This is a genomic window from Patescibacteria group bacterium, assembly GCA_028716045.1.
In the GTDB taxonomy this organism is placed as follows: Bacteria; Patescibacteriota; Patescibacteriia; order JAQUQO01; family JAQUQO01; genus JAQUQO01.
This window is the reverse complement of the sequence record JAQUQO010000001.1, coordinates 457,990-573,332: the sequence shown is the minus strand read 5'-3', so window position 1 is coordinate 573,332 and position 115,343 is coordinate 457,990. Positions and strand designations below refer to the sequence as shown.

Genomic DNA, 115,343 nt, shown 5'->3' with positions numbered 1-115,343 from the left:
GTAGAAGAATTTTTTAAGATAAAATTGTAAAGAATAGGCCATTGATTTATAAATATATAAAATATTAAATGTATGGAGCAATATAATAGAATGAAAGAAATCGAGTCAAATAATTCAAGAGAGATCGCAGAAAAATATTTAGCAAGAACGGACATAAAACATACAGAACAGGCAAGAGAATATTTAAACCGATTAAAGGTATTGTTTTGGATAGCATTTGTTGGTAGTATCGTTTTACGTGGTTTAAGCGAATCCGAAAGCGAATTAGTCGTTATATTTTTTATTCTCTATATAGGGTTTTTGGTATATTTTATCTATTTTTGCACAAAGGTATTAAAAGCGGAAAAATTATCGAAAGCGAACGCTTTGTGGTGTATGGTTTTTGCTCCACTTAGTTGGTTATGGTTTTATCCGTTGATAACAGACCCTCTTAAAATAATTTTAGGAGAAAAACAACCGCCAATCCGTTTAAGCGATGCAGAAAGGAAACAAAGGGCGACTGAAACTAATAAAAAAATTTTACGGCTTTGGATATCCGCTGGAGTGGTTGTGTTAATTTTTGTAGTTATTTTGGCGATTATTCTCCATTAGATTTAAATAAAAATTCAAAGAGTAAAATAATTTTATATCCTATGAAAGGCATCATACTCGCAGGAGGCGAGGGGACGCGGTTGCGGCCGTTAACTTATGTCACTAATAAGCACTTATTGCCGGTTTATGATAAGCCCATGATTTATTATCCGATTGAAACTTTGGTTAGCGCCGGAATCAAAGATATTATGATTGTCTCGGGCAAAGGACACGCGGGGCACTTTTTAGAATTACTCCGTTCCGGCGAGGAATTCGGCGCGAGGTTCTCCTATGGCGTGCAGGAAAAGCCGGGCGGCATCGCCCAGGCGCTCGGGTTGTGCGATGATTTTGCCGATAACGATAAAATCGTGGTAATGCTGGGCGATAATATCTTAGAGGATAATATCAAGGAAGCAGTGGACGATTTTGCCAGACGAGAGAAGGGCGCCAAGATATTTTTGAAAGAAGTGGAGAATCCAAAATCGTTTGGCGTAGCGGAAGTAAACGGAGACAAAATTGTCAGTATAGTGGAAAAGCCGGCCGAGCCCAAGAGCAATTTGGCGGTCATCGGACTATATATGTATGACAATCAGGTTTGGGAAGTGATTAAAACCCTCAAGCCCTCGGGCCGGGGGGAATTGGAAATTACAGACGTCAATAATTTTTACGTCAAGCAGGGGACCATGACCTTTTCCAAACTTACGGGCTGGTGGGGAGATGGCGGTGAAAGTTTTGACAGTTTGCTCAAAGCCGCGGAGCTGGCGGCCGAAAGAGAAAAAAATAAAAAATAGATAATTAAAAAATCCCCCTCTATAATGAGGGGGATTTTAGTAATAAATTTATTGGATAACCAATTCATATAAACCGCCGCCCTTATCTTTGTCGGAACTTAGATAAACCGTTTCCCCGTTTTCAGTCAAGAGAAAATTATTGGCGCGTATTTCATCCGCCAGATTATAAAAATTGCGTTTATCCCTGCCGTCAAGTTCAATAATTTTAAGAGCATCGCCAAGAAGAAACGTGATATAATCCAAAGCCGGAACCCAGCGGGCTTTTTTTATTTCTTGGCTGTAGCGGGAAATAAGCTCGTTTTTATCTTCTTTGTGCTCGTAAAACCATAATTCAAAATTTTTGTAATACAAAAATCTTTCCTGCGTTTTTTCCCATTCGCCGCCCAGCGCTTTTTCTTGAAGCAAAACTTCCGAAGTAGTTTTATCTATGAGCAGCACTTCTTTATTTTTATCGTCGTATAGAGAAAAGATATTTTTGGGTCCGGGAGCGATAAATTTATAGGGATTGGCAGTCAGGCGTAGGATAATTTGTTCTCCGCTCCAGACATTTTTTTTGAGAAGCAATGTCTCTGTGTCGGTGAGCAAAGTATAATAAAAATCGTCATTTTCTCTCCATAAATCAACAATTTCACCTTCGTTTTCTGAAGTTATAAATTGGGCGACAGTATTGTTAGGCAGGTCAATTTCGTAGATTATATTCTTACTGATAGCGTAAAGGGAATTACTGCCGTTTTTGACCCAAAAAACAGCATTAAATTTTTGCTTGGCGATATTCTCTACGAGGATAATTTCAGCCGGATTTTCGGCATTAATAACAAAATGAGAATTTCCGCCAGCCGCCGCTGGTGCGGCGAGCAGAATTTTTTTGCTGTCAGAGGACCATTTGACAAGTTCTTCATAATTTAAATTTTCCAGCGAGTTTTTATTTATCCGATATAATAATTCCTTGGATTTTTTTTCTTTATCCCAAAGCCAAAGTCCCGATATTTCTCTTTTGATGCCGGAGTAGATTAAATATTTTTGATTGGGAGAAATATTTATCAACTCACTCGGCTCATCTATTTCTTCCCGCGGCTGATTCTGCCGAAAAAGATTGATATGCTCGGCAAAGGTGGTTTCTTGACTCCGGACGGTCAGATTTTTTTCCCAAGAATAAAAACCGTCTTTACTCACTGTCAGGCGATAATTATTGGGCAGGAGATTGTTTAGCCGTACTTCGTTATTAAAAAATATGCCAGTTTCTTTGATTAATTCTCCGCCAAGATATATTTTAGTTTTTGGGGTTTTAACTATTAAATAAATTCCGCCAGTTTGAAGAAGTTTGCCCCGTTTCCAGTCGTAGCGATACCCCGCGGCGTAAAGGACAACAAATGGCGCGACAATAATGAAAACCGCTATGAAAATTGAATAAATTATTCGACGAGTTTTTAAATCCATAATAAAAATCGTTTAAAGTTTGAGGGGTTTACTATTTTATCCGGCTGGGTTAAGATGTGTATAAGTATGTCTAAATTTATTATTGAGGGAGGTTATCACCTTTCCGGCACAATTAAAGCGGGGGGGATGAAAAACGCGGCTACACCCATCATCGCCGCCACCCTGCTAACGGCCGAGGAGTGCGTTTTGCAAAATGTTCCCCGCATTGTTGACGTAGAAAAAATGTTGGAGATTCTCCGCAGTTTGGGCGGTCGCGCGGAATGGACCGGCGCTAACGAACTCACCATCTGCAACAAGGGGGTTGATTTGAACGATTTGGATAAGCAGACCGTGAAAAGCATGCGTTCTTCCATTTTGCTTTTGGGCCCGCTTTTGGCGAGATTCGGGGAAGTCGCTATTCCCGAACCGGGCGGTTGTATTATCGGCAACAGGCCGATTGACGCTCATCTGTATGTCTTGGAAAAGCTGGGAGCTAAAGTGGAGAGGGAGGACGGATTGTATAATTTTTCCGGCAAGCTAAAGGGCGCTATTATTATTTTACCAGAATTTTCAGTTACCGCAACTGAAAACGCGATGATGGCTGCCGTTTTTGCCGCAGGGATAACTACTATTAAAATCGCCGCCGTAGAGCCGCACGTTGAGGATTTAGCCGATTTTTTGAATGCTTTGGGAGCTAAAATAAAATTTGCCGGCAATCATGTTATTGAAATTGAGGGCGTAGAAAAATTAAAAGGCGCGAAGCATAAAATTATTCCTGACCAGATAGAGATAGGGACTTTTGCCGTGGCGGCGGCGGCGACCAAGAGCGAAGTCGTTATTGAAGATATTATTCCCGAGCATCTGGATTTGATTTTATTGAAATTACAGAGCGCGGGAGTAAAAACAGAGTTAGGCAAAAATTTTCTCAAAATTATTCCTTCGCATAATTTAAAATCTTTCCGATTGCAGGCGCTGCCTTACCCGGGTTTTCCGACGGACTTGCAGGCGCCTTTTGGAGTTTTGGCGACGCAGTGCGCCGGAACTTCGCTCATCCACGACCCGATGTATGAGGGGCGAATGAGTTATGTGGGCGAACTTGTTAAAATGGGAGCCAACGCCATTGTGGCTGACCCGCATCGCGTCATTATTACCGGCCCCACGCCTTTATACGGCCAGGAAATAAAAAGTTTTGATTTGCGCGCCGGCGTCACTATGATTATCGCCGGTCTTATCGCTCGCGGACAGACGATTATCAATGAAGCGGAAATAGTTGACAGGGGTTACGAAAAAATAGAAGAGCGATTAGGAAATTTGGGAGCGAAAATAAAAAGAATTTAATTTTAGAATATGCAATTTCAATATCAGCCCAGTCGGTCGCCGAAAAAGGGGTGGTGGTGCGGAGTTTCCATTTACGTGGTGGTGACTTTAGTTTTGTTTAGTTTTGTCGCCGGTCTCTTGGTTAATGAATATCGCTGGAAAATAGAAACGCAGAAAGGCGCTGATATTGCCGGCGGGGCGGTGGTAAATGTTGAAAAAAATAAAACGCCGGAATTTTTATCTAAAGACGTGGATTTTAATTTATTCTGGCAATTATGGGAGGCGATAAAAATAAGGTATATAAATAAAGATATTCTTGACACCAAATTATTTTATGGCGCTTTGGCCGGAATGGTGGCATCTTTGGGCGATCCGCATTCGGTATTTTTTGACCCGGAAACGACCGAAAAATTCACCAAAGAACTTTCCGGAAGTTTTGAGGGTATCGGCGCGGAAATCGGGATAAAAAATAATCATCTCACGGTTATCGCTCCCTTGCCCGATACTCCGGCGGACAAGGCGGGCATTCGAACTGGCGATGTAATTTTAGCAATTGATAATATGGATGCCTCCGGTATTTCTTTGGATTATGCCATCTCAATTATTCGCGGGAAATCCGGTACCAATGTCATCCTGAAGATAACCCGCGAGGAATTTACCGAACCGAAGGATTTTACTATTACTCGCGGAGTGATTAATATTGTGAGTGTTAAATATGAGATGAAAGATTATCACGGCAAGAAGATCGCTTATATAGAAATTAATCAATTTATTGAAGACACGGTGGAACGTTTTGACAAAGCGGTTAGATGGGCGCTGGAAGAAAATCCCGATGGTTTAATTATCGATTTGCGGGGCAACCCCGGGGGATTTTTGGACGGCGCCGTGAGAGTCGCTTCGGAGTGGGTAGACGGCGAATTGGTAGTGACGGAGAAATTCGGCGATGGGAGCATTAAAGAGTACAAATCTCCTTCGAGGGCGCGTCTTAAGGATTATAAGACAATGGTGTTAATTAATGAGGGCAGCGCTTCCGGTTCTGAAATTGTCGCCGGTGCTTTACAGGATTATGGCTTAGCCACGCTGATTGGCAAAAAAACCTTCGGCAAGGGGTCGGTGCAGGAAATGGAAACTTTTACAGATGGTTCAGCGGTCAAATTGACCGTGGCTAAATGGCTTACTCCCAAGGGGAGAGAAATCGACCAGCTGGGAATTGACCCGGATATAGAAATTGATTTGACTAAAGACGATTTCAATAATGATAATGACCCACAACTTGATAAAGCCCTTGAAATTTTAGCCCCTTAGAGCGTTAAACAAAAGATAGGTTCCGTGTTATTATAAGATAATGTTTTGCCAATATGAAAATTATCTTGCTTAAAGACGTTTCCAAGTTAGGTAAGGAGGGGGAAGTAAAAGAAGTGGCGGAGGGTTATGGCAGGAATTTTTTGCTTCCTAATAATCTAGCGGTTTTGGCTGATGCTAAGGCGCTGGCCGTGGCCGAGATAAAAATGAAAGCGAAAAATAGGCGCGAGCAAGGAGAAAAAGACAGATTCGTGGCTATAAAAAATAAAATTGCCAACCGCGAGGTGAAAGTGGAGGGGAAAATCAGCCAGGGCGGAAAACTTTTTGCCGCCGTAAAACCGTCAGAAATATCCAGCGCGCTCAAGCAACAATTGGGGGCAGAGGTAGGGCCGGATTTTATTATAATCAAAAAGCCAATCAAAGAGGCAGGAGAGCATAGTGTAGAAATAAAGTTTACCCCGGAGATATTTTTTAATATTAAAATAAGAATAACAGGTACTAAATAATTATGTCACGCTTTATTTTTGTCGTTGGCGGGGTGATGTCTTCCGTTGGCAAGGGAGCGGCTTCGGCTTCCATTGGAAAATTATTACAAAGCAAGGGTTATAAAGTGACGGCCATAAAAATCGACCCCTATATCAATGTTGATGCCGGCACCATGAATCCCGTGGAACACGGGGAGGTTTTTGTGACTGAAGACGGCGATGAAACCGACCAGGACCTTGGAAATTATGAGAGATTTCTGGACGTGAATATTTTATCCGATAATTATATGACCACCGGCCGTGTTTATCAGACGGTAATTGGGCGAGAGCGTAATTTGGAATATGGCGGCAGATGCGTGGAGGTTGTTCCTCATGTTCCCGAAGAGGTCATCAGAAGAATCAAGCGGGTGGAGAAGAAAGGCAAAGCGGACTTTATTATTATAGAAATAGGCGGAACGGTCGGCGAATACCAGAACGTTTTATTTCTGGAAGCGGTGAGAATGATGAGGTCGCAGTATCCCGACAAAGTTTTAGTCGTGATGGTGAGTTATTTGCCTATCCCGAGCAAAGTAGGGGAGATGAAAACTAAACCTACACAGACCGCGGTGCGTTCTTTAAACGCGGTGGGTATCCAGCCGGATATCCTGCTCGGGCGGTCGGAAAGGCCGTTGGATACGCCGCGCAAGCGCAAACTTTCCATTTTCTGCAACGTCAGCCAGGAGGACGTAATTTCCGCGCCGGACGTAGATTCTATTTATGAAATACCTCTTCTTTTTCAGAAAGAAAAACTAGGGGAGAGGATTTTACAGAAATTCGGGCTAAGAGATAAAAAGAAAGATTTGGCCGAGTGGAAGAAATTGGTGTTTAAGTTTAAAAAACTCAACAAATCCAATCGGGCGGTTAAAATCGGAATAGTCGGAAAATATTTTAGCACGGGTAAATTTGTTTTGTCCGATTCTTATATTTCAGTTATTGAGGCCGTTAAACACGCCTCCTGGTTCCACGGGAAAAAACCAGAGCTTTTTTGGCTTAATTCCGAAGAATACGAGAAAGACGCGCAGAAATTAAAAGAGTTGAAAGAGCTGGACGGGATAATTATCCCCGGAGGTTTTGGTTCGCGCGGAGTAGAGGGAAAAATAAAAGCCGTGGAGTACGCGAGAAAAAATAGAATTCCGTATCTCGGACTTTGTTACGGAATGCATATGGCCGTGATTGAATTCGCGCGCCACGTTTGTAAATTAAGAAACGCTAACACCGCCGAGATAAATCCTTCCACTAAAAATCCGGTGATTCATATTATGCCCGACCAGGCGGAAAAAATTAAAGATAAAAGATATGGGGGGACCATGCGCCTGGGAGCTTATCCCTGCTTTTTAGCCCCGGGGTCTATCAGCCGCGAGGCCTATGATAAAAGGCAAATTTTTGAACGCCATCGCCATCGCTACGAGTTTAATAATGATTATCGGGGTTTATTCCAAAAGAAAGGACTGGTTTTGGCCGGCACTTCTCCGGATAATAAGCTGGTAGAAATTGTAGAACTTTCCAAAAAAGACCATCCCTTTTTTGTCGGCGTTCAATTCCATCCGGAATTTAAATCCCGCCCGCTAAGGCCGCATCCCTTATTCAGAGAATTTATCAAAGCGGCCATCAAAAAGAAAAAATAGCTAAATAAAAAAACCGTCCCGAGTAATCGGAACGATTTTTTATTTAAGATATTATTTTTTTACCGGCAAAACGTGGATGAATTTGCGCAAGCTCAAATTCCCGTCAAAACGATGAACCTGTTTGCGGGTAAATTTAACAAATCCGGAGATAGCGGCATACAAAGTGTCGTCTCCGCCTTTTTTGACATTCTGCCCGGGATGGATTTTAGTGCCGCGTTGTCTGACTAAAATACTTCCGGCTTTGGCATGCTGGCCTTCGTACAATTTGACGCCTAACCTTTTAGCTACTGAATCGCGGCCTAACGCTGTACTGCCGCCCGCTTTCTTATGTGACATATTGTTGGTTAATTTAAAATAAATTAAGTATCAGTGTTTTTAGTATAACAAAACTCTAAAAAACTGTCAATATTATAAGGAAAATCGCGGTTAGGTTTGACTTTTTGTTGTTTTCCCGTTATTATTTAATAATAATATGGATACAAAAGTAAAAATTCTAGAAGCCCTTAATGTCCTCCGCCCGACTTTGGAAGCTGACGGAGGCGATATTGAATTTGTCAGTTTTGATAAAAAAACCGGCGTTGTTAAGGTTAAATTAATCGGCGCCTGCCAAGGTTGTCCTTTGGCCACCGTTACTCTGAAGAACCACGTAGAAAAATATCTTAAAAAAGAAGTGCCGGAAGTTAAAGAAGTAATTCAAGTATAATTTTATGTTTTTAGCAAAATTATTTGATAGTAAATTCATCGTCTCTTTTTCTTTTTTTATAAGAGACAGAATAATCTGGGTAGCGACATCACTGGGGATAGTTTTCAATATCTTTTTTTGGGCGTGGCTCTATTTTAAAATGCCCCGCGGCGGGGAAAGCGTTCCCTTGCATTATAATATTTATTTTGGCATTGACCGCATCGGACGGTGGTACGAAATTTTTCTTTTCCCCCTGACCGCATTTTTTATTTTGCTGGTTAATTTTTTTCTCGCTTATTTTATCTATAAAAAAGAGAAATTTTTAAGCCATTCGTTGGTTATTGTTTCTTGCTTGGTTGGATTGATAATTTTAGGGGCGGGACTGCTTATCCTTTCCATTCAATAATTTAATTAATTTAACATGACAGCTTATTTTCCTGTTATAAAAATTTTTATCTTAACCACCCTGTCTTTTATTGTCACCATACTTTGGACTCCGGCCCTGACTCACTTTTTATATAAATATAAATTGGGGAAAAAAATCCGCGATGAGAAATCTGCTCCGATTTTTTCCAAAATGCATCGGGGGAAATCGGGAACGCCCACCATGGGCGGGCTCTTGATTTGGATAACCACTCTTGTTTTAGCTTTAGTTTTTTTCTATTTATCTTCTTATTTTGATAGTGAAATTTTAAAACAGCTTAATTTTCTCACTCGTCCCCAGACCCTTTTGCCGCTCGGCGCGCTGGTGGCTTCAGCGCTGGTCGGTTTTATTGATGATTGGCTTAATGTCCGGGGCATTGGCCCGAATGGCGGAGGGTTAAGGATGCGCCATCGTTTGATTATTTATACCGCCATTGCCATGGTCGCCACCTGGTGGTTTTATTTTAAATTGGATTGGGATGTGGTGCGAGTTCCTTTTCTCGGAGTTTTCAGCATAGGCCTTTGGGCCATACCGCTTTATATTTTTGTAGTGGTAGCTACTTCTTTTTCAGTTAATGAAGCCGATGGGCTGGACGGTTTGGCCGGAGGGACGTTGCTGGCTTCTTTCGCGGCTTTTGGGGCTATTGCCTTTACGCAGGGAAAGTATGATTTAACGGCTTTTTGCGGGGTGATTATCGGCGCCCTGCTCGCTTTTCTGTGGTTTAACATTAATCCAGCCAGGTTTTTTATGGGTGATACGGGCGCGATGTCTTTGGGTGTCACCTTGGGCATTCTCGCCATTTTAACTAATTCCATTTTGCTTTTGCCGGTCATTGGTTTTATTTTTGCCCTGGAATCCCTTTCCGTGATTGTTCAGATTTTATCTAAAAAAATCAGGCATAAAAAGATATTTCTTTCCACGCCGCTCCACCATCATTTTGAAGCTATCGGCTGGCCGGAACCCAAAATCGTGATGCGTACCTGGATTATTGCCGGCGTGACGGCGGTAATGGGGTTGATTATTGCCTTGATAGATAAAGGAATCACCTAACATATAACATGGAACACGAGGATAAGAAACCGCTTTTGGCAGTTTTTATTTACGTATTTTTATGTTACGCGTGTGGTGACCCAATATAAACCGTATGGGCTATTGACATTTTTTAAACTTATGGGATAATAGAACATCCCGAAGAATGGGAAACCGTGTCTGTCCGGAAGACAGGAGTAAATCAAATTGCCTAAAGGTGAATGGTCGCATCGACTCCAAGGGAGTTGCCGCGGCTTGTGCCAATGGGCGAGGAGGAGAAGATGGATTCTATTACAACAGGACAGATCAGACAGCTTATTGAGCGTGCGGCTGCAGGCCAGATTTTTTCTGAGGATCTTAACGCGTTCCTCGAGGACCCTACGCGTTGGCGCGAGACACCATTCGGTCTCGTCGTCCCCAGGGACAACCTTCGGGTTTGGATGCAGGACGTTTACAATGAAATAGAAATCTCTTGTAAGGTTCCGCTGGTGCCTAAACTCACCCCGCAGCAGATGAAGTCACTGGTCAAGTTCGGTTTCCGATCTTTCTTTATCCCAGCAGTCAGTGAGGATGAATACCCCTCGGATTTTATAAAACCCGAATGGGGAAACCGTGGCCTCGACGCAGATGATACTGAGCGCAAGCCGCTCTTGGGACGATGGGTGGCAATTGAAACCATCGATCGAGATGATTACTCAAATGATCTCCTTAGAGTAAAGCTTAAGCTCAAAAGCCGTTTCTCTGTGGAATATGATAGTGATTTTTATAATGACACTGGTCTTCTCGCCAGGGCCGCCAAAATCACTGGCTTTCCGAAAAATCATGTATGCTTGCCAACGGTCGAAGAGTGGAATTTTCTTGGCAATATGTTTAACTGGTTACGAGAGAACCATCGGGAGCAGTTGCCTGACCTGGGCAAACCTGAGTATTGGGAGTGGTGTGCAAATATTTCCTCGGAGCACCATCTCATAACAGGTGATTGTGATGATGGGGGGCTGGCGGGGGTGCGCGAGCGTTGGCACGACGACCATTACGGTCACGTTGGTTTCCGTTTCTTAATAGTTTTATAGATATTTAGTTCCTTGATACTTGGGTCACAACCGCCCCGCTTTAGCGAAACAAAGCGGGGTTTTATTTTTATACCCATGTTCCATAGTACGTGTTTTACATTCATATTTCGTGTTCCGTGTTTTTATGATATTATAAAAAAATATGAGAGAACGCAGACCGGATTATATTTTAATCGCCACTATTTTTGGGATAGTTGCTTTTGGTTTAGCGATGCTGTCTTCCGCCAGTTCGGCCTTGTCGTATTTGAATTACGGCGACAGCTATTTTTTATTTAAACATCAGTTGCTATTTGGCTTTCTATTCGGTACCGCCGCTTTTATAATTTTTAGTAAAATTGATTATCATTTTTGGAAAAAAATTGCCTTTCCGCTTTTAGTCATAACTATAGTTTTGCTGGTCGCGGTTTTTTTGCCAGGTATTGGCAGGGAAATCAAAGGCGCCAGCCGATGGATTTTTTTGGGGACATTCAGCTTCCAGCCGTCGGAGTTAGTCAAGCTAACCTTTCTTTTATATTTAGCAACGTGGTTAGAATCTCGCAGTAGCCGCGGCCTGGCGGATTTTTCTTATGGTTTTATGCCATTTTTTTTCTTACTTGGCATAATAATGGTTTTGATGATTTTACAGCCGGATGTTGGCACTATGTCCATTATTGTTTTATATTCTTTGGCGGTTTATTTTTTGGCCGGAGCGGCTTGGTCTCATGTCATACTTTTAAGCGGCATTGGCGTCGTTGTCCTTTGGTTGCTCGTTAAAATAGCGCCTTATCGCGCCAGCCGTTTTATGGTTTTTTTGAATCCCGAACTTGACCCGCAAGGAATCGGCTACCATATCAATCAAGCGTTTTTAGCGATTGGCTCCGGCGGTTTTTGGGGCCGAGGGTTCGGCCAGTCGCGCCAGAAGTTCCAGTATCTGCCGGAAGTCACCACGGATTCCATCTTTGCCGTTATTGCCGAAGAGTTGGGGTTTATTTTTGCCGCTCTGCTGGTCGGCGCTTTTTTATTTTTTATGTATCGCGGCTTTAAAGTCGCCCAAAACGCCCCCGATTTATTCGGCCGCATAGTGGCCGTGGGTATTGTAGTTTGGATTGTCGGGCAGGCATTTGTTAATATCGCTTCCATGATAGGAATTATGCCTATGACCGGCGTGCCGTTGCCCTTTATTTCCTACGGCAGTTCTTCGATGGTTGTTTCTTTGGCCGCCGCCGGAATTTTAGTTAATATATCTTCGCAAGCGAAATAAGCCGATTACCGCTTATTGTCTACCGACTACAGTAAATATAGATATAATAATTCCAATAATTTAATTTTTTTACATCTATGAAAATAATGTTAACCGGAGGGGGGACGGCCGGTTCGGCGACTCCGCTTTTGGCCGTAGTAAAAAAATTTAGAGAAAAATTTCCCCAGTCGGAATTTATTTGGATTGGCACGAAACATGGACCCGAGAAAGAGCTTATTTTGAAAGAAAATGTAAAATTTTTAACCATTGATTGCGGTAAATGGCGCCGCTATTTTAGTTTACAAAATATCGCGGACATTTTTTTTATTTTTGCGGGATTTTTTGAATCGCTTGAGATAATCTCCCGCGAAAAGCCGGGGGTAATTTTATCGGCCGGCGGTTTTGTTTCCGTGCCGGTGGTTTGGGCGGGATGGTTTTTAGGCGTACCTTCTTTAATCCATCAGCAAGATGTTATCCCGGGGTTAGCCAATAAATTAATGTCTCCGGTTGCCAAAAAAATTACCTTAGCCCTGCCGCAATCGGCGGAAAAGTTTAAGCAGAAAAAAACGGTGGTGGTGGGTAATCCAGTGAGGGAGGAAATTTTACAGGGCGATAGAAACAGAGGAGTACATTTTTTCGGTCTGAAAAGCGATTTGCCCACGCTTCTGATTTTGGGCGGCGGTACCGGCGCGCTGGCGGTTAATCACTTGGTTCTGGAAGCGCTCCCGGAATTAATTAAATTTTGTCAGGTTATCCATCTCACCGGCAAAGGCAAGAGAATCCAAGCCGGAGAGTTTGAAAATTATCACGCCTACGAATTTTTAACCGGCGAAATGGCTGAGGCCTACGTCGTTGCCGACTTAGTGGTCACGCGGGCGGGTATGGGAACCCTGACCGAGTTATCCCGCTTGGGCAAACCGGCCGTGATTATCCCCATACCTGACTCCCATCAAGAAGCCAATGCTAAAGTTTTTTCCGCTAACGGAGGGGCGATTTTATTAGAGCAAGACGGTTTGGGGGTTTCCAGTTTTGTATCTCAAATTAGAGAACTGCTTCAAGACAAAAAGGGGCTGGAGAGTTTAAGTGAGAATATAAAAAAAATTATCCCCACTAACGCGGCGGAGAAGATTAGCGAAGAAATAATCAGAATAATTTAAGAGCATATTTTTTGTAATAAAAAACAGTCCCGAGTGTTCGGGACTGTTTTAGATATATTATTTTTTGCAGCCACATTCCTCGCATTCGCAAGGATCTTTGCCGCAATCTGGGCATGGTTCGCAGTACATAATTTTGTATTATTATTTACTTGTTTATTATAGCATTTTAGGGCATTTTTGTCAAGTTTTTTGAGGCGCCATAGCGCTTACCGGAGGAGTGTGCTGATTATTTTAAGTTACTCAAAAATCCTCGTCCTGCCCCGTTGCGTCCCCGTCCAAACGGGGACAATTTCGGGGTCAAGTTGTTTTTATGGTAAACTTAAAGAATAATCATTTTTATTTAGGCATGGGCAAATTGAGGGATTTTTTAATAAAATATAAAATTGTGTTGCTCGCGGAAGAGCTATTATTGTTTTTATTAGTTTTTTCTTTAGGCATCTATTTTTCCTGGCGTTTGAATTTAATGACAGTTGCCGGCACCGTCGCGGTGGAAGAATTAAGTTGGTCGGGGGCGTTAATCTATTTTTTGCTGGCCACGTTGGCAATCTTGTTTCTTTTAAAGTTCAGGGGAGGGAAAAGAATTTTAATGTTTTTTTATGTTTTAGCTCTTTGGGGCGGTTTAGAAATTGTTTTAAGCTTTTGGCTCAATAATTTCCTTTCGGTTATGGCAGCCATTCTACTTTTGGTGATCAGGAAATTTTATCAGAAAATTTGGCTTCATAATTTAATTATGGTTTTGGTCTTGTCGGGGATTGGCGGCAGTTTCGGCAATTCCCTTAACCCCTGGACAGCCGTTCTCATTTTGTTTATTTTATCCGTTTATGACGTAGTGGCTGTTTACGGAACTAAGCATATGGTGGCTATGGCCAAAGGGTTGATGGAACGCGGAGTCATTATCGCCCTTATCATTCCCGAGAAAATATTAAAATGGAAAGCCGACCTGTCGGAGATTAAGGTCGGGCAAGATTTTGTGATTATGGGCGGGGGAGATTTTGCCCTACCTTTAATTTTGGCGGCGGCCGCGGCTAACTTTAACATTTTAAACGCCTTGATAGTTTCTCTTTTTTCGTTTGTCGGAGTAATTATAACTCATTTTATTTTTGTCCGTCCGCAAAAACCAACCCCCATTCCGGCTCTCCCGCCGATTGCTCTTTTGGGAATTGCCGGGTTCTTTATCTCTTTCTTCATTTTTTAATTTGTTATGACTAGAAAAAATTGGCATAATTTGCCGCTTGAGCAAGTTTTAAAAGATTTAAAAACTTCAACCAAGGGCTTGACTGTCGTCGAGGTCTTAGCGCGCCAAAAAAAATTCGGCAAAAACGAATTGCCCAAAGAAAAAAAATTAACAAGTTTGCAAATTTTTCTTTCGCAATTTAAAAATCCTTTGATTTATATTTTATTGCTTGCCGCGGCGATTAGTTTAACCCTCCAAAAGTTCGTTGATATGGCGGTGATACTTTTAACCGTTGGCGTGAATACCATCGTCGGATTTATAGAGGAGAATAAGGCCAGCCGGGCCCTTACTAATCTAAAAAAATTGATTGAATACAGGGTGAAGGTGATAAGAAATGGTTGGGAGCATCAGATTAAAGTGGGAGAGCTTGTGCCGGGGGACATTGTTTTTCTTAAAGCGGGTGATCGGGTACCAGCTGACGGTCGTATACTAGAATTGAAGGATTTTCAAGTTGATGAAGCCAGTTTAACCGGCGAATCTTTGCCGGTTGATAAGACAAGCAGGACTTTAAGCGGTGATTTGGCTGTGGCTGACCGTGAAAATATGGTTTTTATGGGAACGATGATAACCCGGGGGATGGCGCGGGCGGTAGTCACAGAAATTGGCGCCGACACTTTTTTGGGGGAAACGGCTTATTTAATCAGGGAAACGCCGGAAGATAAAACTCCGTTGCAGTTGCGGCTTCTCAAACTAAGCAAGTGGATGGGCGGCGCGGTGGGGGTTATTTGTTTTCTCATTTTAATTTTAGGAACATTTGCTGGCAAGTCATTTTTTGAAATGTTTACTATGGCAGTGGCCATTGCCGTTTCGGCTATGCCCGAAGGTCTGGCTGTGGCAGTGACGGTAATCTTGGCTATTGGCATGCAAAGAATTTCCAAACGAGGGTCTTTAGTCAGAAATTTACTGGCGGCGGAAACCTTGGGGAGCACCACGGTTATTTGTACTGATAAGACGGGGACTCTGACGGAGGGGAAAATGGGGGTAACGGAAATTTTTACCGGCAAAGAACTTTTAAATGATTATCTTGGCGGCAGGCTAAAAACGGAAGGGCTTGATTGGCAGTCAATAAAAGATAGCGCCGCGCATATCTTTGCTCTAAATATCGGGTTGGCTTGCAATAATGCCATTATTGAAAATCCCGAAGCCGTTTTGGACGATTGGGTTATTTCTGGAGACCCCACGGAAAGCGCTTTGCTGTTAGCCGCTGTGGAGGCGGGTCTTAATAAGAGAGATTTAGAAAAAAATAATCCACGGCTGGACGAAATTGCTTTTGATTCCGAAAAGAAATATATGGTGACTCTGCATGATGGCGGCCATCACCACTGGCTTTATATTAAGGGCGCTCCGGAGAAAGTTTTGGAGCGGGCGGAATTTCTACAAATTGATGGCAGAAAAGAAAGATTAACCCTTCAAAGTTTTAAAATTTTAAAAAATAATTATGAAAAATTGACCAGCCGGGGCTTACGACTTTTGGCGGTTGGTTATAAGGAATTAAGCAAAGACGTGAAAATAATTTCGGAAAACGATGTGCAAGAAATTGTTTTAGTCGGGTTTATCGGTCTTAAAGACCCCCTTAGAAAAGAAGTCCCCGAAACACTAAGAATTACCCGAATGGCCGGCATCAGGACTATAGTGGTAACCGGCGACCATCGTTTAACCGCCAAAGCCATTGCCGAAGAAGCGGGACTGAAAGTTAGAGCGGAGAATATTATAGACGGTCCGGAGCTTGAACAAATGAGTGACGCGGAGCTGCGTAAAAAAATAAAATCTATTTATATTTTTGCCCGTGTCACTCCTAAACATAAAATTCGTATTGTTGATGCCCTACAATCACAGGGAGAAGTGGTGGCTATGACCGGCGACGGCGTCAACGACGCTCCGGCGATAAAATCGGCGGATATTGGAGTGGCGGTGGGGTCGGGCAGTGATATCACCAAAGAAACGGCGGATTTAGTTTTATTAGATAATAATTTCAGGACTATCGTGAAGGCAGTGGAACAGGGGAGAGCCATTTTTGACAATATAAAAAAAGTCGTTGTTTATTTGATGTCCGACAGTTTTACGGAAATAATATTGATTGGCGGCAGTTTGCTTTTGGGTTTGCCTTTGCCGTTGTTGCCGGCGCAAATTTTATGGGTAAATTTGGTCGCTGACGGTTTCCCCACTTTCGCGCTGGCTTTTGAATCAAGCGAGAAAGAAGTAATGCGAGAAAAACCGTATCCTAAAAAAGCGCCGATTATGGACGCGGAAATGAAGGCCCTTATTTTTATCATCGGTATTTTTACTGACCTGGTACTTTTCGGTTTGTTTTTTTATTTTTTAGGCAAAGAATACACTCTGGACCATATCCGCACTTTTCTTTTTGCGGCGCTGTCAATTGATTCCCTGTTTTACATTCAGGCCTGCCGCAGTTTCCGCCGGCCGTTTTGGGGCAACAATCTTTTTTCCAATAATATCCTCAATCTTTCCATTTTATTCAGCTTGATGACGCTGGTTTTGTCTGTTTATTGGAAACCATTACAATTATTGTTGCGCACTATGCCTTTAGACGGTTTGGACTGGACATTTTTACTCGGCCTTGGTATAATGGAATTATTCGCGATAGAATTAACCAAAAGTTTTTTTCTCAGGAGAGGACTTTACAAAAAATAGATTTTCAATATGGAACAGTTTAAATTAAGTCGTGGCGGCAAGAAGTATTTAAGGAGGGAGAAGGCGCGGATAAGGAGAATAGCTGTGAGCGAAGAAGAAAAAGACAAATTAATCAAAGAACTTAAAAGCCGCTTACAGCCGGCTCAAAAATAAATGATTAACAAAAAGTTTTTCGCGCAGCTTAGAAAAGATTTTCTGGAATACGTCGGTTATCGCCGGCAGATTATTAGATATACGGGAGACGCCTTACATAAATCCAAACAGGCGATTTTTTCTCTTCATCGGGAGAATTTAGCGGAAGCCAAAAAGACGCTCGGAGAAGTGGAGGCCATTTTTGCCGACCTGAAAAAGAAAATAAAAAATCAGGAAATTTTAAATAGTGAAGGGTCGTATCGCGCGGCGGTGGAAGAATATGTGGAAGCAAAATTATTTTGCATGTTTTTGGAAAAGGGGAAAATTGGTGAAATAAAAGAAATGGAGATTAATTTTGATTCCTATATCGGCGGGGTTTGCGACCTGACGGGCGAGATTGTCCGGCGGGCGATTAACCAGGCCAACAAGGGAAATTACAAAGCGGCGGAGGAGGCGAAGGATGTGCTGGAAGAAATTATGGCCGAACTTATTCAAATGAATCTGACGAGTTACTTGCGCGTCAAATACGACCAGGCAAAGCACAATTTAAAAAAGATTGAGGAAATTTTATACGATATCAAAATCAGGAGGGGGTAAAAATAAAGAGTTGAACATTAACAATCAAAACCGAGGTAAAAATGAATAAAAATAGAAGTTCTTGCAAGAGGATATTGGGTTGCTTAAAATCGGAACTGAATTAAGAAAAAATATTGAGAAAGAAATTCAGCCGATGAAAACTGTCACTCCTGAAATTTTAGGTTTAAGAGTAAGAGCAGAACGCTGAACATTTAAGATTGGGATAGAAAGGAAAGAAAAAAATGGATAAGAAAAGTAAGAGGCGGGAAGAAAGGAAGCGGAGAGAAGGGGAAAAAATAATTCGGGATAATTTTGAGCTTAAGGGTGGAGTATACTCTCTCAAAAGTCCTCCCAAACCTTGGTACAGCCAGATTTGGGAGAAAATTGAGAATTTCTTTTTGACATTGGCTTGGTTGTCAAAAAATCCTGACCTTTAAAAATTATACGGAGGTGTGAAATGGTAATAGAAAAAGCAACAGAGAGGGATAAATTTTCTTTTTACAAGAAGAAAAAGATGGAAGGGAGGAATCGGCGATGGTAGAAGAAAAAGATTTTTCTAAAGAAGAAAGCAATATTATTAAGCAAATCTCAGCCCTTTTTAACAAACAGTTTGGGGAAATTAACAAACGGGCAAAAAGAATCGTAGAAGGACTCAGGGAAACGAATCGGAAAGTTGATAAGCTCTCTTTTAGGATAAATCTGCATGATATACAGTTTCGAGTCGGATATCCAATGAAACTTAAAGTGAGAGAACGTATCGTTGTAGACGCCGGGATAGATGACATTGAGGTCCTTCCCGACGATTCTTATGAGTAAAGTTATCTCCCTTCGACGTTCATAATAAAGTATGCTTGTTTTGTAGTTATTAAGGATTAAACGGAGGTGCAAGATGCATAGAGAAGAAAAAGGCGGTCGTTTTTATGGATTAGCAATACAAATTTTCGGCGAGGAAGCAGTTGAAGATCTCGGAAAAACCAGGAAGAGAATGGAAGGTTTTTCCGTTAGATTTTCAGAAGCCATTAAAGATGGTATGGACAAAATTCGTGCCGCGCGCTTTAAAATGAATGAGGCCGCTCATTTCAGATTTACCCGATAATAATATAAATCACCACAGCTATTAAAATGGCGGTGGTTTTTTATTAAAAACAAATACCCTCCCCGGATAAACCGAGGAGGGTTTTTAAATCATTTCTTATTTTCTAAACAAATTCTGCACTCTGAAGATAAATCTCCAAAAAGCATTTCTGACGGAATCCCAGTAAACAGTCAATTTAGATTCAATAAATCCTTCTTTAACTTGTTCCAACAGTTCTTTTTTGTTCAATTCGGTTAGCAGCGCCTCCGTTCCGTCCGCGTCGGCCGTCTTAAGCAGACATTCGTCGTCCCAGATGGAGGGCAGTGACCACAACCTAGTTTTTATTACCTTCAAATCATATTCAGCGCCGGCTATTTCCGCCAGCAGTCGCCCGTGCGTTACCAGCAGAGAATCGCAATCCTTTTTTTGTTGGACTAAAATTTTTATAGTCTGTTTCGCGATGTAGGGTTGGCGGATGTCATTTATGGTGGGAAAACTGATTAGCGGTTGGAAATAGTGGAGCATCATTTTAGCGCGAATTTTTTCTTTTAGTTCCGGCGGGACGTTGTAGATATAGAGAAAGTCATTGCCCACAAGGAGAAGGAGATCGTTATTCGGCTCTATTCTTTCACCCCCTCCTTTTTTAAAAGCGAGCGCTTTGGAAATTTCCGCAATTTCTCCGTTTTCCGCGCTGACATTATAAGTGGTTTTAAATTTAATTTGGACTCCGTCCGCTTCCTCTATTTCTTGAGTGCCGTCAAAAGAGTAGTATGGCTTTTCGTTAATCCAGACGACGCGCGAAGAATTGATTGTCTGGGGGATTTTTTCCGTCAATATCTTAGCCGCCTTGGTAGAAGATATTTTTATTAATTTCCTGTTTTCTTTAAAAATTTCCAAAGGAGTTTTGGGCTCGTCAGTTTCTTTCGTGAGAGATGGCGGAGTCGCAGCGAGAGCCGGTCCGACCAATAGCGCGAAAAGAAAAACAGTAAAAAATAATTTGTTCATAAATAACTCTCGCTAAAAATTATTAAACAAAGTTATTCCGCTTAAACTTAGAATGGTGACAGCAATTCCCGCTAAAACCACCCCGGCGCTGATAAAAATTATCGCCCGTTTTTTCGGTATGCCGAAAAGGAAAGCGGCGACCGCGCCGGTCCAGGAACCGGTAAGAGGGAGGGGGATGGCGACAAAAATCATCAGGCCTATTTCTCCGTATTTTTGATAGTTGCCGGTAAATTTGCGTCGCGTGCGGGCGAACAGCCAGTTAAAGAATTTTTCCGCCAGCCGCCATTTTTTACTAAGCCATAAAGAGGCCGGCTCCAGAAGGTAAATAATTACGAGCATGGGTATGATGTCGCCGATTACCGAAAAAATAAAAGTTGAGAAGACATTCAGATGAAAAATAGTTAAGCCGAGGGGGATGGAAGCGCGAAGTTCGGTGAGCGGGAACATAGCTAAAATCAGCACGGCCAGTTCCGGCGGCAGATTTTTTACGGCGTTTATTAATGTTTCAGTCATATGGTAATAGTATAGCAAATACTTGGTTTGGAGCCAATCGCCGTTGGTTATTATTGAAAAATAGCCGATAATATAATATGATGAGGTAATATGAAAATCAGCGAATTTAAAGGAAGGCGCGTCACGGTCATGGGGCTTGGTCTTCATGGCGGCGGGGTGGGAGTAACACGGTGGCTTATTCGCCACGGCGCCAAGGTTTTAGTCACTGACCTTAAAACAAGAAAGCAGCTTCAAAAATCAATCGCTTTACTGCGGGGCTTAAAAGTTAAATTTGTTTTAGGAAAACACCCCGAAGCTGATTTTAAAAATACCGATTTGATTATTCAAAATCCCGGCGTGCCGCGGGAATCAAAATTTTTAAAAATCGCCGAACAAAACGGCGTGCCCATTGCCACGGATGTCAGTATTTTTTTTGAATATTGCCCCGCCCCGATTTTTGGCATTACCGGCACCAAGGGCAAGACCACGACCACGGTCTTAGCCGGAGAGATTTTCAAAAAGTTGGATAAAAAAACCGTAGTGGCGGGCAATATCCGCAAATCGCCGTTGGATGATTTAGATAAAATCGCGGCGGACACGCCGGTTGTTTTGGAACTTTCCTCCTGGCAGCTTGAAGGCCTGGCGCGCATCAAACGCAGTCCGCGAATTTCTCTAATCACCAATATCTTTCCCGACCATTTGAATCGTTACAAGGATTTGGAGGATTATAAATCAGCCAAGAAGCTTGTTTATACTTTTCAAACTCCCGACGACAGCGTTATTTTAAACCGCGACAATCGCCATACTTTAGCCATGGGCCGGGAAGTTTTATCGCGCCGGTTCTGGTTTTCTAAAAAATATTTCGCCGGTGAAAACGGAAGTTTTATTACTCCCGATGGCTGGATAAAATTCAGAAATAACGGCAAGGAGACAAGAGTCCTGCCGGTGAGAGAAATAAAATTACTCGGCGAACATAATTTGGAAAATATTTTGGGGGCCGTGGCGATGGCCGGAGTCGCCGGTGCACCCGCTAAAATAATCCGCTCGGCGATTAAAAATTTTAAAGGCGTACCCAGCCGCTTGGAACTCGTGCGGGAAGTCGGGGGAGTGAAATATATCAATGATACCACGGCCACCGCGCCGGACGCCGCGATTACTTCTCTGAAGGCGCTCGGCGGGAAAAAGAAAAACATTATTCTGCTGTCCGGCGGGGCGGACAAAAAATTAGATTTTAAAGAGCTGGCGAGATATATTAAAAAATATACCAAGTCGGTGATTTTATTTAAGGGCGATGCCAGCGAGAAGATATTAAAAGAGTTAAAAAATATCAAATATCAAAAATCAGACCTGCCTAGCCGGACTTCGGTGAGCTCAGTCGAACCGCCGGCAGGCATCCCGTATCCAATTTTAACAATGAGCGATGCTGTCAGTTGGGCGAAAGAGATTGCTACTCGTGGTGATATTGTTTTATTATCTCCCGGCGCCGCCAGCTTCGGATTGTTTATAAATGAATTTGACCGCGGAGACCAGTTTGTGAGGGAAGTAAGAAATTTATAGAGATAAAAAATCCCCCGCCCTTCGACTTCGCTCAGGGCACCCCCTTTTTCAAAGGGGGAGACGGTTATTCTAAAATAAGATTTAGAGGTAAGTCCTCTCCCTTTGAAAAAGGGAGAGTTAGAGAGGGATTTTAGGAGATGCTAAGTAGAAAATGGCTTATTTCAGCCGTTTTTTTGTTTTTGGAGTTGCCCCTTCGATGCTTAAAGCGCTCAGGGTCTTGACAAAACCCCCAAGATAAGTTATATTTAACAGATATTAAGGTTCTTTGAAATAGCCCTGGTTGGAATGTCCCGCATAGTGCGGGAAGGGCCAATCACGGCACTTCTACTGGCAGGAGAGATGGGCCTGTCAGTTAGGAAGGAGAAAAAGAGATGGAAAAGTTAATAGAAGCAAAATTTACTAAGTGTAAGGAACGATGTAGAAATTATAGAAATCCTGGACGAGACAGAATACTCCATCCGGTTTTTGGGGTTTTAGGTTTTTTGTTTATAATATTTACGCCACTTTTTCTCACCAAAGGAATGTTAAATCCGGAAAATTCGGGAGCAGAGAAAATTACGTGGGCTTTCGTAGTATTGTTTACTGGGTGTTGTGGTATAGCAATGGCGCGTTCATTTTTCGCAAATAATATAATAGGAAAATCCTTATTTATATTTCGCGATGATAGGGGTATTCTTCATTGCCACGAAGATTCTAAGTTATCGCCCAACCCTCCTTATTATGAGGTGGGCGGACCGGTGTTATATATTCGCCAAGGAGGATGGTTTCGCAAGGTTTATATCCTGCACACCCCGAGTATTGGCCACTGGAAATTAGCAAATTGGGATTGCGAGAGCTTTACACTTTCAGCTTTCAATGGCACTCAGCGAATTACTGCCAATGACCCCGAATATATTTTGGATATTTTGCAGAGGTTTTCTGGCCTGTCGGATTTGATTGTTAAGTTTGATTCTACAAAAGCAAATAACCAGCACCTTATTTCTAATATAGAATCAATCATCGATGGGATTAAAAAATCCAAAGACAGGAGTAAATCGAAACATGCCCAAGAAATAAGGGAGAAACTGGAAAACGCCCTGAAGACCTTGCCGTCAAATTAATAATAAGTAGAGAAGCAGTCAAAACATCCCTTGAGAAATATCAAAAGCCCTATAACTTTTTTTCAAAATCACAAAGCCCTGCGCGAAAAACGCAGGGCTTTTTTAGTTCTTGAAAAAAATGCGGTTAAATGATAATCTGTATTTAATGAAAGAATTCATCAAAAAATTTATCCCGAAGTTTGTGTTAGCTTTTTACTATAAGTCATTAGCCGTAATGGCTGATATTTTTTATGGTCATCCGTCGGGGAAAATGGTGGTCATTGGCGTGACGGGAACCAACGGTAAATCCACCACCGTCAATCTCATTGGCCGGATTTTGGAAGAGGCGGGCTACAAAGTCGGCTGGACTTCCACTGCCAATTTTAAAATCGCGGAGAAAGAGTGGCTTAATGATACTAAAATGACCATGCTTGGCCGTTTTAAATTACAGAAGTTATTAAAAGACATGGTGCGCGCCGGTTGCGAATACGCCATAGTAGAAACTTCGTCCGAGGGCATTAAGCAATTTCGTCACTTTGGTATCAATTATGACGTGGCGGTTTTTACCAACCTGACGCCGGAGCATTTGGAATCGCACGGCGGTTTTGAAAATTATAAAAAAGCTAAAATGGAATTATTCAGGCATACCGCCCGCGGCACCATCAAGAAGGTTTATTTAAAAAATAAACCAGTTAATATAAAAAAGACGAGTGTAGTTAATATTGATGATGAATATTTTTTAGATTTTTTGCGTTTTGAAACTGATGAGGCCTGGGGTTATGGCATTGAAGGCCGGGGAGGAGCGAACATCAGCCGCATTGTTCAAGCGGAAAAAATTCTTTTGAATCAGGGGGGGGTGAGCTTTGAAGTCAAGGGAACAGTTTTTAATTTAAAACTTCTTGGCGAATTTAATATCTATAATTCGCTCGCGGCTATTGCCGTGGCTTTATCTCAAGATATTGATTTGGAAACTTGCCGGCGGGCTTTAGAAAAAATTCCCGGTTTGCCGGGCAGGATGGAATTTATAGAAGAAGGCCAGCCCTTCCGCGTATTGGTTGACTACGCTCCGGAACCGGCTTCTTTTGCTAAAATGTATGAAGCCCTGAAATCGTCCGGTATAAAAAATTCCGCGAGGAAAGTCATCCACGTTCTTGGTTCCTGCGGCGGCGGGCGAGACCGCAACCGCCGGCCGATCCTTGGGAGTTTGGCGGCCAAAGAAGCAAATATAGTAATTGTGACTAATGAGGACCCTTATGACGATATTCCGAGCTTAATTATTGATGAAGTGGCCGAAGGCGCTATTAAAGAAGGAAAAATTTTAGCCAAAAATTTATTTAAAATAGAAGACCGGGGAGAGGCAATTAAAAAAGCCATGGAACTGGCAGAAGCGGGGGATTTGGTTGTTATTACGGGCAAGGGCGCGGAGCAGGCGATAGCCGTGGCTAAAGGCAAAAAAATTCCCTGGGACGACAGGATAAAAGCGAGGGAAGCGATAAAGCAAAAATTACAAATTTCAAATGACAAATAAATGTCAGACATTAAATACTTGGCGATAAAGTTTGTTATTTGTAATTTGGGTTTTGTTTGACATTAGGATTTTGGAATTTGCCATTAGAATCATGATAATTAAAAAAATTACAAAAAAATCTATCGAAGAAGCGGTTGCGGTTTTGCGGCGTGGCGGGGCGATTGTTTATCCGACAGATACTCTATACGGTCTCGGGGCGGATATTTTTAATAAAAAAGCGGTAGAGAAAGTTTATAAAATAAAAGGACGAAATTTTAAGAAACCTTTGCTTATTTCTGTGGGTTCAAAGAAGGATATTAGTCGGTGGGCGTATCTTACAGAAACAGCGCGGCGAGTTGCTGAACATTTTTTGCCCGGAGCGATAACTTTGGTGCTGAAGAAAAGGAAAATTGTGCCAGAATGGGTTAGCGGTGGGAGAAAGAAAGTGGGGATAAGAATGCCCGATGACAAAACGGCGTTGACTCTCGCGCGGTTATTAAAGCGTCCGCTTACCTCCACTTCCGCCAACATTTCAGGAAAAATAACACCGGACACTGCCGCGGGTGTTTATAAAATTTTTAAGAAAAGAAAATTCAAGCCCGACCTTATTTTGGACGGCGGAAAATTAAAAGGCAAGAGACCGTCAACCATTATTGATTTTACCGGCAAGAAAATTAAAGTTTTGCGAGCCGGAGAATCATTGAAAAAAATTAAAGATTTTTTCAATATTTAACTTATGAGCGGAGAAAAAAAATTTTATAAAATTTTAAACTTACGGGAGGGAGAAGAAATAATCAGAGTAATCCGGCGTTACCCTCTCACTTTATTTTTTAAGATTCTTCTGGCCCTGATTTTGATTTTGGCCCCGTTCTTTTTTATGTTTTTACTGTTCTCTTGGGGATTCTGGGGCGTGCTTCTTTTCCTCTTGGTTCTCGGGTGCGGGATTGTTTACGCGCTAAAGATTTTCGTGGTATGGCATTACAACGCTTCCATTGTCACTAATTACCGCGTGATTGATTTTGACCAAAGAGGATTTTTTGACAAAACCGTTTCCGGCATAACTTACGATAAAATTCAGGAAGTTTCTTATCATCAGCGCGGGCTTTGGCAATCCATGTTTAAATACGGTTCGGTGCAGCTTCAGATAGCCAATACCAGCACGAAAATTAAATTACGCTATGTTCATCATCCGGCCGAAGTCCAGGAATTGATTTTGGGGTTGCAGCACGCTTATAAAGGGTCGGAAGAATCACCGGCGGAGTCGCCATCCAATAGCAAAAGAATAGAAAAGGCCTGGGAAGATATTAAAAATTTTTCCGACGAAGAACTGGAAAGGCTTCAAAAAAAGATTGACGACAAAATAATGGCGAAAGACGAGGCAGTTAAAGAAATTTTTTCTGACGAGGGATAGTTTGAAAATTTGTCGGAGATTTAGTATACTTTAATTATGATTTTAAGGAGAGAAAAACAGTTTTTTATAAAAAGAATAATTTTGTCCAAATTTTTTTTAATTGGCGGGGCGATTATTTTGTTTTTATTGGGCAGCGTTTTAATAAAAAAATTTTTACATGATTACAAGGTGGACCAGGACATAAAGGGATTGCAGGAAGAAATAAGTCGTTTAGAAAAGACCAATAATGAGTTTAATCAGCTGATAGATTATCTTAACAGCGAACAGTTTGTAGAAGGTGAGGCGAGAATTACCATGGGCCTTGGTCAGGAAGGGGAAAAGGCCATTATTATTCCGCCGAACGAAGAAAAGATTATAAACGGTGAGAGTGATGCCAAAAAAGATTTAATTGTTATACCAAGTACTTCTTTCGGACTTCCAGAGGAAGAAAAATCAGAGGGGAGCAACCCGATAAAATGGTGGAGATATTTTTTTAAAAAATAATAATCAATAATATGGAAGAAAATGTTTTAGAAAAAAACCAAGACAAAAAGATTTTAGAAAAAATTTCTCGGGGGGATGGCGGCAGAAAGGCCCCGTTTTGGGGAGGAATTATTCTCGGTGTTTTAGGGGTTTTGATAGTTATTCTTATTGTTTTTAGTTTTGGCGTTTATAATTATGGGTGGTATGACAATAAATTAGGGGGATTGATTGTCAAAACGTTTAATTTCCCCATTGCTTATGTTAATTACCGCTCGGTGTCTATGGGTGAATTTGTGGAAGACGTGGAAACTCTAAAGCATGTTTATGCCAAACAAAAAGAACAAGCGCCGGATTTTGTCGCGCCGGAAGAAAAGGATATTAAAATAAATGTTTTAGACCGCCTGATCAGAAATGAACTGATTAAGCAAAAGTCAAAAGCCTTTAAAGTGAGTGTTGCTAAAGATGATGTTGAGAAAGAATTTGAAATTTTTTTGAGCCAATCTAACGGCGAAGATGTTGACAAAGAGCTAAGCGAGCTTTATGGGTGGGGCAGAGAACAATTTAAGAATAAAGTCATCAGACCGTTTATTTATCAAGAAAAATTAAGCGAGGCCTTGAATAATGACGCGGAGTTAAATAAAGAGTATTTGCAAAAGGCGGAGGAAGTTTTAAATAAAGTTAAATCCGGCGCCAAGAGTTTTGAAGAATTAGCCAAGGAATACAGCGAAGACATTACTGCCGAATCGGGCGGGGATTTGGGATTTTTTTCCCGCGGACAAATGGTCAAGGAATTTGAGGATGCCGCTTTTGGCTTGGCCGAAGGGCAAGTCAGCGAGCTTATTAAAACGCGCTACGGTTATCATATTATTAAAGTTTTAGAGAAAAAGACCAATGAAGAAACGGGGGAAGTGGAGCAGGTGCATGCTACCCATATCCTCATCCGCGGAATTGATTTGGATAGCTACATCCAAAAGGTGATGGAAGAATCAAAAATCAAAAAATTAATTGATTTGGAAAAATAGTTTCTCCAAACAAAAACCCCTGACGCAATATCAGGGGTTTTTGTTTATCTAAGGCCGAGAACCTCGCTTGGCGGGGTAACTTAAGGATGTATTTTTGATTTGATTTGGAGCCGAGAACCCCGCATGATGCGGGGCAACTTACGGTTTATCCCGAGTACTCGGGATTGCTCTAACAATTAATTTTGGAGCCGAGAAGAGGAATCGAACCTCCAACCTACGGTTTACGATACCGTTGCTCTACCAATTGAGCTATCTCGGCATTTTAAAGATTTAATTTTTTTGGTATAATGATTATACCTTTAAAATTGAGCGGATGAGCGCTCCAAATACTCGGGACTTCGAGAATCCAGTCCTTATCTTTAGTCTGTCATCGCCAGACTGAGCGGAATACGGGAATCGAACCCGCATCTTCGGCTTGGGAAGCCGACATACTACCACTGTACTAATTCCGCTCGCTCGGGCTATGACAGGCGGGGCGAAGCTAACTAATATAATAACCATTATACCTGCCTGCCGGCAGGCAGGCGACACCCGCGTTAGCAAGTGAATATTGACGTATTTTCATTTTAAAACATTTACTTATTAATTTCAAGATGGGCGATGCGTTATCATAAAATACTATTTTTTCTTTTTTCGTTTTATTTTTTAGCTCTTTCTTCGGCGCAAGCGGAGGAAACGGACTTTTTTTATTCTCTTAAAATTGACGGGCCGACGCTTAGCCGCGGTTACACGATAAAAACTTTAGACGGATTTCTGACTTTGGGGATTATGCCGGGGGCGATGGAAAAAGAGAGCGCCATTGAATTTAAAAATCTCTCTACTTATTTAAAATCTCTCGGCGCGGATATGATTTTGCCCGACTGGGCGGTCAATTTTCCGGAAAACATAGAGCCGATTTCAGACATTTACGAATTTAATATTCTTAATAAAGAAAGTTTTCGTGATAAGCGGCCGTTGGTTTTAGAATTAGGGTATAAAGAAGAAATTAATAATTTGAAAAAGATATATTTTTGGGACGGTTCAAAAGGAGAATGGCGGGAATTGCCATCGCAAAGCTTAAGCGGCGAGAAAAAAGTGCGCGCGCGCATCCATCTCCCCTATGCCCGCTTGGCAGTTTTCGCGAATTCCCATATACTGGAAGAAGGGGAAGCCAGTTGGTATAAATATAAAAATTGCGATTGCGCCGCCTCCCCCGATTATCCCAAAGGAACGTTGCTTAAAGTGACGAATTTAGAAAATAACAAATCGGTGACAGTGAAAGTTAATGATTACGGACCGGACCGTTCAATTTTTCCCGCCAGAATTATTGACTTAGACAAGGTCGCCTTTAAAAAATTGGCCAATTTGCGGGCGGGAATAATTAAGAAAGTCGGAGTGGAATTAATCAAGCGCCCGTCCGGCAAATAAAATTATTTTTTATGATAATTTTCAAAAATGTTTCTAAGGTGTACCCGCCCAATACTACGGCGGTCAAAGACATCAATTTACATATCCAGCCGAAAGAATTCGTGTCCGTGGTCGGTCAGAGCGGGACGGGTAAATCAACTCTGATTAAACTTTTAATAGCGGAGGAAAAACCAACTAAGGGGAAAATTGTCGTCGGCGGGTGGGATATTACCAATATAAAACACAATGAGGTGCCGTTTTTAAGAAGACAAATCGGCGTGGTTTTTCAGGATTTTAAACTGCTGCCGCGCAAAACTGTTTTTGAGAATGTTTCTTACGCGCTGGAAGTCTGCGGTTCTCCTCGCCAAAGAATCGACGTCGTTGTTCCGCAAGTTTTGAAAATTGTGGGTTTAGAGGAAAAAACGTCCCGATATCCGCGCCAGCTTTCGGGAGGCGAAGCGCAGAGAGTGGCGATCGCTCGCGCCCTGGTCCATCGTCCTAAAATTCTTCTGGCCGATGAGCCCACTGGTAATTTGGATTCTTTCAATGCCAAAGAAATTATAAATTTACTTTTAAAAATTAACGAGTTTGGCACCACGATTTTACTGGTCACTCACGACCGCGAAGTGGTGAATAGTTTACAAAAAAGAGTGGTGACTCTTGACCGCGGCATGATTGTCGGCGATCAGGAAAGGGGACGCTACGTAATTTAAAATATCAAATATGCTTTACGCAATCGGACGGATAATAAAATTTGCCGGTCAGGATTTTTGGAGAAACATCTGGTTGTCGGTAATTACCATTACCATTTTGGTTATGGCGCTTTTTTCCGTCAATTTTTTAATAGTTTTTAAATTGATAGCCGGAAATGTAATTGACGCCGTGCATAATAAAATTGACGTCAGCATCTATTTTTCAACGGCGGCCACCGCTGGCGAGGTGAATAACGTTAAATCTTCCCTAGATAAATTGGCGGACGTCAAGGAAATAAAACTTGTTTCTCCAGAAGAGGCACTGGAAAGATTTAAAACCGAACACGCCGATGAACCGGATATTTTGGAATCCCTTGGCCAATTGGAGGGCAATCCCCTGGGAGCGTCTTTGGTGATTAAGGCAAAAACTTTGGACGGTTATTCCAAGATTATTGAAGAAGTGAATAAGCCGGAGTATCAGAAAATTATTCAGGATAAAAATTTTGACGACCACAAGACGATTATCGGCCGCATAAACAATATAACGAAAAAGGTGGAAACCGCGGGGTTCGCGGCAATTGCCATTTTTGTTTTTATCGCCGTGATTATTGTTTTTAACACTATTAAAATTGCCATTTATACCCATCGGGGGGAGATAGAGATAAAACGTCTGGTAGGAGCGACCAACTGGTTTATCAGCATGCCGTTTTTGGTGGAAGGAATTTTTTTTAGTATTATTTCTTGCGTTTTGATAGTGGCGATTGTTTATCCGTTATTAGGGTTGTTCGACCCTTATTTGGCGAAATTTTTTGAAGGGTTGGATTTCAGCGTCTTGGCGTATTTTCAAAAGAATTTTTTAGCTATTTTTGGCACCCAGCTTTTAGCGGCGATGATTTTGAATGTTTTAAGCAGTGGCTTGGCTATCGGCAAATATGTGAGAATATAAAGCTCACCCGGGATTAAGCCCGGGGTTTCGAAACGGAATCTTTCCGAAGTTCCGCCAGGCGGGACGAAGGAGAATAAAATTTGGAATTTAAAAATCGCCCTGAGTTTATCGAAGGACGATTTTATTTTTGATATTTTACCTATTTTAGTTTTGGCTCAAAGCCCCCCTTTTTGTTCTCTTTAGCCATTACCTTTTCAAAAAGTGTGCTTATTTTTTTTGAGATTTCAACAGTAGGAAGTTCTGAAAAGGGCATGGTAAGCTCTAGAGGATATTTAGGGAGCAGTTGTTCCATGGGGGATTTTTCAAGAAGAGATTTTGATATAAAGAACACGGTATCGCAACAGGGGCAGTGATAAATTTTTATCTCGTTACCCACTTCAACGCCCAACTCTACTTTACAATAAGGGCAGTTAATTATCTCCATTTTTTCCTCCTTTGTTGGTTGTTAATTCATTAGCTTAATTTTAAATTATAGCAAATTTTGATGATTTTGTCAAGAGACCCTGCCCTTAACTCTGGAACTCGGGAGAATAATGAAAGGGCGGGATGCCGTAAAGGTTGGTTTTTATTTTGTTATTTTGTTATACTAAAAATACTTTTTGGACGTTGATAATTCATTAACAATAAAAACTAAAATGGAGGTGCAATATGAGCGCAAAAAAACTTTGTTTAACTTTGGGCATTTTTTTATCATTAATTTTAATCGGAATGGGTTGCGGCAAGGATAGCCCAAACGTTTCGGTTAAAGAGGAGGACAATCTTCCGGCCGTTGGCGCAAATAAGGACGCGTCCGCCGAAGAAGATGTTTCTATCGACAGCGATTCCGGCGAGTCAGATTTTGTCGGATGGAAGACCTACGAGCAGGACGGCATCACCCTCAAATATCCGCCGAATTGGAGGGTATCGGAGGACGGCATTCTGTATCGATGGCGCGAAGGACTGGAGGAGGAGTTTGCTAGCCAGGATTATTTCGAACATCTGACTCGGATGGCAGAAGTGTCAATAGGAATTAATGTAAGAGAAAACGTGGAAGGTGATGATGTGGACGATCTCATTAAATATGTAGATTATAACGGAACTCTTCAAGAGCGGATCTATATAGATGGACATGGTGCATTAATAGTGGCTTGCGGTGGTATAAATTATGCCGAATGTGTGTTGTTTAATAATAAGGAAGCCAGTATTATTATTTTTATTAATTACATGTTAAATGGTGATCGTGAGCCAACCGAGATAAAAACAGAAGTTGAGAAAATTTTACAAACCGTGCGGTTACCTTAAAGGAGGATAAAGAGATGAAAAGGTTGATATTGATTGGAATTGTTTTTTTTGCTGTTTACGGTTATACCAAAAATACTTATTCTGAAGAACCGGAAATAACAGACAGTTTGGGATATCCTTTATCGAACTATGATCCTGGTTCATTCTTTGGTCGTGTTTTTGGATGTTGCTGGCCTCGACATTTGGGCGAAGATGACAAAAGATCACCCTTAACTCCCGTGAGAGCAATTGGCAATGGGAAAATTATCACGGGTATTGTCTCTGGAGCTCATACTTGTTATGGCATGGTCGTGGTGGTAGAGCATACATTGCTGGATGGGGGTAAAATAACTTCAGTATATGGCCATATGACAAATCGCGAAGGATATAAACCAAGGTTAAGCGGGGTTGTCAAAAAAGGAGAAATTATTGGTTATGTGGGGCATAGCGGAGGTAAGCCACCTCATGGTAGGGTGGCTTATTGTAATGGCGTTTTAGATGATGAAAATGGCGACAATGAACCTCACCTTCATTTTGGTATTCGCAAAGGACCCGCTCCTAAAGATGAGTATGATAATTATAGTTGGGTTTACTTCGGTTATGGACCTAAATATGGCGAAGACGTTGACTTTGATTCTAAGGGCAAAGCGTGGGGAGGAAAGTTTACCGCCGGCAAAAAGTTCATTGACGAATACAACGCCAAATACTCTGACCGCGATGAAGACGAAGATGGGGTTACTGTCAAAAACGGCGATTGCGATGACAAGGATAAAACCGTTTATCCGGGGGCCGAGGAGCTGTGTGATGAAAAAGATAATGACTGCGATGAGGTGGCGGACAATGGTTTCCTTCCGACTGCGCAAGAAGTCGGCAAGGGCGACCAATGCAGCGACGGCTTAAGCGATTGCCGCGTTTGGGGTGAATACATCTGTTCGCTAGACAAAAAGTCAATCGTCTGCGACGCTGTTGCTTTGCCGCCGGGCGAGGAACTCTGCGACGGCAAAGACAATGATTGCGATGGCAAAATAGACAATGATATTCCCAGTATTGGTGAAGAGTGTGTTGCGGGCGAAGGAGAGTGCCAAAACACGGGGGAGGTAATTTGCTTGCTCGAAGCAAATCCGGCGGGGTTATATTGCAGTGTTGCTCCCTTGGAACCGGATTGTTCCGGTAAAGAGTGTGGCGATGATGGTTGCGGAGGAAGTTGCGGTACCTGCGTAGGAGGAGATGCTTACTGTATAGGAAATATTTGTGTGGAGTGCACGGATGATGCGGATTGTCCCGCGGGCGAGTTCTGCAACATTCAATCGTATACCTGCGAACAGGATATCCCAGACCAATGTAAAGGTGTCATAAGTTTTACTGATCCAAACCTTGAGCGGGCGGTGCGGGACGCTATTGGCAAGCTTTCTGGCGGCATTTATTATTTAGACGTTAAAGACCGGACATTTCTTGATGCTGGAGATAAAGATATCCAATACCTTGGAGGAATAGAATGCCTTACTGCACTGACATTGCTTAACCTTTGGTCCAACCAAATAAGCGACATCTCACCGTTGTCAAACCTTACTGCGCTGACAGATCTTGACCTTAAGAACAACCAAATAAGCGACATCTCGCCATTGTCAAACCTCACTGCGCTGACAACACTTAATCTTCTGTCCAACCAAATAAGCGATATTTCGCCGTTGTCAAACCTTACTGCACTGACAATGCTTTACCTTTGGGACAACCAGATAAGCAATATTTCGCCGTTGTCAAACCTTACTGCACTGACAATGCTTTACCTTAGGGTCAACCAAGTAGGCGATATTTCGCCATTGTCAAACCTCACTGCGCTGACAATACTTGACCTTTGGGGCAACCAAATAAGCGACATCTCACCATTGTCAAACCTCACTGCGCTGACAGATCTTGACCTTAAGAACAACCAAATAAGCGACATCTCGCCATTGTCAAACCTCACTGCGCTGACAATACTTGACCTTTGGGGCAACGAGGTAAGCGATATCTCACCATTATCAACCCTCACTGCGCTGACAACGCTTTACCTTAGGGTCAACCAAGTAGGCGATATTTCGCCATTGTCAAACCTTACTGCACTGACAATACTTGACCTTTGGGGCAACGGGGTAAGCGACATCTCACCATTGTCAAACCTTACTGCACTGACAACGCTTTGGCTTGATTATAATCGAATAAGCGATATATCGCCGCTCGTGAGCAATTCTGGTATTGATAATGACGATGAGGTGGACATAAGATACAATCCCATTGATTGTGCGGCTCAAGGTGTGAACATAGCGGAGCTTCGCAGTCGCGGAGTAATTTTAGAGACAGACTGCCCCTAACCCAAAACACTTACCTCAAAAGTTTTTAGCAAGTTGCTAAAATTCAAGCTTTTTTGTTTTTTTATTTTTAGGAACTGGTAGGAAAATAGGTTGAAAAATAACTCCCCAAACCAGCCCCCGAACTCGGGAGCTGGTTTTTTTAATATTTACCCGCAAGAGTTCCCTCCGCCCAAGGTGAGGGGATGAATGGCGGCTTGTAAATATTAACCTCGCGCCAACCTCGGGGCGAGCGCGTGTGCCGAATAGGCACATCCCTTTTTCGGGCGAAGCGCGAGCCCGTCCGACCCATTGGCGCCGGGGTAGATGTTCACCCGCACGGAGCTTCATTTCAGCTCTTGACCTTTTTTGATGTTTTTTCTATACTAATTCTAAACTGGCGTTCCTTGATAATCCAAAAGTAATTTTTGGTTAAAATAAATTTTGTTGGTAAAGAATTGTAAACCGTAAAAATGGAGGTGGAAAGATGTTAGAAAGAAATGTAAAGAGGTTGTTTTGGTTGACGCTGGCCCTAGTGGCAATACTCGTTTTCGTTGCCTGCGGCGGGGGAGGAGAAGCAGGAGAAGAAGATGATGATGACAATGATAATAACGATTCTTCTGTCGGAGATTTTGATTCTGCCAATCCCGGCGAGTCGTGTTATGTGCCAGAAGTAGAAACCTGCACCCCGGACCAGACAGCAGTTCTGGAATGCATGGAAGCCCATGGCGGCGGTTATGCCTGGACTCTTGATGAGAGCTGTGATGAAGATGAGATTTGTCTGGAGAGGGGAGATGATGATGACTCTGGATATAACTGTGAGAACAGAGACCTTTTATGCGAAGAAGGCGACAGCTGTGCTACCGTCTTTAATATGCCCGCTGAATATTTATATATGGTGATGGATATTGATGATGAAATAGACCGGCAGTGTTGTGAACTAATCGGCGGAAAGTGGTCCGCGGAACCGCCCTACGAAGAATTAAGTTCCTGCCCGGATTACTTTGGCGTGCCGGGCAACTATAGTTATGATGATGAAGCTATTTGCTGGGTTAAAGAGACCACTTCTTATAATTGTCGCATAAGCGAAGGATACAGTGTGCCAGTGTATCTGCATAGTGGCAATTCTTACGATATTAATCCGGATTGGGATGGCAAATGTCCTCCTCCCGATGACGTTACCGACGACGATGACACCGGCGATGATGATGTGGATGATGATGTGGATGATGACGATTCGGCCGTCGAGTGCGAAGACCCCTCATTAAGACCACCCACCTGCCTGCCTAAAGGGGATGAGACCCCTGATGAAGTCGTTAGCAAGCTTAACTGCAACCAAAAAGACGAAATTTATACCGACCGGCCCTGCACGTATAAATCCTGCGAAATCTATGACGATATTTACAACGCCATTTTAGGCTGCAGCCAGTCAACGCCGGACGCGGATATGTGTAATTGCCTTGATTGCTATAACAAGCAAATTGCTTGTATGAAGTGGCAAGACGATTTCAATAATTGCTACGACCCGACAGTGATAATGGACACCTGCGCCTTAGATAGAGATGTCTGTATCGACACCTATCCCGAAGGAAAATGCGAAATGATACGGGAGTATAATGCTGAGGTGGAAGCCGATTCGATGTGCTTCTATGAAGCCGGTTGCGCGACGGAGGCTGGTACAGGGAATACCTGCATGTGCGAGGAAGGCTATTGGGTTTGCGGCGAAGAGGTAGTCTGCGAATCGGCAGATGATGATGACGATATCACAGATGACGATGACGACTCGTGTGTTCCTACAAACAATGGCGTGGAGATTTGCGATTGGATAGACAATGATTGTGATGGGAGGATGGATGATGTTTCTCCTGCGCCTTCTACCGATGAGCACTGCGGGTCATGTTTTAATGAATGCCCGCAGTTCACTTTTTGCGAGGGCGGGGAATGCGAAGAAATTCCTGAGGATTGCGTGTATAATCCAAATATCCAACCGTTTGAATATCCCGAAGAACCTGTTTGTAAAGAATATGATGAATGTATTGCAGCTTGTCCATATATTAACGAAGCAGACGAAGATTTGACCCAGGAACAAATACAAGAGAGGGATAACTGCATCACCGAATGTCAAAACAACATCTCGGGCGACTGCATGACTTGCATACAGAAATGGAGCACTTGTTCAAATGAAAACGGCTGTGTGTTGCCCGACAATTCAATGGACGCAGATTGTTTTTTTACTTATTGTTTTGATGATTATTTCTCATGCCATACGGCGGGGATTGGTTCGATTGAAGAGAAATCATGTCTTCAGAACGAGAAATGCGTTGATGTCGGCGGTGCCGGCGCTTGTTATCCTACTGACCCGAATTTGATAAACGGAGACGGTACAACCTACCCAGGAGAAAAAAACGAAAGAAACGGTGTTTGTGGAGAGGGAGATCCAATAGAGGATGATGCGTGTTATCAGAATTCCAATGATATGATGTGTGTCAATTGGTTTGGCCCTGGCGAAACGCCGATATGCACTGGCTTTTGCCCAGTTAGTGAAATTGAAGTGCCTCGTTTAAGGTTGAACGGTTGTATGATAGATGAAACCTGTTCAATACTTGGTCAAGATAGTAGTGGCAACGATATGGTATTTTGTGTGCCTGACGGTTGGCAAGTGGGTGAAGACCCCCCAGGTAATACGGACGACCGTAACGGCGTTTGCATGATTCTTGGTATGGTAGATACTTGCACTAATAATACTGCCTGTGTTTCGTTCTCCGGGATGGAAGACAGAACTGGAATTTGTTTTCAGAAGTGTTATGAGGAATGCGCATCACCCTAAGGGTATAAAAGCGTTAAAACTAATCCAAACCAGCCCCCAAACTCGGGAGCTGGTTTTTTATTAGTTTTAGCGGTTTTTAATGTTTATTGTTTTTAGACCCTTTTGTTTTCATGTTTTTATGTTTTCGTGTTTTATGCTATAATATCCACAGTAGAAACTAATTTTTTATTATGCATAAAAAGTGGATTTTTTCTTTACTCAAAAGGGTGATTTGGCAGTCCCGATTATTCGGGATTAAGCCGGCGCCGTTTCAGGCGGGGAAGAAAATTTTTTACAGTTTTCTTTTTGCCCTGATTTTAATTCTACCCCTGCTTTCAATTTTGTATTGGCAAAATGTGTGGGGGTTTTTTGGTATCGGCCAAGCGGAAGCGCAGACAGCTGATTCTTTTGTTAAATACGATTTTACCACCGACGGCACGATGGTGAACGTTAAAAAGGCGGGCGGTACCGTTATTGGTTGGAGCGGACCCGCCGGTGCCGTTTCTTACGCTCCCGGCAATCTTATTGACGGAGCCATTGCTAACAATGTCAATGATTACTGGCGGGAGGCGAATGAACCGGCAATCGTGGTTGTGAAGATGCCGCAAGCGCGTCCCGTGAATAAAATTATTTTAAGAAACACTTATAACTTATACACCGCTTTTAAATTATGGTATTCGTTGAACACCACGGACGGGTGGGATGGCGACTGGCAATTGGTTCCTTCTCCGAACTCCGGCGGCCAAGTGCCGGCGGGCGGTTTGAAAGAGATTTATTTTACTTCCGTGGTTAATGCCAGATATTTTAAAGTGACGGATTTGGATTCGGGAACTTACGCTTATTTGAATGAAATAGAGGTCTACTATTTAGATGTGGATGGTGATGGCGTGGCTGATAGTTTAGACAACTGCCCTGCTGTTGCCAATGCCAATCAACTTGATGTTGACGGCGACGGCACCGGCGACGCCTGCGACAACTGCCCCAGCATTGCCAATCCCGACCAAGCTGACGCGGACAATGATGGCCGAGGTAGTGTCTGCGATAACTGTCCCAATTATCCCAACGCCAATCAGGAAGATGCCGATGGCGACGGTGTTGGCAATAATTGTGATAATTGCGCTTCAGTCGCCAACCCCGACCAGGCCGATACCGATGGCGATGGTATTGGTAATGTCTGCGAAGTTGCTGATACTGATAATGACGGAGTGGATGATAACGGAGACAACTGCCCGGCTGTCGCCAATGCCAATCAGCTTGATGTTGACGGCGATGGTAATGGCGACGTCTGCGACAACTGCCCCAGCGTTGCCAATCCCGACCAAGCTGACGCGGACAATGATGGTCAGGGCGATGTTTGCGACACCGACTGGGATAGCGACGGCCGTTTAAACACAGCTGACAATTGTCCCTATATTTATAACCCTGACCAGATTGATAATGACAGCGACGGCACCGGCGACGCCTGCGATACTGATAAAGACAATGACGGCGTTTTGAATAATAATGATAACTGCCCACTTAACGCCAATCCCGACCAAGCTGACGCGGACAATGACGGGCTCGGGGATTTTTGCGATTTAGATACCGACGGCGATTTAAGAGATAACACCATTGATAATTGCCCGGCTAATTACAATCCGGACCAGCTTAATTCCGACGCCGACGCTTCTGGCGATGTTTGCGATTCCTGTCCGGGCGATTTTAACAATTCCTGCGCAGGCGAGGAAAGCGCGTCGGCGGTTATAAGAATTTCCGGCGGGGCAGTAAGCACTACCGGCGGAGCGCAAGCCAATATCCCAAGCGGGGCTTTGGCGAGCGCCACGACAGTCACTATTTACGAAACAACTGTTCCGGCGAATTTGGAAGCGCAAGGCATAACACCCTTGAGTAAGATTTACGAATTCCACAAGGGCGGAGATAATAATTTTTCCTCGGCGGTTACTATCCGTTTGCCATATTCTTTGGCTAATAACTCGGCGGATATTTATTGGAACAACAATGGAACTTGGCAGAGAGAAAGCCTGGCCGTTTGCTTTAATGAGAATTTGGTCTGTGAGCTTAATATCAATCATTTTTCATTTTTTGTCGTGGGTACCAGCGATTATGATAATGACGGTGTTTTGGATATCAGCGACAATTGTCCGCGTGTCTGGCAGGAAAGACAAATTGATTCCAACGGCAACGGTCAGGGCGACGCTTGCGAGGGCAATGTTTACGGCTGGGCGTGGTCCGAAAATGTCGGTTGGGTTTCGGCTAATAACTGCGACTTGGCGACCAATACCTGCGCCGGTCCGGCTTATGGCGTAAAAATCGCGGCGGACGGAATTTTGTCCGGCTGGATGTGGAGCGAAAACGTGGGCTGGATTTGCGTAGGCGCGACCTGCGCTGATTATGGCGCTACTCCGGAAGCGCAGACGGCTGCGGCCAAGGCCGATACCAATATCGGCGATATCAGCGGCTGGGCGAAAGTAATTGCTTATCCGGCCAGCGAGGGCTGGATTTCTTTGCGCAAGATGGCGCTGGATTTGGACGCTCCGATTTACGGCGCCAAAATGGCTTTTGCCATTAATGAACAGCCTCTTATTTCCAAAGGAGATTTTTACTGGTGGGGATGGGCGCCGTGGGATATTGGCTGGGTTGATTTTGGGCCGTCAGTGGCTGGTAGTTTTGTTGGTATAAAAACCAGTTTTGGTTTTGAGCCCGTGCGCGTGACGCCGGCTGGAGGAATTTTTGAGCCGTTGTGTTGTTTAGGTGGTGGAACGGATTGCGCGCGCGTTGACGATGGCTATGCTGATTACCAAAATACCGACGCTTATTGCGACGGCGAGAATGTCGGGCAGGCCTTGCCCGGCACGCATTTGCATACTTTTACAGTCAAACTAGCGAATTTAAAAGTCACCTCGGGCATGGCGGAGTGTAAAGTTATTACTCCAGGGAGATGTCCGGAGAAGGAGTTAGAAACCGGAGAGAAAATCTCTGGCAATATCTGTTTTGGCAATTATAACTGCGCCACAGGGGAATCTTGTATGGGCACAACTAACATCTTGGTTTCCGGTAGTGTAGAAGAAGACGGTAAAGCTAATTTGGAATACACGGTCCAGCCGGGTGATTCAATAAATGAAGAAGCATTTTGGCTTTTGAAAGAATGTAAGGTTAATGGCGATGATATTGGGATTCCGCAAAAGCCGATATTTGTCCACAGAAATACTTGGACAAAAGGAGGAGAGGAAGGGAGTGATAAAACAAGAGCAAAATATTGCTGGCAGATGTCAGGCGGCGCTGGTCAATATCTGGCGAATGTTTATCGCTGTGATTTTCTTGGCGATGTGGGCTTTAGCGCTAAAATGGCCACTGGTTTCCCAGTAGAAGGGATTTGCGACGATACTTGTTTTGAGGGAACATTAAATTGTATTGATGGAAAATTTGATAACGATGGTAATGGTTTGGCAAATATGGACGACCCTTATTGTAAGGGAATCGCTTATGAGGAAGAGGGCGAAAGGAAAATGTGCCTTTTAGATGGAGACTGTAAATTTGTCGGCGGGAAATGTGTTAATATAGAGGGGCAAAACCAATGTGTTAATGTGTTATTGGGCGGTTCAGATGGAGATAATGATGGAGTAGTAAATATGTTTGACATGGATTCAAATAGCAATGCCAACAATAGTATAAAAAGAAACTGCGAGATAACTGATAATGTGATGACCTGCAGTCCGTAGAGACGTCTCGACAAGGCGGGGTCTCTACATAATGCGAATCATCAATCCTTTTATCGTCCCCCGGTATCCCCGTAGAGACGGGTTTTAAACCCGTCTCTACCAAATGCCTGAATTGTTTCTGTATAAATCAAAACCCAAATAAAAAAACACCCCGAGTTTTACCCAGGGGTGTTTTGATTTTTTAAATCCCTCCTTACCTCCCTTTTTCAAAGGGAGAGAAAGGGGATTACTTCACATAGCACAGGCCGTCGCAGGGGCCGCCAAGGGCTGTGTCGCCGAAATAGACGGCGTGGATTTCGTTACCGGAGTTAATCGTTATGGCTGTAATGAAATTAGCTTCTTCACCATCTTTGTATTCTCCGATGACGCTTAAGACCCAACTTCCGGATTTGTCGGTAGCATAGATTACCCTATGCTCTTCGAATGCGAGATACAACACATGTCTTTTCCCATTAGAATCCACGGCCATTGAGGTTGCCCAGCCGCGAGGATAATCGGCATTGAAATCAACGTGTTCGCCCGCCCAATCCCCGCTGGCGTTGGTGGTTATACGAAGAGACCAACCGCTAGCCGTGAAATAGCCGGAAGAAATATGGAGTTTTCCGCCGGAATCCGCTGCCATTGAACTCCAAAGACCAGAATAAGTGATGTCAATTTTATTTTTAACCCAACTGCTATCACTTTGTTCTTCCGCCAACCACAATCCATCTGTTGCGCCAACTCTCTCGTATGAAATACGACTTAAGTTGTTCTGTATCACAAGCGATGTGCCTCTATCAAGGTCTGTAATGGCATGTACCACTTGTATTTCCCAGTTTGCCCCGTTCCACCGCGCTTCCCGCAAGTCGCCATTATATCCGCGGTAAGAAATCCGTGGATAACCGTCGTCGTCTAGGGCGATGGAAGTAGATTTACCGGTTTGCGGATCGTCGTTATCAATGATAGTGGTTTCCAAACTTTCGTCAGGCGCTCTTTTGGCGTAGCAAAGCCCTTGCTCGCAACGGTAGGAAATATGGATGTTGTCAGAGGAGTCAAGGGCCATATCTGTATCACTGGCCATATTTAGATTCCATTGTTCATTTTCCCAATTTCCGTCTTTGTTGTTGCTTAACCATTTTCCGCCAAGTATCCATATTTTTTCTTGGGAGTCAAGGGAAATTTGTAGGTAGGTTCTGCCGATGTCTCTTATGCTTTCACTTTTCCCATCCCAGCCGTCGCAGTCGTTGTCAATACTGTCCAGTTTATCGGTCGGGTTGTTAGGATAGGCAAGAGCTTCATCATCATCGCAGTCCACCACCGTCACTCCATCTGTGCCCAAAGCCGCGTAGTCGTCGGCATCAACATCGCCCGCCAGCGCGCCGCCAAATTTGCCGTCGCAGTTTTCATCAACCGCGTCGGTGTCATTGTCGTCTGCGTTAGGGTGGATACTGTTGTTGCCATCATCGCAATCCGTTCCGCCGGAAGCGATACTCGCATAAGTATCGCTGTCAGCGTCCACTCCGTCTCGGCCGTCGCAATTCTGGTCAATGCCGTCGCCCACCGTGTCCAGCGCTCCGGGATAAATCCCGTTGTCGCCGTCGTCGCAATCCGTTCCGCCGCAATCCTTGTCAATAAAAGTGTCAGTATCGGCATCTTTGTCATCTACGCCCTTGCACTCGCCGCTTTGGCAGGTAGAAGTCGTGGTGCAAATCTCGCCGTCATTGCAAAGGCCGCCTTCGTTAATCGGCGACTTTTCACAACTGTCAGCCGTTTCATCGCACACTCCGTTGTTGCATTCGTCCGAAAGAGGAGAGCAATCCTTCACCGGTCCGGCTTGGCAGTCGCCGTCTTGGCAGGAATCGCCGACCGTGCAGTATTGGCCGTCTTCACAGGAAGTTCCATTAGACCTCGGCTTAGCCGCGCAGTGTGATGAAGTTGAACTGTCCTCTACACAGATACCGCGATTGCAATCGTCGGTCTTTTTGGAACAATCGCGGCTCGCTCCGGCTTGGCAACTCCCGTTTTGGCAGGTGTCGCCGACTGTACAGCCGTTAGAGTCCGCATTGCAAGCGGTGTTGTTGGGTTTAGATTGAGCCACGCAATTAAAGTTAACGTGGTCAGCCGTTTCCTCGCAAACGCCGTCATTGCACTGATTGGTGAACGTCGAGCAGTCAGCCGGTGTTCCCGCCACGCAAATTCCCGCTTGGCAGTTGTCGCCGACTGTGCAGCCGTCGTTATCCAAACAGGCCGCGCCGTTGTTCTTGGACGTAGAGGAGCAGACGAATTTGTCCTGACCTTGGGAAATACAGATACCGGTTTTGCATTGGGTATTTACACCCGAGCAATCTGCCGGCAAACCCTTCTCGCAAATTCCCGCTTGGCAGGTGTCGCCGACTGTGCAGCCGTCACCATCCGCGTCGCAGGGAGTTTGGTCTTCCATGGGGGTCGGAACGCATTCATATGTTTCCGAGCCAGCGGAGAAACAAGTTCCGGCGTTGCAGGCATCCGTAGCTTCGGAACAATCCGGAGCCGGTCCTTTTTCGCAGACACCGGCTTGGCAGGTGTCGCCGACCGTACAGCCGTCACCATCCGCGTCGCAACGAGTTTCGTTGGGCAAAGATTCTTTGCCGCAAGCATACTCATTGTTTCCGGCAGAATAGCAGACACCGATGTTGCATTGCTTTTCTTCTTCCGGTACCGCTCCCGAACAATCCACTGCTTTGCCGGATAGACAATCACCGTCTTGGCAATAGTCGTTTTCGGTGCAACCATCAGAATCCGCGTTGCAGAGTGTCCCGTTTTCTTTGGGAACCGCTTGGCAACCGCGGGTGGCTTCATCGCACACGCCGTCATTGCATTCGTCCGAAAGAGGAGCGCAATCTTCGGGTTCAATTTCTACGACACAAAATCCGCCAAGGCATTGTTCAACGCCGTCGCAGAAAATGTCGTTGTCACATCCCATTTCCAAAGCCGAATCTTCGTCAGTATCGCCGTCGCAGTCATTGTCCTTTCCGTCGCAAATTTCTTTGCTCGGAACGCAAGTCGTGTCGTCATCGTCATCCCCGACATCTATCGGGACGTCGCCGTCTGACGGCTCAACACCAGCATCGTCATCAGACCCTGAGTCTGTCGAAGGGTCATCGTCGTCATTGTTGTTAACATCGCCACCATCACTGACACCCTCATTGTCATCCTGAGCGTCAGCGAAGGATCTCTTTTCTCCGTTGCCGCAGCCCAAGGGCGCGAGCAACACCAAAATCAACCAAAAATTACTTTTCATCCTTTTCATCTTTATCTCCTTGTAAATTAATTTTTTTGTTTTCAAACAGCAGAATAATCTGCTTACCCGACTTTAGTCAACTCGTGTTTGGCCCGCTAAAGTGAGGTAAAGAGACTATTTAAAGGGGTTAAAATATACTCTTTTTAACTATTAAATATAGCACATTTTAGCTATTTTGTCAAGATTAGCTTACAACACATAATACAAAACAATAATACCGCATTTCCACTATTATTTTATCATTTTATCAATTTTCAAGATATGGGCTTAATAAATCCGAGAAATACCTTACAAATGCGGGGTATTCCCCCATAGAGATTCCGCTGCGGCGGGGTCTCTACCATGCAATATCATCAATCCTTTTATCGTCCCCTGGTATCCCCGTAGAGACGGGTTTTAAACCCGTCTCTACCAAATGCCCGAATTGTTTCTACAAAAAATTTTTTAAATAAAAAACGCCCTTTTATCAAAGGGTGTTTTGATTTTGTTCCCCCGTAGAGACGCATGACAATGCGTCTCTATTAAAGATATTATTGTGGGCTATTTTATTTTTCTTGCTATTATTTTAACAACATCGTGCGTATGCGGTTCGGGATTTCCTGGATGCCCTTCGTCTGTCGTAGACTTTTCTTCATAAAAAATGATATTAAAATCAGAAAATATATTTTTTAATTCTTGCGGCTCAAAAAAGCAACTTTTGTCGGCGGTCTTTTTTTTATAAAGTGGGTCATCCACGGTAAAACCGGAGATAATAATATATCCTTTATTTTTTATATTTTTTTTAATCCTTTCAATTATTTTCAAGGCCTCTTTTTTTGGTAAAAACTGCAAAGAATTAAAGGCGTTTATGATATTGTATTTATTTTTTTGAATATTGAAATTTTTAATATCGTCGCAAAATAAATTTATTTGGTCAGTTGGTAAATTATTTGCCCGGATAGATTCTTTTATTTTTTTAATTCCTTCCCGTGAGTTATCTACGGCAGTCACCTTGAATCCTTCTCGCAACATAAATAAAACATCTCTCCCTTGGCCACAACCCAAATCTAAAAATTTTGAACCAGTATCCAGCTGATTGTAGATTTTTTTCAAAAGCTCGTTCGGCTTCCTCCCCCAAACGTTGTTATTTTTATAGATTTGATTATATTCCATGTCTTTAGTATAACAAATAAATGCGAAAAATAAAAAAACGATAGTACTCCGTTGAGTAACTATCGTTGTTTTAATCAACATCTCCAGCATTGTGGGTCCTTGTCAAAAAAGTTGCCCGTAGTACCGGCCGAAACTGCATGGCACCCGCGGCAATAATTAAGAAGTTCACAATCTTTGCAACCAGCTAATTTTTCAATTTGTCGGTATTTTTCCATCTTTGGCGACAGAAAAATTTCCTTGAAAGTTTGTTGACTGATTTTTCCGACCATACTCTCAAAACGGCGACAGGCATATACTGTGCCATTGGGTAATAAGGTCATATGTTTGATTCCGCAGTTACAACCGTCAAGCACGATATCTTTTGCTTCGCAAAGTTTGTATAGTCCTTCTTCATAAAGAAAAGCCGTCCAAAGGTGATCTTTTAAAGAAAAATTAGTGGCGCAGTCAACGAGTTCACTGTAAACTCGCCACATGTCAGCGAGAAATTGGCGGTAGAGTTGGGGTGGCATATTGTGTTCCGTATCTCCACGCGTTGGGCAATAACGGGAAAAGGCAAAATTGCCCACCTTATGTTCTACACAGAGCCTCGCGACTGCCGGAAGCTCCTTGTAATTAAGTAAGGACACGGTTGACATTATCATGCTTTTAATACCAGCTTCGTGTAAAATCGGCAGCGCTGACAACGTTGTCTGAAAAGACCCTGGTTTACGCAAAGAGTCGTGCGTTTTCTCAAGCCCATCAAGGGACATTTGATAACTAGTACAGCCAAGATTTTTCAATTCCTTTGCCCTCTTAGTAGTCAAATGAAATGGATTGCCCAAAATAGTAAAGCTAATTCCTTTTTGCTGGATTAATTTCAGCACATCCCAAATTAGCGGATAGAGTAACGGGTCGCCACCGGTGATGGAAAAATGCGGGGCTACATCCATTTCATCACAAAATAAGATAAAGTCCTCAATAATCTTTTGACACTGCTCAATAGTTGGTGTTGATCGTAAACCTTTTTTTTCATGCTTTTGCCAAATGTAGCAATGTTGGCATCTTTGGTCGCACTTATTAGTTAAGTGCCACTGTAATCCAAAAAATCGTTTCATCTAACCCTTTCCTTTCTTTGGGTAAATATAAAAAGGAGGAGAAAATAATTTTTTCCCTCCTTCTAAGTTTGGTGGTTATTCTCCGCCGCACTCTACGTTGCAGCCTCCGCCGCAATTGCACGATCCCTGTCCGCATGGACTAGCTGTGGCGCGACCCTTGGTAACGGCGGAATTTTGGCGCAAAACTGCCTGTGCACTATGAGGAAATTTGCTGTCCACCTGCTTGCTCCAGTAGTTCATCGACTTCAGCCTTTTCATGACTTTCACCTCCTTTCGGTTTTTAATGTGCTATTTTAATTGCCACTATAGCAATCTTGTTATTCTAGCATTACCTTCTCATTTTGTCAAGGTTTTTGGCTTAACCTTGTCACCCCCTCTTCTTTTTAAGTAATACACATATTCCCTCCCTTCTCATTTTAACATTTTATCAATTTCCAAGATATGGGCTTAATAAACCCGAGAAACACCTTGCCTGCGAAGTATTCCCCTGTAGAGACCCCGCCGCAGCGGGGTCTCTACAAATGAGAATCATCATTTCACATAACACAGCAAAACAGCAAACACGAGAACCCCGTTTGGCTGACATGTCTTGACAAACCCGTTCATTTAATATATGCTATTCTTAATTTGCGTTCCTTGATAATCCAAAATTAAATTTTGGTCAAAATAAATTTTGTTGGTAAAAAATTAAAAACATGGAGGTAGAAAAATGAAGACACTTGAAAGAAAATGGTTTTTGTTGTTGGCGGTTGTTGTAGCGGCGGCATTGTTTTCCGCCTGCGACGGAAGTTTAGGAGAAGGGGACGATGATGTGGATGAAGGAGAGGCAGGTGATTATGGAGATAAATCCTCTTTCCCATTTTTTGGCGACAAACAGAATGCTTTGTCCACCGCTAAGCCAGGCGATGCTTGCTATGAGGTGGAAGCAAACACTTGTTCGCCAGATCGTTCGGCTACTCTGGAATGCCTGGAAGCCAAGGGCGGTGGATATGCTTGGACGTTAACAAAAGATTGCGACAGTAACGAACTTTGTGTTGCTTATTTTAATGATAGCGGAGAGATGAGCTACACAACTTGTCATCATTGGTTCTTGCCCTGCACTAAACCAGATGCGCACTGTGATTACACAAGAATTGCGGCCTGTGGTCTTAATGGCGATGGTTGCCGTGCTTTCGGAGGAATATGGAGTGTAGAACAAATAGAAGGAGAATCTACGGCTGATAAGTGCGTTGAAATCTTGGGGATACCGTTGGAGTCACAATTTCTGGAACAGTCCGGGTATGATATTTTAGGACAGTTTAAAGATGATTTTAAGGTCGGTGGCGAGTATGACGAGTATCATAGTTTCACCGGAGAAGAGTCTCTTTGCTGGCGGAAAGAAGAATATAGTACTGGATGTGGGTATGACAGGGATTATGATATTTTTGTTGTCGGGCAATATGATTCTTCCAATGTTTGTGTAGGGGCGGCTTGGGATGAGGAGAAACTTTGTAAGAGTAGCACTGATTGTGGCGAGGGAAGTTTTTGTGTTATTGATGATGATAACCCGGAGGAGGCCAGATGTGACGATGACCAAATCGGTTATTCAAGTGAGATTTTTTTATGTGAGACCGATGATGGTTGTCCTTTTCGTAATGGGGGAGAGCAAAATGAAAGGCAAAAATGTATTAAGGGTTTTTGCAGTTGGCCCTGTGATGAAAGGAACATTTGTGACTCAGAAGGTGGTTATAGTTGTTCTGGTGATTTTTGTTTTTTTTGCAATGATGACTTTTATTGCGAGATATCCGAAGGTGATGATGACGACGATGACACGGCAGATGATGATGCGGACGATGATGATACCGCAGACGACGATGATTTTGACTGTCGTATTGAAGGATGCCCGGAAGGGTTTTCTTGTGGCGAAAACGGTATTTGCGAATCGGCAGACGATGACGATATTGTAGATGATGATGACATTGCCGATGATGACGACAATGATAATGATGATACAATATCAGAGGGGTGTGTAGTGGATAGTGATTGCGGTGACGATATTTGTATTGGCGGAGTTTGTGTCGTTAAGCCGACTACAGAAGGCGTTGTCAAGGGCGGAAATAAAGTTGACAATAGCTGCGTTGGTGAGATATCTCAACCAGGTGCAAAGACTGCGCTTATTGAGGGGTGCCTTGATGCCTTTGGTCTTGATCAGTCAACAGTTGGGCTCACAGTTGAAATTTTTCTCCTTGCGGAAAACGGAGAAATTGGCGACTTCATCACGAGGGCGGTTTCAAAAAGCATCGGCGTTGAAAAGTGCGGCAACCATAGCTTTTATGCTACGTCAGAAAAAGTGCCACTTGATACGCAACTCGTATTCAAGGTTAGCGGAGAAAGTTTTGTTGATACGTATCAGTATAATCAGTTTATTCCTTCTAGCGGTCTTGATGGCGACAAAGTTCCAATTGAAGCCGGTTCAACTACTGCGAATGTAGTAGCTGATAGCACGTATAGTTTAATCCCAGTCCTTATTGGGATAGGTTCCATTGATGCAGGAAGAGGTGCTATTATGGGCGAAATTCACGATTGCACGGATATGCAAGTTGAGAATGCCGTCGTTGGGTTTAATCCTCCAGTTGACACAGTTATTTATTTTACCGGAACCGACCCGGATCCCGCGGCTGCATCCACAGACCCTGATGCAATCTATGCGGGCATAAATATACTCCCCCAATTATATGTTATTTCGACAGCCACCTTAATAAACGGAGAGCCATCGGCGCTTGGGACCTGGAAAGTCAAAGGATTTGCTGACGGCGTAACAGTCATTATGTTTGACAACAACCAGCAACCGCTCTAACGATTCTAGTGATAAAAATCACCCAACCAGCCCCCAAACTCGGGAGCTGGTTTTTTAATATTTGCCCGCGCCAACCCCAAGGCGAGCGCGTGTGCCGAATAGGCATATCCCTTTTTCGGGCGAAGCGCGAGTCCGTCCGACCTGTTTGCGCCGGGGTAATTGCGTAAGGAGTTTTTATTTTAATGTTTTATTGTTTTTATGTTATAATATCTTTAGAAAATCAAGATTCCCATGCGAGAAAACCATAGAAAACTGGTAATGTTTTTTATCACCGCTTTTGTTTTTATTTTGGGCGGTTTTTTTGTTTCCCGAGCGCTGGCCATTTCCGACCCCTGCCCAGGCGAGATTTGTCGGCAGTATGAGTTTATTCAGGATGAGCCGAGCGAAACCTTTTACCAATTTTGTGCTAACAGCAATAATGATGATGGAGATAGCGCCGCTGATTGTAATGATTTGGATTGCAAACAAAACTTTGGCAACTGCGGCCCCTGTCCGGATAAAGAGAATATAACTTGGGCTTCTTGCGCCGACGGCAAGGACAATGATTTGGACGGAAACGTCGATTGCGCGGATGACGATTGCGATGGCCAGGTCGGCGATACGGCCAACGCAAAACTTTGTCCGTTCTCTTCGGGTGGCGCGGAAGAAAAGACGCCGGCATTGTGTGTTGATTCCAAAGACAACGATTTAGATAATTATATAGATTGCATTGACTTTGATTGCCAGACGGGCGAGGCCTGCGCTTTGGCCGATTGGCAAAGAGTGGAGTGTCTTGCTTCCGCTCCGCCGATTACGGTTTCGTTTGATAATAATCTAGATGACACCATCACTATCGCCGAGCAGATGACGGATTTGTACGCAGGTGCGCAGCACGAAATACATATCAAGGGGACGGGCCAATACTCGGCCGTTCAAATTTTGGCCGGCGACCTTACCGACCCTGATTTATATTATCCCTATTTGGCTTCCACCTGCGAAATAATTTCCGGCAATGAGTTGAACCAATTTATTTTAGTTTCTTCCGGCGATAACGGGTTTGCCGTTAGCTCCAATCCGGAAATAACTCTAAACGGTTTTAATATCACCGTGGCCTGCGATACTCCCGCCATTCCGCAGGAGGAAAGAGATTACAATATTTTAGTTGACGCGGCCAAAATTGATGAAAGCTCGGATACGATTGACACAATTATTTCCAGCCGTCTTTGGGAAAGCGCGGCGCCGGTAATCACCCGTTTGGAATACAGCGGAGAAATTATTGGCGGAGACAAAGTGAAAGTGGCCTATGGCAGTCAGTCGTTCTTTCGTGCCGTGCCTTCTAACGACGAATCGGGAATTTGTGATTGCGTTTTTAATTTCAATGGCTCCGAAAATACCGAAACCGTCAGTAATTTTTGCGTGGAGCAATCGCCCGCCATTTTTACCGTTGATAATTCCAATTATGTTTTAAGCGTTAAAGCCAAAGACGGCGCTGGCAATGTGAGCGAAACATTTACCAAAAATATTAAAATAGAAGTCCAGCCGTCTTTGATTGCCAATCTCGGTCTGGATAAACCTTTGGAAGAGATACAAGCGTATTTAGACCCTCAAAGTCCGATTCCGCCGGCGTTTATCTCGCCTTTTTATTCAACCGGTGAACACTTGTTGGTTAAAAACGCCAGCTTCAGAACCGGTGACGGGGATAGTTTTGCTTCGGCGGCGGAAGTGACGATTGATAATGAAGTAAAAGGGGAAGCGACTTGCGTGGGCGCTAATCCTGCGGTTTGCAGTTCCAGCCAAGGAGTTATTTTGACTGGTTTAAGCGAAGGCCGCCACGAAGTTTTTATTTCCCTACAGGACAGCGATTTAGATTGGGTGGATTCCAATAAACAATTTTTTTACATTTGCGACCCGGCCAAAACTTACGACCCTTCCCATGATTGCGCGCGGGCCGATTGGGATCAGGACGGCGCGGCGGAAGGACTGGCGGTTAAATCAGGTTTATACGAAAAATCAGGATTGGTTTGCGACAATTGCCCCGGGTTTTATAATCCCGCCCAGTCGGATTACAACGCTAACGGCGTGGGCGATGTCTGCGATAGTTTTGATTCCTGCGTTTATAGCGGCGGAGAATGTTTAACTGACGCCGATTGTCCCATAAATATTTGCGAAAATAATATCTGTAAATATAGCCGCGGCGCGTGTCAGTCGGATGCCGATTGTCCGGACAATATCTGCCAATCCACCGGCGGAGAAGGTTTTTGCGCCAAAACTTGTGTTGGGGACGCTGAATGTGTTCCGCCGGCTGGCGAGGTTTGCGTCAACTCCACTCCTGATTATTGTTCCCGTCCGCAATACGCCAAAATTTCTTGTTCCGGCGACGGCGACTGCGCCGCCGGGGAAATTTGCGTGGATAATTGCCCGGATATAGAAAATCCCGACCAAAGAGATACTGATAGAGATGGGCAGGGCGATGCCTGCGACACTGACGATGACAATGACGGAATTCCTGACCCATTGGATAATTGCCCTTTGGTTTATAATCCAAATCAGGAAGACGCTAACGGCAACGGCGTGGGCGATGTTTGTGAAGACGATACGGACGGCGATTGTGTTTTGGACGACGGCAATGGCAGCGGCTGGCCGGGCGATGGTCTATGCTTGGGCGAAGAGGCCGGGACTTGTGCGGGTAAGGGTTGTGATGACAATTGCTTGCTTGTTCCCAATCCTGCGCAAGAAGACGCGGATAACAACGGCGTGGGCGATATTTGCGAATGCGATTTTGACGGAGATGATATTTGTGATAACCCCGCTGTGCAATGTAACGGCTGTAGTGGCGGCCCGGATAATTGTCCGCTTGTTCCCAACCCCGACCAAGCTGATGCCAACGGCAATGGCGTGGGCGATGCCTGCGAAAATGATTTTGACGGCGATACTATTTTTGATAATGCCGACAATTGCCCCTACGTGCCCAATTTCAACCAAGCTGATTTAGACAACAACGGCGTGGGCGATGCCTGTGACCCTATCCGTCCGGAAGGTTTTTACGAGCCAACGCCTCCCCCCGAAGGTTTGCCCGGCCGGTCGTTGTATCAAAATCAGTTTGTCATTAGATTGTCCATAGCCGGAGCGCCAGCCGGTACTGTTATCAGTTGTAAGGTAAAAAACAGCAACGATAATTATATCGCTATGGGTGACAAAACTTTATCTCAAATCACCGTTTTCGACATAATAGAATTGCCGTCATACATTTTAGGGACAAATGAATCAGGAGTGACTGACTCCAGCGGCAAACCATGGGTCATTGAAGAATGCTCTATAAATATGACGGCAGGAGGGGTAAATCGTAATTTCATCCTCAAAAACGATAATAATTTTTTAAAGCCAATTTACGTTCATAAAAATTCCTGGTTTGGTTTGGAGTCTGAAGAGTATGACACTTACCGCGCGCAAGATTGTTACAAAGGATTTTTAAATAGGTTTTATTTGAATCAGAGCGCCATTTGCGGTTTTACCGGAGACGCTTTGTTTGCCAAAACTCTCTCTCCGCAAGCCGATAACGTAGAAACATTTTGCCATGATGGAGATGATAACGATGGCGATGGCTTTATTGACTGCGACGATTCCGATTGCCGCGGGCTTGCTTATTTTTGCCCCTGCAAAATAAATGACGACTGCCCGCTTGGTTATTCTTGTAATTTAGAGAAAAGAGGAATTTGTTGCGGCGCGGCAGGATGTATTTATAAGAGATAAGGAATAATAAATTGTAAATTTTAAATTACAAATAAATATCTAACGCCCAAATTTCAAATACCGATTGAATATTTACAAAACAGTTGTGTCATCCTGAGCCCCTCGACATTACGTCGGGGGGGCGAAGCGGGCCGGCAGGCAGGGATCTGAATCTGAGATTCTTCCCCCGAGTTCTCGGGGTTCAGAATGACAATGGGGCGGGGGCGGAGTTAGGAGATAAAAAGGGGAGTTGGAAAAAGGAAAGCAAAATAAAACATGTTTAGACAAAATAAAAAAATAATATCAATTACTATTGCCGCCGGCATTATTGTGCTGGCCGGCGGGTTTTTATTTTTTAGTAATTATCATTTTTTACAGGCGTTTATTAAGAGTAACGGATGCGCGGGCAATGTCTGCGCGCGGGAAGTTTCTTTAGCCGGCCGGACAATCAAGTATTGGTATACGGAGCATATTAAACCCAACGGAGTTTTTAAAATAAGATTTCAGGCGCCAGCGAGCGGGGGAATGGCAGTAAATTTTTCAGCCGGCGCTTTTCCCGTTCAGCCGGGCGGAGAGATTATTGACCCGCCGGATTGTTCCGTCACCAAGCGCCAGCAATATTTTATGGAAAATCCCGACCCGCGCTCCACGGCCGAAACTTTGGATTGTGTGGGCATTTCCAATACTAAAGTTTTCACGGCCAAAAGCCCCAGCGAAAATCAGCCAATAGATTTTGTGGCAAGTATTTCTCTGCCCGGTATCATGGATGGCGGCGGATACCCCTTGGAAGTTTCTTTTATTGAATTCGGTCAAGCGACCAGAGATAACATTTATTTTTACGTTGATGCCGCGGCTCCCTCGGGGAGCAATGAATCGGAAATTTTCGGCAGCGTCATTACCGCCGAGTCGCGTTGCGCCGATGGAGTGGACAATGATTTGGATTACGTTGCCGACTGCCGCGACGCCAATTGCGATAATTTGTCCGCCGGTCAAGTCGGAGAAAATGATGTGTATTGCCGTTACGCGGACGAAAAAACTTTGGCCGGTGAAGAGAGTAATTGTTTTGACCGTTGGGACAATGATTTTGATAAGGATGGGGTCAGTGAGAGAAACGCTTTTGACTCACTGTATTTTGATTATGACGCCGCCACCGGCGTTGATTGCCGCGATTTAGATTGCGAAGATAAATCCGGCGACCCTGATAATGGCGAAAACTTATGTTGGTATAATAATAGCGGCGTGGCTGGTGAAGGAGAAGCCAAAGGTTATCCTTTGAGTTGTCGTGACAGTTTTAACAATGACATTGATAACGGCAACGGCGTTTTCGCCGCCACGAACCACTATTTTAATAAAGATTATTATGATTGCGCGGATACTAATTGCTGGAAGCTGGGCGGCCTGTCGGCCGATAGCGTCAATCATCCTTGCCCGGCCAAAGAAAATAGTAATTCGGCTTGGTGCGTTGATGGCGTAGATAATGATTATGACGATGGCATTAATTCTTTGGATAAAAATTCCAACAGCGGCCTGGACTGTAAGGATTATGATTGCCGGCTCGTGGAATTTGGGGAGGGCGAATATCAAGACCCGACGACCGGCAAGAAATACGCCTGCCCGTTCAGCGAGTTGATAAATAAGAACGGAGAAAAAGATTGGCATCTTTGTTTTGATGAAGCGGACAATGATTTGGATTATTATATTTGGAACGAAACGCAGAACAAGTATATTTTTAATCCCGAAGGCGGGATTGATTGCGGTGACCCGGATTGCGTGGGCGTGAAAAATTTGGAGACGGGGCAGATTTGCTATCCCAATGAATTTGAAACAGGGCTCTATCAGGTTTGCGGTGACGGCCGTGACAATGACGGCGACGACCCGGATGGCAATTACATCCATGAATCCTCGCCCAGTGGCGGTTTTGACTGCGAAGATGACCGGCACGAAAGCGGTCAGGCGCCGGATTGCTGGCAGATGTTCGGCAACTGCGGCCCTTGTCCCGATATTGAAGATATTACTTACGGTTCCTGCGCCGATTCTTTAGATAATGATTTAGACGGCGGTTTTGATTGCGCCGACGGAGATTGCGCGGGCCAGCTCGGCAGTTTGATTAATGCCGCTTCTTGCGCGGCAGACGGCGGCGAGAAAGCGGCGATGTGTTTTGATGATTTTGACAATGACGCCAACGGCGCCACCGACTGCGCCGACGGTTCCTGTATCGGAGCGGCTCAAGTGGATTATTATTATGATTTGGATAAAGAATGCGGCGGGGAGAGTAACGCGGAATTATGCTCCGACTCCTTTGACAATGATGGCGACGAAGCGCGCGATTGTTTAGACAGCGGCTGTTCGGGTGCCGGCGATTGTGCCGGCCCCTGGAAGACGGCCGCTTGCGTCAATGTTCCGGATTATGATTATCCTTCCTGGAAAAACGTGAGCAACTCCATTAGCGTTCGTCAATATAAAAATGTCCGTATCGGCAACGAGCATAAATTGGAAATCAGGGGCACGGGCGGTTATACTTCTTTACAGATAAAAATCGGTTCTAAGTATGATTCGGATTATGATTATCCTTATAAATTTTGCGACGGAACAGTTTCTAAATGTTCAGTTAGCGGCACCGGCGACTGGCAAAAAATTGACGTGCTTTTCAAATGTGATGACGCTACCAATACAACCAAGGGCTATGCGTTTTTGCAGGCCAATTCTTCCCTAGGAAATTTTATTTTAAACATCTCTTGTCCGGTTCCGGTCGCGCCCTCGCCGGCCGAAAGTTATTTGGTTGATGTTTATGGCAACGGCGGAGCGGAAAGCGGGAGCCTTTCTTTAACCACGACTTTATACGAAGCCACTCCTCCGTCGGTTACGGAAATTGAGGTGGGAGGTATGGAAGAGCCGATGCAAAGAGTTATTGTTCCTTATGGCGGAACGATTGCTTGGCGCGGAGTTCCCACGGACGCGGCTACGGGAGACAGCGGCATTTGCGGTTGCTATGCCGAAGCCACTTCTTGGAACGCTTTTATAGATAATGATGAAACGCCGTCGGTTTACGAGAGTGATGCCGGAGCCGATTGTCGCGCTTCCCTTCCCAACATCACCAACGATGATATGTGGGATATCGCAGTTAAAGCGCGGGACGGGGCGGGCAACACCGGAGAAAATTTTAATCTTAATTCTGTTATGATTGACGTTGTTCCGGTGCCGAGCGGCGACATCACTTTGGAGCGTAAAAATAAAGAGGGAAATTATTTTAAAGACGGTCAGGGAACTGAACTCACGACTCTTGTTTCGCCATTTTTCCGCCGCGAAGACAAATTGATTTTCAAAAATGCCGGTTTTCGCGCGGCGGACAACGGAAGCTTCCCGGCCTTTTTTAACGCGCCAAACAACACTTGCCGGTTAAAAATAACCAACGATAGCGGAGATGAAGTTTATAGCGGCACGGCGGTGAAAACCGGCGACGGCAGCACTACGGTCTGTTCCGGAGAATATAGTTTACGAAACGATTTAAACATTGAAAACGATGGCATTTATTATCTAAGCGCGAGCGTGACTGATAACGAGGGTTTTCTAATAGAATCTAACCGCAAAGTTTTTTATGTTTGTAATAATGACCCCCTTAGTTATCCCGACGGCCATTTTTGTCAGTTGGCGGATTGGGACCAGGACGGAGCAGTAGAAGGCACACACGCCAAAGAATCGTTGTATAGGAATCCTGGATTGGTCTGCGACAATTGCCCCAATCTTTTTAATCCGGACCAGTCGGATTTGAATGCTAACGGTTTTGGCGATATTTGCGAGCCGGGCGGACTTTGCGTTTTAGACAGCAAACCCTGTCTCACGGACGGCGATTGTTCGCGGAATTTTTGTTCCGAAAATTTTTGCACCGTAAGTAAGACGACTTGCGCCACGGACGAGGATTGTCTTCCTAATTATTGCGACAACGGCATCGGCTCCTGTTCTAATAATTCCGAAGAAGCGGATTGCGTTCAAGGTTTGTGTATTTTGGATGGCCAGTGCGCCTGTGAACCCGGAGATTTGGAATGCGTGGCAGAAAATTGTATTTGTAAGAAGACCCCCGGATATTGCGAGGGAGATCCGGCGAAGATTTGTCTAACAGGGAAAGATTGTTTAGATAAATGTCTGGCCAATGGCCAATGCCAATATAGTGGAGCGGCGTGCGCTGCCGATGAAAATTGTTGGCCGATATGTAATCTCGGCGAAGAAGGTGGCGCTTGCTCTAACGATCCCGCCGAGGTATGCTTGAGAAGCCAGGATTGTTGGAGCGCTTGCCAATTAATACCTCAGGGATGTTCCGCGGACAGCGATTGTTTTATTCCGCAAGTGTGTCGTAGCGGCGTTTGCGTTAACCTTTGCGCGACGGACGCCGATTGTTCCGACGAAGAAAAATGTCTGGACGGAATTTGTGTCATCGGTTGTTCTACTGACGCAGATTGTCCCACCGGTTCCTGTGTTGGCGGGGCTTGCGAAGAAAAGGGGAGGTGCGGAGTTTCCGATGAGGAATGTCTTAAAGACAGTGATTGCCCGGCCAATGTTTGTGTGGACGCGGAATGCAGTTTGAGCGGCGATGTCTGCGGCGATAATTTACAATGCCCGGTGAATAATTGCGATTTAAGATACGGCCGCTGCAGCGATAATGAGTCTAAAGTTTGCGTGGAAGATAGCGATTGCGGCATTTTTGCTTATTGCGAAAAAGAAGTCGGTATCAAGCTTATTTATGATGAAGAAAAAAATGTTATTGGTTGGGAGTATTGCTATTTTGGCGAGGATTGCGTGAAGAGCTGGGGCGTTTGCGACCAGTCCGGGCTTATCTGCACCGACGATATCCAGTGTCCGGGCGAAAATGAAAAATGCGGCGCGCTCGGCTATCCGTGGTTAGAGACGCAGTTCGGAGGCATTTATACTCGCGGTTCGGCCAAAGCGGAATTTGTTCCGCCGACCGGATATTACAACGCCACCTATTGCGTCCGCGCTAAAGGTGAAGTGGTTAATTTAACCAGCGCTGCCGGTTGTTATGAATCCGTGGATCAGCCGTTTAATTATCCGCAGTCTGTTAACCGCTTTACCAATATTATAGGTAAGATTGATTTAGACGGAATTAACAGCGGACAGCACGGTAAAGTTTTTCAAATTGACTCTTTGCCGACCGATTTCGCTTTGGGCAATAATATCTATATAAGTAGGACTGGGCTAGACGTGGAAACGTTAAGAATCAAAAATGACAGCGGTAAGGGCCTGATCGTCGTTTATGGTGATTTAAATATCGAGGGCAATATCAGCTATAATGACGTGCCAGCCAATAAACTTTCTGATTTAGCTTCACTGGGGTGGATTGTTCTTGGTAATCTGAATATCGCCCCTTCGGTCACGGAAATAGTCGGCACTTTTTACGTGGAAGGCACGGTCAGTACTGGTTCCGGCTTTAACCCTCTGACGGTCAAAGGTTTAATGCTCGCGCGTGAGTTTAAATTTGAAAGGTTATTCGCTTCCATGACTCGCGGCGCAGAAAGCATTATCTACGACGGCCGCGCTCAAGCCAATCCTCCGCCGGGTCTGGTGGATCTTACTAAAGCCCTGCCGATAGTGAAAACCGGCCGATAGGTGACAGACGGCGGAGCGCATTTCGTCTTACATTTTTTTGTGATATACTAAAGAAGTAGGATTATTTTTATCAACATGCCTTTATTTACTTCCAAAGAAAAAAGTTATTTAGGAATTGACATCGGCAAAGGCAGCATCAAAGTTGTGGAGCTCTTGAATGATAATGGACGCGCCCGGCTTGTGACTTATGGATATGTCAATCGGGAGACTGAAGAAATTCCGGAAAAAGACCTGATAGATTACCCCAAAGAAACCGGCGAAATAATTAAAAAAATTTGCGCCAGAGCAAAGACAAGGAGCACCCGAGCAATAGCCGCTATTCCGGTTTTTTCGGTTTTTAGTTCAGTTTTGAATTTAACGGACATTACCGCTAAGGAATTGGGCAATAAAAAAGCGCTGGGGAGCAGGGTGGAATGGGAGGCGAAGAAGATTATTCCTTTGCCGCTTGAAGAAATGATTTTGGATTGGAAAATTATAAATGAGAACGGGGTGAAAGGAAAGTTAGCGGAAAAAGAGGAAAATAAGGAGAGCAATAAAAACATTGAAGAGGAGCCGGTCATTAAAGAAAAATTGAGCGGAGTGCAGGTTCTGCTTACGGCCGCCCCGAGAAAACTCGTGGAGAAGTACATTGCTATTTTTAAAACCGCCGGCCTGCAGCTTTTAAGTTTGGAAACCGAAGCCTTTGCCCTCGTGCGTTCGCTCGTCGGAAGGGACAAATCTCCGATGATAATTTTAGACAGCGGAGCCGGCCGGTCAAATCTTTCCATAGTGGATAACGGAATCCCTTTTATAAATCGGAGCATTGATATAGGCGGAGCGGTGATTACCAAGGCGCTAAGCCAAAAATTGGGCGTTGATTTAGGGAAAGCCGAACAATTTAAGTTGGATTTAGCGCAAGGGGCGGTTGATCCAAAAATTTATGAAGCAATAGCCGCCACTTTGAATCCCTTAATTAACGAAATACGTTATTCTTTGAACATCTACAAAAGCCAGGAGGGAGAAAAAGCGAAAGATATAGAGAAGATTATTTTAGCCGGCGGTTCGTCGTTGTTGTTCGATTTTCCCGGTTATCTTTCCCGAGCTTTAAACATGCGGATTTATATAGGTGACCCCTGGTCCAGAGTGATTTATCCGGAAGAACTAAAACCACTGTTAGAGGAAATTGGGCCGAGATTTGCCGTACCCATCGGCCTGGCCATGAGAGACATTTATTAATTTTCAAAAAATAAAATATGGAGGATAAAGACAAAGACATCAGCCTTCTCCCCGAAGAAATGCGCCGCGCAGAAGAAAAAGAGAGACAGAGGAAAGAGAAGGCGGTGACTGAAATAAAATTACACGTGCCCGAGGGAGGGAAAAACGGGGCTGGATGGACACAACCGTTGGAAACTAAGACCAAATTTTCTTTTTGGGATAAGCTTTTCGGTACCGCGGAAGAGCGGAGGAAAAAGGCGGAGGCCAAAAAGAGAATACTCGAAGAAAGAGAAAAAAAAGAAAAAATTGAAAACCAAAAAAAAGAGGAGGCGCGACAACAGAAAGAACGAGAGAAGCAAGGGGTGAGGAGAGAAGAGCCGACAGGAGTAAATATAGCGGAACGTCTGAGAGAAGAAGCGGTGCGTCGAGCCGAGGAAGAAGCCAAAATTCGAGAGAGGATTGAAAGAAATAAAAGAGAAGAAGAAAAAAGAAAAGAATTAAAGAAAGCGACTGTCATAAAGCCGAAGCCGAGACCAGTGGAGCACGAGGCCGAGCCGCCAATTCCGGGGATGAAAGTGAGTTTGATTCCCGAAGACATCGCCAATCCGCCGGAGGAGCGTTTCCGTCATGGTTTCTTAACTTTTGTTTTGGTAATCGCTTTTTCAATCCTTGTTATCGCCGCCGGATTTTTATGGATGGTTTGGCAGGAATCAAAAGTAACGAATGAAACGGCCAATCTTGGTGGAAAGATAGCCGCGCTGGACCAGGAAATAAAAAAATATGATGGCATTAAAGCGGAATCACAGGAATTACAGAAAGAAATTAAGTTAGTGAAAGACCTGCTGGACAAGCATGTTTATTGGACAAAGTTTTTTGATTTGCTGGAACAAAATACCGTGGTCGGAGTTTATTATCTTAGTTTGGCGGCGGACATTGAAGGCGGAGTAGTTTTATCCGCCACGGCCGATAGTTACAGCTCTATCGCGGCCCAGCTCGTGGCTTTCCGCGAGGCCGTAGATTTTGTGAAGGAAGCAATAGTGAGTTCGGCGGTGGCGCAAGAAGGAGAAGAGGGACAAATTAGCGGCGTTAACTTTAATATAGACTTGAAACTGGTTGACGGGGTTTTTAAAAAGTAATATCTAAAATATGGAGAATCAAAGACCTCAAAAATTATCACCTTTCAAGCTGTTTTTATTACAATACTTTAAGATTATAACTCCGCTAGTTGCTATTTTAATTTTAGTTTTAGGCTTGTTTTTTATTCTTAAACCAAAGTACAATGAAGTTAAGATAAGCGGCGCTTTAAATTTGGAAGCCAAGCAGGAAGAACTGGCTGCTAAAAAATTATATTTGGAGCAGCTTATTTCTTTGCGGGAAAATTACGGGTCTATTTCGGAAGACGACATTGCTAAAATAAGAGGAATTTTGCCGCTCGAAGAGGATATCCCGGGGCTGATGGCGCAGTTTGAGAAAATAGTTCAAGGGAGCGGGTTTAATTTATCGTCCCTAAATATCAGTCCGGCGAAAAACCTTTTCAAAAATAAAGGTGATGAAGACGTGAAAAAATTATTGGTTGTCGCCACGATTGCCGGCGGAGATTATTCCAAATTTAAAGACATGTTGTCAGTCGTAGAATCAAATTTGCGCTTATTTGATGTCCGCTCTATTAATTTTACTTCCGGCAGTGATTTATACACTTTAAATATCTCTACCTATTATTTGGCGAATAAATAATATGCAATTTTTAGAAGGACGTAACAAAAGAAGAAATGTTATTTTACTTACGGTGTTGGCGATTTTATTTATTGTAGTCCTTATTTATGTATACATTATTTTTTGGAGTGATTCCGGAATATCTTTAACATCCGGCGGAGTATTTAGTGGCAAGAAAAGCCGGGTGCTGGAAACTTCTTTTGATAAAGATTTGTTTGATTCCGCAAAATTCCAGTCGCTCAAAGAATCAGTGAGATTGCCGGTGCGTTCCGGAGCCAAGGGTCAGCCGGAGCCATTTAGAGCGGTGGACTAAGACGGATAAATTTTTTAGATATTATGTTTGACGATAGTCAAATAAAAATTTTAGAAGAATTAGAAAAAAAAGGGTTTCTTTCCAGGGAACAGAAGGAAAAGGTTTTGTCCCAAAGCGAGGAGAAGACCTTAGTTGAGGTGCTTTTGGGGCAGGGTTTGGTGGAAGAGGAAAAATTTGCGGAAGCGGAGGCGGTTGTTTTTAATTTTTCTTACATAAGTTTACTTGGCAAAGAAATCAAGCCGGAGGTTTTGAGTATTGTCCCCAAAAACATTGCGGAGAATTACAAAATGATTGCCTTTGAACGTGAGAAGGGCAAAGTCAAAGTGGGGCTGGTTGATCCCAAGAGTTTCGAGGCGCAAGAAGCCATGGATTTTTTGGCCGGAGAAAACAACCTCAAGGTGGAATATGCCGTTATCTCCGATTCTTCTTTTAAGGAGGCTTTTAAAAAATATGATTCCATTGGCAAGGAAGTGGAAAAAGTTTTGGGGGCGGCCAAGGAAAAATTTGGTCCGGAAGTGGCGCCGGGGACACAGCAGTTGGACGAGGTCCCAGAGGGTCTGGAGTCAGAAGATGTCATTAAAAAAGCGCCGGTTGCTCAAATCGTTTCAGTTATCATTAGGCATGCGGTAGAAGGGGGAGCTTCGGATATTCACATCGAGCCGGGCAGAGAAGAAACGCGGGTGCGCTACCGCATTGACGGAATGTTGCGTACTAATCTTAAGTTGCCCATTTACCTTCACCAAGCAATTATTTCTCGTATCAAAGTTTTAGCCAATTTGCGTTTAGATGAAACGCGCGTGCCGCAAGACGGCAGAATCCGTTTGCGCATTAATGACCGCGACGTGGATTTCCGCGTTTCCAGTATTCCGGTGGTGGATAATGAAAAAATAGCGATGCGCATATTGGAAACCAAAGCCAAAGCATTGGCGTTAGCTGATCTAGGATTCCATCCGTGGATAATCAAAGTGATTGAACGTAATATTAAAAAAGCTAATGGGATGTTTTTAATCACCGGCCCTACGGGGTCAGGCAAATCCACCACTCTATACACGGTTTTAAATATGCTTAATGACGAGAAGGTGAATATCTCAACTTTGGAAGACCCGGTGGAATATTTTATCAGAGGAGTTAATCAGTCGCAGATTAATCCTGAGGTCGGATTTACTTTCGCCACCGGACTCCGCGCTTTATTGCGCCAGGACCCCAATGTGATTATGGTGGGAGAAATTCGCGACGGGGAAACGGGAGAGTTGGCGATTCATGCCGGTTTGACCGGACACTTGGTGTTTTCCACCATCCATACCCGGGATTCTTTCGGAGTCATTCCCAGATTGATTGATATGAAATTGGAGCCATTTCTTATCGCTTCTACTTTAAATGCGGTGGTCGCGCAGCGCTTGGTCAGAAAAATCTGCGAGCATTGCAAAATTGAAGCGGATATTCCTCCAGACATGGAAAAGAATTTAAGAAAGAAAATAGAGGAATTGCCCAAAGAAGCTTTGCCTAAAGGAGTGGATTTATCAAAACCTTTGAAGTTTTATAAAGGCAAGGGTTGCCCGCGGTGCGGCAATTTGGGATATAAAGGCCGGAGCGTCATCGCGGAAATTTTAGAAATAACTCCGGAGATGCAGAAAATTATCGTCTCGGGATATAAGACTTCAGATGTTAAGGAGGAGACAAAAAGGCAAAAAATTATCACCATGAATGAGGACTCTTTAGTTAAGGCGCTTGAAGGAGTTACCACGGTGGATGAGATTCTGCGGGTAACCCAAGAAGATTAATAGAAATTTTAAATGCCGCTTTATAATTATCGCGTAAAAAATAAGTATGGGGCAGCGGTGAGCGGGGTGGTGGAGGCAGCTGCGCCGGAAGAAGCCTCGGACCTTTTAGCCGAGAGGGGATTTACCATACTTTTTATTGAAGAGCGAAAAAAGGAAAGCGTTTTGTCGGCTTCCCTGTCTTTTTTTGACAGAGTGTCCATAAAGGATTTAGTGATTTTTTCCCGCCAGCTAGCGGTAATGATTTCCGCCGGTGTCAGAGAGGTGCAGGCCCTGCGGACTCTTATTGGTCAAACCTCAAATGAGCGTTTTAGTTCTATTATTAAGGATATTGCCGATGAAGTGGAGGGTGGAGCAAAACTTTCTGAAGCGATGCGCAAGTATCCGCGGGTTTTTGACAATTTTTTTATTGGCATTGTCAAATCGGGAGAAACCACCGGCCGGCTGGCGGAGGTTTTAAATTATTTAGCCGATCAGCAGGAGAAGGATTACGATTTACGACATCGCATTAAAGGAGCGATGACTTATCCGAGTTTTATTGTTGGTGGCTTGATTATCGTCGGCATAGTGATGATGGTTTTTGTTATTCCGCAATTGACCGGGGTTTTAGAAGAAACCGGAACCGAACTGCCGTTATCTACGCGGCTTTTAATCGGCACGAGCGATTTTATAAGAAGCTATTGGTGGGCTCTTTTGTTTGCGCTGGCGGCGCTGGTTGCCGGGTTCAGGATTTATACCGCCACGGAACCTGGCAGATATAAGTGGGATTATTTAAAATTAAGAATACCCATTTTCGGTCCCATTTTTCAGAAATTATATTTAGTGCGTTTTACAAGAAGTTTATATACCCTTTTTATCGGCAATGTGGAAATAGTGGCGGCTTTAAAGATTGTAGCCGAGGTGGTGGGCAATGCCGTTTATAGAGATTTGGTTATTAAAACAGCTAAGTCCGTGGAAGACGGCAATCCCGTGTCTAAAATTTTTTTGGAAAATACGGATATGATCCCGGCGATGTTGCCGCAGATGCTGGCTATCGGAGAACAAAGCGGCAAATCGGCCGAGGTTTTAGAAAAATTAACCAATTTTTACACGCGCGAGGTTGATAATTCCGTGCAGAGTTTAGTCACCCTGATTGAACCGATTATTATGGTGATAATCGGTTTAGCAGTGGGCGTGATGGTGGCGGCGATAATTATGCCGATGTATAATTTATCCGGGCAATTGTAAGGGGGGCTGCAGTCTATTGCTCACGGACTACGGCTTACGGACCAGGGGCTAGGGGACCAAAAATTTCAATGCGCATTTAATTCGTTTTAATTCGTGTTCTATGTTTATAGAAAAAGAGCAGCAGAAAGTGGAAGAAAAAAAGAAAATAACTGTAGTGCAATGGCTTCTGGCGATCTTGGCGCTCGGCCTAATTGTTTTTTTAGTTGTGTGGTTTGTGGTGGCGGAGCGCGTTAAGGCAAGAGACGTAGCGCGCGTGGCCTATCTCAAAGAAATCCAGGCGGGATTAGAAATGTACTTTAATGATTTTAACGCTTACCCGATTTATCGCAGTTTGGCCTTGGGTTCAGGGAAAGCCCTTTGTCTTGACGCCAATGGTTTCGGCGATAGTTGCGATGGCAGAATTTATCTCAATTATATTCCGGTTGCTCCGGTTCCGGCTGACGGCAGATGCACGGCCGAGCTTAACGCCTTTACTTATCACAGCGAGGATGGAAAAAATTATCAGATTGATTTTTGTCTCGGGAAAACAGTTGGCGGGCTTAAGGCCGGAGTTCACGCCGCCAGATTTGGAGAGATAAAGTAATTCCTCTTTGGTTATTATCCCTTTTTATGCTATAATACCAGAATGTGTAAAATATTTTAAATATTAAGTTAACTTAAAGGTATGACTAACAAATCCAAAAAAGGCTTTACTTTGATCGAGCTTTTGGTGGTTATAGCCATCATTGGCCTTCTTTCCACCTTGGCGGTAGTGGCTTTGGGTTCTGCCCGTGCCAAAGGCCGCGACGCACGCCGTATTGCGGACGTAAAACAGTATCAGACGGCGCTGGAGATTTTTTACGCTGATTGGGGATATTACCCGGGGAAAGAATCAGACGGGGCCAAAAAACTGGGGGCTGATTTTAAATGCTTAGATAACGCCGGTTGGGGGACGGATACTTGCTCTGGCGCGCAAATTTACATTAAATCAGTACAGCCAGCTCCTACTCCTCCCCAGGATAATGCCTACACTTATCAAGCTCTGACTTGCGATACCGAAGGCGCGAAGTGTGATAATTATGAAATCAGGTTTACCTTGGAAAGTCCGACGCAGGGCTTATCGGCCGGCGTGGCGGTTTGTTCCACGCCCGAAGGCATTAAAGAATGCGCTGTTGAGTAAAAATTTATTTTTGCCGATTAAAACAGCCCCTGATCCCGAATACTCGAGGTCGGGGGCTTTGGTTTTAAGCGAAAATTATGCTAAAATAAAAGCATGGGAATAATCATTTTTTATACTTTTGTTTTTATTTTTGGTCTGATAATCGGCAGTTTTTTGAATGCCGTAATTTGGCGGTTTTATAAGAAGGAATCATTGGTAACCAAGGTTCGTTCTTATTGCGTAAAGTGTGGGCATACTTTAGGCGCGAGGGATTTAGTTCCTCTTTTGAGCTTTATTTTTCTCCGTGGCCACTGCCGGTTTTGTAAAAATAAAATATCTTGGCAATATCCATTGGTAGAGTTGGCGACGGGGATTTTATTTGTATTAATAGCATATCAGAGCGGTGTATTAGTAAATGGCCATTGGCTATTAGCCATTAGCCATTGGTTAGGAATTTTGCGCGGGTGGATTTTTGTATCCTTTTTGATAATTATTTTTGTCTATGATTTAAGATATTATCTGATTATAGACAAAGTTACGATTCCCGCGATGGTGGCGGCAATTATTTTAAATTTGATAATGGGCGTTCTTTGGTGGCAATTACTTTTGGGGGCTGTTGTCGGCGGAGGATTCTTCTGGCTGCAATACGTTGTTTCGCGCCGACGCTGGATCGGCGGCGGGGATATTCGTTTGGGGATTCTTATGGGCTTGATGCTTGGCTGGCCGGGGATTCTTTTGGCTTTATTTTTAGCTTACGTGATTGGAGGAGCAGTTGGTCTGATTCTTATAATCAGTAAAATAAAAACATTGAAAAGCGCTGTCCCCTTTGGGACATTTTTGTCCGTGGCGACGGCCATAACTCTGCTTTACGGAGAAAAAATTATAATCTGGTATCTGGAGTTGATCAGATAGGAGTCAAAATTTTAATTCGGGGCAGCTGATTTAAATTTTTAAGCTTTGAATTTCTAATTATTTTTCATGTTAAAAAGATATAAAAAATTAAACTATTTCCCAAACCGTTCCGGATTTACCCTGGTTGAACTTTTAGTTTCCATTACTATTTTTGCTTTAATGACCATGTTTGTGGTGGTTAATTTCCGTGCCGGTCAGAAGCAGGATTTTTTAAATTTAGGAGCGGAAGAAATTTCCAATAATTTAAAAAAGGCGCAGACGGCGGCCGTGGCGGGCGAACTTATTGAGGGAGTTGTGCCCAAGGGCGGATATGGTCTTTATTTTGCGTCCGACTCCACCAGCTATCTTTACTTTGCGGATTTAGACGGGAATTTTAATTATACGGCAGTTGATGGGGTTATTGCGGAATACCCATTGCCTAAGGGCGTGGTTATTAACTCCGAAAATTTAAGCGTGGTTTTTGACCCGCCCCGTCCCAAAATTTATTTTAACGGCAGCGATATTGAGGCAGAATCAGAAGTTATGATTAAGCATCAAGATTTGCCGGAGGCGGTTAAAAAAATAATCATTAATTCTGTTTCGGGTAAGATTGACCTAGAATAATATGGCTGGATTAAAATATAAAAATAACAGAGAACGCGGTCAGGGGCTTTTGGAAACCGTTATCGCCCTAAGTATTATTGTCACGGGACTCGTGGGCGCTTTAAGTTTAGCGGTCGCTAATTTAGCCAGCAGCAGTGACAGCGGCCAAAGAATTATTGCCGGCAATTTGGCGCGCGAAGCGGTGGAGGTTATAAGAAATAAAAGAGATTCCAATTGGCTCGGGAGCAAACCCTGGGATGATGGTTTGTATTTTGCCGACGACCCCCCAGGCGATCATTCAGCTATTGTTAAAATGGTAAGCGAAGGGGAAGCGAGAAACTGGATTTTAGATTTCGGTCCGGATAATATCAACGATTCAGCGGCGGGATTAAAATTGGAGGAATATCTATATAATAGCGAGGCGGGTGAGTCAACCAATTTTTCGCGGCTGGTGACTATTGATGAAATTTGTTCGGATTATACCATTCTCACGGAAGAAAGCGGCAGTTCTTGCGAAGAAAAAATCGGCTTGCGGGTTTTGGCTGAAATTAAATGGACTGACCGCGGACGTCCGCATAGTTTGGTGGCCGAAGATAGATTGTATAATTGGAGATAAAAATAATTCAAAATTTAAAATTCAAAAGGCAAAATTACAATTTAAAATTCAAAATTTTAATTTTGAACATCCAGTGTTGAATTATTTATGCTATGGAATTTTTTAAGAAACAATTAAAATCCAGACGTAATTTATCCGCCGCTGGTTTTACCCTGATGGAAATGCTGGTGACTTTGGCTATTTTTTCCACAGCCCTGGTTATTATTTCCAACATTTTTGTGTTGGCTGGCCGGGCGCAAAATAAGTCGGCAGAGATAGAAAAAGTTCAAAGCGACGCCCGTTTGGCCATGGAGATGATGACCCGGGAAATTCGCGCCGGCAAAATTGATTACGGGCATTATTTAAACGGAGTTATCGGCGATGAAACTGGCGAGTTGGCTCTGCGCGACAGCGAGGGCCGCGCCATTGTTTTTTATGCCGGCGTCTGTTTTAATGACACTCAAAAAAATTGTCTGAAAGTAAGCATTGATGGTCAGGCGGCGGACGTCACGAGCCGCGGGAGCAAACTTCTTGATTTAAAATTTTATATCCGGCCGCAATCCGACCCCTTTAAGTCGTTACCTACTGAAGAGGCGGATTGTTTCAGTGGAAATTATGATGCTCAAAATAATGTCTGCTTATGTGAGGAAGCGGCTGACTGTTTCCCGGATGAAGAGTGTCTGGCCACCAGCGCCGGCGGCGTACACATTTGCGCCAACGCCAATACCCAGCCGTGGGTGACTATTAAATTTGTTTCTCAATCAGCCGGCGCCATTTACGGCGAACAGCCGTTAGTGGCTTTAGAAACGACCGTTTCCACAAAAAATTATGAACGCTAAATATCTAAAACAACAAGGTTCTATTTTGCTTTTAGCGCTTTTGATTATGACGACGATTATGGTGGCGAGTACAGGGCTGGCGGTTATCGTGATAAGTGAGATCAGACAAGCGCGGAGCATTGATAATTCCATTTTAGCTTATTACGGAGCGGAAAGCGGAGTGGAGGAGAGTTTGTATAAAATTCGTCAGCAAGAAGCGGCTCTTGCTGATTTAGTGAAGGCTGAAGATTTAACGAACGGCGTAGGATGGTTTTTAAAGAGTGAAGACGTCAGTGATATGATGGATAAGGTGGAAATAAATGAACTGAAATCCGGACAGTTTGTGGAGTTGGATATTTATAATCCCGAGGGATTGCCGACCGATACGCGATATCTGGAAATTATTTTAAAAGAACAGCCGTTGGACAAGATTGGTTTTGAAGTCAGCTGGTTTGGCTGGGAACAGGGCGAATTGAGCAAATACGCGAGTCAGACGGTGGATTTTTCTTCTTTCACTTATGATGAGGGCAGCGGTTATTATCGGCTGGACCCGCCGATTGATTTAGCCGACGATTTGGCGGAGAAATTCGCTTATCGGGTAAAAATCAAAGCGCTTTATAATACAGTTAATTTTATGGAAATCAGGGCTTATAACGAAGCAAGCGAAGCGCGGCAAATTCCCGCTCGCATTGCCGCCGCTGTCCGCGGCGAATACCGCGGTTCACGCCAGACCATTAATTTTGAAATGCCGCGGCAATCGCCTTTGGGCGGGCTTTTTGATTTTGTGCTTTTTTCCGAAGAGTCAATTTTAAAAGGAGTGAGTGAATAATATGGATAAAAACGAAGTTAAAAAACGCCTAGCCAAATTAAAAAAAGAGATAAATCACCATCGGTATTTATACCATGTTTTAGATCGGCAGGAAATTTCCGATGCCGCCCTTGATTCATTAAAACATGAACTTTATAAGTTAGAGCAGGAATATCCGGAATTCATCACTCCGGATTCCCCAACCCAGCGCGTGGGCGGTTATCCTTTGGAAAAATTCGTCAAAGTGAGCCACCGGACGCCGATGCTTTCCATTGAAGATGTTTTTACTTTTGAAGAATTGGCCGACTGGAAGGCGCGTATTCAAAAACTCCTGCCGACAAAAAAATTAGATTATTACGCCGAAATAAAAATGGACGGTTTGGCCATGTCTCTGATTTATAAAAGAGGAGTGTTAGAAGAGGCCTCTACGCGCGGGGACGGCAAAATAGGGGAAAATGTCACGCAAAATATCAAAACCATAGAGGCGATTCCCCTCGCTTTACATGAGCCAGAAGTTGCAGAGATTGCCGCGTTTTTAAAAAAGTACGGCGAGACCATGGACAAGAAAAAATTCTTGGCAGAGGTGAATAATATCAATAAAACAGAAATTGAAGTCCGGGGCGAGGCCTTTATGCGTAAAGATGTTTTTGAAAAACTCAACAAGGAACAAGAAAAAAATGACCGGCCGCCGTTTGCTAACCCGCGCAACGCCGCCGCCGGCAGTATTCGACAGTTGGATCCCAAGATAACCGCTTCCCGAAGATTGGATTTTTTTGGTTACGACCTGCTGGCCGATTTCGGGCAGACGACCCACGAACAAGTCCACGAGATTTTAAAATTATTGGGAATTAAAACCAACCCCCATAATTCTTATTGCCGAACGTTGGAAGAGGTGGAGAAATATCGTCAAGAAATACGTAGCCGCCGCGCAAAACTCCCTTATTGGACCGACGGAATAGTTATTAATGTCAATGACACGGCGGATTTCAGAAAGCTCGGCGTGGTTGGAAAAACGCCTCGCGGGGTGGTGGCTTATAAATTTCCGCCGGAGCAGGCGACAACCGTGATCCGTGAGGTCAAATTTCAGGTAGGGAGAACCGGCGCGCTCACGCCCGTGGCGGTAATGGACCCGGTTTTTATCGCCGGCACGACTGTCACTCACTCCACTCTGCATAACATTGATGAAATAAAAAGATTGGGAGTAACCATCGGCGATACGGTAATTTTGGAAAAAGCCGGCGATGTCATCCCTAAAGTTATAAAAGTTTTACCCAATTTAAGAACCGGCAAAGAAAAAGAAATAAAATTTCCGGACAAGTGCCCGATTTGCGGCTCGCCAGTCAAGAGAAAGGAAGGGGAAGTGGCGATTTATTGTTCCAACCCCAGCTGTTTTGCCAAAGAAAAAGAAAAAATAATTCATTTTGTCTCTCGTAAGGCCTTTGATATGGAAGGGCTGGGAGATAAAATAGTAGAGCAGTTATTGAATGAAGGACTGATTTCTAATGCCGCAGATTTATTTACGCTTACGCAAGGTGATTTGGAACCGCTGGAAAGATTTGCCGAAAAATCAGCTGACAATATCATTAAAGCCATTGGGAAAAGCAAGCACATTTCGTTGGCAAAATTTTTATACGCTCTCGGTATTCGCCATGTCGGCGAAGAAACGGCGATTGATTTAGCGCATAAGTTTGGGGGTTTAGAAAAAATAAAAAATGCCACACTGGAAGAATTGAAAAAAGTTCCGGACGTAGGCGAAGTGATGGCGGTCAGCGTTTTTAATTTTTTCCGCGATAAGAATATTATAAAACTTATTGATTCTCTGCTGGCCAATGGCGTGATGATAGAAAAAAATAAAAAAAGGAAAGAGACTCTAGCCGGCAAGACCTTTGTTTTAACTGGAACTTTAGGCAGTCTGACGCGCGATGAAGCCAAAGAAAAAATCCGTTTTTTAGGCGGTGATGTGGCGGGCTCGGTAAGTAAAGAAACCGATTTTGTGGTTGCTGGAGAGGAGCCAGGGTCAAAATATGACAAAGCCAAAAAACTGGGCGTAAGGATTTTAAACGAGGCTGAATTTTTAAAAATATTGAAATAAAAGAGGCCCAGGGTTTCTTTAACGCCGAGTGGGTCAGCGGGAAACCATGGGCCGGGAGCAACAATGCATCTATAGTAAACCACACGAAATTTTATTTGTCAAGACGTTAGAAATTTGTTAAATTAAATTCAATTTAGACGGTTTTATGAAATTAACCAAGTTAGAAGTAGAAAAAATAGCCGGTTTGGCCAAAATTGATTTAACCGACGCGGAGAAGAAGAGATTTCAGAAGGAACTCTCCTCTATTTTGACATATATCGGGAAGTTGAATGAAGTGGATACAAAGGACGTGGAGCCAACTTATCAGGTGACGGGTCTGCGCGATGTCTGGCGGGAAGATGCGGAAATTGACTGCGGCAAAAACGTTCGCGAGGGAATTTTAAGCAATATGCCGGAACGGCAGAATAATTATTTAAAAGTCCCGGCGGTGTTTAAAGAAAGGAATAAAAAATAATTGCTTTAGATTTTTATATTTTTTTATGTCAAAAATTACCAGAGAAGCCAAAAAGATAATAGAAAATAATCCAGTGGCTTTTGGCACGGTTGATAGGTTCAGCCGGCCGAATGTTATCGGAGTGGCTTTTATAAAAGTAGTAGGCGAAAATACGGTTTTGATTACCGATAATTTTATGAAACAAACAAAGAAAAATTTAGCGATAAATAAAAACGTTTGTCTCGCTGTTTGGAATAAAAAATGGCAAGGTTACAAATTAGTCGGTCGGGCCAGATATTATGTCAGTGGTAAGTGGAAAAAATTCGTGGAAGAGATGCCCGAGAATAAGGGATTGCCGGCCAAGGGCGCGATATTAATAACAGTTTCCCAAATAATAAAACTGGGTTAACGGGTAGCTTTTAGCTATGGTGAAATTAAACCAACTTACAATTAAAGAAGCGCACGAGGGATTAAAGAAAAAAGACTTTTCTTCGGAAGAATTGGTTCGGGCGTGTTTGGGGCAGATAAAAAAACACGATAAAGAAATTAATTCTTTTATTACCGTGGCCGAAAAGGAGGCCTTAGCGGACGCGGAAGAAATTGATAAGAAAATAAAAGCCGGCGAGAAAATTGATTTACTCTCCGGTATTCCTTTTGCCGTCAAAGACGCCATTTGCACCAAGGGAATCCGCTCCACCGCCGCCGCCAAAATTTTAGATAATTATATTCCTCCTTTTGACGCCACGGTCATCAATCGCCTGAAAGAGCGGGGCGGGATTATCATTGGTAAAAATAATTGCGACGCTTTTGGTCATGGCGCGTCCAATGAAAATTCCGACTATGGTCCGGTACGCAATCCCTGGAAGCCGACGCGTGTGGCCGGGGGTTCTTCCGGCGGCTCGGCGGCGGCCGTGGCGGCGGAGATGGCTATTTATTCCATTGGCGAAGACACGGGCGGTTCCATCCGTCAGCCGTCTTCTTTTTGCAATACTGTGGGTTTAAAAGTAAGTTATGGCCGAAATTCCCGTTATGGCATTATGCCTATGGCTTCTTCGCTGGATACGGTCGGTCCTATCACTAAAAATGTTTTTGACGCAGCGGCCGTGTTGGAAGCCATGGCAGGCATTGACCCGGCCGACTCCACCACAGTGCCGGACAAAGTTCCTGATTACACAAAATTTTTAAAGGAGGATGGGCTTAAGGGAATAAAAATCGGTTTACCCAAAGAATACCTTGATTATGATATGGATAAAGAAGTGAAAAGAGTTTTGGAACAGGCGGTGAAACAATTTGAAGAGCTGGGAGCTAAAATCAAAGAGGTATCTTTGCCGCATACTGAATACGCGGTGCCGGTTTACTATATCGTTGTACCTTCGGAAGACAGCACTAATTTGGCGCGATTTGACGGCGTCCGTTACGGAGTTCGCTCTCCCAAAGCGGGGGACTTGGAAGAAATTTACACTCTTTCCCGAGCCGCCGGCCTGCCGGCTGAAGTAAAACGCCGCATTATGATCGGCACTTACGCTTTGTCCGCCGGATATTATGATGCCTATTATCTCAAAGCGCAAAAAGTGCGCACTTTAATCAAACAAGATTTTGAGAAAACATTTTTAGACGTGGATGTGCTTTTAACGCCCACCGCGCCCACGCCGCCCTTTACCATCGGCGAAAAAATTACTGACCCGCTGGCCATGTATCTTGCCGATGTCTTTGTTTCTCCGGCCAGCGTGGCGGGGATGTGCGCCATTTCCGTTCCGGCGGGATTTAGTTCTGATAGTCTGCCTATCGGCATCCAAATCATCGGCCCGCGGCTTGGCGAGGAAAGAATTTTAAATGTCGCCTATAATTTTGAGCAGGCGACGGATTATCATAAAAAGAAACCATTTTAATTTTATGGAAACCCTAAGTCAGACATTTTTCATTATAAAAATTGTCGCCGGCATAATCGGCGCGATTGTGTTTATTCTTTTTTGCTATCTCGCTTATAAAAACATCCAAAGGTATTTTAACCGTTTGCGTTTTGGCCGCGAGGGACTTAGCCACGAGAAAATCGCGGCGCGGTGGAAAGAAATAGAAACGCTAGCCGGGCAAATGGGGGAAATGAGCGCCAAAATTGCGGTAATGGAAGCGGATAAGCTTTTGGACGATGTTTTTAGAATGCTTTATCTTCCCGGGAGCACTATGGGAGAGCGGTTAAAATTCGCTTCCTATAAATATCCCAAAATAAAAGATGTCTGGTTTGCTCATAAGATTCGCAATCAGCTGGCGCACGAGTCCTCATTTCACTTAGATCATCGCACCGCGGACAGGGCGTTAAAAGAATTTAGAAAGGCGTTAGAAGTTCTCGGCGCTCTTTAACTCTTATCACTATCAGCTATCAACAATAAGCGGTAAGCCGTTTGCCATCTATGCTTCCTTACATAAAAATTACTACGATAAATTTTTGGCCGGTAGAAATACAATTTTGGGGTTTGCTGGCGGCGCTGGGAATTGTTATCGCCGGATTTGGCGCGTACCGAGAGGCCAAGAGTAAATCATTGTCTTTGAAAAAATTTTGGGATTTATTTTTTTGGGTAGTGGTCGCCGCTTTAATCGGCGGCAGAATTTTCCATATCGTTTTTTACGAATGGGGTTATTACAGTAAAAACCTCTGGGATATTTTAAAAATTTGGCAGGGAGGGATGTCACTTTTCGGCGGCTTAGCCGGCGCTTTCGCCGTCGCCATTATTTTTATCCGCCGTCACAATTTGAATTTTTGGGAATGGGCGGATATTTTTATTTTTTTTCTGCCGCTTGGTCTTTTTTTCGGTCGGATTGGCTGTTTCTTTATTCATGACCACCCGGGTATTTTAACCGATTCATTTTTGGGGGTGGCGTATCCCGTCGGCGCGCGCTATGATTTGGGGCTCATCTTGGCGCTTAGCAATCTGATTTTATTTTTATTTTTTTTGTTTTTGCGGAGGCGTGAACGTTCCCGGGGTTTTTATCTTTCGGTATTTTTTATTTGGTTCGGCGCGGTGCGATTTTTATCGGATTTTTTGCGGGCTTGGGATTTACCCGGGAGCGATTTCCGTTGGCATTATCTCACTCCCGCGCAGTATTTGAGCCTAGTGATGATTTTTCTCGGCCTGTATTTCTTTTACAAAAGGAAGAAATTATAAAAACTTTTCCAAATTTTGTGATTTTACGCTCCTTTTGTGGTATAATAAAATGGTAATAAATTATAAAATTATGAAATCAAACATTAAACTTTTTAAAAGTTTTAGTTTGTTTTTAGGTCTTGGCTTGCTAATCTCGGGATGTCTATTTTTTTCGGGTGTTCTTTCGGCCGCCGATTATACTTACGACGTCGGCCTTAACAGTCCCGATATATTTTTTTCAAAAAAGGAGATAATTTCCGGAGAGTCGATTCGTTTATACGCCGTTATTCATAATTACGGGGCGGAGGATGTTTCGGGTTATGTGACTTTTTATGCCGGCGACAAACTTATCGGCGATTCGCAGGTAGTATCAGTCAGGGCCGAAGGTTTAAGCGATGAAGTTTACGTGGACTGGGTGGTGCCTACCGGCAAATTCAATATCCGTGCCACTATCCAAGGTCAGGCCCCTCGCGATGAAAATTCGAGCAACGACACGGCCATTTCCGGATTATTTGAACCGTTGCTAGATACCGACGGCGATGGAATCTCCGATACCAGCGATAATTGTCCCACGGTTGGCAATGCCAATCAGGCGGATAATGACCATGACGGTTTGGGTGATGCCTGCGATGCCGATGATGATAATGACGGAGTGCCGGATAATCAGGAGGGCGGGGGAGGCACAAGTCCGACTAATCCCGACAGCGACGGCGATGGTTTGAATGATAATGTGGACCCGTATCCTTTGGACCCCAATAATCGTCCGCCTTCTCCGCCGACTCTTCCCGTTTCACCGCCGGCAGATAATACTCCTATTCCGCCACCGGCTTTAACCGAAGAAGAATCGGAAGATGCCGGCAATGAAAATGCGGCGTCCGCGGCCGGGAATGAAGGTGGCGCGGAGAATATCAGTGGCGAAGAATCGGCAACCTCGGGTGAGCTTCATCCTTTGGAGAATTTTTCTTTGGCCGAAGCTGATATCAGCGTAAAGGAAATAAACTGGCGCACTTTTGAATTTTCTCCCTACTTGAATATCGGCGAGGCGGAAGAAATGGGTTATGAATGGAATTTTGGTGACGGAAAAGTTTCCACGGAAAAGATTGCCAGACACTCATTTCCGGGACACGGCGATTACACTGTGACTTTGACAGTTGCTGATTCTGAAGGAAGAACGGCGACGAGTAAAATAGAGGTAAGTGTCAGTTTTTTCAATTTTGCCAATTGGAAACTGTGGGTCATTTTGGCGGTACTGCTGGCGTTGGCCGCCGCCGGAGCGGGGTTTGTTTTCTTGGATAACAGGAAAGTAAAAAATATCTGGAATAATATCAAATTGTTTTTCAAAAAATAACGACTCGACGGGCCTTGACCCGTTAGTCGCGACTGACGGGTCTTGACAAATCTTTTTAAAGTGTTAGAATAAAAAGAACTAATTATTCTTTATAATAATTAATAAACTATTAAAAATATGTCAGAAGATAAAAAAGATTTTTTTGAAGGGTCTGGGCCGAAACACAGTTTTCTCTTGGGCCTTTTTATCGGCATTGCCGCGATTTCCTTTATCGCTTTTGTAGCGGTTTTGGTTTTTATGTGGAATAGCGGGGTTAAGGCCTCGCCAGCCGATTCTTCGGCAGATTCTGACAAAGTAGCCGCGGCCGATGATAATCAGGCTCCGACTGCTCCTCCGAGCGAAGAAGAAGAGGTTCAAAATGCTCCGGTTCCGGAAGTTTCCGCCGCTGACCATATTCAAGGTCCGGCCAACGCCAAGGTGACGGTTATCACTTATGACGATTTTGAATGCCCTTTCTGCGGGCGTTTTCAGCAGTCGCTCATCAAGGCGCGCGAGGAATATAAAGACAGAGTTCGTTTCGTTTTCCGCCATTTCCCGCTGTCTTTTCATGAGCATGCTCAAAAGTCAGCCGAGGCCTCGGAATGCGCCGCGGAGCAGGGAAAATTTTGGGAGTATGCCGATGGCTTATTCGCTAAGCAAGACACTTTGGGCGACACGCTCTATACCCAGTTAGTCAGTGATTTAAAACTTGATGCCAAAAAATTTAATGATTGTTTGGCCGTCGGGAAATACACCCAAAAGGTTAATGACCAGATGGAAGCCGGCGCCACCGCTGGCGTAAAGGGCACTCCGGCGAGCTTCATCAATGGTGAGCTGGTTTCCGGCGCGGTTCCGTATGAAACGTTAAAATCCATAATTGACAGTAAGCTATAAGGTTTGACTAATTTTAAATAAGATATTAAAATAAGGATAAGTTTTACACTTATCCTTATTTATTTTTTACGTTTGGTTTTAGGATATTTTAGTATTTTTTTGGAGAGGTCGCATAGTGGTCGAGTGCGCTCGCTTGGAAAGCGAGTATGCCGCAAGGTATCGAGGGTTCAAATCCCTCCCTCTCCGCCAAGTTTCAGAATTAGGATTTTTGACGCTTGAAAGCCGGTATCCACCAAAGATGCCGGTTTTTCTAAAACTTATCAATATTAGAAAAAGCTGGTATAATAAAACCATGAATAGGAATCAAAAACATCTAAATTATATAGACACTGTCAATCTCGGCTCTTATTATACGCCGGAGATTATTGTTGATTTGGCTTATTCTATTTTGCAGAAAAATATTACCAACATTAAAGACTTTACAATTTTGGATTCGTCATGTGGTTATGGCTCATTTTTAGCAAAAAATGGTATTGCAAAGAGATTAGTTGGTGTTGATGTTGATAAAAAAGCTATCGCCGAAGCAAAAAAAAGGATCGGTAATGTAGATTTCATCTGTCAAAATTCTCTCTTAAATGTTAGCCGTAAGAATTTAATTATCAAAAACGAAGAAAAACTTATAGCTATAGGCAATCCACCATACAATGATACTACATCTATAATTCGTAATTCCATAAAAGATGTTTCTGTTCAAGATAAAATTGATTCTGATATAAAAACCAGGGACCTAGGGATGTCATTTTTGCTTTCTTACGATAAACTTCAGGCGGATTATGTTTGCGTCTTACACCCCTTGTCTTATTTGATTAAGAAAGCCAATTTTGCCTTACTCTCAAAATTTTCCCAAAACTATAAATTAATTGACGGAGTAATCATAAGCAGTCATGAATTTTCTGATACTTCTCGCGGAATGGCTTTCCCAATCTTGATAGCTCTTTACAAAAAAGACCAAAATGGAATGACCTACAATTATATTCAAGATTATCAATTTAAAGTAAAAGACGATGGGCTTTTTCGCTTAAGAGATTTTGATACTATAGTTAACTATGTTCAAAAGTATCCCAATAAAAAATGTTTAAATAAAAATGATAGGCCAGTCGCAAAATTTTGGACCTTAAGAGATATAAACGCCCTAAAGCGAAATCGAACTTTTATCGATTCGGATACCTATAACACAGTGTATGTATTAATGGAAAAGCTTCCTTATTATTGTTATATTGACGTCTTCAAGCAATACACAGACAAAATGCCATATTTTATTGGGAACTGCGATGTGATAATTGATAATAAAAAATTTAATGAAATAAAAGAATGCTTTATTGCTCAGAGTATTCACACAAATCCAATTTTAAAAAGTAAATTTAAATTTAGAGAAATTCCTGACGCTAAACTAAAAATAGATAACTATTTTAGAGAATTGTTAGGAAATAAATTTGGGAAAAAATATGCCACAAATTTTAATTAAAAAACACGAACACACAATAGAAATACCAATTTTATTGACCGCCGTTAGTGGAAAGATTCGCATTAAAAATCGATCAATCTTGAATGAATATGGAACGCCGGTTGCGGTTAAACGTGACGGATTTGCTTTAAGTAATTACGTTGAATGGCAAATCGGCTATGATGTGGTTAAAAAGGAAACGGAAAAGCTCGCAGAATCATCGCTACCTGAAACCGAGTTTATTGGGGCAAATGGAAAGGTCAAAGCGCTTTATGAATTATCAGAATATATTTGGTATTTCTATAAATGGAATGTTATCGCCAGAGAAGAATTGGAAAGTGTTATTACTTATCTTAATTCAATACAAGATCATGATTTGATCGATAATAATTCTGAGTTACAAATTGATCGTAGTCATCCGATTGGAAAAATTATAAATGGATTTGATTTTGAATATACTCAGGTTAAATACCCTCTTTTAATTTACAAATTTAATGGATACGAAATAATTACCGAAATAAAAATTACCGAAAAACAATACGCAGTCGGTACGCAACCGATGCTGTATTTGTGTTTTCCAATCACGGAATTAAAAACAAAAAATAATTTAATCGGACGATGTGCTGAAACAAAAGAAACTGCCTATTTTGAAATCTCAGGAAACAACATCAAAGTATTTTTGGAAATGCTAAAAATGTTCGGCATTCTGTCCAAGAGCCATAGACATGATATTTTGCAAATTATAAATACGATCTTAGTATAATCCAATCGACTCTAAAGCCCTCCAAGTGGGAGTTTGTAGAAAATTATATAAAAGGTTGTTATATTCCAAATATCTTAAACAAAAACTCCCTGAAAAGCTGACGGGAAAAGCTCAATCAACTAATTTGTGGAGTCCACAATATCAGCCGAGTAAGCAATTTGCTTTACGCGATGAGCAGAGTTAATAGCGACTTGCTTTGAGGAATAACCCTCACTAGCAGCGACCTTCTCGCCGTTTAAAGCTTGAAGGTACCACCGATAATAACCAACTCGATCTTTGTAAATCACAAATCTTGGATTGACCATAGATTTACTCCGTTACTTTTGATTAATTAATAGGGGGTCGACCTTTACGCTTACTCCCCACCCTAAAAACTAAAAGTTCCTAGGGAGGAGAGGTAAAGGCGGCTTAACCTAATAATCACAAAAAGGTCCCAGAGGTATCCCGCCAGCTTTTCAAGGAGCTAGTGACTATAATTTACGCCTTTTTTATTTTTTGGTCAATATTACAAAACAGCATAATCCACTCATTTTTACCACTGTTAGACTCTGGAAGAGGCGTCTCAAACCATTCTGGATGAATTTTGAGTATCACTTTTAATTTCTGTATACTTCTTTCAATATCTGCTAATCTAAACCACTTTCTTGGTTCTAACTTGCGGGCATCGTGCCCGCCAATTTTCTCTAACGAATTAAAATAAAGGGAATAATATGAACATAATTATTACTTTGATAGAACTCGGCACTTATATTTTAACCGCGATCATTTTTATTCACGCTTGGAAAAAGAAACCTTATTATGCCTTTGTGATATTGGCCGCAATAATTTTTGGTTTTTTGGCGGAATATTCCGCGGTAAGCAAAATCCCGCAGCCATATTATTATCCTCATGCTTTGATTGCTCTGCCTGGCCCGGTGCCGCTTAATATCTGTCTGGGGTGGGGGATTATTATCTACGCCGCCATGCTAACGGCTATTAAATTGAAAGTAAAATGGTGGTTGCGTCCGCTGGCTGCGGGTTTTTTAGCGGTGATTATTGATTTTGCGGAAGACCCCCCGTATGTCAAAATGGATTTATGGCAGTGGACCCCGCCGCATCCCGAAGCCTGGTTTGGAATTCCGTGGAGCAATTACGTGGGCTGGTTTCTCATCGTTGTTATATTCCTTTTTATTCTTGAATTACTCACCCGTTTTTTCCCAACCGGCCGCCATACTTGGCGCGACGCGATAATCTCCCTTTTCGCCGTTATCCCCTCATTTGCTCTTTTTATGGCATCCATACTGGGTTATTTTTGGCTGATTGGTTTGGGGTTTAGCTGGCTCAATGAAGCGCTTTTAACTATGATGATTTTTATAATCTGCGCCATACCCATAATTCGCGCCATACCAAAAATGGACAAATTTAATAAAATAGATTGGGTAATCTTAGCGGTTCCCTTATACATATTTTTTTGGGCGCTCGTTGGTTTTTTCACAACCAAACTCTATTTAGAAAATCAGGCGTTAGTCATCGTCATACCACTTGTTATTATCATCGGCTTACTTGGTTATTTGTGGCCGAGTCTTGATCGTTTGTTAATAAAAAATAATTTAAATAAAGGAGGTTAGGTATGTTCAAAACTTTTTTTAAAAAAGTATTTATAAGTTGCTGGCTGCCCTGGTTATTATTAATTTCATTAACCGCGTATATGTTGTTTGCGCCGGTCAGAGGAATAATCGGCCCGGTTGAACTTCCGCAAGACGACTCGTTTTTACCCGAGGAAGATGTCCAGTGGTGGTATTGGACTGGGCATTTACAAACTGAAGAAGGCAAAAAATTCGGTTTTGAGATATGTTTTTTTACCTTTGATTCGCTTTTTGTTTTTAAAGACCAGCTAATCCAGGCGGCCATTACCGATGTTGATGATAATTCATTTCATTTTAAAGAATATGTCAGGACTTTCAGTCTGCCGGAGGAATTACCCAGCAAGTTTGATTTGAGCTCCGGGAAAGGTAATAAAGTAACGGCCAGCGGCAGCGGTGGATACGATACTCTTCATAGCGAAGTTGATGGTTATGTTCTTGATTTAAAACTTGAACCAACTAAATCAGATGTCGTTCATTATGAAGGCGGGCCTCACGTATACCGTTCCGGAGGATTTACTTATTATTACTCGCGCGTAGGCATGGAAACCGCGGGAACAATATCCGTTAACGGCAAAACTTATAATGTGACAGGCACAAGCTGGTTTGACAGGCAGTACGGAGAACTTTATCAGGCAATTCAGAAAGGGTGGCAGTGGTTTGCTATTGAACTAGATGATAATCGGCAAATTATGCTTTACGATATTAACGGCGCGAAGGACCGTATAGAAAGCTACGTATCTATTACTGACGCAACCGGTGAAACAAAAGACCTTCACCAGAATGATTTTACAGTAACTATACTTGACCATTGGAAAAGTCCGCACACGGGCATTCTTTATCCGAGCGGCTGGAAATTAAATGTCGCCGGAGAAGAATGGATTGTTGAGCCCATGGTTAAGGACCAGGAATTAAGAGCCCAGCATCACTTCTGGGTTGGGCCTGATTATTGGGAAGGTGCTTGTACAGTAAAGGATTCTAGTGGCAAAAACATTGGCAAGGCCTACGTTGAATTAAACGGATTCAAGAAAAAATAATAAATTTGTTATTGTTCACGGAGATAAGGGCTATAATACCCCCTTGACTTTAATTGCCGATTCCGGTAGATTACGTAAGACAACCAAAAAACTAAAATATGGAAAAGAGGTTTTAATAAGGATTGTATCTTAATGGTGTAATCCTTATTTTTTCTAAAGAAGAATTTATTGCCGGAAATAGAAATTTAGTTATGGTATTGGTTTGTCCTGAGGATTTAAGGATTGCGTTTTTATGATAGAAATAGAAAAGAAATTTATTTTAAGCGAGGAAGATGAAAAGCGGCTTTTGGAAGGCGCGGAGTTTTTGGGTGAAAAAATTTTAGATGATGCCTATTTTGATACACCTGATTATTTTTTAACCACTCGTGACATCTGGCTGCGTTCCCGCAACGGGCGTTGGGAATTAAAATTGCCGTTGGGTAAAAGAGATAGTCAAAAGAGTATTGATAAATATCGGGAAATAGAAACCGAAGGGGCCATTCGCGAAGCGCTTGGTCTGGAGACAAGGGAATCCTTAGGCGAGGGTTTAGCCGCGCTCGGCTACGCGCCGTTTTGCGAGTGCCGGACAATTCGTCGCAAATATAAAAACGGCGATTTTACCATTGATTTAAATTCCGTCCAGTTCGCGGACTTTATTTATACCATCGCGGAGATTGAACTTTTAGTCGGCGAAGAATCTGCCGCCGCCGCGGCCACGGAAAAAATTATACGGTTTGCCGCGGAGAAAAAATTAAAAATTGCCGAAGTGCGGGGCAAGGTTTTAGAATATCTCTGGCGTAAAAAACCGGAACATTACGCGGCTTTGGTCAAAGCGGGAATAATCAGTGCCTAAATGAAAATTGATTTACAAGAATTAAAACAGAGGGCGGAGCTGGCTAAAAAACATTTAAGCGCTTGCGATTTGTGCCCGCGGAAATGCGGCGTCAATCGTTGGGCGGGGGAAACGGGTTTTTGCCGCGCGGGAGCGGAAATGGAAATCGCTTACATCGGACTGCACCGCGGCGAAGAGCCCCCGCTTTCCGGCAGTCGCGGGTCCGGCGCTATTTTTTTCTCACATTGCAATCTCCGTTGCCCCTATTGTCAGAATTGGCAGATTAGCCATAAAGACCAAGCCGAAACGGGAGATAAAGAATTTATGTCCGCGAAGGATTTAGCAGAAAAAATTTTATTACTTCAAAAACAAGGAGCTCATAATATCAATTTTGTTTCACCCGCGCATTACATTCCGCAAATACTGGAGAGTTTGGTTTGTGCGGTTGAGTGCGGTTTTAATTTACCCATCGTTTACAACACCAACGGCTATGATAATTTGGATTCATTAAAACTTTTGGCCGGCGTCGTAGATATTTATTTGCCGGATATAAAATACAGCGATAATGCCGTTGCCGGAAAGTACTCGCGGGCGTATAATTACGTTGAAGCCAATCGCGCGGCCATTACGGAAATGTATCGGCAGGTCGGTGATTTGAAGCTTGATAAAAATGGCATCGCTAAAAAAGGTCTTATTGTCCGCCATCTGGTTCTGCCGGAAGATTTGGCGGGCAGTTCCGCGAGTTTAAATTTTCTCGCGGGCTTATCGCCTCAAATATATCTAAGTTTAATGGCGCAGTATTCGCCCTGCCATCGCGCCGGCGAATATCCGGAGCTAAATCGCCGGATAAATTCCGCGGAGTACGAAAAAGTAAAAAATGAAACCGAACAATTGGGTTTTAAAAATGGCTGGGCGCAGGATTTGGAAAGCAGCGAGGTCTTTAAGCCGGATTTTACCAAAAGTGAACCGTTTAAATAATAATCGTTTTTAGATATTTAAAACTTTGATGAAGTGACTTATTTTTATGTCTTCCCTTGAAACTTTGATTGAACATTTGTCAGCCAAAGGAGTTTTAAGGTCAGAAGCTCTTAAAGAAACTTTGCGTAAAGTTGACCGAAAAAATTTTGTTCCGGCAGATAAACAAAACCTTGCTTATAGCGACGAGGCCTTGTCCTTGGCCGAAGGGCAAACTATTTCCCAGCCGACGACCGTGGTGTTTATGTTGGAGAAATTGGAGATAAGCTCCGGGCAGAAAGTTTTGGATATTGGCGCGGGTAGCGGGTGGGTTAGCTGTCTTTTGGGGGAGCTGACGGGAGAAAAAGGGAAAGTTTATGCTTACGAAATAAATAAAACCGTAGGGAAGATGGGAGAGCAGAATGTTAAGAAAAGCGGATTGAAAAATGTTCATTATTTTATAACTGATGCGGCCACGTCTTGGGAGAAAAATGCTCCCTATGACCGGATTCATAGCGGCGCCGCTTTTGGCGAGATTCCCGAAGACCTGAAAGAAGCTCTTAATATCGGGGGAATTTTAGTGGCCCCGACGAGCGACGGGTATATAAGAAAAATCAGCCGCGTCAGCAAGAATAAATTTAGAGAGGAAAAATTTTTTGGTTTTGTTTTTGTGCCGTTTATTTAATAAATTTTAAAATAACACTATGGCCAAAATAGTGACAGCGGTGGTTTTAACCGCTTTAATCGTTGGAGGGATTTTGGGATATATGTTGGCGCAGAATTGCGCCAAGACCCGGGAACTTCTCGCTCTCGCGGAAAAACAAAGCGCCGACGCGTTTATCAAGGGGCAGGTGGAAACGGCAGTCAGTATGCTCCAAGCCCTTTCCGACCAGCAAAAAGCCGGTGAGATTTCCGTAGCCAAGGCGCAGGAGCTGGGAGCGAATTTGCTCCGCGAATTGCGCTATGGGCAGGACGGATATTTTTGGGCGGATACCAAAGACGGCGTGAATGTGGTTTTATACGGCAACAAAGACGTGGAGGGCAAGAACAGATATGAGGCCAACGCCAACGGCGTTTATTACGTGAAAGAAATCATTAAAAACGGGATGCAGGCCGGCGGCGGGTTCACAGATTATTTTTACACCAAAATGGGCGGGGAGGAAATGCTCGCCAAAAGAACTTACAGTTTGTATTTTGAACCGTTTGATTGGGTGGTCGGCACCGGCTATTATTTGGAAGATGTAAAGTAGAAGATATTCGCAAAAGGGCGTTCCGGCAAGGGCGCCCTTTTGTTATTGCTATATTAAGAAAAATTTGGTAAGCTGGGGGTGAATAAATAAGCTATTTTCATGCCTAAGCAGAGTTAAAAAACAGGTTTAATTGGTTTACTGTGCTTATCAAATAACTAATTAAATTATGGATTTCCAAGAATTATTAAAATTTATTGATATTGAAGATGAGCGGTTGAAAAAGAAATACGGCGAAGAAATGGACAAAGAAAAAAGAATTCTCGCCAGAACCGTAAAACTCGCCGAAGAGTTGGGCGAGCTAAGCGAGGCGGTGCTTTCTTATAATTCCTTGCAAAGAAAAGATAAACTGGATAATTACAAAAAAGAGGAATTAGAAACCGAATTTGCCGATGTCATCATCACCACTTTGCTTTTAGCCAAGTTAATGGACGTTGATATAGCCAAGGCGCTGGAGGAGAAGATGGAAAAAATTAACAAAAGATACGAATAGACCATTAAATTATTTAAAATAAACGACATGGTATGAAAAAGTTTAATAAAATTTTTTTTCTCATTATTTTTGTAGAAGTAATTGCTATTGTTATTTTATATTTTGTTCCTACTAAATGTGGTAGCGAATGCACTGAACCCAGTTTATTAAATCCGTTAGGAATAGAGGATGGGATGTGTACTTTGATGTGTGTAATTTATCAGCCAGGTTCTCCGTTTTATTTAAGCGTAGATATACTGATATTAACAATTATTGTTTATTTTTTAGTTTATTTGGGCAGGAAATTATTAAAACACTAATCCATGTCCGACATTGAAGATATTAAAAATCGGTTGGATATCGTGGAGGTAGTCCGCGAATATGTCCAACTCAAACAGGCGGGGAGCAATTGGAAGGCGTGTTGCCCGTTTCATAACGAGAAGACGCCGTCTTTTATGGTCAGCAAAGACAAGCAGATTTGGCATTGTTTCGGTTGCGCCGAAGGCGGCGATGTTTTTAAATTCATTCAAAAAATTGAAGGCGTGGAATTCCCCGAAGCCCTGCGCCTGCTGGCGGAAAAAGCCGGAGTGAAACTCACCAGATATAATCCAGAAGTGAGCGATAAAAAATCCAAATTGGTGGAAGTCGCCGAAGCCGCTTCGCGTTTTTTCCACGCCGTCCTGCTTAATTCCGACGCGGGGAAAATCGCCCGCGATTATCTGGCTAAGCGCCAGGTGAGCGCGGAGATGATTGAACAATTTCGTCTGGGTTATGCGCCGGACAATTGGGATAGTTTAGGGAAAGCTTTACTCAAAAAAGGTTTTAGCGAGGAAGAAATTTTTTTAGCCGGGCTCACGGTCAAAAAAGACCCGTCCGCTTCGCTGCGCACCGGAAAGAATTTCGGATTTTACGACCGCTTCCGCGGGCGGCTGATGTTTCCGATTTGGGATGCCAATAATAACGTCGTCGGTTTCACGGGACGCATTCTCGGGCCGGAGAAAGAAGGCGTGGGCAAATACGTCAATACTCCGGAAACCATGTTATATAACAAGAGCCGGGTGATTTACGGACTTAATTTTGCCAAACAAGAAATCAGGAAAAATGATTTAGCGATTCTCGTGGAAGGCAATATGGATGTCATTGCTTCTCATGACGGGGGAGTGGCCAATGCCGTTGCTTCCTCGGGCACGGCTTTGACCGTGGAGCAAATCAAACTTTTAAAACGTTACACTAATAATCTGGCGCTGGCTTTTGACAGCGACCCGGCGGGCGAAGGCGCGGCCGAACGCGGCATTGATTTGGCCTTGGCCGAAGGGTTAAATATAAAAGTCATCACTTTGCCGGCAGGGTTCAAAGACCCGGACGAACTGGTGCGGTCAAAACCGGCTGGCGCGGAGCAGTGGCGCGAGGCGATTAAAAATTCCGAATCCATCATGGAATATTATTTCCAAAAAACTTTTAAAAAATACGACAAATCCAAAGTGGAGGGCAAAAAGAAAATCGCCGAGATACTGCTGGCTAAAATCGTTAAAATTCCCAATCAGGTGGAGCAGACGCATTGGCTCCAAAGATTAGCCGAACTGCTAAGCGTCCCGGAAAATATCCTTCGTTCCAGCTTCCCCAAAACCAAGACAGTCGGCAAGCCGATAGTGGACGCCAAGGCCTTTCTTTCCATAGACAAGAACGCGCTTTTGGGAGAGGAGCTTTTGGGCTTAACCCTGCGCCATAGCCGTTTTTTGCCCAAAGTGGTAAAAGTGATTTTGCCGGAGATGTTTAACAATCCACAGCTTAGGGATATTTACAAAGAGATGGTGTCCTATTATAATAAATACACGGGTTTTGACCTGGATGATTTCCGCAAAAACTTGGCGGAACAGGACGATTTTATTGAACGTTTGCTCCTTTTAGCCGATAAAGATTTTTCCGATGCGGAAAGCGGCAAAGTGGAAGCCGAGCTGGAACTTCTTTTAAAACATTGTCGGATGAACTATCTGGCCAATTTAAAAAAGGCCACAGCGGAAGAGATAAAGCTGGCGGAGAAGGGGGGAGACGCGGCCAAGATGAGCGAACTGACGGAAGAACTTCAAAGATTGAACGAAGAATGGAGAAAAATTAATTGATTTTTAATATAGACATTAAACCAATCAGCGGATAATTAAGAGTTGTCGCCAATAAGAGATTGGTGTTTTTTGCTATTTTAATTATTTATGCCCAAGAAAAAATTCAAGGCAAAATATTCAAAAAAACCAAGGGGCAGAGTTTTGGCGCGCAAAAAATTCGCCAAAAAAAGAAAGGGCGGAGCCAGGGCCGGAGGGAAAAGAGTGATTGCCAGAAAACCGGTTGCCCGGGTACCGGAGGAGGTCTTGAATAAATTATTACAAAAAGGGAGGTCCAGAGGTTTTCTGACGGAGACCGAGCTTTTGTATGCCTTTCCGGATTTGGAGGAATACGTTGAACAGTATGAGGAATTTTTGGATAAGATGGAGGACTCGCTTGTTTCCGTAGTAGAACCCAAGGGCGGAATTTTGGGGCAGAGGGAGTCGCGGAGAGAAATTTTGTCCACCTTAGGCAAACCTTCCAAAGAAAAAGAAGTAAAGAATTTTGATTTGTCGGAAATATCCTCGGACTCCATCCAGATGTATCTGCGCGAAATCGGCAAGGTACCGTTGCTTACCACCGAGGAAGAATTGTCTTTGGCGCGGCGCAAGGATAAAGGAGATTTAGAAGCAGTCAAAAGATTGATTGAAGCTAATTTGCGCTTAGTGGTTTCTATTGCCAAAAAATTTGTGGGCAAGAGTTTGTCGCTTTTGGATTTGATTCAGGAGGGCAATATCGGATTGTTCAGAGCCGTGGAAAAATTTGACCCGCAGAAAGGATATAAATTTTCCACTTACGCCACCTGGTGGATTCGGCAGGCGATTACGCGCGCTTTGGCCGACCAGTCGCGCACCATCCGCATTCCAGTACATATGGTGGAAACCATCAACCGTTTTCAGCAAGTGGAGCGCCAGCTGATTCAGGATTTGGGCCGCGAGCCCTTGCCCGAGGAAATTGCCGCGGAGATGAGCGAGGAGATTGATAAGGTAAGGCAGATTATTAAAATATCACAGGATACCATTTCTTTGGAAACTTCGGTCGGGGAAAGCGACGAGGATAGCACGCTGGAGGATTTTATTGAAGATGTTAAAAATGTCACGCCGGACCGCGCCGCCGCCTTGCAGCTTCTTCGGGATTATGTTAAAGATGTTATTAAAGATTTAGCGCCGCGCGAGCAGAAGATTTTGGAAATGCGTTTTGGTTTGGAAGACGGTGTGGCGCACACTTTGGAGGAAGTGGGGCAGGAGTTTGATGTCACGCGCGAGCGCATCCGCCAAATTGAAGCTAAAGCGTTGGAAAAAATAGAAACCTTCAAAGGCATTGAAAAGTTAAGGGATTATTAATTTAAAATTTGAAATTATTTATTCCGGGGTAGCTCAGCGGTAGAGCAGTTGACTGTTAATCAATTGGTCGTGGGTTCGAGCCCCACCCCCGGAGCATAAGTTTACAAAAGTTGACAGAGATAAATTGAATTCAGATTGAGTTTAAGAAGAAAATAAAGCTGAAATACAATTTTGAAGAATTGGATGAGTTGACAGGAGTTTACATCAAGAAGTCGCCAGTAGGGCGATTTTTTGATAAAATAAAAACATGTATAAGAAAATTAGATTAATATTGCTAATTATCATCTTGGTTGCCGTAGCGAGGATAGGCGTTTATTTCTGGCACCAATTTAGCATGGAGAAAAATCAGCAAGCCGATGAAACAGCTGTGCGGTCTTTAGTTGAGGATTTTGGCCATTCATTGAAGAATGTTTTTTTACTTTCTCCTACTGCCAGCCAGGACATTGAAACAAATTATAAAAACTTTCTTGACCCGGCTTTACTGGCACAATGGAAAGCTGATTCAACTAAAGCCATCGGCCGTCTGACTTCCAGCCCCTGGCCGGATGAAATTACAATCGCGGATATCAGGCAATTCGGGTCAGGCGCTTATGACGTCAGCGGAAAGATCATAGACATGACAAGCACCGGCATGGCTGGGTCGCGACCGATTGAGATTGGCGTAGTAAAATTTGGCAATCGCTGGCTCATAACCGGAATTACGGTCCTTTCTTCGGGAGAGAATGAACTTTGGAAAGAATATAGCGGCGAAGGTATTTTATTTCAATATCCGGAGAACTTAACCACTCAATATATTTTTACCCAAGAATGGCCGCCGGTAGTAAAAGTAGAATCAGGAACTTATTCTTGCACGGAAACACCGCTGGAGGTAAGCAGTTTAACCAAGATAATCACGCAAAGAATGGTTGATGACAGAATTTATTGCGTTGACGTTAAAAACGAAGGCGCGGCAGGAAGCGTTTATTCTTCATATGTTTATACCACACCCAAAAATGGCAAACTAATTTCAGTGAATTTCGTTTTGTGCTATCCCAATTGTGGTAATTATGGCAAAGAACAAAATCAGGTTTGTGCTAATGAGCGTGAAGCTTTTGACCTTGACGCAACGGTGGATCGTATCGTTCAGACTGTCAAATGGGATTTATCGCCGACGGACAACACCCTTGCCGGTCAGCTTGCCAAATGCCTGCCAAGGAGCGATACGGCCAGCCGGGAAAAGTGCGCAGAGCTTTTAAAGCAGGTAATCGATTTTGATTCCTGCGTGATGGCCGGCTTTTCTATAATGAAATCAAACCCGCCCCAATGCGCTACGCCTGACGGCCGGACTTTTACCCAAGCCAATTAATAATTCAACGGCATTTTGCCGTCCAGTATATCCCCAGCCGCGTCCAGCTCATCCTCCTCCGCTTCCGCCTTCGCTTAAGCTTCGTCGGGCAAAAAAGCTGCGGACGGGCAAGGATGGGGTGAAGTTCTCTCGTGATATTGTTTGGTCAAGATATTACTGGTATAATAGAAACAGGCGATTAGTAAAAATTTAAAAATAAATAAAAGTTCTATGGATTTTTTAACAAAATTTAATCTTAAAATTTCCAGTGTTTTAAAAATAGCCGGATTAGCGCTTTTAGCCATTATTATTATCGTCATTGCTTTTCGTTTGGTCGGCTCATCGTTTAACTCAATAGTTGGGAAACCCCGAACCAATAGTATTTTGCCTCAAAGCGCGCCGTCATATGATTATGCCAGTGACTCCGAGGTTGCTAAAAAATATGAGTATAGCGAAGAGGGTTCAGTCGGTTTATCAGTGAGAAACGTCGGCACGACTCCAAGCGCCGCGCCGATTTATGGAAACGGCGGGGCAACGGGGGATGAAGCCGAGGAATTTGAAGTAACCAAATATAACGCGACAATTGAAACGCGCCAGCTGGAGGAAACCTGCGCAACGGTTGCCGGCCTAAAAGCGCGGGAGGATGTAATTTTTGAAAATGCCAGCGAATATGACCATGGGTGCGGCTATGTTTTTAAGGCCAAGCGGGACAAAGCCAATGAAGTTTTGGCCATTATCAAAGGGCTTGACCCAAAAGAGCTTTCGGAAAATACTTACACGATAAAAAAATTGATTGATGATTTTACGAGCGAGGTGGAGATATTAGAAAAGAAATTAGCGTCCATTGACGAAACTTTGAAAAAGGCCGTCAGCGCGTATGACGACATCAGCGCGCTGGCCACCCGGGTCCAAGACGTTGAAAGTTTGGCTAAAATTATTGATAGCAAGATAAATATTATTGAGCGGTTGACGCAGGAGCGGATTAATATTAATTCTCAGCTTGAGCAAATTGAACGGTCAAAAGCAGAGCAGCTCGACCGGTTGGAATACACTTATTTCCGCGTTGATATTTTTGAGAGCAAATTTGTTGATTTAGAAAGCTTAAAAGATTCATGGAAAGCAGCCATCAAAGAATTCGTACGCGATTGCAATCAGGTCGCTCAAGATATTACGGTTAACCTTGTCGCGCTTCTTCTCCACGTGCTGCAGTTCGTCATTTACTTATTGATTTTATTGGTTATCGCCAAATACGGCTGGCAACTCGTTAAATACATTTGGAAAAAGTAGAAAGCGGGCTTAAAAGTTTTGAGGCATTTTGCCTTACAATATATAAAAATACATCTCTAAAAGGGGATGTATTTTTTATAATTTTTATCTGTGGATAATCGGCTTGACCTAATGTAAGGTTTACTTTACTATTAGTAATATAAACTTAACTTAATTAAACCCTATGAATTACCAACAATTTAAAAGAATGAAAGTGCTGACCGCTTCTTTTGTCTCGGCCACAGTGGCCATAGCGGTTGTTTATAACAACATCGTTTTAGCTTTGGCCGGAGTATTAATCGGCCTGCTTTTCCTTTTCTTGGTCAGAAGAAAGACAAAGGCGGTTTTAGTGGACGAGAGGATTCAAAACATCGGTGGCCGTGCGGCCCGTTTGACTTACACAATTTTAACGATTACCATCGCTTTTCTTTCCCTGGTTTTCATTATAATCGGCAGACGGCTCGGAGAAGCAAATTACGAAATGCTGGGGATTATTTTAAGCTATATAACCTTATTCAGTTTGGCCTTCTATTCTCTTTTTTATAAATACTTCAGCAAAAAATATGGAGAAACAGACGACGAACAAGATTAAAGTTTATCGGGCGATGCGCGATATGACGCAAGAAGAATTGGCCGACAAAGTTGGCGTTACCCGCCAGACTATTATCGCGATTGAAAAAAACAAATATGTCCCGTCGCTGGGATTGGCGTTTAAAATCTCCAGGGTTTTTGATGAAACGATTGAAAATGTTTTTCAGTATCAAAAATAATAATTTCAACTTTGTAAAATTTATTTTTTTAACCTCGCCCATCTCGTATTTATGGGATCAAAATTCAGCGTCGGAATTTTCGCGGAAAAAAGTCCCGCCTACGCTGAAGCTTCGGACGGACAGGTCGGATTTTGTTCAGGAGAGACAGGCAGATGGTATTAATAATTACCAATACTCCAATTTAAATTGATATAATTTCAAGCCGTTTGGATGACGGCTTTTTAGTTACGGGGAACCTGGCTTATAGTCGGCGTCTCGCCGGGTGAATTAGCCCGCAGGAGAGGTGTCGGGTTGACAAATTTATAGAAAGGCGTAATTTATAAAATAGGTATTTGACAACCGCCCTAAATAACTGGGCATAAATAAGGAGAAAAGTCATGAACGAAGAGTTAAAAAAAGAAGAGAAAGAGAAACCGGTTCATCCTTTGTTGAAGTTTGTACCAAGGGTGTGGCACAGTTTTGAGGAATGGCTGAAAAGGTGGGAACAGACTACTTACCTTGCCGAAAAGCTTGGCCTCTTACATGGCCTTTTAGTGGGAGAAGGATGGCCGATAAAAGACCGCCATCAATTAGTATTATTTCTTTTGGAAGTCGCAGATGGGTATAACAATGACAGTAACTTTTATTGTCGCGAGGAGGGATTATATGGATATGGAAACGGCGAAAAAAACTCTGTTAACCGGCGGGCAATCGCAGAAAAAGCCTTTGACGTTCTGTGTCTGAATTTTTTCAAGGGTAGTGAAAAAAATTACGGGGAACCTTTATGGTGGTGGATGGTGAGTGATGAGAGATTGTTTGAAAAGGTTCTTTGGTTTCTCGCACCGGACCGGAAAAACTGCCAGTATCTCGGTCGTCTTTACCGCCTCAATCATTCGCAAGAAATATTTAAAAAGTTCTTGCAGGATTTTAGCTGGCTTGGTTGGGAATACCGGCAGTTTGTCCAAAAGTATAGCGACAGATGGCTTTTGCCGCCAGAGGAGGAGACGGAGAAACGGATGATTGCGACTAGACCGCAGTTTATTGAGATTCTTGATACATTGGGGGAACTCCATTGTCTAAATGGTCAAGAACTTGACCCAGCTTCAATAAAGAAACTTACCGAGCTGGCTCTTGGACGAAGATGTCACTTGCCGAAAATTTCAGTGGAAGACAACGACACTTATAGAATCCCTAAAAGTTTGGAAGAGGCAGTACTCGGCGGTTCAGTCGCGGCGGTGATTATCGTGCTATATAGAATTCGACAACGCGAGAAAAGGCGAATTGATACTAAACTTGAGAAGTCCGAGCGTGCCTATAAAGAGCAAAGGCGTCGGGAAGAGATTGTAAGAATAAATAACGAAAAGAAAGCGCTGGAAGAGAGAGCTGAAGAGCTCGCAACAAAGGGCTAAAAAGCTCGCGAAATAGGTCTGTCGCAAGATTGTCTAAGAATTTTGCCTCCCGGAGATAGCATCAAACGGAGGCTTTTTTATTTTCTGTTTTTTGCCGGTATTTTGATTTCATAAGTCAATGGATAAATTGCCACTTTATATGATTTTAACAATCACTGTCGCTTTTATTTCCTTAATTTTCATCGGGAGTGGCGTATCCCGCCGGCGAAGCAAATTACTAAACGCCGGGAATTATTTTAAGCTATATAATTTTATTTAGTATAAAAAAATCCCGAAAGGGATTTTTTCTTATTGGCTCCTAAATTAAAACCCCAACAAGCTTTTGAAATTGTTTTGCCTAATTTAATCCGTAAATCCAAGAAGCGAAGATTGACCCGGCACTGCTCGCGGGCAAAAATTCCCCCCTTGATCCCCTCCATTTTTTGCCCCCCGCCAAGACACATGGCAGAATCAATAAAATAGCAGAGGTCTGGCAAGAATTTTCTGTAGCTGATATAATATAATTAAGAGATAAGTATATGTTGAAATTAGCAACAGCATTTAGCGGAATAGGAGCAATAGAACATGCGTTAAAGCGTATGCGGGTTAAGCATAAGCTGGTTTTTGCCTGCGACAATGATCCGCATGTAAAAGAAAGTTTTTTTGCCAACTATGATGTTGACGATTCGTGTTGGTTTGATCTTGTTCAAAACATAGACGGCAAAAAATTCAAGGGTAAAGTTGATCTGCTTGTCGGCGGAACGCCATGTCAGTCATTTTCAATGGTTGGAAAAAGACGAGGATTCAAAGACGCTCGCGGAACATTATTTTATGAATTTGCCCGTCTTGTTAATGAAATAAAACCGAAGGCGTTTATTTTTGAAAATGTGAAAGGATTATTAAGTCATGATAGCGGTAAAACATGGGAAGTTATACAAAATACATTTAAGAAACTTGGCTATAGCTATTTTCCGAAGGTATTAAACGCAAAAGATTATGGAATACCACAAAACCGTGAGCGTCTTTTTGTTGTCGGTTTCAGAAACAAAAAAAAATTTAAGTTTCCTGATCCCGTTGAATTAAAAATCACAATGCATGATTTACTTGATGATACAGCGGAGAATAAATATTATCTTCCTGAAAAAGGAATAAAATTTGTAACCAGTCAGAAAAATCTAGACAAGAAATATACCCAAATTAACGGACAGGTTGCGCTTTGCCAAAAAGCAAATCAGCAATTCAATTGGCACGGAGATTTTGTTTTTGAACCGGCAGGGCGAGTAGATGAAAAATATTTTCTTTCGGATAAAGTTGCTAAATATGTTTTGGCAAGCGGAACAAAAAATTTTTACAGTAAACCCGAGACTGACCTTGCTGTTGCCCGCCCGTTGCTTGCGACAATGGCAAAAATGCATCGTGCCGGAGTGGATAACTATATTACGCGTAGCGGAAGAATAAGAAAATTATCTCCGCGCGAATGTTTGCGGTTAATGGGTTTTGATGATAGTTTCAACATAGTTGTAAGTGATACTCAAATGTATAAACAGGCGGGCAACAGCATTGTCGTTAATGTACTCATGGCTATTTTACAGAATATGGGTGTTAGCTCAACAAAAATAAATTTGTAATATGCCAAATAATAACGAAGAAAACTACATAGAAATTAAGGGAGAACAGCTTGAATTGCTCGATGAAGTGGATAATATTCCGCTGGCTGATTCTTTTGTTAAAAGCAATAAACTCCAAGGTACAACAGGACACGGAGAGGCAAAATTGTATGTCGGTGCTCAGAAGAAAAAAGATTTCGGTGATTTTTTTGGCGACTTTAGTGGAAAAGGATTTTTTCTGAAAAAAGATTTTGAGGATTATTTAGGAGACGCCAAATTTGAGTACGAACAACAGGAACAAAAATATAGGCAGGATATTTCCGGCAAATGGGAAGAATATCACCAAAAATTACAAGAGCTTTCTGATTACGAAGAGTTCAGTATAAGCCATGCCGTACCGCAAGATAGATCACGGTTTTACATTAAATCAGATGACAATGTTTTTGATTTTTTCAGAAATATCGCGCTTCCGATTATTTCTTATATCTCAATTTTAAAATTAAAAGATGCCAAAGGAAATATAAAATTCTTTTTTAGACCGGCATTAAGCTATAATTTTAACCCTTACTATCATCCCGCTAAGGTTGAGGAAGTTGAAAAAGCCATTGAGCAAGACCCAAAATTGACAGAGGAGAAAAAGGAACAATTAAGAGATGCAAGAATCGGACAAGGCGCTTACCGACAAAAATTGATGGAAGAATCGTCAGAATGTATAATAACGAGAGTTAACGATGAAAGGATTTTAATTGCAAGCCACATAAAACCATGGAGCGTATCAAGTGAGACGGAGAAAATAGACCATAATAACGGACTCGCACTTACACCAACATATGATCGGTTGTTTGATCAGGGATTTATTTCGTTTGAAGACGATGGAACAATTCTTCTCTCGCCATACATATCACCCCTGAACCTTAAAAAACTTCATCTCGCAAAAGGAAGAAAATATAATATTCCGCCCAGTGACAAAAGGTGTTTATATCTTAATTACCACAGAGATAATATTTTCAAAAGATAGTTATGACCGCTAAAAAGAAAACAGCAAAGGAAGTTCGTGATTTGAGCATAACTAAAATATGTGATGTTTGCGGAATAGCTTATCATCCGCGCAAAAATGGTTATCAGACAACTAGCAGGTTTTGCTCGGCAGAATGTTCGCGCAAAGGTAGAAAATCAACCGGGTAAAAATGGTAGATGTTCACACGAAAGCACAAAGATCAAAAAATATGGCAGCTATCAGGGGCCGGAACAATAAAAGTACCGAACTCGCCCTGATAACGCTTTTTCGTGCAAATAAAATTAGGGGTTGGCGTCGTCGAGGCCGACATATTTTTGGAACTCCGGATTTTATCTTTCCAAAAAATAAAGTAGCAGTTTTTGTTGACGGCTGTTTTTGGCACGGTTGCCCCAAATGTCGGACTTATCCGCAGACCAATGCAAAGTTTTGGAAAACAAAAATTGCCGCTAATCAGGAAAGAGACAAAAAGGTCAAGAAACAACTTATCCGAGACGAGTGGAAAGTGTTGAGATTTTGGGAGCACGAGATAAAGCGGAATCCCAAACGTATTTTAAGGAAGATTGTTTTTTTGGATTCTTCGTTAAAGCAAAAATAAATTTTGCAAAAGCAAACCCTATGAGTGTTTTTTAAATAACAAAAATTAACCAATTAACAACACGCTTATGAAAAAAGGTTTCAAAGACAACATTGAGAAATTAACCGTGGCCAATGAAAATTTCCGCCGGGTGCTTTATACCGGCCCGCACAGCCAATTGGTTTTAATGTCTCTTGCCCCCAACGAAGAGATTGGCATGGAAATCCATTCCGACAATGACCAGTTTTTTCGTTTTGAATCCGGTCAGGGCAAGGTAATGATTGACGGCAATGAATATGACGTCACGGATGGCGACGCGGTGGTTATCCCCGCCGGCGCCGAACATAACATCATTAATGTTTCCGCTACCGCGCCGTTAAAACTTTACACCATTTATTCCCCGGCGCATCATCAAGATGGTGTGGTTCGCGCCACCAAAGAAGAGGCCGTGGCCAGTTCGCCCGAGTTTGACGGTCAGACCACAGAATAGTAATAATTTAATTTTCCATTTCAAAAAATCGTCCCTCGATAAACTCAGGACGATTTTTGGTATAATATGCTATACTACTGGGTATGCTGGAAATTAGCGACGAAAAACTTGTCAGCCAGTATCTCAAGGGCGATGAGAAATCGCTGGAAGTTTTAATTCAGCGATATCTAAAGCCGATTTACGGCTTTGTTTATTATTACGCCGGCACTGCTTCGGACGCGGAAGACATTACCCAGGATGTTTTTGTCAAAGCGTGGAAACATATTAAAAAATTTGACCAACGGAAAAGTTTTAAAACCTGGATTTTCAGCATTGCCAAAAATACGGCCATAGATTTTTTAAAAAAGAAAAAAGCCCTGCTGTTTTCCGAACTCTCTGACGAAGCCGATAGCAACTCTATTTTAGACACACTGGTTGACCCCGCTCCTTTGCCCGATGAAATTTTAGAACGGGCGGATATAGAGCAGATGCTAGCCCGCGCCATGGACAAGCTGCCGGCCAAATATCGTGCGGTTTTATTTTTGTATTACAAAGATGGTTTTAACTTTCGTGAAATCGCTGCCGTACTCGGCGAGCCCTTAAACACGGTCAAAAGCCGCCAGCGCCGCGCGTTGTTGGCGCTCAAAAAAATTCTTACGGAAACCGTTGAATAACTCTATAAAAACAGACCATTTTTAAGAAACGCACCAAAAGGCGTTTTTAATTCGTATTAATAATAACCCAGATTTTATGAACGAAAATTACGAAAAATTATTCACCCGCCTCCCGTCTCCGGAACCGCCGGCCGGGCTTTTCCAAAGAACGCTGCTCCGCCTTGAGGAGGAGCGTAAATTAGCGGCCGTCAAACGCCGCTTAGCCCTTTTCTCCGTTGGCCTTTTGGGGTCAATAGTGGCTTTGGTCCCGGTTTTTAAAATGGTTTACGCGGGGTTTGCGGAATCGGGGTTTATAAAATTTTTATCCTTGATTATTTCCGATACCGGCATTGTCGCCGCTTATTGGCAGAACTTTGCCTTGTCCCTTTTGGAAACTCTGCCGGCGATGAGCTTGATTTTACTATTGGCGGTAGTGTTGGTTTTTTTGGAGTTGCTCAAATTGTCGGTAAAAAATTTAAAATTCATTTTTGTCTTAAAACAATTAATTCATAATTAAATTTTTATGGATATCAATAAATTTTTCCAATCCAAGGCATTTCAGTATTCTTTTTTCGCGATTCTGGCGCTGTTAATTCTGCTGGCCGCTTTTAAAGCCGGCACCATGGTGGGTTTCAGAAAAGCGGATTTTTTCTGCCGCTGGAGCGATAATTATCACCAGAATTTCGGCGGCCCGCGGGGCGGGTTTGGCATGGGTTGGAGCGACAAGGATTTTATCGAAGCCAATGGCACCTTCGGGCAAATTATAAAAATTGACGCGGGGACAGAGCCGGAGCGAATAGCCACGCTGGTCATCAAGGGGCGCGGAGACGTTGAAAAAATAATTTTAATTAACGGTGAGACGGTGATAAAAAGTTTAAAGGAAACCATCCAGCCGGCCGAACTTAAAATTAATGATTTTTTGGTGGCCATCGGCGAGCCGAATGACACCGGGCAGATAGCGGCCAAGCTCATCAGAATTATGCCCACGCCGCCGGCGGAACGCCCGTTGGATATTTTTCCCAATAAGAAATAATTATTTTCAATAACGCAGAAATTTTTTATGTTTTTAGCCAAGCGAAAAATTATCATCGTCCTGATTGTCGCGCTGGCCGCGGTCGGCGGTTATTTCGGATATAAAGCGTACTGGGGCGACACGGCCGAAGTCCGCTATGTTTTGGCAGCCGTGACCAAGGGAACGCTTATCACTTCCGTTTTCGGTAGCGGACAAATCTCGGCATCCAATCAAATAGACATTACGCCGAAAATCTCCGGCGACCTTGTTTATGTCGGAGTGAAAACGGGCGAGGAAGTGAAAACTGGCACGCTGATCGGACAGTTAGATTCCAAGGAAGCGCAAAAATCGGTTCGCGACGCCGAATCCGCGCTGGAATCGGCGAAGTTGTCATTGGAAAAATTAAAGAAGCCGGCGGACGAACTGTCAATTCTTCAGGCCGAAAATTCTTTAGCTCAAGCCAAAGAATCCAAACAAAAAGCGGATGATGACCTTGTCAAAGCGTATGAGGACGGTTTCAACGATGTCGCCAATGTTTTTCTGGATTTGCCAACAGTGATGTCCGGTCTCAACGATATTTTATTCGGCAACACTTTTAACAAGAATCAGGATAATTTAGATTATTTTTCCGACAGAGTGGAGGGTTATGACGGCAAGGTTTTAATCTACAAAAACAGCGCCAAAGAATCGTATGAAACCGCCCGGACGGCTTACGATGAAAATTTTAATGATTACAAAGCCACCAGCCGATTTTCAACTGACGACGTGATTGAATCATTGATTGATGAAACTTACGAAACCACCAAGAATATCGCGGAAGCCGTCAAGGACGCCAATAATCTCATCCAATTTTATGCCGACCAGCTGATTGAACATAATTTTACGCCCGAAACGCTGGCCACCACTTATTTATCAGATTTAAACACTTATACGGGGCAGACGAATAACCATCTTTCCAATCTTCTGGCCATAGAACGGACGATACAAACTGATAAAGAAACTATTATTAACGCCGACAGAACCATTGCCGAAAAAACCGGCTCGCTGGCCGACCTCAAAGCCGGAGCTGACGAACTTGATATTAAATCATCGGAATTAACCATCAAGCAGAAAGAGAACGCGTTGTTGGATGCCAAGGAAAAATACGCGGATTATTACGTGCGCGCTCCTTTTGACGGCGTGATGGTAGCGGTGGATGCCAAAAAGGGCGACACGGTTTCTTCCGCAACCGTTTTGGGAACGCTGATTACCAAGCAGAAAATCGCCGAAATTTCTTTGAATGAAGTGGATGCCGCCAAAGTGAAAACCGGCCAGAAAGCGACACTCACTTTTGACGCCGTAGAAGAGTTGAGTATTGCCGGAGAGGTGGCGGAAATTGACGCCATCGGCACGGTCAGCCAAGGTGTGGTGACTTATAACGTTAAAATAGTTTTTGATACGCAGGACGAACGGGTTAAGCCCGGCATGAGCGTTTCCGCCTCCATCGTTACGGAGGTCAAGCTGGATACTTTGTCCGTGCCTAACGCGGCGGTCAAACAGCAGAACGACGTAAGTTATGTGGAGGCGCCCGGCGCGGCGGAAACCGACGTCACGGCCGCGGCCGTTTCCGGCGGAATTATTTTAAAGAATTCTCCGGAGCGCCGGCAGATAGAAGCGGGAATTTCCAATGATGAATATACCGAAGTTTTAAGCGGCCTGTCCGAGGGCGATATCATCATCGTCAGAACTATTCAAAAAAATTCAACGTCAACAACTTCTTCCGGCGGGAATAAAACGAACGCTTCCGTTTTTGGCATATCCGGCGGCGGGCCGGGCATGAGATAATTCGAACTATATGATTGAATGTAAAAATATCACAAAAATATATAAAGCCGGAGAATTGGAAACGACAGTGCTTAAAGAGGTTTCTCTGACGATTCAGGATGGCGAATTTACGGCCATTGTCGGGCCGTCCGGTTCGGGCAAGTCAACCCTGATGCATATCTTGGGCTGTTTGGATACGCCGACAAGCGGCGAATATTTTTTAGACGGCCAGGACGTGTCAAAATTATCCGATGACGAGCTGGCGGATATCAGAAAAAACAAAATCGGTTTCGTTTTTCAGTCATTTAATCTTTTGCCGCGAGCCACGGTTCTTAAAAACGTAATTTTGCCGTTAATCTATATGGAAGTGCCGCTGGAGGAGAGAGAAAAAAAAGCCAAGGAGGCGCTTAAGAACGCCGGACTTGACGAGTCGCATTTTTACCATCTCTCCAATCAGCTTTCCGGCGGGCAAATGCAGAGAGTGGCGATTGCGCGCGCGCTTATTAATAATCCCAAGATTATATTTGCCGACGAACCTACTGGTAATCTAGACAGCAAAACCGGCGAGATTGTTTTGGAGACCTTTCAGGATTTAAACAAACAGGGCCGCACCATTATTCTTATCACTCATGAAAAGTATATAGCCGAACATGCCCGAAGAGTAATCGCCATTAAAGACGGAGAAATTGTTGATGATAGCGTCAGTTCCTGGACCAAAGACAAAATAACCCAGCAAATCAAAGAATAGAAAATTTTATGCTTTCAGCGGATCTATTTAAAGAAACATTTTCGGCCTTGCTCATGAATAAAGCCCGTTCCGGACTCACGATTTTAGGTATTGTCATTGGTATCGGTTCGGTAATAGCAATGATTTCCGTGGGGCAGGGAGCGACCGGCACTATTGAATCCAGCATCCAGGCGCTGGGTTCCAATTTAATTATGGTGACTCCGGGCATGCAAAGGACAGTTGGTTCTCAAGTCAGGTCAGGGTGGGGGGCGGCGCAATCGTTAACGCTGGCCGATGCCGAAGCGATTGCCGATGAGATTAACACCGTGCAGGCCGTTGCGTCGGAGGTGGCGGGTCGTTATCAAGTGACAGCCAAAGGCTCAAATACCAATACGCAGGTTATCGGCACCACCGCGGCTTATCCCGCCGTCAAGAATCTGGAAGTCGGAGAGGGTGTTTTTATTTCCGACCAAAACGTGAGTAACACTTCCAAAGTGGCCGTTTTGGGTCCGACAGTCAGAGACGACCTGTTTGGCGAAGATGTCAATCCTGTCGGGCAGACGATTCGTATTAAGGGCGCGGAGTTTAAGGTTATCGGCCTGACGGTTTCCAAGGGCGGTACGGGATTTTCCAACCAGGACGACCGGATTTTTATTCCTCTGTCCACGGCCCAACGGTTTTTGGCGGGCAATGAATATCTCACCACTATCAACGTGGAAGCCGTTGACCAAAGTTCCATGTCAGTGACGCAGGAAGAAATTACCTCGTTGTTATTGCTTCGTCATAACATTGCCGACGCGCAGAGCGCTGATTTTTCCACCATGAACCAATCAGATATAATTTCCAGCGCTTCTTCCATTACCAATACTTTAACGATTTTACTCGGGTCAATCGCCGGCATTTCTCTGGTGGTCGGCGGTATCGGCATTATGAATATGATGCTAACCACTGTCACTGAAAGAACGCGCGAAATCGGTTTGCGCAAAGCGATTGGAGCCAAAAAGAAAGATATTGGCCGGCAATTTTTGGCTGAAGCGGTGATGCTTACTTTCATCGGCGGGTTGGTTGGAATTTTTATCGGCTGGCTGGCTTCTTTTATAATTTCCAAGTTTGGCACTACCACCGAAGTATCTTCACTTTCAATTATTTTGGCTTTTGGCGTGTCGGCGGCCATCGGCATTATTTTCGGCTACTATCCGGCGCGGCGGGCGGCGGGGCTAAACCCCATCCAAGCGTTGAGATTTGAATAATAAGTAAAAAATTCAAAACTAATTAAATATATGAAGAAAACATTGTTAGTCATTCTCATCGTGGCTATCGTCGCCGGCGGCGGGGCATTCTATGCCGGCCTGAAGTACGGCCAACATAAAAAATTCGGGAGAGGCGATGTGAATTTTGCCGATTGGCCATCAGCGGGGCGGCAAGCTCCTTCCGGACAATTGGGGTTTGGCGGGGGAGAGGGGAAAGACCTGAAAGCGGGCGGAGGATTTATCGCCGGAGAAATCATTTCCAAAGACGATAAAAGTATTACCGTCAAACTTTCTGACGGCGGTTCTAAAATTATTTTTTTCGGGGAAAGCACGGAGGTTAACAAATTTGTGAGTGGCGCGACGAGCGACTTGGAAATCGGTAAGACAGTCACGGTCAGCGGGAAAAAGAATGACGATGGTAGTATCACGGCGCAGACAATCCAAATCAGGCCGGAAACGCCGAAATAGCCGTAGCGCTCACTCCAAACAAGACAAGCCGCTGATGTTCTTTAATATATTTCTATCCATAGGTTTGCCTCCTTTTCTTTTTAGCGGCAAAAAATCGCCCCGAGTTTATCAAGGGGCGATTTTTTGATAGAATGAGAATATGGAAAAACAGACCAAGATAACCTATATTTTATTCGGGCTGTCTATACTAGCCGTCATTTTACGCAATGCTTTTTACGGTCTTTTTAAAATTGAAGAAGGCGTATTTTTTTATTTTATTTTATTTTTTGTTTTTGTTTTAAGTTTTATTACTTCAATTTTTTATAATACCTTTATTTACTTCAGAAGAGGTGAGCCAAAAGATTTATGGAAAATCGGTTTTTTGGGGTTGGTGGGGCTTTTGGGTTTAATCCCGGATTTATCCACGGGGTTTTTCGGTTTTTTAGGTTTCTTCGGCTTTTTGGGGGCGAGATATTGGCGCGGCGGTAGTAGAATTCTGATTGATAATAAGCAAAGGACAATGAATACTTACCGAAAGGAAGCGATTAAATTAGCAGGTACGTTTGACGCTGTGGGGACGAGAATAAAAGACATAGAAAGGGCCTTCTCTTTTGTCGGCAAGAAAGATCCAAAAATTTTAGAACTTGGTTGCGGCAACGGCCGCGATGCCAAAGAAATAATAAAATATACCAATAATTATTTAGGCATAGACGTTTCTCCGGAAATGATAGCGCTTGCCAGAACGAATGTCCCCGGAACCGTTTTTAAAATCGCCGATTTTGAAGATTTCCGATTTCCCCTTGGTTTAGATATAATCTTCGCTTTTGCTTCATTATTACATTCCGATAAAAGCTCCGTTAAGCGGATTTTGGAGAAAGCCCAAGTGGCCCTTAATGATGGGGGGATTTTTTACATTTCTTTAAAATTTGGCGATTATAAAGAAGAAACAAAAATTGATGAATTTGGCCCCAGAACCTTTTATTTTTATACCCCCGATGATATTAAGAGGTTGGCGGGCGACGGATTTGGAGTCCTCTATGAGGATAATCAGGATCTTCGCGGGCGGAAATGGTTTACCATCGTATTGCGAAAGCGGAGTCCCAGCGTATAATTTTAAAGAAGCGTAGCGCGATCGATAAAATATATATGCAGCAGGAAGTTATAAAATTTAACGGCCGGGTTTATAAAATTTATCCGCGAGACGAAGCGGACCGCAGCGTGGTCGCGGAAATTTTTAAATTGAGAGAATATCGCGCGGCCGAAGAGGCGATTAAGTCGGCGAGCGAGCCGATTATAGATGTCGGCGCGCACGCCGGATTTTTTACGTTATACGCCCGCAGCTTTAATGACCGGGTGAAGATATTCGCGCTGGAACCGGAAGCCAAGAATCGCGAAATGTTAAAAAAACATCTTACGGAAAATGAAATTTCGGGAGTGAAAGTTTTGCCCGTTGCTTTGGGCGGCAAGTCCGGTGAAGGGCGTCTTTGTCTTTCTGCGGACAGTCACAACCATCGCTTGGCGGAAGAGGGGGGAGAATGTTCTGATTTCGTTAAAGTGTCAGTAGTGAGCTTAGGGGATTTACTTCGTTTAGAGAAGATAAAGAAAATCCCCCTTCTTAAAATGGATATAGAAGGAGGAGAATTTGAGGTTTTTAAGGGTTTGGCAGAAGGGGAATGGGAGAGAATCAAAGCCATTATCTTGGAATATCATAATTTTAATAATCGGTCGCATAAAGAATTAGAGGGTATGTTGCGAGAAAAAGGATTTGGAACGCAAATTTTCCCGTCAAAATTTGAAAAAAATATGGGATTTTTATACGCGAATAACAAAAATTCCCCGGAATTATAAAGTTAGTTCCCCAAGCCCTATCTAATCGAATGACTGGGGTAGGGGATAGTCTGTAATTGGCTTATGGCTTACAGCTTACGGACCACCGAGTATTGTTTTAACCACCCCCTCCACCCTTTTTAATTGCTTGACGGTTTAATTTTTGGTATAATTTAATACAGAAAAGTGAGAAAAAGTGCTTGTGGATAACTCTTTAGTACAAGAGGAACAAATTTTTATATTAGTCCAAAAGGAGGGTTAAATTTTAATTTTTTATATATTTTTAATAAACTTAAAATTTAAGAGGTTTTATGAAAAGATGTTCAAAAAATAAGAAATGGCATCGCAAATTAAGGGAAAGCGTGAACCGGCTCGGCACGCTTTTTATCGTTTTTACGACTATTTTGTGGTCAGTAGGAGCTTCAATCGTTATTCTTTTCCCGGGCTTTGCTTTAGCGGCAGTAACCGCCAGCGGAGCCACGGATATGACTTTTTCCGGACAAAAAGCTAAGGCTAGCGTATATGGCACAGCCCCATCATTTGTGCAGGTATTAAAATTTAATTTAGCCGCCAGTAGCGGAGAAACAATTACCAGTCTAACATTTACAATTACCGGTTCAAGCGGGTTTGCTTCTGGCGATTTGGCTTCGGCTGGCGGTGGCAACGCTCCCTTATGGGTGGTAAGAGATGCTAATGGCAATGGTACTTATGACCCCCTTGAAGATGTTTATGCCGCAATGTCAGATGGCTTAAGCGGGGGTAGCCCTTGGACAGAATCAATGACTATTCTTGATAATGCCATCCCGGCCACCTCAACTACTTTTATTGTCATGGCGGAAATTTCTGATGCGCCTACGGTCGGTCATGCTTTTACCGTGGGTATTGCCGCTGACGGCATAGTTACTTCGGGTTCTTCGCCGACCATCACTGCCAAGACGTCTAATATAATTACTATCACCGATGATGCCATTGCTCCAGTAGCGACAACCACGGGTGGTCCTCCGACCGGTCAGGGCAATGTTCCGGTGGATGCCTTATTAGATCGGCAATTTTCGGAAAACTTAAATCCTAACACTGTCACAGCTGACGGCGGCAGCCTTGATAATGACACAGTAAGATTGGTAACCGTTGACCCGGGGGATGTTTTCGGGACAACGAATCTTTGCACTTCCACTACTCTTAGCAACAATAATCGAATTATTTGTAATCACGATGCTTTGCCGGTACGGGCCACGGGAGGATATAGATTTTTTATCACCAATAGCGTGACTGATGTGGCAGGCAACGCGGCCGGTGACTGCCCAATAGAGGTTTGCGCTGGCGGAGTGCCGTCCGGTTTGGCTTTTGAAGGAATGTTTACTACCAGTTCTTTTAGCGGCGGAGATAATAGTACAATGCCCCGCGTAATGAACAGTACTCCCATGCCCGGTACTACCTTGGTGCCGACCAATACAAAAATGACTTTAACTTTTTCTCAGGGCCCGGAAGGGGATATGATAACTTCCGGCGCTGGTGCCGTTGATAATCATGCCAACATCACGTTTAAGGCCTTGAGTTCTGGTATCCCGTCGGGCGATGACCTTTGCGGAGCCGATTGTACTTTAACCTATAATTCCACTAACAGAACTTTAACGGTTGAACCGGCAACGGCCTTAACCGTTAGTACTGAATATGAATTGAGGGTGGAAGCAACAATGACCAATAGCGCCGGCGTAGCGGTGAATCCGCCTTATATAGCGAGATTCATCACCGGCACTGAGACTGATACTACCGCTCCGACAATCAGAACTACTAATCCCACTTCTCCCGCCAACGAAGCTACTGGCGTTTCCCGTTATGTGCCGGAAGTAGGCATTTATTTTTCCGAAGCCCTTGATTCCACTACTTTTTCCCTGGGAACCAATATCGGTTTATACGCCGATGCCAATAGTAATAACGCAAGGGACGGTGGAGAAACATTGTTGGGGTCAGATGATCTCTCAATGTTTTATGACCCGGCGAGTATGACCGTCCGTATGGGTTTGAAATCAGCGCTGGCAGGTAACACAAAATATTGTTTTCAAGTGACTAATGCTATTGAAGATATGGCGGGTAATGCCTTGACCGCTTCGGCCAATCAATGTTTTACGACGGCCAATGACTCAGATACCACTAAGCCCAAGTTGCTTTTTGCTGACGCGGATAATTTTAAATTAGTGGCTCATTTCTCAGAGGCGCTACAAGTCCCTGATATTTTGAGCGGCAGTAATCCTAACACCACTAATCTTACTTTTGAATGCCCGGTAGGGGTGACAGTTAATCTTGCCGGCAAAGATGCTTCTTGGCGTCCAGACACTAAAGAATTGGAAATTCGCGCCTTAGGTTTACAGACTGACCAAAGTTGCCGTTTGACTGTTAGCACAGGAGTTCGCGATTTAGCCGGTAATGTCATGGATACGGACAGTTCAAATAACATAGCTAATTTCAAGGTTCTTAATTCAGCCACCACCGGCGGAATGCTTGGTACGGGTAATACTCAGGATTTTCAGTCAGGTACCAACTTTGCTACTTTTTGGATGAACCCCGTAAGGTGTCAGCCAGTAAATTCTCTGACTGATAAGACAGGCAATTTAGATTGTGAATTTCCCGCTCCGGCGGCATTACCCTCGGGCTCGCAATTTATTTTAACTATGCCCACTGGTTTTGTTTTGACTAGTATCGGCGTGCCGACCGAGCAGGATTCCTGGTTAAATCGGGATATTAATGGCCCAGCCGCTAACGCGCCGACTATCGCTTCGGCAGCCATAGATAGTGTGGCTCTGACTATTACGGTTACTACCGGTACGGCCGCTATTGCTTCCGGTGACCAAATTCACTTTGAATTACAAGGTCTTAAAAATCCTTCCACCCCAGCAGATAATCAAAGAGTTCCTATTGTTATTAAAGATAATACCGGAGTTAAACTTGGCCAAACTTTACAGGCATCGCCGTTCTCTGTTAGCGCTGCCGGAAGTTTGACTATTTCAGGAACGGTTTGTAAGGGCTCGGCTTCCGGCGGCACTTGCGGCGGAGAAGATAGCGCGGTTGTGGGGGCCAGAGTTTTCTGCGATTCCATGGGCGGTTATGGTACCGGTGTGACGGCTGGTCATCTGGAAACCTCTACTGATGCTTCCGGCGACTGGTCTATTTCGGGATTGTCAGCCGGTCAATACGGTTGTGGTTTGCCTACGGGTCAGGGGTGTTTAGCTAACGTCGGTGGCGGCGGCGGAGGTTTCCAGAATATTACTTTATCTGATGCTTCCAAGACTGATGCTGATTTTAAATTTGCCGACTTGTCCGCTACCGGCAAATCGCTCGGTGTGACAATTGCCAGTTCGGCGGCGATGAGCGGCAAAAGCATTGATGTTTTCTGTCATTCCGGGGGTTCGGATTACCAGTTTTCCACGCCGACTATGAAGACCATAACTTTGGATGGGGCTGGGGCGGGAACGACGACGGTTAAACTTCAACCCGGCAATACCTATACTTGCGGCGCCGGTCCGCATATGCCGACGACATCCATGGGTAATGGCGGACCTCCGCCAATGCCGGATTTTGATTTTATGCCGCCCAAGCCGGTTGATGTCGTGGTTCCCACAGATTCCAACCCCTCGGCCATCACTTTTGATTTAGTAGTCGCCGGCAATACTATTACTGGTTTTGTTAAAGACGGCAGTAATAATGGAATTGCCAATGTTTATGTGCACGCGGCGCCAATCGGTTGTTTTGATGCCACTACCGGTGAGGGTATGGAGTGTTTCGGCGGGTTTAGTCAAAGTAAATCCGATGGCAGTTTTTCCGTAAAAGTTTCACCGGGTACTTACATCGTGGGCGCTGACGCTCCGGGCATGCCGATGTCCGAAGAGCAGGAAGTGACAGTTGATAAAAGCGGTTCCTTAACTCAAAACGGTACGGGCGTGGCTTCTATCACCATAAAAATGGTAAAGAGTTCCACCACAATTTCCGGGCAGGTTTTAGATGAAGCCGGCAATGGCATAAAATATGCTAATGTAGGCGCGGAGAAAATTGCTTCGGGAGGCACTTGCGAAAGTTTTACACCTACCGGCGGCCATGCCGATTCGCCAACCGACCAATCCGGCAATTATACTTTGTATGTTTCTGCCGGAACTTGGTGTGTGCGCGCCTATGCTCCGTCATATGGAGAAGTGGGTAATAAAGTGGTAGTGATTTCTGGCACCACTTCCGCTACTGGACAAAATATTGCCGCTACTGCGGCGAGTTATGGCACGATTTCCGGCACGGTTAAGAAAAATAACGTGGCAACCGGCGGAGCTTTTGTGGCTTGCCATAGTTCCAGCGGAGGTAATAATACTCAATCTGGTAATGACGGTACTTACTCGATAAAAGTAAAGGCCGGTTCAAATTATACTTGCGACGGATTTATATATGGAGCTGGTCCTTTGACTCCGGTAACCGGAGTGACTGTGTCTTCCGGCGGGGCAGTAACTGTTGATCTTTCTATGGGCAACCCGGGGACAGTCACGGTTACTATCACCGGCATTGCTGATGCTTTTGTGGACATTCGCGACAGCAATGGCCGCGGAGCTGGTATCAGCCAGAATAGTAGCGGAGCCTATATCGTAAAAGTTCCACCCGGTACTTATACGGTGCGTGGCGGCGGTCCGAAATATGGAGAACTCTGCGCTGGCCAGACAGTAACCGTGACAGCTGGCGGTACGCACGCTGTCACTTGTACTCCGCCGGCTAATTTGCGCACTGTCACCGGGCGTGTTTATGACGGTTCAAGTAATATTTTCGGAGCCAGAATTATTTTTTCCAATGCCAATAGCGGTCGATTCTTTGACGTTATGTCAACCGCCCAATCAGATCCGGATAATAATTTTAGTTTAACTAATGTACCGGAAGGCACTTATAATGTCAGAGTGTTTAAACCTGGTTATGAGCCAGCAACAACTACCGCTGTAGTTTCCGGAGGCAACCTGACAATGTCTACGCCTATTACCTTGACCAAGGCCAGCGGCGCCAATGGCACCGGCCATACGATTGCCGTGCAATTGAGCGGAGCTGCTTATACTGGCAATGCTAAAGTTATCGCCACTAAAGATGGCAAGGTTATTGTGGCAGAAAATGACAAGACAACCGGCAATGCCACTCTTAATTTGACCAACGGTACTTGGAGCGTGGAGGCTTATGGCGATAACGGCAAGAAATCCTCCGCCGGTTCAGTAGTGATTTCCGGCGGCGTGGTGCAGGGCGGTTCCACAGCGACCTTATCCCTTGACACTGATATTACGGGATTCACTTCGGGTAGTGACACGGGAACCTTAGTCCCTTCCACCGGCGGTCTTATTAAATCAGATCAAATAGCGGGGTTAGAGATTAATATCCCAAGCTCAACACTTTCCACTACCGATTCCAACACCGGTAAAATTGATATTACCAAAGACCCCACCATTGCCGTTGACCCGGGCACGGATATGAATTTTGTCGGAGCCAGCGGTTATGATATTGCCCCCAAAGATTCCAGCGGTAACGCGCTTGGTAAGTCCTTAAGCGGCGATGCTGTCACCTTAACTTTGCCTTATACTGCCGCTGACGTGACGGCCGCAGGCGTAGATGAATCCAAACTTATGTGCGGGACGTTTAATGTTTCTTCCCAGACCTGGGAGACTTTCCCAACCACCGTGGATACGGAAAACAATTCCATTACTTGCCAAGTGAGCCACTTTTCATCCTTCGGTGTTTTGGGTTCTGTCAGCGGTTCTTCCTCTGGCCGCAACGGGGACCCGGTTCCGCCGGGAATCGCGGAGAATATCGGCATTTCCACGGATGGCACCAGCGTCACCCTCACTTGGACCGACCCGACTGACGCGGATTTTGATTACATTGAAATTTTAAGAAATAACGGAGGCAATTCTTTAGTCAACCCTTCGTCTTATGCCGTTGTTCAGGATGGCGTTAAAACTTTCACCGACCGGTCAGTCACTACCGGAACTTTCTATAAATATGCCATTCGTACGGTGGATATAAATGCCAACTATACCGATAGCAGCGAAGTGAGTATCACCGCGAACGTTCCGACGCCGAGCCAGTCGCCCGGCGGTGGCGGCGGTACGCCGACCCCGACCACAACTCCTGAGGCAGTAACCATTACGCCGGCTCCGGTCGCGACTCCCGCGCCGGTGGCGGTGCTTATTAAGGACCCCTCCCAAGTGGAGGAAATACTTTCCGGGCTTAGTTTGATTCGCAAACAATCGGACGAAGCCAAATACCTGCCGCTCATCAAATCCGACGCCATTGCTTTCAAAGTTGGTCTGACGGAAGCGCAGGAGACAGCCATCACTAATTTCGTCAGTTATGGTATTTCAACAGAGACTAAGAATCTCGGTGCCGGAGAACGTCGGGCGGTTATTCGCGATTATTTGGAGACAGTTGGTCGCGGGGCGGTTAGCTGGGAAGATATCCAGAAAATGGCTATCGGCGCCAAGCCGGTGGGACGCAATCTCACTAAAGAAAGAGCGCAGGTGGGGACGGTATTGAAAATGTTTAAAAAGATTGTCGGGCACGAACCGAATTTCCAAGATGCCAAGGAGGATTTAGCTTGGAATACCATGATGTATCGCATCCGTTTTAGCCGCGAACTTAGTAAGGAAAAAACGGCCATTGTCAAATTTAAGGCAATCTTTTGGCGCCTTCCCAAATCTCCTCTTGATTGGGCGGCGATCAGAGCCATTGCTTATACCGGAGTTATAGAATAGAGCTTTAGAAAAATAAAAGAGCCCCCGACATAACATCGGGGCGCTCTTTTATTTTGAGAAACCTTATCCACATGATTGTTTGACTTTTTAGCAGAAAGAGCGATAATTGATAAATATCTTTAATTTATTTTTTAAATCAAATTGCCATGGCAGAAGAAAATAGTAGTCAGTCCGCCGAGCCCCCTTTAAGTAATCCGCTCTCCGAGCCAAGCCGTAGCGGAGAAAGTTTGATTTCTCCGCCATCCGGCAGACCCCATAAATGGAGGGACTGGCATGAGCGCGAAACGCCGGTTCAGATTGAAGGTTCGGCCACGGATAGCGGCGTTAAAGTAAAAATTAATTCCAAGCTTCTTTCTTCCGAACTTCGCCTTGATTATCCTAATTCCATCTGGAAAGATTATCCGGAGGAAAACAGGGTTAAACTCGTGGACAATATCACTTATATTTTTACCGCGCATTTACCTTTTCTTTTGAAGGGTAATATCCGGATGGAATATAATACTGGATATCCACACTCATATTCGTGGGCTACTCAATGTTTTATAAGATTTCTGCCAGCTTATTGGTATTTATACCGCGGGAGAAGAGGAACAGGTGTTTTTCCGATTCTTAAAACCATGCTTAATTCCCGTGCTAATTTTTCCGATACCAAAGATGTTCCTCCCAGGTTTCCCGTTTCCATTGACGAAAATGTCGTCATCCCTTTTACTTTTGGGAAAGACAGTTTTTTAACTTATAATCTTGCTAAAGAAATCGGCCTTAAACCGACCCTGGTTTATTTTGACGAACCATCGGAGGAATACTCAAGAAAACATAAATTGGAACTTTCAAAACAATTTAGCGCCGATACGGGAGAAAAAATTTATTATTTAGATAACCCCCTGGGAAAACTCCGCGAATACGGGGAGGGATGGTTTGGCTGGGAGCTGGCGCTCACTTCCTGGGCGTTGCTTTCCTTGCCCTTTGCTTACGCTAAAAAGGCTGGTTATATTATTTTTTCCAATGAAGCGACATGCAATGACTTTTTTTATGACGATGAAAATCTTAAAGTTATTCCCGATTACGAACAGTCGGGGCAAGCTACGGAGGAATTATCCATTTTGACTCAATCATTATCGGAAGGAGAAGTCTACACTACCACTTTTTTGCAGGGAGTCCATGATTTAGCTATTATTTCAATTTTAAAAAATCGCTATCATTCCAGTTTAAAATATCTCATGTCTTGCTGGGCGGAAACCGAGGCCGCTAAGGACAAGAGATGGTGCGCCGATTGTTCTAAATGCGCCAGAATTTATCTTTATTTAAGCGCTAATGGCATAGACCCCGAAGAAGCGGGGTTTAAAGACAATCTTTTTGCTAGTGACAGAGAAAAACTGTTTAACATTTTCGGTCGTCCGGCCGTGGGTACGGGTTTTGACGCTTTTGGCACCAACAGGGATGAGCAGCTTTTAGCTTTTTATCTTACTTATTTAAGGGGTAATCGCGACCCTTTGGTGGAAAAGTTTGCCGTTTCTTCCGCGAAAAAAGAAGCGGAGGACAGATTTGAGGAACTCTTTCTGAAATATTTTTTTATTCACGAAGAACATATTACCCCGCCGCAGTGGAAAGAAAAGATTGATAAAATTTTCAGGGAGTCCCTGGAACAGACAAAAAAAGAAATTCTAAGTTTAAGGAAGTAATGAAAAAATTGAACGTCGCTTTTCTTTATAACGTCAGGCATTCTTATCCTGACCCCCAAAATCCCGCCACCCAACTGGAGGCGGATTTTGATGACCCCGAAACTATTAAAACGATGATTGTCCATTTGAAAAAGTGCGGGTTTAAGGTTTTACCTATTGAAGCCGATGAGTATGCTTATGACGAATTATTAAAAAATAGGAGAAAAATAGATTTGGTCTTTAATTATTCTTTGGGAATTTACGGTAGAGACCGTTATGCCCATTTGCCGGCGATACTGGAAATGTTGCGTCTTCCTTACACCGGTTCCGGTCCGCTCACGCAGGCGCTGATTTTATACAAAGCGAGATTCAAACAAATTCTTTTAGCCAATAAAATTTCGACTTTGCCGTTCCAAATTTTTAAAAATTCCAGAAAAGATTTAAGGGAGGGATTGGAATTCCCGTTAATCGTCAAACCGGTGGCGCAAGGTTCGTCGGCGGGCATCACTAATCAGAGCGTAGTTTTGAATCGCCGCGAGCTTAAGAAGCAAATTAATTTTATAATCTCAACTTTTAAGGAACCGGCGCTTGTGGAGCCGTTTCTCACCGGCCGCGAATTTTCCGTGGCCCTGCTCGGCAATCCGCCGCGGATTTTGCCGATTTTGGAATCCGACCACGGGAGCTTGCCGGCCGGTTATCAGCCGCTTGATTCTTTGGAGGTCAAATGGGTTTTAGAGGAAGATAGTTCACGGGCGAACCATCTTATATGCCCGGCGAACATTGATAAAAAGTTAAAAGATAAAATAGCAGAAATTTGTCTTAAGGCCTGGGAGGTTTTGGATATTTTAGACTGGTGCCGGATGGATGTGCGCTGCGACCGGGCGGGCAATCCTTATATTTTAGACATTAATTCCCCGGCAGGACTTATGCCGCCGAAAATTTCCGCCACTTCTTATTTCCCTTTAATCGCCAGAACTTCCGGCATGAGCTACGAAGATGTTTTAAAAAGCATCATTAACGCGGCGTTGGAGAGAAATAAAATTAAAAAAATTTAAGCCCAATATCCTAAATCAGTGTTAAAATTATTTTTTGACGCCCGTTTGTCAAGATGATAGAATTATTAAATAACATTTAAAAAACGGGTGATTATGAATCTTGATTGTCTTGCCAAAGTTTTTAGAGAAGAGCCGCCATACCGCCAAAAACAGGCAAAACGGGCGGTATTTTTAGATTTGATTGATGATTGGGGCAAGGCCACGGTGCTTTCTAAGCCATTAAGAATTTCGCTTCAAGCCCAGTGCCCGTTAGACATAAAAGGAGAAATAATCTGGGCCAAAGACCAAAATTCAGCCAAGGCGCTGATTGCGCTTGACGATGGGCTGAAAGTTGAATCGGTTTTAATGAAGCATAAAGACGGGCGAAACACGGTGTGCGTTTCTTCGGCTGTCGGTTGTCCGCTGGGCTGCCTTTTTTGCGCCACCGGACAGATGGGGTTTAAAAGAAATTTAAATTCTTGGGAAATAGTGGGACAGGTTTTGTTTTTTGCGCGCCAGTTAAAAAGTTCCCTTTCCAAAATTACCAACGTGGTTTTTATGGGTATGGGCGAGCCGTTTTTGAATTATGACAATGTTTTAGCGGCCGTGAGAATCCTCAATGATAAGGATGGACTAAACATCGGCGCGCGGCGGATTTCCCTTTCCACCGTTGGAGTCATCGAAGGCATTAAAAAATTATCCAAAGAGAATTTGCAGGTTAATTTGGCCATTTCGCTTCATGCTCCTAATGATTTTTTGCGTTCAAAAATTATTCCAGCCAATAAAAAATATCCGCTTAAAGAAATTTTAAGAGAGGTTGACGCGTATATCAAAAAGACTAACCGGCGAGTGATGTTTGAGTATATTCTTTTAGCCGGGGTGAATGATTCC

General features: G+C 43.6%; 100 protein-coding genes and 4 tRNA genes (1 of these 104 running past the window's edge). 92 read left to right on the top strand and 12 right to left on the bottom strand.

Features of this window, described 5'->3' with window-relative positions; genetic code table 11:
• The first annotated feature begins 90 nt into the window (after positions 1–90).
• Both PHG22_02875 and PHG22_02870 read left to right on the top strand, forming a co-directional pair.
• Positions 91–591: a hypothetical protein gene (locus PHG22_02875; GenBank protein MDD5490714.1), complete on the top strand. Its 501-nt coding sequence runs from the start codon at positions 91–93 to the stop codon at positions 589–591.
• Positions 592–632: 41 nt separating this feature from the next.
• Positions 633–1,361: a sugar phosphate nucleotidyltransferase gene (locus PHG22_02870; GenBank protein ID MDD5490713.1), complete on the top strand. Its 729-nt coding sequence runs from the start codon at positions 633–635 to the stop codon at positions 1,359–1,361.
• Between the two features lie 48 nt (positions 1,362–1,409).
• On the opposite strand, the gene PHG22_02865 is transcribed toward PHG22_02870, so the two are convergent.
• A complete protein-coding gene (locus PHG22_02865) occupies positions 1,410–2,798 on the bottom strand; it encodes a carboxypeptidase-like regulatory domain-containing protein (GenBank protein ID MDD5490712.1) in 1,389 nt (462 codons plus the stop codon).
• A gap of 66 nt (positions 2,799–2,864) precedes the next feature.
• Here PHG22_02865 and murA point away from each other — a divergent pair, with 66 nt between their 5' ends.
• Genes murA through PHG22_02845 form a run of 4 tightly spaced genes read left to right on the top strand, consistent with a single transcriptional unit; the run spans position 2,865 to position 7,545 of the window.
• On the top strand, positions 2,865–4,115 hold the full coding sequence (gene murA / locus PHG22_02860; GenBank protein ID MDD5490711.1) for a UDP-N-acetylglucosamine 1-carboxyvinyltransferase: 1,251 nt from the start codon (positions 2,865–2,867) through the stop codon (positions 4,113–4,115).
• A gap of 9 nt (positions 4,116–4,124) precedes the next feature.
• Positions 4,125–5,399, top strand: a complete 1,275-nt coding sequence (locus PHG22_02855; protein MDD5490710.1) for a S41 family peptidase — start codon at positions 4,125–4,127, stop codon at positions 5,397–5,399.
• Positions 5,400–5,452: 53 nt separating this feature from the next.
• Entirely contained in the window at positions 5,453–5,902 is a 450-nt protein-coding gene (gene rplI, locus PHG22_02850; GenBank protein ID MDD5490709.1) for a 50S ribosomal protein L9, read from the top strand.
• 2 nt (positions 5,903–5,904) lie between these two features.
• Complete coding sequence (locus tag PHG22_02845; protein MDD5490708.1) at positions 5,905–7,545, top strand: CTP synthase; 1,641 nt, start codon at positions 5,905–5,907, stop codon at positions 7,543–7,545.
• 51 nt (positions 7,546–7,596) lie between these two features.
• Here the strand turns inward: PHG22_02845 and rpmA are convergent, their stop codons facing one another.
• On the bottom strand, positions 7,597–7,881 hold the full coding sequence (gene rpmA, locus PHG22_02840) for a 50S ribosomal protein L27 (protein MDD5490707.1): 285 nt from the start codon (positions 7,879–7,881) through the stop codon (positions 7,597–7,599).
• A gap of 136 nt (positions 7,882–8,017) precedes the next feature.
• Here rpmA and PHG22_02835 point away from each other — a divergent pair, with 136 nt between their 5' ends.
• The 13 genes from PHG22_02835 to PHG22_02775 all read left to right on the top strand — a co-directional run bounded on the left by PHG22_02835 (position 8,018) and on the right by PHG22_02775 (position 18,816).
• Positions 8,018–8,248, top strand: a complete 231-nt coding sequence (locus PHG22_02835; protein ID MDD5490706.1) for a NifU family protein — start codon at positions 8,018–8,020, stop codon at positions 8,246–8,248.
• Between the two features lie 4 nt (positions 8,249–8,252).
• Entirely contained in the window at positions 8,253–8,633 is a 381-nt protein-coding gene (locus PHG22_02830) for a hypothetical protein (GenBank protein ID MDD5490705.1), read from the top strand.
• 15 nt (positions 8,634–8,648) lie between these two features.
• Positions 8,649–9,701, top strand: a complete 1,053-nt coding sequence (gene mraY / locus PHG22_02825; protein MDD5490704.1) for a phospho-N-acetylmuramoyl-pentapeptide-transferase — start codon at positions 8,649–8,651, stop codon at positions 9,699–9,701.
• Between the two features lie 260 nt (positions 9,702–9,961).
• Positions 9,962–10,750, top strand: a complete 789-nt coding sequence (locus tag PHG22_02820) for a hypothetical protein (protein MDD5490703.1) — start codon at positions 9,962–9,964, stop codon at positions 10,748–10,750.
• Positions 10,751–10,892: 142 nt separating this feature from the next.
• A complete protein-coding gene (gene ftsW, locus PHG22_02815) occupies positions 10,893–11,990 on the top strand; it encodes a putative lipid II flippase FtsW (protein ID MDD5490702.1) in 1,098 nt (365 codons plus the stop codon).
• Between the two features lie 77 nt (positions 11,991–12,067).
• On the top strand, positions 12,068–13,126 hold the full coding sequence (murG, locus tag PHG22_02810) for an undecaprenyldiphospho-muramoylpentapeptide beta-N-acetylglucosaminyltransferase (GenBank protein MDD5490701.1): 1,059 nt from the start codon (positions 12,068–12,070) through the stop codon (positions 13,124–13,126).
• Positions 13,127–13,436: 310 nt separating this feature from the next.
• A complete protein-coding gene (locus tag PHG22_02805; protein ID MDD5490700.1) occupies positions 13,437–14,321 on the top strand; it encodes a presenilin family intramembrane aspartyl protease in 885 nt (294 codons plus the stop codon).
• A 6-nt stretch (positions 14,322–14,327) separates the two neighbouring features.
• Complete coding sequence (locus tag PHG22_02800; protein ID MDD5490699.1) at positions 14,328–17,012, top strand: HAD-IC family P-type ATPase; 2,685 nt, start codon at positions 14,328–14,330, stop codon at positions 17,010–17,012.
• 9 nt (positions 17,013–17,021) lie between these two features.
• Positions 17,022–17,165 (top strand): hypothetical protein, encoded by a 144-nt coding sequence (locus PHG22_02795; GenBank protein ID MDD5490698.1) that lies wholly within the window; start codon positions 17,022–17,024, stop codon positions 17,163–17,165.
• Positions 17,166–17,741: a hypothetical protein gene (locus PHG22_02790; protein ID MDD5490697.1), complete on the top strand. Its 576-nt coding sequence runs from the start codon at positions 17,166–17,168 to the stop codon at positions 17,739–17,741.
• A gap of 221 nt (positions 17,742–17,962) precedes the next feature.
• A complete protein-coding gene (locus PHG22_02785) occupies positions 17,963–18,157 on the top strand; it encodes a hypothetical protein (protein MDD5490696.1) in 195 nt (64 codons plus the stop codon).
• Positions 18,158–18,254: 97 nt separating this feature from the next.
• A complete protein-coding gene (locus PHG22_02780; protein MDD5490695.1) occupies positions 18,255–18,536 on the top strand; it encodes a hypothetical protein in 282 nt (93 codons plus the stop codon).
• A 73-nt stretch (positions 18,537–18,609) separates the two neighbouring features.
• On the top strand, positions 18,610–18,816 hold the full coding sequence (locus PHG22_02775; GenBank protein ID MDD5490694.1) for a hypothetical protein: 207 nt from the start codon (positions 18,610–18,612) through the stop codon (positions 18,814–18,816).
• A gap of 96 nt (positions 18,817–18,912) precedes the next feature.
• Here the strand turns inward: PHG22_02775 and PHG22_02770 are convergent, their stop codons facing one another.
• Together PHG22_02770 and PHG22_02765 are read right to left on the bottom strand one after the other, a co-directional pair.
• On the bottom strand, positions 18,913–19,800 hold the full coding sequence (locus PHG22_02770) for a hypothetical protein (protein MDD5490693.1): 888 nt from the start codon (positions 19,798–19,800) through the stop codon (positions 18,913–18,915).
• A gap of 12 nt (positions 19,801–19,812) precedes the next feature.
• The gene (locus PHG22_02765) at positions 19,813–20,313 is read right to left on the bottom strand and encodes a small multi-drug export protein (GenBank protein MDD5490692.1); all 501 of its coding nucleotides are present in this window, start codon (positions 20,311–20,313) and stop codon (positions 19,813–19,815) included.
• A 90-nt stretch (positions 20,314–20,403) separates the two neighbouring features.
• On the opposite strand from PHG22_02765, the gene murD reads away from it, so the two are divergent.
• The 7 genes from murD (at position 20,404) to PHG22_02730 (ending at position 27,330) form a co-directional block, all read left to right on the top strand.
• Positions 20,404–21,849, top strand: a complete 1,446-nt coding sequence (gene murD / locus PHG22_02760) for a UDP-N-acetylmuramoyl-L-alanine--D-glutamate ligase (protein MDD5490691.1) — start codon at positions 20,404–20,406, stop codon at positions 21,847–21,849.
• A gap of 371 nt (positions 21,850–22,220) precedes the next feature.
• Positions 22,221–22,949 carry a hypothetical protein gene (locus tag PHG22_02755; GenBank protein ID MDD5490690.1) on the top strand — a complete coding sequence of 243 codons (729 nt, stop codon included), beginning with the start codon at positions 22,221–22,223 and terminating at the stop codon, positions 22,947–22,949.
• 118 nt (positions 22,950–23,067) lie between these two features.
• Positions 23,068–24,456 carry a UDP-N-acetylmuramoyl-L-alanyl-D-glutamate--2,6-diaminopimelate ligase gene (locus PHG22_02750; protein ID MDD5490689.1) on the top strand — a complete coding sequence of 463 codons (1,389 nt, stop codon included), beginning with the start codon at positions 23,068–23,070 and terminating at the stop codon, positions 24,454–24,456.
• Positions 24,457–24,547: 91 nt separating this feature from the next.
• Positions 24,548–25,168, top strand: a complete 621-nt coding sequence (locus PHG22_02745) for an L-threonylcarbamoyladenylate synthase (protein ID MDD5490688.1) — start codon at positions 24,548–24,550, stop codon at positions 25,166–25,168.
• A gap of 3 nt (positions 25,169–25,171) precedes the next feature.
• A complete protein-coding gene (locus tag PHG22_02740; protein ID MDD5490687.1) occupies positions 25,172–25,846 on the top strand; it encodes a PH domain-containing protein in 675 nt (224 codons plus the stop codon).
• Positions 25,847–25,882: 36 nt separating this feature from the next.
• Positions 25,883–26,329, top strand: a complete 447-nt coding sequence (locus PHG22_02735; GenBank protein MDD5490686.1) for a septum formation initiator family protein — start codon at positions 25,883–25,885, stop codon at positions 26,327–26,329.
• 11 nt (positions 26,330–26,340) lie between these two features.
• Positions 26,341–27,330, top strand: a complete 990-nt coding sequence (locus tag PHG22_02730; GenBank protein ID MDD5490685.1) for a peptidylprolyl isomerase — start codon at positions 26,341–26,343, stop codon at positions 27,328–27,330.
• Positions 27,331–27,513: 183 nt separating this feature from the next.
• Here the strand turns inward: PHG22_02730 and PHG22_02725 are convergent.
• Both PHG22_02725 and PHG22_02720 read right to left on the bottom strand, forming a co-directional pair.
• Positions 27,514–27,589, bottom strand: a tRNA-Thr gene (locus PHG22_02725).
• Positions 27,590–27,711: 122 nt separating this feature from the next.
• Positions 27,712–27,782: transfer RNA gene (locus PHG22_02720), tRNA-Gly, on the bottom strand.
• 148 nt (positions 27,783–27,930) lie between these two features.
• On the opposite strand from PHG22_02720, the gene PHG22_02715 reads away from it, so the two are divergent.
• Genes PHG22_02715 through PHG22_02705 form a run of 3 tightly spaced genes read left to right on the top strand, consistent with a single transcriptional unit; the run spans position 27,931 to position 30,354 of the window.
• The gene (locus tag PHG22_02715) at positions 27,931–28,737 is read left to right on the top strand and encodes a septal ring lytic transglycosylase RlpA family protein (protein MDD5490684.1); all 807 of its coding nucleotides are present in this window, start codon (positions 27,931–27,933) and stop codon (positions 28,735–28,737) included.
• 11 nt (positions 28,738–28,748) lie between these two features.
• A complete protein-coding gene (ftsE, locus tag PHG22_02710; GenBank protein ID MDD5490683.1) occupies positions 28,749–29,429 on the top strand; it encodes a cell division ATP-binding protein FtsE in 681 nt (226 codons plus the stop codon).
• 10 nt (positions 29,430–29,439) lie between these two features.
• Positions 29,440–30,354, top strand: coding sequence for a permease-like cell division protein FtsX (locus tag PHG22_02705; GenBank protein MDD5490682.1), 915 nt, complete (start codon positions 29,440–29,442; stop codon positions 30,352–30,354).
• A 139-nt stretch (positions 30,355–30,493) separates the two neighbouring features.
• Here the strand turns inward: PHG22_02705 and PHG22_02700 are convergent, their stop codons facing one another.
• A complete protein-coding gene (locus PHG22_02700) occupies positions 30,494–30,778 on the bottom strand; it encodes a hypothetical protein (GenBank protein ID MDD5490681.1) in 285 nt (94 codons plus the stop codon).
• A 224-nt stretch (positions 30,779–31,002) separates the two neighbouring features.
• Here PHG22_02700 and PHG22_02695 point away from each other — a divergent pair, with 224 nt between their 5' ends.
• The 4 genes from PHG22_02695 to PHG22_02680 all read left to right on the top strand — a co-directional run bounded on the left by PHG22_02695 (position 31,003) and on the right by PHG22_02680 (position 40,466).
• Positions 31,003–31,635 (top strand): hypothetical protein, encoded by a 633-nt coding sequence (locus tag PHG22_02695; protein MDD5490680.1) that lies wholly within the window; start codon positions 31,003–31,005, stop codon positions 31,633–31,635.
• 14 nt (positions 31,636–31,649) lie between these two features.
• Positions 31,650–33,965: a leucine-rich repeat domain-containing protein gene (locus PHG22_02690; protein MDD5490679.1), complete on the top strand. Its 2,316-nt coding sequence runs from the start codon at positions 31,650–31,652 to the stop codon at positions 33,963–33,965.
• Positions 33,966–34,428: 463 nt separating this feature from the next.
• Positions 34,429–36,768: a hypothetical protein gene (locus PHG22_02685; protein MDD5490678.1), complete on the top strand. Its 2,340-nt coding sequence runs from the start codon at positions 34,429–34,431 to the stop codon at positions 36,766–36,768.
• 170 nt (positions 36,769–36,938) lie between these two features.
• Positions 36,939–40,466: a thrombospondin type 3 repeat-containing protein gene (locus PHG22_02680; protein ID MDD5490677.1), complete on the top strand. Its 3,528-nt coding sequence runs from the start codon at positions 36,939–36,941 to the stop codon at positions 40,464–40,466.
• Between the two features lie 226 nt (positions 40,467–40,692).
• On the opposite strand, the gene PHG22_02675 is transcribed toward PHG22_02680, so the two are convergent.
• The 3 genes from PHG22_02675 to acgM all read right to left on the bottom strand — a co-directional run bounded on the left by PHG22_02675 (position 40,693) and on the right by acgM (position 45,971).
• Complete coding sequence (locus PHG22_02675) at positions 40,693–43,734, bottom strand: MopE-related protein (protein ID MDD5490676.1); 3,042 nt, start codon at positions 43,732–43,734, stop codon at positions 40,693–40,695.
• A gap of 531 nt (positions 43,735–44,265) precedes the next feature.
• Entirely contained in the window at positions 44,266–44,877 is a 612-nt protein-coding gene (locus tag PHG22_02670; protein MDD5490675.1) for a methyltransferase domain-containing protein, read from the bottom strand.
• A 74-nt stretch (positions 44,878–44,951) separates the two neighbouring features.
• Positions 44,952–45,971, bottom strand: a complete 1,020-nt coding sequence (gene acgM, locus PHG22_02665; protein ID MDD5490674.1) for a radical SAM/SPASM domain protein, ACGX system — start codon at positions 45,969–45,971, stop codon at positions 44,952–44,954.
• A gap of 709 nt (positions 45,972–46,680) precedes the next feature.
• Here acgM and PHG22_02660 point away from each other — a divergent pair.
• From PHG22_02660 to PHG22_02530, 27 genes are all read left to right on the top strand, one after another.
• The gene (locus PHG22_02660; protein ID MDD5490673.1) at positions 46,681–48,807 is read left to right on the top strand and encodes a hypothetical protein; all 2,127 of its coding nucleotides are present in this window, start codon (positions 46,681–46,683) and stop codon (positions 48,805–48,807) included.
• A 231-nt stretch (positions 48,808–49,038) separates the two neighbouring features.
• Complete coding sequence (locus PHG22_02655) at positions 49,039–52,536, top strand: thrombospondin type 3 repeat-containing protein (protein MDD5490672.1); 3,498 nt, start codon at positions 49,039–49,041, stop codon at positions 52,534–52,536.
• 255 nt (positions 52,537–52,791) lie between these two features.
• Positions 52,792–58,134: a hypothetical protein gene (locus PHG22_02650; protein MDD5490671.1), complete on the top strand. Its 5,343-nt coding sequence runs from the start codon at positions 52,792–52,794 to the stop codon at positions 58,132–58,134.
• Positions 58,135–58,209: 75 nt separating this feature from the next.
• Positions 58,210–59,349, top strand: a complete 1,140-nt coding sequence (gene pilM, locus PHG22_02645; protein ID MDD5490670.1) for a pilus assembly protein PilM — start codon at positions 58,210–58,212, stop codon at positions 59,347–59,349.
• A gap of 17 nt (positions 59,350–59,366) precedes the next feature.
• Entirely contained in the window at positions 59,367–60,464 is a 1,098-nt protein-coding gene (locus PHG22_02640; protein MDD5490669.1) for a hypothetical protein, read from the top strand.
• A gap of 10 nt (positions 60,465–60,474) precedes the next feature.
• On the top strand, positions 60,475–61,062 hold the full coding sequence (locus PHG22_02635; protein ID MDD5490668.1) for a hypothetical protein: 588 nt from the start codon (positions 60,475–60,477) through the stop codon (positions 61,060–61,062).
• Between the two features lies 1 nt (position 61,063).
• The gene (locus tag PHG22_02630) at positions 61,064–61,354 is read left to right on the top strand and encodes a hypothetical protein (protein ID MDD5490667.1); all 291 of its coding nucleotides are present in this window, start codon (positions 61,064–61,066) and stop codon (positions 61,352–61,354) included.
• A 23-nt stretch (positions 61,355–61,377) separates the two neighbouring features.
• Positions 61,378–63,135 (top strand): GspE/PulE family protein, encoded by a 1,758-nt coding sequence (locus PHG22_02625; GenBank protein MDD5490666.1) that lies wholly within the window; start codon positions 61,378–61,380, stop codon positions 63,133–63,135.
• A 12-nt stretch (positions 63,136–63,147) separates the two neighbouring features.
• Positions 63,148–64,359 carry a type II secretion system F family protein gene (locus PHG22_02620; protein MDD5490665.1) on the top strand — a complete coding sequence of 404 codons (1,212 nt, stop codon included), beginning with the start codon at positions 63,148–63,150 and terminating at the stop codon, positions 64,357–64,359.
• Between the two features lie 100 nt (positions 64,360–64,459).
• A complete protein-coding gene (locus PHG22_02615; GenBank protein ID MDD5490664.1) occupies positions 64,460–64,942 on the top strand; it encodes a hypothetical protein in 483 nt (160 codons plus the stop codon).
• An 81-nt stretch (positions 64,943–65,023) separates the two neighbouring features.
• Positions 65,024–65,518 (top strand): type II secretion system protein, encoded by a 495-nt coding sequence (locus tag PHG22_02610; protein ID MDD5490663.1) that lies wholly within the window; start codon positions 65,024–65,026, stop codon positions 65,516–65,518.
• A 93-nt stretch (positions 65,519–65,611) separates the two neighbouring features.
• Positions 65,612–66,409, top strand: coding sequence for a prepilin peptidase (locus PHG22_02605; GenBank protein MDD5490662.1), 798 nt, complete (start codon positions 65,612–65,614; stop codon positions 66,407–66,409).
• A gap of 66 nt (positions 66,410–66,475) precedes the next feature.
• A complete protein-coding gene (locus PHG22_02600) occupies positions 66,476–67,012 on the top strand; it encodes a prepilin-type N-terminal cleavage/methylation domain-containing protein (GenBank protein ID MDD5490661.1) in 537 nt (178 codons plus the stop codon).
• Position 67,013: 1 nt separating this feature from the next.
• Positions 67,014–67,607, top strand: a complete 594-nt coding sequence (locus PHG22_02595; GenBank protein ID MDD5490660.1) for a hypothetical protein — start codon at positions 67,014–67,016, stop codon at positions 67,605–67,607.
• Positions 67,608–67,699: 92 nt separating this feature from the next.
• Positions 67,700–68,425 carry a prepilin-type N-terminal cleavage/methylation domain-containing protein gene (locus PHG22_02590; GenBank protein ID MDD5490659.1) on the top strand — a complete coding sequence of 242 codons (726 nt, stop codon included), beginning with the start codon at positions 67,700–67,702 and terminating at the stop codon, positions 68,423–68,425.
• Positions 68,415–69,233 (top strand): hypothetical protein, encoded by an 819-nt coding sequence (locus tag PHG22_02585; protein ID MDD5490658.1) that lies wholly within the window; start codon positions 68,415–68,417, stop codon positions 69,231–69,233. The genes PHG22_02590 and PHG22_02585 overlap by 11 nt, the downstream gene beginning before the upstream one ends.
• A gap of 1 nt (position 69,234) precedes the next feature.
• Positions 69,235–71,304 (top strand): NAD-dependent DNA ligase LigA, encoded by a 2,070-nt coding sequence (ligA, locus tag PHG22_02580; GenBank protein ID MDD5490657.1) that lies wholly within the window; start codon positions 69,235–69,237, stop codon positions 71,302–71,304.
• Positions 71,305–71,449: 145 nt separating this feature from the next.
• A complete protein-coding gene (gatC, locus tag PHG22_02575; protein MDD5490656.1) occupies positions 71,450–71,758 on the top strand; it encodes an Asp-tRNA(Asn)/Glu-tRNA(Gln) amidotransferase subunit GatC in 309 nt (102 codons plus the stop codon).
• A gap of 25 nt (positions 71,759–71,783) precedes the next feature.
• A complete protein-coding gene (locus PHG22_02570; protein ID MDD5490655.1) occupies positions 71,784–72,146 on the top strand; it encodes a pyridoxamine 5'-phosphate oxidase family protein in 363 nt (120 codons plus the stop codon).
• Between the two features lie 19 nt (positions 72,147–72,165).
• Positions 72,166–73,626, top strand: coding sequence for an Asp-tRNA(Asn)/Glu-tRNA(Gln) amidotransferase subunit GatA (gatA, locus tag PHG22_02565; protein ID MDD5490654.1), 1,461 nt, complete (start codon positions 72,166–72,168; stop codon positions 73,624–73,626).
• A 4-nt stretch (positions 73,627–73,630) separates the two neighbouring features.
• Positions 73,631–74,095 (top strand): hypothetical protein, encoded by a 465-nt coding sequence (locus tag PHG22_02560; protein ID MDD5490653.1) that lies wholly within the window; start codon positions 73,631–73,633, stop codon positions 74,093–74,095.
• A gap of 50 nt (positions 74,096–74,145) precedes the next feature.
• Positions 74,146–74,898: a prolipoprotein diacylglyceryl transferase gene (locus PHG22_02555; GenBank protein MDD5490652.1), complete on the top strand. Its 753-nt coding sequence runs from the start codon at positions 74,146–74,148 to the stop codon at positions 74,896–74,898.
• A gap of 70 nt (positions 74,899–74,968) precedes the next feature.
• On the top strand, positions 74,969–76,225 hold the full coding sequence (locus PHG22_02550) for a PKD domain-containing protein (GenBank protein ID MDD5490651.1): 1,257 nt from the start codon (positions 74,969–74,971) through the stop codon (positions 76,223–76,225).
• A 117-nt stretch (positions 76,226–76,342) separates the two neighbouring features.
• Entirely contained in the window at positions 76,343–77,098 is a 756-nt protein-coding gene (locus PHG22_02545) for a thioredoxin domain-containing protein (GenBank protein ID MDD5490650.1), read from the top strand.
• A gap of 101 nt (positions 77,099–77,199) precedes the next feature.
• Positions 77,200–77,287: transfer RNA gene (locus PHG22_02540), tRNA-Ser, on the top strand.
• Positions 77,288–77,390: 103 nt separating this feature from the next.
• Positions 77,391–78,563, top strand: coding sequence for an SAM-dependent methyltransferase (locus tag PHG22_02535; GenBank protein MDD5490649.1), 1,173 nt, complete (start codon positions 77,391–77,393; stop codon positions 78,561–78,563).
• The gene (locus tag PHG22_02530; protein ID MDD5490648.1) at positions 78,544–79,305 is read left to right on the top strand and encodes a R.Pab1 family restriction endonuclease; all 762 of its coding nucleotides are present in this window, start codon (positions 78,544–78,546) and stop codon (positions 79,303–79,305) included. The genes PHG22_02535 and PHG22_02530 overlap by 20 nt, the downstream gene beginning before the upstream one ends.
• Before the next feature lie 119 nt (positions 79,306–79,424).
• Here the strand turns inward: PHG22_02530 and PHG22_02525 are convergent, their stop codons facing one another.
• The gene (locus PHG22_02525; GenBank protein ID MDD5490647.1) at positions 79,425–79,610 is read right to left on the bottom strand and encodes a DUF1508 domain-containing protein; all 186 of its coding nucleotides are present in this window, start codon (positions 79,608–79,610) and stop codon (positions 79,425–79,427) included.
• A 405-nt stretch (positions 79,611–80,015) separates the two neighbouring features.
• Here PHG22_02525 and PHG22_02520 point away from each other — a divergent pair, with 405 nt between their 5' ends.
• The 15 genes from PHG22_02520 to PHG22_02450 all read left to right on the top strand — a co-directional run bounded on the left by PHG22_02520 (position 80,016) and on the right by PHG22_02450 (position 93,636).
• Positions 80,016–80,912 (top strand): carotenoid biosynthesis protein, encoded by an 897-nt coding sequence (locus PHG22_02520; GenBank protein ID MDD5490646.1) that lies wholly within the window; start codon positions 80,016–80,018, stop codon positions 80,910–80,912.
• 80 nt (positions 80,913–80,992) lie between these two features.
• Positions 80,993–81,964 carry a lipocalin family protein gene (locus PHG22_02515; GenBank protein MDD5490645.1) on the top strand — a complete coding sequence of 324 codons (972 nt, stop codon included), beginning with the start codon at positions 80,993–80,995 and terminating at the stop codon, positions 81,962–81,964.
• Between the two features lie 232 nt (positions 81,965–82,196).
• Complete coding sequence (locus PHG22_02510; protein MDD5490644.1) at positions 82,197–82,796, top strand: CYTH domain-containing protein; 600 nt, start codon at positions 82,197–82,199, stop codon at positions 82,794–82,796.
• The gene (locus tag PHG22_02505) at positions 82,797–83,753 is read left to right on the top strand and encodes a radical SAM protein (protein MDD5490643.1); all 957 of its coding nucleotides are present in this window, start codon (positions 82,797–82,799) and stop codon (positions 83,751–83,753) included.
• Between the two features lie 46 nt (positions 83,754–83,799).
• Positions 83,800–84,414 carry a protein-L-isoaspartate O-methyltransferase gene (locus PHG22_02500; GenBank protein MDD5490642.1) on the top strand — a complete coding sequence of 205 codons (615 nt, stop codon included), beginning with the start codon at positions 83,800–83,802 and terminating at the stop codon, positions 84,412–84,414.
• Positions 84,415–84,433: 19 nt separating this feature from the next.
• Positions 84,434–84,979: a cache domain-containing protein gene (locus PHG22_02495; protein MDD5490641.1), complete on the top strand. Its 546-nt coding sequence runs from the start codon at positions 84,434–84,436 to the stop codon at positions 84,977–84,979.
• A 166-nt stretch (positions 84,980–85,145) separates the two neighbouring features.
• Entirely contained in the window at positions 85,146–85,469 is a 324-nt protein-coding gene (locus PHG22_02490; GenBank protein ID MDD5490640.1) for a MazG nucleotide pyrophosphohydrolase domain-containing protein, read from the top strand.
• 302 nt (positions 85,470–85,771) lie between these two features.
• On the top strand, positions 85,772–87,568 hold the full coding sequence (gene dnaG / locus PHG22_02485; protein MDD5490639.1) for a DNA primase: 1,797 nt from the start codon (positions 85,772–85,774) through the stop codon (positions 87,566–87,568).
• Between the two features lie 87 nt (positions 87,569–87,655).
• Positions 87,656–88,888, top strand: coding sequence for a sigma-70 family RNA polymerase sigma factor (locus PHG22_02480; protein MDD5490638.1), 1,233 nt, complete (start codon positions 87,656–87,658; stop codon positions 88,886–88,888).
• 22 nt (positions 88,889–88,910) lie between these two features.
• Positions 88,911–88,982, top strand: a tRNA-Asn gene (locus tag PHG22_02475).
• A gap of 153 nt (positions 88,983–89,135) precedes the next feature.
• A complete protein-coding gene (locus tag PHG22_02470) occupies positions 89,136–90,233 on the top strand; it encodes a hypothetical protein (protein ID MDD5490637.1) in 1,098 nt (365 codons plus the stop codon).
• Positions 90,234–90,443: 210 nt separating this feature from the next.
• Positions 90,444–91,499: a hypothetical protein gene (locus PHG22_02465; protein MDD5490636.1), complete on the top strand. Its 1,056-nt coding sequence runs from the start codon at positions 90,444–90,446 to the stop codon at positions 91,497–91,499.
• Between the two features lie 163 nt (positions 91,500–91,662).
• Positions 91,663–92,070 carry a DUF2178 domain-containing protein gene (locus PHG22_02460; GenBank protein ID MDD5490635.1) on the top strand — a complete coding sequence of 136 codons (408 nt, stop codon included), beginning with the start codon at positions 91,663–91,665 and terminating at the stop codon, positions 92,068–92,070.
• Positions 92,042–92,248 (top strand): helix-turn-helix transcriptional regulator, encoded by a 207-nt coding sequence (locus tag PHG22_02455; GenBank protein MDD5490634.1) that lies wholly within the window; start codon positions 92,042–92,044, stop codon positions 92,246–92,248. The genes PHG22_02460 and PHG22_02455 overlap by 29 nt, the downstream gene beginning before the upstream one ends.
• A 377-nt stretch (positions 92,249–92,625) precedes the next feature.
• Positions 92,626–93,636, top strand: a complete 1,011-nt coding sequence (locus tag PHG22_02450) for a hypothetical protein (protein MDD5490633.1) — start codon at positions 92,626–92,628, stop codon at positions 93,634–93,636.
• A 251-nt stretch (positions 93,637–93,887) separates the two neighbouring features.
• On the opposite strand, the gene PHG22_02445 is transcribed toward PHG22_02450, so the two are convergent.
• Entirely contained in the window at positions 93,888–94,055 is a 168-nt protein-coding gene (locus tag PHG22_02445; GenBank protein MDD5490632.1) for a hypothetical protein, read from the bottom strand.
• Positions 94,056–94,154: 99 nt separating this feature from the next.
• Between PHG22_02445 and dcm the strand changes: the two genes are divergently transcribed.
• The 17 genes from dcm to rlmN all read left to right on the top strand — a co-directional run.
• Positions 94,155–95,243, top strand: coding sequence for a DNA (cytosine-5-)-methyltransferase (gene dcm, locus PHG22_02440; GenBank protein ID MDD5490631.1), 1,089 nt, complete (start codon positions 94,155–94,157; stop codon positions 95,241–95,243).
• A gap of 1 nt (position 95,244) precedes the next feature.
• Positions 95,245–96,240 (top strand): HNH endonuclease, encoded by a 996-nt coding sequence (locus PHG22_02435; protein ID MDD5490630.1) that lies wholly within the window; start codon positions 95,245–95,247, stop codon positions 96,238–96,240.
• Positions 96,241–96,409: 169 nt separating this feature from the next.
• Positions 96,410–96,835 carry a very short patch repair endonuclease gene (locus PHG22_02430; protein MDD5490629.1) on the top strand — a complete coding sequence of 142 codons (426 nt, stop codon included), beginning with the start codon at positions 96,410–96,412 and terminating at the stop codon, positions 96,833–96,835.
• A 67-nt stretch (positions 96,836–96,902) separates the two neighbouring features.
• Positions 96,903–97,304 carry a cupin domain-containing protein gene (locus PHG22_02425; GenBank protein ID MDD5490628.1) on the top strand — a complete coding sequence of 134 codons (402 nt, stop codon included), beginning with the start codon at positions 96,903–96,905 and terminating at the stop codon, positions 97,302–97,304.
• Positions 97,305–97,387: 83 nt separating this feature from the next.
• Positions 97,388–97,957, top strand: coding sequence for an RNA polymerase sigma factor (locus PHG22_02420; GenBank protein ID MDD5490627.1), 570 nt, complete (start codon positions 97,388–97,390; stop codon positions 97,955–97,957).
• A 76-nt stretch (positions 97,958–98,033) separates the two neighbouring features.
• Positions 98,034–98,453, top strand: a complete 420-nt coding sequence (locus PHG22_02415) for a hypothetical protein (GenBank protein MDD5490626.1) — start codon at positions 98,034–98,036, stop codon at positions 98,451–98,453.
• A gap of 6 nt (positions 98,454–98,459) precedes the next feature.
• Positions 98,460–98,969, top strand: a complete 510-nt coding sequence (locus PHG22_02410; protein ID MDD5490625.1) for a hypothetical protein — start codon at positions 98,460–98,462, stop codon at positions 98,967–98,969.
• 27 nt (positions 98,970–98,996) lie between these two features.
• On the top strand, positions 98,997–100,772 hold the full coding sequence (locus tag PHG22_02405; protein MDD5490624.1) for an efflux RND transporter periplasmic adaptor subunit: 1,776 nt from the start codon (positions 98,997–98,999) through the stop codon (positions 100,770–100,772).
• A gap of 10 nt (positions 100,773–100,782) precedes the next feature.
• Positions 100,783–101,499, top strand: coding sequence for an ABC transporter ATP-binding protein (locus PHG22_02400; protein MDD5490623.1), 717 nt, complete (start codon positions 100,783–100,785; stop codon positions 101,497–101,499).
• Between the two features lie 8 nt (positions 101,500–101,507).
• Positions 101,508–102,728, top strand: a complete 1,221-nt coding sequence (locus PHG22_02395; GenBank protein ID MDD5490622.1) for an ABC transporter permease — start codon at positions 101,508–101,510, stop codon at positions 102,726–102,728.
• Between the two features lie 30 nt (positions 102,729–102,758).
• The gene (locus PHG22_02390; protein ID MDD5490621.1) at positions 102,759–103,196 is read left to right on the top strand and encodes a DUF5666 domain-containing protein; all 438 of its coding nucleotides are present in this window, start codon (positions 102,759–102,761) and stop codon (positions 103,194–103,196) included.
• 139 nt (positions 103,197–103,335) lie between these two features.
• Complete coding sequence (locus tag PHG22_02385) at positions 103,336–104,286, top strand: class I SAM-dependent methyltransferase (protein ID MDD5490620.1); 951 nt, start codon at positions 103,336–103,338, stop codon at positions 104,284–104,286.
• Positions 104,287–104,321: 35 nt separating this feature from the next.
• Entirely contained in the window at positions 104,322–105,023 is a 702-nt protein-coding gene (locus PHG22_02380; protein ID MDD5490619.1) for an FkbM family methyltransferase, read from the top strand.
• Between the two features lie 290 nt (positions 105,024–105,313).
• Positions 105,314–111,760 (top strand): Ig-like domain-containing protein, encoded by a 6,447-nt coding sequence (locus PHG22_02375; GenBank protein MDD5490618.1) that lies wholly within the window; start codon positions 105,314–105,316, stop codon positions 111,758–111,760.
• A 146-nt stretch (positions 111,761–111,906) separates the two neighbouring features.
• The gene (locus PHG22_02370) at positions 111,907–113,439 is read left to right on the top strand and encodes a hypothetical protein (GenBank protein ID MDD5490617.1); all 1,533 of its coding nucleotides are present in this window, start codon (positions 111,907–111,909) and stop codon (positions 113,437–113,439) included.
• Positions 113,439–114,473 (top strand): hypothetical protein, encoded by a 1,035-nt coding sequence (locus tag PHG22_02365; GenBank protein ID MDD5490616.1) that lies wholly within the window; start codon positions 113,439–113,441, stop codon positions 114,471–114,473. Before PHG22_02370 ends, PHG22_02365 begins: the two co-directional genes overlap by 1 nt.
• 93 nt (positions 114,474–114,566) lie before the next feature.
• On the top strand, positions 114,567–115,343 hold the 5' portion of the coding sequence (gene rlmN, locus PHG22_02360; protein ID MDD5490615.1) for a 23S rRNA (adenine(2503)-C(2))-methyltransferase RlmN. It continues 237 nt past the right edge of the window; the window shows 777 of its 1,014 coding nt (coding positions 1–777); the start codon lies at positions 114,567–114,569; the stop codon falls past the right edge of the window.

Excerpts from the sequence above, each read along its gene's own strand:
- PHG22_02480 (MDD5490638.1), top strand. The coding sequence starts at position 87,656 with ATGCCCAAGAAAAAATTCAAGGCAAAATATTCAAAAAAACCAAGGGGC.
- PHG22_02380 (MDD5490619.1), top strand. The coding sequence starts at position 104,322 with ATGCAGCAGGAAGTTATAAAATTTAACGGCCGGGTTTATAAAATTTAT.
- PHG22_02845 (MDD5490708.1), top strand. The coding sequence starts at position 5,905 with ATGTCACGCTTTATTTTTGTCGTTGGCGGGGTGATGTCTTCCGTTGGC.
- PHG22_02750 (MDD5490689.1), top strand. The coding sequence starts at position 23,068 with ATGCGGTTAAATGATAATCTGTATTTAATGAAAGAATTCATCAAAAAA.
- PHG22_02435 (MDD5490630.1), top strand. The coding sequence starts at position 95,245 with ATGCCAAATAATAACGAAGAAAACTACATAGAAATTAAGGGAGAACAG.
- PHG22_02365 (MDD5490616.1), top strand. The coding sequence starts at position 113,439 with ATGAAAAAATTGAACGTCGCTTTTCTTTATAACGTCAGGCATTCTTAT.
- PHG22_02620 (MDD5490665.1), top strand. The coding sequence starts at position 63,148 with ATGCCGCTTTATAATTATCGCGTAAAAAATAAGTATGGGGCAGCGGTG.
- PHG22_02635 (MDD5490668.1), top strand. The coding sequence starts at position 60,475 with ATGGAGAATCAAAGACCTCAAAAATTATCACCTTTCAAGCTGTTTTTA.
- PHG22_02450 (MDD5490633.1), top strand. The coding sequence starts at position 92,626 with ATGAACGAAGAGTTAAAAAAAGAAGAGAAAGAGAAACCGGTTCATCCT.
- PHG22_02420 (MDD5490627.1), top strand. The coding sequence starts at position 97,388 with ATGCTGGAAATTAGCGACGAAAAACTTGTCAGCCAGTATCTCAAGGGC.
- PHG22_02775 (MDD5490694.1), top strand. The coding sequence starts at position 18,610 with ATGCATAGAGAAGAAAAAGGCGGTCGTTTTTATGGATTAGCAATACAA.
- PHG22_02730 (MDD5490685.1), top strand. The coding sequence starts at position 26,341 with ATGGAAGAAAATGTTTTAGAAAAAAACCAAGACAAAAAGATTTTAGAA.
- PHG22_02545 (MDD5490650.1), top strand. The coding sequence starts at position 76,343 with ATGTCAGAAGATAAAAAAGATTTTTTTGAAGGGTCTGGGCCGAAACAC.
- PHG22_02490 (MDD5490640.1), top strand. The coding sequence starts at position 85,146 with ATGGATTTCCAAGAATTATTAAAATTTATTGATATTGAAGATGAGCGG.
- PHG22_02410 (MDD5490625.1), top strand. The coding sequence starts at position 98,460 with ATGGATATCAATAAATTTTTCCAATCCAAGGCATTTCAGTATTCTTTT.
- ftsW (MDD5490702.1), top strand. The coding sequence starts at position 10,893 with ATGAGAGAACGCAGACCGGATTATATTTTAATCGCCACTATTTTTGGG.
- PHG22_02550 (MDD5490651.1), top strand. The coding sequence starts at position 74,969 with ATGAAATCAAACATTAAACTTTTTAAAAGTTTTAGTTTGTTTTTAGGT.
- PHG22_02615 (MDD5490664.1), top strand. The coding sequence starts at position 64,460 with ATGTTTATAGAAAAAGAGCAGCAGAAAGTGGAAGAAAAAAAGAAAATA.
- PHG22_02400 (MDD5490623.1), top strand. The coding sequence starts at position 100,783 with ATGATTGAATGTAAAAATATCACAAAAATATATAAAGCCGGAGAATTG.
- PHG22_02685 (MDD5490678.1), top strand. The coding sequence starts at position 34,429 with ATGTTAGAAAGAAATGTAAAGAGGTTGTTTTGGTTGACGCTGGCCCTA.
- acgM (MDD5490674.1), bottom strand. The coding sequence starts at position 45,971 with ATGAAACGATTTTTTGGATTACAGTGGCACTTAACTAATAAGTGCGAC.
- PHG22_02375 (MDD5490618.1), top strand. The coding sequence starts at position 105,314 with ATGAAAAGATGTTCAAAAAATAAGAAATGGCATCGCAAATTAAGGGAA.
- PHG22_02560 (MDD5490653.1), top strand. The coding sequence starts at position 73,631 with ATGGAAACCCTAAGTCAGACATTTTTCATTATAAAAATTGTCGCCGGC.
- mraY (MDD5490704.1), top strand. The coding sequence starts at position 8,649 with ATGACAGCTTATTTTCCTGTTATAAAAATTTTTATCTTAACCACCCTG.
- PHG22_02835 (MDD5490706.1), top strand. The coding sequence starts at position 8,018 with ATGGATACAAAAGTAAAAATTCTAGAAGCCCTTAATGTCCTCCGCCCG.
- PHG22_02370 (MDD5490617.1), top strand. The coding sequence starts at position 111,907 with ATGGCAGAAGAAAATAGTAGTCAGTCCGCCGAGCCCCCTTTAAGTAAT.
- PHG22_02555 (MDD5490652.1), top strand. The coding sequence starts at position 74,146 with ATGCTTCCTTACATAAAAATTACTACGATAAATTTTTGGCCGGTAGAA.
- PHG22_02535 (MDD5490649.1), top strand. The coding sequence starts at position 77,391 with ATGAATAGGAATCAAAAACATCTAAATTATATAGACACTGTCAATCTC.
- PHG22_02875 (MDD5490714.1), top strand. The coding sequence starts at position 91 with ATGAAAGAAATCGAGTCAAATAATTCAAGAGAGATCGCAGAAAAATAT.
- PHG22_02605 (MDD5490662.1), top strand. The coding sequence starts at position 65,612 with ATGGGAATAATCATTTTTTATACTTTTGTTTTTATTTTTGGTCTGATA.
- ftsE (MDD5490683.1), top strand. The coding sequence starts at position 28,749 with ATGATAATTTTCAAAAATGTTTCTAAGGTGTACCCGCCCAATACTACG.
- rplI (MDD5490709.1), top strand. The coding sequence starts at position 5,453 with ATGAAAATTATCTTGCTTAAAGACGTTTCCAAGTTAGGTAAGGAGGGG.
- PHG22_02670 (MDD5490675.1), bottom strand. The coding sequence starts at position 44,877 with ATGGAATATAATCAAATCTATAAAAATAACAACGTTTGGGGGAGGAAG.
- PHG22_02465 (MDD5490636.1), top strand. The coding sequence starts at position 90,444 with ATGGATTTTTTAACAAAATTTAATCTTAAAATTTCCAGTGTTTTAAAA.
- PHG22_02755 (MDD5490690.1), top strand. The coding sequence starts at position 22,221 with ATGGAAAAGTTAATAGAAGCAAAATTTACTAAGTGTAAGGAACGATGT.
- PHG22_02660 (MDD5490673.1), top strand. The coding sequence starts at position 46,681 with ATGAAGACACTTGAAAGAAAATGGTTTTTGTTGTTGGCGGTTGTTGTA.
- PHG22_02425 (MDD5490628.1), top strand. The coding sequence starts at position 96,903 with ATGAAAAAAGGTTTCAAAGACAACATTGAGAAATTAACCGTGGCCAAT.
- PHG22_02585 (MDD5490658.1), top strand. The coding sequence starts at position 68,415 with ATGAACGCTAAATATCTAAAACAACAAGGTTCTATTTTGCTTTTAGCG.
- gatC (MDD5490656.1), top strand. The coding sequence starts at position 71,450 with ATGAAATTAACCAAGTTAGAAGTAGAAAAAATAGCCGGTTTGGCCAAA.
- PHG22_02495 (MDD5490641.1), top strand. The coding sequence starts at position 84,434 with ATGGCCAAAATAGTGACAGCGGTGGTTTTAACCGCTTTAATCGTTGGA.
- PHG22_02680 (MDD5490677.1), top strand. The coding sequence starts at position 36,939 with ATGCATAAAAAGTGGATTTTTTCTTTACTCAAAAGGGTGATTTGGCAG.
- PHG22_02690 (MDD5490679.1), top strand. The coding sequence starts at position 31,650 with ATGAAAAGGTTGATATTGATTGGAATTGTTTTTTTTGCTGTTTACGGT.
- PHG22_02460 (MDD5490635.1), top strand. The coding sequence starts at position 91,663 with ATGAATTACCAACAATTTAAAAGAATGAAAGTGCTGACCGCTTCTTTT.
- PHG22_02765 (MDD5490692.1), bottom strand. The coding sequence starts at position 20,313 with ATGACTGAAACATTAATAAACGCCGTAAAAAATCTGCCGCCGGAACTG.
- PHG22_02405 (MDD5490624.1), top strand. The coding sequence starts at position 98,997 with ATGTTTTTAGCCAAGCGAAAAATTATCATCGTCCTGATTGTCGCGCTG.
- PHG22_02865 (MDD5490712.1), bottom strand. The coding sequence starts at position 2,798 with ATGGATTTAAAAACTCGTCGAATAATTTATTCAATTTTCATAGCGGTT.
- PHG22_02390 (MDD5490621.1), top strand. The coding sequence starts at position 102,759 with ATGAAGAAAACATTGTTAGTCATTCTCATCGTGGCTATCGTCGCCGGC.
- murA (MDD5490711.1), top strand. The coding sequence starts at position 2,865 with ATGTCTAAATTTATTATTGAGGGAGGTTATCACCTTTCCGGCACAATT.
- PHG22_02600 (MDD5490661.1), top strand. The coding sequence starts at position 66,476 with ATGTTAAAAAGATATAAAAAATTAAACTATTTCCCAAACCGTTCCGGA.
- PHG22_02530 (MDD5490648.1), top strand. The coding sequence starts at position 78,544 with ATGCCACAAATTTTAATTAAAAAACACGAACACACAATAGAAATACCA.
- PHG22_02805 (MDD5490700.1), top strand. The coding sequence starts at position 13,437 with ATGGTAAACTTAAAGAATAATCATTTTTATTTAGGCATGGGCAAATTG.
- PHG22_02510 (MDD5490644.1), top strand. The coding sequence starts at position 82,197 with ATGATAGAAATAGAAAAGAAATTTATTTTAAGCGAGGAAGATGAAAAG.
- PHG22_02655 (MDD5490672.1), top strand. The coding sequence starts at position 49,039 with ATGCGAGAAAACCATAGAAAACTGGTAATGTTTTTTATCACCGCTTTT.
- PHG22_02740 (MDD5490687.1), top strand. The coding sequence starts at position 25,172 with ATGAGCGGAGAAAAAAAATTTTATAAAATTTTAAACTTACGGGAGGGA.
- PHG22_02640 (MDD5490669.1), top strand. The coding sequence starts at position 59,367 with ATGGAGGATAAAGACAAAGACATCAGCCTTCTCCCCGAAGAAATGCGC.
- PHG22_02520 (MDD5490646.1), top strand. The coding sequence starts at position 80,016 with ATGAACATAATTATTACTTTGATAGAACTCGGCACTTATATTTTAACC.
- PHG22_02735 (MDD5490686.1), top strand. The coding sequence starts at position 25,883 with ATGATTTTAAGGAGAGAAAAACAGTTTTTTATAAAAAGAATAATTTTG.
- PHG22_02830 (MDD5490705.1), top strand. The coding sequence starts at position 8,253 with ATGTTTTTAGCAAAATTATTTGATAGTAAATTCATCGTCTCTTTTTCT.
- PHG22_02515 (MDD5490645.1), top strand. The coding sequence starts at position 80,993 with ATGTTGTTTGCGCCGGTCAGAGGAATAATCGGCCCGGTTGAACTTCCG.
- rpmA (MDD5490707.1), bottom strand. The coding sequence starts at position 7,881 with ATGTCACATAAGAAAGCGGGCGGCAGTACAGCGTTAGGCCGCGATTCA.
- PHG22_02715 (MDD5490684.1), top strand. The coding sequence starts at position 27,931 with ATGCGTTATCATAAAATACTATTTTTTCTTTTTTCGTTTTATTTTTTA.
- PHG22_02630 (MDD5490667.1), top strand. The coding sequence starts at position 61,064 with ATGCAATTTTTAGAAGGACGTAACAAAAGAAGAAATGTTATTTTACTT.
- PHG22_02445 (MDD5490632.1), bottom strand. The coding sequence starts at position 94,055 with ATGGAGGGGATCAAGGGGGGAATTTTTGCCCGCGAGCAGTGCCGGGTC.
- PHG22_02705 (MDD5490682.1), top strand. The coding sequence starts at position 29,440 with ATGCTTTACGCAATCGGACGGATAATAAAATTTGCCGGTCAGGATTTT.
- PHG22_02525 (MDD5490647.1), bottom strand. The coding sequence starts at position 79,610 with ATGGTCAATCCAAGATTTGTGATTTACAAAGATCGAGTTGGTTATTAT.
- pilM (MDD5490670.1), top strand. The coding sequence starts at position 58,210 with ATGCCTTTATTTACTTCCAAAGAAAAAAGTTATTTAGGAATTGACATC.
- PHG22_02780 (MDD5490695.1), top strand. The coding sequence starts at position 18,255 with ATGGTAGAAGAAAAAGATTTTTCTAAAGAAGAAAGCAATATTATTAAG.
- PHG22_02470 (MDD5490637.1), top strand. The coding sequence starts at position 89,136 with ATGTATAAGAAAATTAGATTAATATTGCTAATTATCATCTTGGTTGCC.
- dcm (MDD5490631.1), top strand. The coding sequence starts at position 94,155 with ATGTTGAAATTAGCAACAGCATTTAGCGGAATAGGAGCAATAGAACAT.
- PHG22_02625 (MDD5490666.1), top strand. The coding sequence starts at position 61,378 with ATGTTTGACGATAGTCAAATAAAAATTTTAGAAGAATTAGAAAAAAAA.
- PHG22_02870 (MDD5490713.1), top strand. The coding sequence starts at position 633 with ATGAAAGGCATCATACTCGCAGGAGGCGAGGGGACGCGGTTGCGGCCG.
- PHG22_02855 (MDD5490710.1), top strand. The coding sequence starts at position 4,125 with ATGCAATTTCAATATCAGCCCAGTCGGTCGCCGAAAAAGGGGTGGTGG.
- PHG22_02595 (MDD5490660.1), top strand. The coding sequence starts at position 67,014 with ATGGCTGGATTAAAATATAAAAATAACAGAGAACGCGGTCAGGGGCTT.
- dnaG (MDD5490639.1), top strand. The coding sequence starts at position 85,772 with ATGTCCGACATTGAAGATATTAAAAATCGGTTGGATATCGTGGAGGTA.
- PHG22_02570 (MDD5490655.1), top strand. The coding sequence starts at position 71,784 with ATGTCAAAAATTACCAGAGAAGCCAAAAAGATAATAGAAAATAATCCA.
- PHG22_02790 (MDD5490697.1), top strand. The coding sequence starts at position 17,166 with ATGATTAACAAAAAGTTTTTCGCGCAGCTTAGAAAAGATTTTCTGGAA.
- PHG22_02800 (MDD5490699.1), top strand. The coding sequence starts at position 14,328 with ATGACTAGAAAAAATTGGCATAATTTGCCGCTTGAGCAAGTTTTAAAA.
- ligA (MDD5490657.1), top strand. The coding sequence starts at position 69,235 with ATGGATAAAAACGAAGTTAAAAAACGCCTAGCCAAATTAAAAAAAGAG.
- PHG22_02430 (MDD5490629.1), top strand. The coding sequence starts at position 96,410 with ATGGTAGATGTTCACACGAAAGCACAAAGATCAAAAAATATGGCAGCT.
- PHG22_02610 (MDD5490663.1), top strand. The coding sequence starts at position 65,024 with ATGACTAACAAATCCAAAAAAGGCTTTACTTTGATCGAGCTTTTGGTG.
- PHG22_02695 (MDD5490680.1), top strand. The coding sequence starts at position 31,003 with ATGAGCGCAAAAAAACTTTGTTTAACTTTGGGCATTTTTTTATCATTA.
- murG (MDD5490701.1), top strand. The coding sequence starts at position 12,068 with ATGAAAATAATGTTAACCGGAGGGGGGACGGCCGGTTCGGCGACTCCG.
- PHG22_02415 (MDD5490626.1), top strand. The coding sequence starts at position 98,034 with ATGAACGAAAATTACGAAAAATTATTCACCCGCCTCCCGTCTCCGGAA.
- PHG22_02675 (MDD5490676.1), bottom strand. The coding sequence starts at position 43,734 with ATGAAAAGGATGAAAAGTAATTTTTGGTTGATTTTGGTGTTGCTCGCG.
- PHG22_02745 (MDD5490688.1), top strand. The coding sequence starts at position 24,548 with ATGATAATTAAAAAAATTACAAAAAAATCTATCGAAGAAGCGGTTGCG.
- PHG22_02590 (MDD5490659.1), top strand. The coding sequence starts at position 67,700 with ATGGAATTTTTTAAGAAACAATTAAAATCCAGACGTAATTTATCCGCC.
- PHG22_02820 (MDD5490703.1), top strand. The coding sequence starts at position 9,962 with ATGGATTCTATTACAACAGGACAGATCAGACAGCTTATTGAGCGTGCG.
- PHG22_02500 (MDD5490642.1), top strand. The coding sequence starts at position 83,800 with ATGTCTTCCCTTGAAACTTTGATTGAACATTTGTCAGCCAAAGGAGTT.
- PHG22_02785 (MDD5490696.1), top strand. The coding sequence starts at position 17,963 with ATGGATAAGAAAAGTAAGAGGCGGGAAGAAAGGAAGCGGAGAGAAGGG.
- PHG22_02395 (MDD5490622.1), top strand. The coding sequence starts at position 101,508 with ATGCTTTCAGCGGATCTATTTAAAGAAACATTTTCGGCCTTGCTCATG.
- PHG22_02795 (MDD5490698.1), top strand. The coding sequence starts at position 17,022 with ATGGAACAGTTTAAATTAAGTCGTGGCGGCAAGAAGTATTTAAGGAGG.
- PHG22_02505 (MDD5490643.1), top strand. The coding sequence starts at position 82,797 with ATGAAAATTGATTTACAAGAATTAAAACAGAGGGCGGAGCTGGCTAAA.
- PHG22_02650 (MDD5490671.1), top strand. The coding sequence starts at position 52,792 with ATGTTTAGACAAAATAAAAAAATAATATCAATTACTATTGCCGCCGGC.
- PHG22_02770 (MDD5490693.1), bottom strand. The coding sequence starts at position 19,800 with ATGAACAAATTATTTTTTACTGTTTTTCTTTTCGCGCTATTGGTCGGA.
- PHG22_02700 (MDD5490681.1), bottom strand. The coding sequence starts at position 30,778 with ATGGAGATAATTAACTGCCCTTATTGTAAAGTAGAGTTGGGCGTTGAA.
- murD (MDD5490691.1), top strand. The coding sequence starts at position 20,404 with ATGAAAATCAGCGAATTTAAAGGAAGGCGCGTCACGGTCATGGGGCTT.
- PHG22_02455 (MDD5490634.1), top strand. The coding sequence starts at position 92,042 with ATGGAGAAACAGACGACGAACAAGATTAAAGTTTATCGGGCGATGCGC.
- PHG22_02385 (MDD5490620.1), top strand. The coding sequence starts at position 103,336 with ATGGAAAAACAGACCAAGATAACCTATATTTTATTCGGGCTGTCTATA.